The organism is Pseudacidovorax sp., assembly GCF_017991995.1.
Lineage (GTDB): Bacteria > Pseudomonadota > Gammaproteobacteria > Burkholderiales > Burkholderiaceae_C > Xenophilus.
In genome coordinates, this window is record NZ_JAGOPN010000021.1 from 1 (window position 1) to 112,393 (window position 112,393).

General features: G+C 70.9%; 108 protein-coding genes (1 of these 108 cut by a window edge). 67 read left to right on the forward strand and 41 right to left on the reverse strand.

What is annotated here, in order from left to right; genetic code table 11:
- From KBC94_RS23745 to KBC94_RS23765, 5 genes are all read left to right on the forward strand, one after another.
- Positions 1-548: helix-turn-helix domain-containing protein (locus KBC94_RS23745; protein ID WP_294376130.1), on the forward strand; the 548-nt coding region annotated here is incomplete at its 5' end.
- A gap of 140 nt (positions 549-688) precedes the next feature.
- Entirely contained in the window at positions 689-1,303 is a 615-nt protein-coding gene (locus KBC94_RS23750; protein WP_294376132.1) for a hypothetical protein, read from the forward strand.
- A 206-nt stretch (positions 1,304-1,509) separates the two neighbouring features.
- Positions 1,510-3,135, forward strand: a complete 1,626-nt coding sequence (locus KBC94_RS23755) for a hypothetical protein (RefSeq protein WP_294376135.1) — start codon at positions 1,510-1,512, stop codon at positions 3,133-3,135.
- Positions 3,027-4,211 carry a hypothetical protein gene (locus KBC94_RS23760; RefSeq protein WP_294376137.1) on the forward strand — a complete coding sequence of 395 codons (1,185 nt, stop codon included), beginning with the start codon at positions 3,027-3,029 and terminating at the stop codon, positions 4,209-4,211. The genes KBC94_RS23755 and KBC94_RS23760 overlap by 109 nt, the downstream gene beginning before the upstream one ends.
- A 145-nt stretch (positions 4,212-4,356) precedes the next feature.
- Positions 4,357-4,824, forward strand: a complete 468-nt coding sequence (locus KBC94_RS23765) for a GFA family protein (protein ID WP_294376139.1) — start codon at positions 4,357-4,359, stop codon at positions 4,822-4,824.
- Positions 4,825-4,854: 30 nt separating this feature from the next.
- Here the strand turns inward: KBC94_RS23765 and KBC94_RS23770 are convergent, their stop codons facing one another.
- The 3 genes from KBC94_RS23770 to KBC94_RS23780 are packed head-to-tail and all read right to left on the reverse strand — an operon-like array spanning position 4,855 to position 7,855.
- On the reverse strand, positions 4,855-5,727 hold the full coding sequence (locus KBC94_RS23770; RefSeq protein WP_294376142.1) for an alpha/beta hydrolase fold domain-containing protein: 873 nt from the start codon (positions 5,725-5,727) through the stop codon (positions 4,855-4,857).
- A gap of 25 nt (positions 5,728-5,752) precedes the next feature.
- Positions 5,753-6,769, reverse strand: coding sequence for a tripartite tricarboxylate transporter substrate binding protein (locus tag KBC94_RS23775; RefSeq protein WP_294376144.1), 1,017 nt, complete (start codon positions 6,767-6,769; stop codon positions 5,753-5,755).
- 39 nt (positions 6,770-6,808) lie between these two features.
- The gene (locus KBC94_RS23780; RefSeq protein WP_294376147.1) at positions 6,809-7,855 is read right to left on the reverse strand and encodes a porin; all 1,047 of its coding nucleotides are present in this window, start codon (positions 7,853-7,855) and stop codon (positions 6,809-6,811) included.
- 146 nt (positions 7,856-8,001) lie between these two features.
- Here KBC94_RS23780 and KBC94_RS23785 point away from each other — a divergent pair, with 146 nt between their 5' ends.
- Positions 8,002-8,793 (forward strand): FCD domain-containing protein, encoded by a 792-nt coding sequence (locus KBC94_RS23785; RefSeq protein ID WP_294376150.1) that lies wholly within the window; start codon positions 8,002-8,004, stop codon positions 8,791-8,793.
- Here the strand turns inward: KBC94_RS23785 and KBC94_RS23790 are convergent.
- The 12 genes from KBC94_RS23790 to KBC94_RS23845 form a co-directional block, all read right to left on the reverse strand.
- Positions 8,714-9,547, reverse strand: coding sequence for a ChbG/HpnK family deacetylase (locus tag KBC94_RS23790; RefSeq protein ID WP_294376153.1), 834 nt, complete (start codon positions 9,545-9,547; stop codon positions 8,714-8,716). The genes KBC94_RS23785 and KBC94_RS23790 overlap by 80 nt on opposite strands.
- On the reverse strand, positions 9,544-11,148 hold the full coding sequence (locus KBC94_RS23795; RefSeq protein ID WP_294376155.1) for a glycosyltransferase family 39 protein: 1,605 nt from the start codon (positions 11,146-11,148) through the stop codon (positions 9,544-9,546). The genes KBC94_RS23790 and KBC94_RS23795 overlap by 4 nt, the downstream gene beginning before the upstream one ends.
- On the reverse strand, positions 11,145-12,176 hold the full coding sequence (locus KBC94_RS23800; protein WP_234195794.1) for a glycosyltransferase family 2 protein: 1,032 nt from the start codon (positions 12,174-12,176) through the stop codon (positions 11,145-11,147). Before KBC94_RS23800 ends, KBC94_RS23795 begins: the two co-directional genes overlap by 4 nt.
- A complete protein-coding gene (locus KBC94_RS23805) occupies positions 12,173-12,763 on the reverse strand; it encodes a phosphatase PAP2 family protein (RefSeq protein ID WP_294376160.1) in 591 nt (196 codons plus the stop codon). Before KBC94_RS23805 ends, KBC94_RS23800 begins: the two co-directional genes overlap by 4 nt.
- 204 nt (positions 12,764-12,967) lie before the next feature.
- The gene (locus tag KBC94_RS23810) at positions 12,968-13,936 is read right to left on the reverse strand and encodes a tripartite tricarboxylate transporter substrate binding protein (RefSeq protein WP_294376161.1); all 969 of its coding nucleotides are present in this window, start codon (positions 13,934-13,936) and stop codon (positions 12,968-12,970) included.
- Between the two features lie 139 nt (positions 13,937-14,075).
- Entirely contained in the window at positions 14,076-14,795 is a 720-nt protein-coding gene (locus tag KBC94_RS23815) for a nitroreductase (protein ID WP_294376163.1), read from the reverse strand.
- A 36-nt stretch (positions 14,796-14,831) separates the two neighbouring features.
- Positions 14,832-15,287, reverse strand: coding sequence for an OB-fold domain-containing protein (locus tag KBC94_RS23820; RefSeq protein ID WP_294376164.1), 456 nt, complete (start codon positions 15,285-15,287; stop codon positions 14,832-14,834).
- Positions 15,284-16,507, reverse strand: coding sequence for an acetyl-CoA acetyltransferase (locus KBC94_RS23825; protein ID WP_294376166.1), 1,224 nt, complete (start codon positions 16,505-16,507; stop codon positions 15,284-15,286). The genes KBC94_RS23820 and KBC94_RS23825 overlap by 4 nt, the downstream gene beginning before the upstream one ends.
- 11 nt (positions 16,508-16,518) lie before the next feature.
- On the reverse strand, positions 16,519-17,496 hold the full coding sequence (locus KBC94_RS23830; protein ID WP_294376169.1) for a tripartite tricarboxylate transporter substrate binding protein: 978 nt from the start codon (positions 17,494-17,496) through the stop codon (positions 16,519-16,521).
- Positions 17,493-18,299 (reverse strand): FadR/GntR family transcriptional regulator, encoded by an 807-nt coding sequence (locus KBC94_RS23835; RefSeq protein ID WP_294376173.1) that lies wholly within the window; start codon positions 18,297-18,299, stop codon positions 17,493-17,495. The genes KBC94_RS23830 and KBC94_RS23835 overlap by 4 nt, the downstream gene beginning before the upstream one ends.
- A 9-nt stretch (positions 18,300-18,308) precedes the next feature.
- Positions 18,309-19,625, reverse strand: coding sequence for a Rieske 2Fe-2S domain-containing protein (locus KBC94_RS23840; RefSeq protein WP_294376177.1), 1,317 nt, complete (start codon positions 19,623-19,625; stop codon positions 18,309-18,311).
- A gap of 158 nt (positions 19,626-19,783) precedes the next feature.
- A complete protein-coding gene (locus KBC94_RS23845; RefSeq protein ID WP_294376180.1) occupies positions 19,784-21,481 on the reverse strand; it encodes an FAD-dependent oxidoreductase in 1,698 nt (565 codons plus the stop codon).
- A gap of 94 nt (positions 21,482-21,575) precedes the next feature.
- Here KBC94_RS23845 and KBC94_RS23850 point away from each other — a divergent pair, with 94 nt between their 5' ends.
- The 10 genes from KBC94_RS23850 to KBC94_RS23895 all read left to right on the forward strand — a co-directional run bounded on the left by KBC94_RS23850 (position 21,576) and on the right by KBC94_RS23895 (position 32,487).
- Positions 21,576-22,832, forward strand: coding sequence for a CoA transferase (locus tag KBC94_RS23850; protein ID WP_294376183.1), 1,257 nt, complete (start codon positions 21,576-21,578; stop codon positions 22,830-22,832).
- A 58-nt stretch (positions 22,833-22,890) separates the two neighbouring features.
- Positions 22,891-24,084: a thiolase family protein gene (locus tag KBC94_RS23855; protein WP_294376185.1), complete on the forward strand. Its 1,194-nt coding sequence runs from the start codon at positions 22,891-22,893 to the stop codon at positions 24,082-24,084.
- Entirely contained in the window at positions 24,081-24,512 is a 432-nt protein-coding gene (locus KBC94_RS23860; RefSeq protein ID WP_294376189.1) for a Zn-ribbon domain-containing OB-fold protein, read from the forward strand. The genes KBC94_RS23855 and KBC94_RS23860 overlap by 4 nt, the downstream gene beginning before the upstream one ends.
- A gap of 49 nt (positions 24,513-24,561) precedes the next feature.
- The gene (locus KBC94_RS23865) at positions 24,562-25,722 is read left to right on the forward strand and encodes an acyl-CoA dehydrogenase family protein (RefSeq protein WP_294376191.1); all 1,161 of its coding nucleotides are present in this window, start codon (positions 24,562-24,564) and stop codon (positions 25,720-25,722) included.
- A gap of 151 nt (positions 25,723-25,873) precedes the next feature.
- Positions 25,874-27,037 carry an acyl-CoA dehydrogenase family protein gene (locus KBC94_RS23870; protein WP_294376194.1) on the forward strand — a complete coding sequence of 388 codons (1,164 nt, stop codon included), beginning with the start codon at positions 25,874-25,876 and terminating at the stop codon, positions 27,035-27,037.
- 13 nt (positions 27,038-27,050) lie between these two features.
- A complete protein-coding gene (locus tag KBC94_RS23875) occupies positions 27,051-28,187 on the forward strand; it encodes an acyl-CoA dehydrogenase family protein (protein ID WP_294376196.1) in 1,137 nt (378 codons plus the stop codon).
- A gap of 60 nt (positions 28,188-28,247) precedes the next feature.
- Positions 28,248-29,777, forward strand: a complete 1,530-nt coding sequence (locus KBC94_RS23880) for an acyl-CoA synthetase (protein ID WP_294376199.1) — start codon at positions 28,248-28,250, stop codon at positions 29,775-29,777.
- A complete protein-coding gene (locus KBC94_RS23885; RefSeq protein ID WP_294376202.1) occupies positions 29,777-30,802 on the forward strand; it encodes a phosphotransferase family protein in 1,026 nt (341 codons plus the stop codon). The genes KBC94_RS23880 and KBC94_RS23885 overlap by 1 nt, the downstream gene beginning before the upstream one ends.
- On the forward strand, positions 30,799-31,230 hold the full coding sequence (locus tag KBC94_RS23890; protein ID WP_294376205.1) for a DUF6285 domain-containing protein: 432 nt from the start codon (positions 30,799-30,801) through the stop codon (positions 31,228-31,230). The genes KBC94_RS23885 and KBC94_RS23890 overlap by 4 nt, the downstream gene beginning before the upstream one ends.
- A 291-nt stretch (positions 31,231-31,521) precedes the next feature.
- A complete protein-coding gene (locus tag KBC94_RS23895) occupies positions 31,522-32,487 on the forward strand; it encodes a tripartite tricarboxylate transporter substrate binding protein (protein WP_294376206.1) in 966 nt (321 codons plus the stop codon).
- A gap of 69 nt (positions 32,488-32,556) precedes the next feature.
- Here KBC94_RS23895 and KBC94_RS23900 read toward each other — a convergent pair whose 3' ends face one another.
- From KBC94_RS23900 to KBC94_RS23940, 9 genes are all read right to left on the reverse strand, one after another.
- Positions 32,557-33,444 carry a crotonase/enoyl-CoA hydratase family protein gene (locus KBC94_RS23900; protein ID WP_294376208.1) on the reverse strand — a complete coding sequence of 296 codons (888 nt, stop codon included), beginning with the start codon at positions 33,442-33,444 and terminating at the stop codon, positions 32,557-32,559.
- Positions 33,444-35,234: an FAD-dependent oxidoreductase gene (locus tag KBC94_RS23905; protein ID WP_294376209.1), complete on the reverse strand. Its 1,791-nt coding sequence runs from the start codon at positions 35,232-35,234 to the stop codon at positions 33,444-33,446. Before KBC94_RS23905 ends, KBC94_RS23900 begins: the two co-directional genes overlap by 1 nt.
- Positions 35,231-36,205: a tripartite tricarboxylate transporter substrate binding protein gene (locus KBC94_RS23910; protein ID WP_294376211.1), complete on the reverse strand. Its 975-nt coding sequence runs from the start codon at positions 36,203-36,205 to the stop codon at positions 35,231-35,233. Before KBC94_RS23910 ends, KBC94_RS23905 begins: the two co-directional genes overlap by 4 nt.
- Before the next feature lie 141 nt (positions 36,206-36,346).
- On the reverse strand, positions 36,347-36,853 hold the full coding sequence (locus KBC94_RS23915; RefSeq protein WP_294376214.1) for a MaoC/PaaZ C-terminal domain-containing protein: 507 nt from the start codon (positions 36,851-36,853) through the stop codon (positions 36,347-36,349).
- A gap of 147 nt (positions 36,854-37,000) precedes the next feature.
- Complete coding sequence (locus KBC94_RS23920) at positions 37,001-37,822, reverse strand: FadR/GntR family transcriptional regulator (RefSeq protein ID WP_294376215.1); 822 nt, start codon at positions 37,820-37,822, stop codon at positions 37,001-37,003.
- Between the two features lie 20 nt (positions 37,823-37,842).
- Complete coding sequence (locus KBC94_RS23925) at positions 37,843-38,670, reverse strand: GntR family transcriptional regulator (protein ID WP_294376217.1); 828 nt, start codon at positions 38,668-38,670, stop codon at positions 37,843-37,845.
- A gap of 79 nt (positions 38,671-38,749) precedes the next feature.
- Positions 38,750-39,544 carry an enoyl-CoA hydratase/isomerase family protein gene (locus KBC94_RS23930; RefSeq protein WP_294376220.1) on the reverse strand — a complete coding sequence of 265 codons (795 nt, stop codon included), beginning with the start codon at positions 39,542-39,544 and terminating at the stop codon, positions 38,750-38,752.
- 13 nt (positions 39,545-39,557) lie between these two features.
- Positions 39,558-39,956, reverse strand: coding sequence for an OB-fold domain-containing protein (locus KBC94_RS23935; protein WP_294376222.1), 399 nt, complete (start codon positions 39,954-39,956; stop codon positions 39,558-39,560).
- 4 nt (positions 39,957-39,960) lie between these two features.
- Positions 39,961-41,136: a thiolase domain-containing protein gene (locus KBC94_RS23940; protein ID WP_294376225.1), complete on the reverse strand. Its 1,176-nt coding sequence runs from the start codon at positions 41,134-41,136 to the stop codon at positions 39,961-39,963.
- A gap of 174 nt (positions 41,137-41,310) precedes the next feature.
- On the opposite strand from KBC94_RS23940, the gene KBC94_RS23945 reads away from it, so the two are divergent.
- The 5 genes from KBC94_RS23945 to KBC94_RS23965 are packed head-to-tail and all read left to right on the forward strand — an operon-like array spanning position 41,311 to position 45,860.
- Positions 41,311-42,084, forward strand: a complete 774-nt coding sequence (locus tag KBC94_RS23945; RefSeq protein ID WP_294376227.1) for an SDR family NAD(P)-dependent oxidoreductase — start codon at positions 41,311-41,313, stop codon at positions 42,082-42,084.
- A 25-nt stretch (positions 42,085-42,109) separates the two neighbouring features.
- Positions 42,110-43,174, forward strand: a complete 1,065-nt coding sequence (locus KBC94_RS23950; RefSeq protein ID WP_294376229.1) for a hypothetical protein — start codon at positions 42,110-42,112, stop codon at positions 43,172-43,174.
- Positions 43,171-43,986, forward strand: a complete 816-nt coding sequence (locus KBC94_RS23955) for an enoyl-CoA hydratase/isomerase family protein (RefSeq protein WP_294376231.1) — start codon at positions 43,171-43,173, stop codon at positions 43,984-43,986. The genes KBC94_RS23950 and KBC94_RS23955 overlap by 4 nt, the downstream gene beginning before the upstream one ends.
- 15 nt (positions 43,987-44,001) lie before the next feature.
- Positions 44,002-44,874 carry a MaoC/PaaZ C-terminal domain-containing protein gene (locus KBC94_RS23960; RefSeq protein ID WP_294376234.1) on the forward strand — a complete coding sequence of 291 codons (873 nt, stop codon included), beginning with the start codon at positions 44,002-44,004 and terminating at the stop codon, positions 44,872-44,874.
- A 14-nt stretch (positions 44,875-44,888) separates the two neighbouring features.
- Positions 44,889-45,860: a nitronate monooxygenase family protein gene (locus KBC94_RS23965; RefSeq protein ID WP_294376237.1), complete on the forward strand. Its 972-nt coding sequence runs from the start codon at positions 44,889-44,891 to the stop codon at positions 45,858-45,860.
- A gap of 69 nt (positions 45,861-45,929) precedes the next feature.
- Here KBC94_RS23965 and KBC94_RS23970 read toward each other — a convergent pair whose 3' ends face one another.
- The gene (locus KBC94_RS23970) at positions 45,930-47,078 is read right to left on the reverse strand and encodes a CaiB/BaiF CoA-transferase family protein (protein WP_294376240.1); all 1,149 of its coding nucleotides are present in this window, start codon (positions 47,076-47,078) and stop codon (positions 45,930-45,932) included.
- Between the two features lie 251 nt (positions 47,079-47,329).
- Here KBC94_RS23970 and KBC94_RS23975 point away from each other — a divergent pair, with 251 nt between their 5' ends.
- From KBC94_RS23975 to KBC94_RS23990, 4 genes are all read left to right on the forward strand, one after another.
- Positions 47,330-47,782 carry a DUF4174 domain-containing protein gene (locus KBC94_RS23975; protein WP_294376242.1) on the forward strand — a complete coding sequence of 151 codons (453 nt, stop codon included), beginning with the start codon at positions 47,330-47,332 and terminating at the stop codon, positions 47,780-47,782.
- Between the two features lie 144 nt (positions 47,783-47,926).
- A complete protein-coding gene (locus KBC94_RS23980) occupies positions 47,927-48,127 on the forward strand; it encodes a DUF3606 domain-containing protein (RefSeq protein WP_234195719.1) in 201 nt (66 codons plus the stop codon).
- 92 nt (positions 48,128-48,219) lie between these two features.
- A complete protein-coding gene (locus tag KBC94_RS23985) occupies positions 48,220-50,025 on the forward strand; it encodes an ABC transporter ATP-binding protein/permease (protein ID WP_366934734.1) in 1,806 nt (601 codons plus the stop codon).
- Between the two features lie 83 nt (positions 50,026-50,108).
- Positions 50,109-50,633, forward strand: a complete 525-nt coding sequence (locus KBC94_RS23990) for a 2'-5' RNA ligase family protein (protein WP_294376247.1) — start codon at positions 50,109-50,111, stop codon at positions 50,631-50,633.
- Positions 50,634-50,750: 117 nt separating this feature from the next.
- Here KBC94_RS23990 and KBC94_RS23995 read toward each other — a convergent pair whose 3' ends face one another.
- From KBC94_RS23995 to KBC94_RS24005, 3 genes are read right to left on the reverse strand one after another with little or no spacing between them, the layout of a single operon-like run.
- Entirely contained in the window at positions 50,751-51,848 is a 1,098-nt protein-coding gene (locus tag KBC94_RS23995; RefSeq protein ID WP_294376250.1) for an ABC transporter substrate-binding protein, read from the reverse strand.
- Between the two features lie 58 nt (positions 51,849-51,906).
- Positions 51,907-52,689 carry an ABC transporter permease gene (locus tag KBC94_RS24000; RefSeq protein ID WP_294376253.1) on the reverse strand — a complete coding sequence of 261 codons (783 nt, stop codon included), beginning with the start codon at positions 52,687-52,689 and terminating at the stop codon, positions 51,907-51,909.
- Positions 52,690-52,691: 2 nt separating this feature from the next.
- Complete coding sequence (locus tag KBC94_RS24005) at positions 52,692-53,465, reverse strand: ABC transporter ATP-binding protein (protein ID WP_294376256.1); 774 nt, start codon at positions 53,463-53,465, stop codon at positions 52,692-52,694.
- Positions 53,466-53,678: 213 nt separating this feature from the next.
- On the opposite strand from KBC94_RS24005, the gene KBC94_RS24010 reads away from it, so the two are divergent.
- The 14 genes from KBC94_RS24010 (at position 53,679) to KBC94_RS24075 (ending at position 67,394) form a co-directional block, all read left to right on the forward strand.
- Positions 53,679-54,836 (forward strand): M24 family metallopeptidase, encoded by a 1,158-nt coding sequence (locus tag KBC94_RS24010; protein ID WP_294376258.1) that lies wholly within the window; start codon positions 53,679-53,681, stop codon positions 54,834-54,836.
- A gap of 8 nt (positions 54,837-54,844) precedes the next feature.
- The gene (locus tag KBC94_RS24015; protein WP_294376261.1) at positions 54,845-56,161 is read left to right on the forward strand and encodes an amidohydrolase family protein; all 1,317 of its coding nucleotides are present in this window, start codon (positions 54,845-54,847) and stop codon (positions 56,159-56,161) included.
- A 44-nt stretch (positions 56,162-56,205) separates the two neighbouring features.
- The gene (locus KBC94_RS24020; RefSeq protein WP_294376264.1) at positions 56,206-57,621 is read left to right on the forward strand and encodes an amidohydrolase family protein; all 1,416 of its coding nucleotides are present in this window, start codon (positions 56,206-56,208) and stop codon (positions 57,619-57,621) included.
- A 112-nt stretch (positions 57,622-57,733) separates the two neighbouring features.
- On the forward strand, positions 57,734-58,783 hold the full coding sequence (locus tag KBC94_RS24025; RefSeq protein ID WP_294376266.1) for a LacI family DNA-binding transcriptional regulator: 1,050 nt from the start codon (positions 57,734-57,736) through the stop codon (positions 58,781-58,783).
- A 34-nt stretch (positions 58,784-58,817) separates the two neighbouring features.
- Positions 58,818-59,729: an ABC transporter substrate-binding protein gene (locus KBC94_RS24030; RefSeq protein WP_294376269.1), complete on the forward strand. Its 912-nt coding sequence runs from the start codon at positions 58,818-58,820 to the stop codon at positions 59,727-59,729.
- Between the two features lie 135 nt (positions 59,730-59,864).
- Entirely contained in the window at positions 59,865-60,647 is a 783-nt protein-coding gene (locus KBC94_RS24035) for a DNA-binding transcriptional regulator (RefSeq protein WP_294376271.1), read from the forward strand.
- 89 nt (positions 60,648-60,736) lie between these two features.
- On the forward strand, positions 60,737-61,696 hold the full coding sequence (locus KBC94_RS24040) for a tripartite tricarboxylate transporter substrate binding protein (protein WP_294376275.1): 960 nt from the start codon (positions 60,737-60,739) through the stop codon (positions 61,694-61,696).
- A gap of 3 nt (positions 61,697-61,699) precedes the next feature.
- The gene (locus KBC94_RS24045) at positions 61,700-62,641 is read left to right on the forward strand and encodes an amidohydrolase (protein WP_294376277.1); all 942 of its coding nucleotides are present in this window, start codon (positions 61,700-61,702) and stop codon (positions 62,639-62,641) included.
- Positions 62,638-63,279 (forward strand): flavin reductase family protein, encoded by a 642-nt coding sequence (locus KBC94_RS24050; protein WP_294376278.1) that lies wholly within the window; start codon positions 62,638-62,640, stop codon positions 63,277-63,279. Before KBC94_RS24045 ends, KBC94_RS24050 begins: the two co-directional genes overlap by 4 nt.
- On the forward strand, positions 63,276-64,052 hold the full coding sequence (locus KBC94_RS24055; RefSeq protein ID WP_294376280.1) for an aldolase/citrate lyase family protein: 777 nt from the start codon (positions 63,276-63,278) through the stop codon (positions 64,050-64,052). Before KBC94_RS24050 ends, KBC94_RS24055 begins: the two co-directional genes overlap by 4 nt.
- Positions 64,049-64,894 carry a hypothetical protein gene (locus tag KBC94_RS24060; RefSeq protein ID WP_294376283.1) on the forward strand — a complete coding sequence of 282 codons (846 nt, stop codon included), beginning with the start codon at positions 64,049-64,051 and terminating at the stop codon, positions 64,892-64,894. Before KBC94_RS24055 ends, KBC94_RS24060 begins: the two co-directional genes overlap by 4 nt.
- Positions 64,894-65,913, forward strand: a complete 1,020-nt coding sequence (locus tag KBC94_RS24065; protein ID WP_294376286.1) for a 2-dehydropantoate 2-reductase — start codon at positions 64,894-64,896, stop codon at positions 65,911-65,913. Before KBC94_RS24060 ends, KBC94_RS24065 begins: the two co-directional genes overlap by 1 nt.
- Before the next feature lie 15 nt (positions 65,914-65,928).
- On the forward strand, positions 65,929-66,798 hold the full coding sequence (locus KBC94_RS24070; RefSeq protein WP_294376291.1) for a fumarate hydratase: 870 nt from the start codon (positions 65,929-65,931) through the stop codon (positions 66,796-66,798).
- Positions 66,735-67,394 (forward strand): fumarate hydratase C-terminal domain-containing protein, encoded by a 660-nt coding sequence (locus KBC94_RS24075; RefSeq protein ID WP_294376468.1) that lies wholly within the window; start codon positions 66,735-66,737, stop codon positions 67,392-67,394. The genes KBC94_RS24070 and KBC94_RS24075 overlap by 64 nt, the downstream gene beginning before the upstream one ends.
- A gap of 23 nt (positions 67,395-67,417) precedes the next feature.
- Here KBC94_RS24075 and aroQ read toward each other — a convergent pair whose 3' ends face one another.
- The 6 genes from aroQ to KBC94_RS24105 are packed head-to-tail and all read right to left on the reverse strand — an operon-like array spanning position 67,418 to position 71,838.
- A complete protein-coding gene (aroQ, locus tag KBC94_RS24080) occupies positions 67,418-67,867 on the reverse strand; it encodes a type II 3-dehydroquinate dehydratase (protein ID WP_294376294.1) in 450 nt (149 codons plus the stop codon).
- Between the two features lie 19 nt (positions 67,868-67,886).
- The gene (gene aroE / locus KBC94_RS24085; RefSeq protein ID WP_294376298.1) at positions 67,887-68,708 is read right to left on the reverse strand and encodes a shikimate dehydrogenase; all 822 of its coding nucleotides are present in this window, start codon (positions 68,706-68,708) and stop codon (positions 67,887-67,889) included.
- On the reverse strand, positions 68,708-69,961 hold the full coding sequence (locus KBC94_RS24090; RefSeq protein WP_294376299.1) for a CoA transferase: 1,254 nt from the start codon (positions 69,959-69,961) through the stop codon (positions 68,708-68,710). The genes aroE and KBC94_RS24090 overlap by 1 nt, the downstream gene beginning before the upstream one ends.
- On the reverse strand, positions 69,958-70,437 hold the full coding sequence (locus KBC94_RS24095) for a MaoC family dehydratase (RefSeq protein ID WP_294376304.1): 480 nt from the start codon (positions 70,435-70,437) through the stop codon (positions 69,958-69,960). Before KBC94_RS24095 ends, KBC94_RS24090 begins: the two co-directional genes overlap by 4 nt.
- Positions 70,438-70,464: 27 nt before the next feature.
- Positions 70,465-70,872, reverse strand: coding sequence for a VOC family protein (locus KBC94_RS24100; RefSeq protein WP_294376307.1), 408 nt, complete (start codon positions 70,870-70,872; stop codon positions 70,465-70,467).
- A 36-nt stretch (positions 70,873-70,908) separates the two neighbouring features.
- Positions 70,909-71,838, reverse strand: a complete 930-nt coding sequence (locus tag KBC94_RS24105) for a ketopantoate reductase family protein (RefSeq protein WP_294376309.1) — start codon at positions 71,836-71,838, stop codon at positions 70,909-70,911.
- A gap of 102 nt (positions 71,839-71,940) precedes the next feature.
- On the opposite strand from KBC94_RS24105, the gene KBC94_RS24110 reads away from it, so the two are divergent.
- The 10 genes from KBC94_RS24110 to KBC94_RS24155 all read left to right on the forward strand — a co-directional run bounded on the left by KBC94_RS24110 (position 71,941) and on the right by KBC94_RS24155 (position 83,506).
- Complete coding sequence (locus KBC94_RS24110) at positions 71,941-72,849, forward strand: LysR family transcriptional regulator (protein WP_294376316.1); 909 nt, start codon at positions 71,941-71,943, stop codon at positions 72,847-72,849.
- A gap of 97 nt (positions 72,850-72,946) precedes the next feature.
- A complete protein-coding gene (locus KBC94_RS24115; RefSeq protein WP_294376318.1) occupies positions 72,947-73,261 on the forward strand; it encodes a carboxymuconolactone decarboxylase family protein in 315 nt (104 codons plus the stop codon).
- Between the two features lie 91 nt (positions 73,262-73,352).
- Positions 73,353-73,883 (forward strand): sigma-70 family RNA polymerase sigma factor, encoded by a 531-nt coding sequence (locus KBC94_RS24120; RefSeq protein ID WP_294376320.1) that lies wholly within the window; start codon positions 73,353-73,355, stop codon positions 73,881-73,883.
- Positions 73,880-74,890, forward strand: coding sequence for a FecR family protein (locus KBC94_RS24125; protein WP_294376323.1), 1,011 nt, complete (start codon positions 73,880-73,882; stop codon positions 74,888-74,890). Before KBC94_RS24120 ends, KBC94_RS24125 begins: the two co-directional genes overlap by 4 nt.
- A 124-nt stretch (positions 74,891-75,014) precedes the next feature.
- Positions 75,015-77,489: a TonB-dependent siderophore receptor gene (locus tag KBC94_RS24130; RefSeq protein WP_294376326.1), complete on the forward strand. Its 2,475-nt coding sequence runs from the start codon at positions 75,015-75,017 to the stop codon at positions 77,487-77,489.
- 104 nt (positions 77,490-77,593) lie between these two features.
- Positions 77,594-78,244, forward strand: a complete 651-nt coding sequence (locus KBC94_RS24135) for a nickel uptake transporter family protein (RefSeq protein ID WP_114804836.1) — start codon at positions 77,594-77,596, stop codon at positions 78,242-78,244.
- Positions 78,245-78,277: 33 nt separating this feature from the next.
- Positions 78,278-78,913, forward strand: a complete 636-nt coding sequence (locus KBC94_RS24140; protein WP_294376332.1) for a hypothetical protein — start codon at positions 78,278-78,280, stop codon at positions 78,911-78,913.
- Positions 78,910-80,073 carry an efflux RND transporter periplasmic adaptor subunit gene (locus KBC94_RS24145; RefSeq protein ID WP_294376334.1) on the forward strand — a complete coding sequence of 388 codons (1,164 nt, stop codon included), beginning with the start codon at positions 78,910-78,912 and terminating at the stop codon, positions 80,071-80,073. Before KBC94_RS24140 ends, KBC94_RS24145 begins: the two co-directional genes overlap by 4 nt.
- Positions 80,067-82,076 (forward strand): ABC transporter permease, encoded by a 2,010-nt coding sequence (locus KBC94_RS24150; protein WP_294376471.1) that lies wholly within the window; start codon positions 80,067-80,069, stop codon positions 82,074-82,076. The genes KBC94_RS24145 and KBC94_RS24150 overlap by 7 nt, the downstream gene beginning before the upstream one ends.
- 2 nt (positions 82,077-82,078) lie before the next feature.
- Positions 82,079-83,506 (forward strand): efflux transporter outer membrane subunit, encoded by a 1,428-nt coding sequence (locus KBC94_RS24155; RefSeq protein WP_294376336.1) that lies wholly within the window; start codon positions 82,079-82,081, stop codon positions 83,504-83,506.
- Positions 83,507-83,517: 11 nt separating this feature from the next.
- On the opposite strand, the gene KBC94_RS24160 is transcribed toward KBC94_RS24155, so the two are convergent.
- The gene (locus tag KBC94_RS24160) at positions 83,518-85,167 is read right to left on the reverse strand and encodes an FAD-dependent oxidoreductase (protein ID WP_294376339.1); all 1,650 of its coding nucleotides are present in this window, start codon (positions 85,165-85,167) and stop codon (positions 83,518-83,520) included.
- Entirely contained in the window at positions 85,164-86,153 is a 990-nt protein-coding gene (locus KBC94_RS24165) for a tripartite tricarboxylate transporter substrate binding protein (protein ID WP_234195532.1), read from the reverse strand. Before KBC94_RS24165 ends, KBC94_RS24160 begins: the two co-directional genes overlap by 4 nt.
- 151 nt (positions 86,154-86,304) lie before the next feature.
- On the opposite strand from KBC94_RS24165, the gene KBC94_RS24170 reads away from it, so the two are divergent.
- Both KBC94_RS24170 and KBC94_RS24175 read left to right on the forward strand, forming a co-directional pair.
- Positions 86,305-87,201: a LysR family transcriptional regulator gene (locus KBC94_RS24170; RefSeq protein ID WP_294376342.1), complete on the forward strand. Its 897-nt coding sequence runs from the start codon at positions 86,305-86,307 to the stop codon at positions 87,199-87,201.
- Positions 87,202-87,286: 85 nt separating this feature from the next.
- Complete coding sequence (locus tag KBC94_RS24175; RefSeq protein ID WP_294376346.1) at positions 87,287-90,094, forward strand: ATP-binding protein; 2,808 nt, start codon at positions 87,287-87,289, stop codon at positions 90,092-90,094.
- A gap of 27 nt (positions 90,095-90,121) precedes the next feature.
- On the opposite strand, the gene KBC94_RS24180 is transcribed toward KBC94_RS24175, so the two are convergent.
- The gene (locus KBC94_RS24180) at positions 90,122-91,657 is read right to left on the reverse strand and encodes an iron-containing redox enzyme family protein (protein WP_294376348.1); all 1,536 of its coding nucleotides are present in this window, start codon (positions 91,655-91,657) and stop codon (positions 90,122-90,124) included.
- 306 nt (positions 91,658-91,963) lie between these two features.
- Between KBC94_RS24180 and KBC94_RS24185 the strand changes: the two genes are divergently transcribed.
- From KBC94_RS24185 to KBC94_RS24260, 16 genes are all read left to right on the forward strand, one after another.
- On the forward strand, positions 91,964-93,193 hold the full coding sequence (locus KBC94_RS24185) for an MFS transporter (RefSeq protein ID WP_294376351.1): 1,230 nt from the start codon (positions 91,964-91,966) through the stop codon (positions 93,191-93,193).
- 32 nt (positions 93,194-93,225) lie between these two features.
- Positions 93,226-95,475: an ATP-dependent DNA helicase gene (locus tag KBC94_RS24190; protein ID WP_294376353.1), complete on the forward strand. Its 2,250-nt coding sequence runs from the start codon at positions 93,226-93,228 to the stop codon at positions 95,473-95,475.
- Positions 95,476-95,551: 76 nt separating this feature from the next.
- Positions 95,552-95,974 (forward strand): PAS domain S-box protein, encoded by a 423-nt coding sequence (locus KBC94_RS24195; protein WP_294376358.1) that lies wholly within the window; start codon positions 95,552-95,554, stop codon positions 95,972-95,974.
- 42 nt (positions 95,975-96,016) lie between these two features.
- On the forward strand, positions 96,017-96,670 hold the full coding sequence (locus KBC94_RS24200) for a PAS domain-containing protein (protein ID WP_294376362.1): 654 nt from the start codon (positions 96,017-96,019) through the stop codon (positions 96,668-96,670).
- Complete coding sequence (locus KBC94_RS24205) at positions 96,612-97,499, forward strand: hybrid sensor histidine kinase/response regulator (RefSeq protein WP_294376365.1); 888 nt, start codon at positions 96,612-96,614, stop codon at positions 97,497-97,499. The genes KBC94_RS24200 and KBC94_RS24205 overlap by 59 nt, the downstream gene beginning before the upstream one ends.
- Before the next feature lie 248 nt (positions 97,500-97,747).
- Positions 97,748-98,299, forward strand: a complete 552-nt coding sequence (locus KBC94_RS24210) for an exopolysaccharide biosynthesis protein (protein WP_294376369.1) — start codon at positions 97,748-97,750, stop codon at positions 98,297-98,299.
- A gap of 125 nt (positions 98,300-98,424) precedes the next feature.
- Complete coding sequence (locus KBC94_RS24215; protein WP_294376372.1) at positions 98,425-99,222, forward strand: IclR family transcriptional regulator; 798 nt, start codon at positions 98,425-98,427, stop codon at positions 99,220-99,222.
- A gap of 237 nt (positions 99,223-99,459) precedes the next feature.
- The gene (locus KBC94_RS24220; RefSeq protein WP_294376374.1) at positions 99,460-100,365 is read left to right on the forward strand and encodes a dihydrodipicolinate synthase family protein; all 906 of its coding nucleotides are present in this window, start codon (positions 99,460-99,462) and stop codon (positions 100,363-100,365) included.
- A 57-nt stretch (positions 100,366-100,422) separates the two neighbouring features.
- Positions 100,423-101,421 (forward strand): dihydroxyacetone kinase subunit DhaK, encoded by a 999-nt coding sequence (locus KBC94_RS24225; RefSeq protein WP_294376376.1) that lies wholly within the window; start codon positions 100,423-100,425, stop codon positions 101,419-101,421.
- A gap of 2 nt (positions 101,422-101,423) precedes the next feature.
- Positions 101,424-102,017 (forward strand): DAK2 domain-containing protein, encoded by a 594-nt coding sequence (locus tag KBC94_RS24230; protein ID WP_294376378.1) that lies wholly within the window; start codon positions 101,424-101,426, stop codon positions 102,015-102,017.
- Between the two features lie 49 nt (positions 102,018-102,066).
- On the forward strand, positions 102,067-103,053 hold the full coding sequence (locus KBC94_RS24235; RefSeq protein ID WP_294376381.1) for a tripartite tricarboxylate transporter substrate binding protein: 987 nt from the start codon (positions 102,067-102,069) through the stop codon (positions 103,051-103,053).
- A gap of 126 nt (positions 103,054-103,179) precedes the next feature.
- Positions 103,180-104,052 carry a branched-chain amino acid ABC transporter permease gene (locus KBC94_RS24240; RefSeq protein ID WP_294376384.1) on the forward strand — a complete coding sequence of 291 codons (873 nt, stop codon included), beginning with the start codon at positions 103,180-103,182 and terminating at the stop codon, positions 104,050-104,052.
- 11 nt (positions 104,053-104,063) lie between these two features.
- On the forward strand, positions 104,064-105,926 hold the full coding sequence (locus KBC94_RS24245; RefSeq protein WP_294376386.1) for a branched-chain amino acid ABC transporter ATP-binding protein/permease: 1,863 nt from the start codon (positions 104,064-104,066) through the stop codon (positions 105,924-105,926).
- An 86-nt stretch (positions 105,927-106,012) separates the two neighbouring features.
- Positions 106,013-107,155 (forward strand): ABC transporter substrate-binding protein, encoded by a 1,143-nt coding sequence (locus KBC94_RS24250; protein ID WP_294376389.1) that lies wholly within the window; start codon positions 106,013-106,015, stop codon positions 107,153-107,155.
- Positions 107,155-107,928, forward strand: coding sequence for an ABC transporter ATP-binding protein (locus KBC94_RS24255; protein ID WP_294376393.1), 774 nt, complete (start codon positions 107,155-107,157; stop codon positions 107,926-107,928). Before KBC94_RS24250 ends, KBC94_RS24255 begins: the two co-directional genes overlap by 1 nt.
- A gap of 89 nt (positions 107,929-108,017) precedes the next feature.
- The gene (locus tag KBC94_RS24260) at positions 108,018-109,394 is read left to right on the forward strand and encodes an FAD-linked oxidase C-terminal domain-containing protein (protein WP_294376396.1); all 1,377 of its coding nucleotides are present in this window, start codon (positions 108,018-108,020) and stop codon (positions 109,392-109,394) included.
- Here KBC94_RS24260 and KBC94_RS24265 read toward each other — a convergent pair.
- The 4 genes from KBC94_RS24265 to KBC94_RS24280 all read right to left on the reverse strand — a co-directional run.
- The gene (locus KBC94_RS24265) at positions 109,391-110,140 is read right to left on the reverse strand and encodes an ankyrin repeat domain-containing protein (protein ID WP_294376398.1); all 750 of its coding nucleotides are present in this window, start codon (positions 110,138-110,140) and stop codon (positions 109,391-109,393) included. The genes KBC94_RS24260 and KBC94_RS24265 overlap by 4 nt on opposite strands.
- Positions 110,141-110,147: 7 nt before the next feature.
- Positions 110,148-110,690, reverse strand: a complete 543-nt coding sequence (locus tag KBC94_RS24270) for a heme-binding protein (protein WP_294376400.1) — start codon at positions 110,688-110,690, stop codon at positions 110,148-110,150.
- Positions 110,691-110,875: 185 nt separating this feature from the next.
- Complete coding sequence (locus tag KBC94_RS24275) at positions 110,876-111,505, reverse strand: response regulator (protein WP_294376403.1); 630 nt, start codon at positions 111,503-111,505, stop codon at positions 110,876-110,878.
- Positions 111,506-111,524: 19 nt separating this feature from the next.
- Positions 111,525-112,393 carry the 3' portion of an ATP-binding protein gene (locus tag KBC94_RS24280; RefSeq protein WP_294376407.1) on the reverse strand. 613 nt of this gene lie beyond the right edge of the window, so only the last 869 of its 1,482 coding nucleotides appear in the window; its start codon lies off the right edge, out of view — the gene reads right to left on this strand; it ends in the stop codon at positions 111,525-111,527.

The following is a 112,393-nucleotide window of genomic DNA, read 5'->3' on the forward strand; positions in this document are numbered from 1 at the left end:
CGCAGCATGCGCTGTCGCTGGGTGGGCTGATCGAGCTGCTGACGCAGACGCGGGCGAACTTCGGGCAGAAGCCGCTGGCCACCAGCAGCATGCGCATGATCCTGATGCGGCTGATGAAGAAGCTCGATCGTTCGGGCGCGCCGTGTCCGATCCTGTCGGTGCACGGCTGGGGCTACCGGCTGAGGGTGGGCGACGAGCCGGCGGGCGGGCGTGGGCAGATGGTGCAGGGGGGCCGGATGGCTGCTGCTGCCGGCGTTGCTGGCATGCCCATGGCGGCAGCCCTCACGCCGTCCCCGGGCTCCATTGCACTGACGCCGGCCTCGTCCTTTGGCGAGCCGATGACCCCGTCCACCCCATCTTCAATCCCGCCGTCCTTTGCGGACGCCTTTGCTGTCCCTGCCAGCGCCGCGGCGGCTGCAGGTGCTGCCGCTGCCTCGCGTACGCCGGTGCAGCCGATCTCCCCGAAGTCTGTTCTTGCGGCCCGACGCGGCGCCTCGCCTGTGCGTGCGGATGCGGCCGACCGGGCTTCCGGAGCGCTTGGCGGATGACGCGCCGATGCGTGCCTGTGCCTGTGCCTGTGCGCCGCGTGCTGCGGCCGCCCCTGACTTCGAGCGGCGCCCCTGCGAGGGCGCCGGCGTGTTCGACCCTGTCCTGTAGCAGCCCTGAAGACCTGAAAGAGGTGAAGACCATGAAACACCGCCTGATGAATCCCTTGATGAACGTGCGCCTGATCGCGCCGGCCTTGCTGAGCGTGGTGCTGGCCGTGCCGGCATTTGCGCAGCTTGCGCCGTCCGCGTCCGCCTCTGCCCCCGCGAAGGTCGAGCAGAAGGCCGAGCAGAAGCCCATCACGGTGGAGCTGACGCAGAAGAAGGTGGTCAAGGACGAGCGGGGCCGCGAGAAGCTGGAGGAGGTCGACGGGGTGCGCCCTGGGGACGTGCTCGAGTACCGGGCGGTCTACAGGAACGTCAGCAAGCAGGCCCTCAAGGGCGTGGCGGCGAACCTGCCGCTGCCCGAGGGCCTGGAGTACGTGGCGCGCACGGCGCAGCCGGGCAAGGGCGTGCAGTTCGCGCTCAAGGCCGATGGGACCTATGAGGCGGAGCCGCTGATGCGCAAGGGTGCGGACGGGCGCATGCAGCCGGTGCCCTTGAACGAATACCGGCAGATCCGCTGGCGCCTGGACGAGCTCGCGCCGGGGGCCGAGGCCGTGGTGAGTGCGCGCGCGAAGGTGGAGATGGCCGCGCCGTCGCAGGAGATCTCGCCCGTGTCTGCGGCGGCTGCCGCGGGCGCTGCGGCCAAGCGCTGAACGAGCGCGCGGCCGTGTTGCGCGCGAGGAGGGCGCGCGCGGCTGCGCACACCCCGTGTGGGTTGTCAGGGGGGCTTCGGCTGGATGCGGCCGAGGAGTTCTGAGGACCGGCACCGTCCTGCCCGGAGATGCGGCTGAGGGCCGTATCGCGAGGCAGTTTTTATCCCTTTTGTGAACGTCGGCATTCCTTTGAGAGGAGAAAACACGTGAAAACCCATCACCCACAGACCCGCGGCGGCGCCAAGCCGTATGCGGCGTGGGCTGGCGCAGCTGCATTGGCGGCAGTCTTCCTGAGTGGAAGTTCTGTTGCGCATGCGGCGACGCCGCCCGCGGGATTGAAGATCGGCAACCAGGCAACGGCCACGTACAAGGGCCCCAACGGCGACGACCAGTTCTCGCAATCAAACGAGGTATTGACGACCGTGCTGCAGGTCGGTGCGTTCACGCTGGACAGCAAGTCGGTGGCTGCGGGCGGGGTCGTCAACACCAAGACGGGCTCGACGGCTGCGACGATCTATGCGCCGCACGTGCTGGTCAACACCGGTAACGGGACGGATTCGTTCCTGATCACGGCGGCGCCGACGTCGGCGAACAAGTTCGAGAAGATCGAGGTCTTCCTGGACAACGACTTCGACGGAAAGGCGGACAACCCGACGCCGCTGTGCACCACTGCTCCGTCATCGCCGCCCACGTCCTGCAGCGTCCCTGCGCAGGCGGTCAGCGCGGGCGGCAAGCTGGGCTTCGTGGTGGCCTACACCATCCCGGCGTCGGCGGTCACGAGCGCGCCGGTGCTCTTTGACTCGGGTCTGGTGACGGCGGTGCCGCAAAGCAGCGGCCTGTACACGGCGTCGAACCAGACGGTGACGGTGCAGGATGATGTGACGCTGACCAATGTGGCGGCGTTCAACGTGCGCACGTCCATCGCGGCGCCGACGGTGGCTGCACCGGGTGGTGGCGCCTGGCCGCTGCCGACCGCCAAGACCGAAGGCCAGCGCTCCTCGGGTGCGTCCTGTGCCACCGCCTGGCCGGTCAGCAACAGCGCAACCTGCACGTACACCACCTACACCATCACGTACAGCAACACGGGTGGCCAGGTGGGCACCTTCAACCTGCAGGACGTCATCGGAACCGGCAGGACCGCTGGTTTCACCTACGTGACGGGTTCCGCGGTGTGGAGTAGCAGCAATTCTGGCGTGGCGCTGGATGAGACGGGCAATGGCGCCAACGGTGCCAATGTCGACTTCAAGTACGACGCCGCCAGCAAGACGCTGACTTTCCTGGACAAGGTTCTGCCGGTGAGCAACGAGCGCACCCTGAGCTTCGTCGTGCTGGTCAACAGCAGCGCGACGCTGGGTACGGGCACCACCGCCAACGTGGTGACGTACAGCAAGGACGATGCGCCCACGGCCGTGATCGGCGCGCCGGCGGGCCTGAATGCCACGTCCAACGAGAGCGCGTTCAATGTCCTGGGCACCTACGGGGTGGCCCTGGGCAGTGCGGGCGCGACTTCTGCCAACGCGAAGGACGTCACGGCGGGCGCGGGTGGCCCAGCACGCCCGCGAGCATCAGCTGCGTGGACGCCAACGGCGCCAGCACCGGCAACGGCACGGGCGCTCTGGGCACCGTCTCGGGTGTGCAGGTCACCCTCGGGACTGCGCAGATGGTGGCGGGTGCGGACATCACCTGTACCTTCACCAACACCCGCAACGGCATTTCCGGGGCGGTGTTCAACGACGGCGGCGCGCCCAGCGGCAGCACCAATACCGGCACGCCCAACGACGGGCTGCAGAACGGCTCCGAAGCCGGAGTGGGCGGCATTACGGTCAACCTGACCAACTGCAGCGGCACCATCTATGCGAGCACGACGACCGACGGCAACGGCGCCTTCGGCCTGAGCATCCCGACGGCGCAGATCGGCCAGACGGTGTGCGTGCAGCCGGTGCTGGCGGCCAACACCCTGGCCACCGGCGCCAACGCCGCAGGCACGGTGCTGCCCGACGGCAGCGCCACAAGCGTGGGCGGGGTGGGCTACACCTACACCCGGGCCAGCCAGCAGGCGAGCTTCACCGCCCCTGCCTCGGGCACGGTGACGCTGAACTTCGGGCAGGTGCCGGTCAGCACGCTCACTCCCACGGCGGGCCGCCAGCAGAGCCGGCCAGGGCTGCGTGCGCTGCATCCGCACACCTTCACGGCCGGCACGGGCGGCGCGCTGAAGGTGCAGCTGGGCACGGCCACGGCGACGCCCAGCACCGTCACGGGCTGGAGCGAGGCGGCCTACCTGGACGCGAACTGCACGGGCGCGCTGGACCTGTCGGCGCAGCAACTGGGCGCCTCGACGACGCTGACGGTGGTGCAGGGGCAGCAGCTGTGCTTCCTGGTGCACGAGCAGGTGCCGGCCACCGCACCCGAGGGCAGCAGCAACGCCGTTCCGGTGACCGCCACGCTGACGTTCACCAATGCGGCGCCGGGCCTGAGCGCGAGCTTTGCGGCCACGGACACCACGACGGTAAGCAACTCGGCGCTGCAGCTGACCAAGGAAGTGCGCAACGTGACGCAGGGCGTGACGACCTTCGGCCCGAACAACCAGGCCAAGTCGGGCGAGGTGCTGGAGTACCGGATCAAGTACGCCAACACCGCGCTGTCGCCGATCAACAGCCTGGTGATCAGCGACACGACGCCGGGGTACACGACCTTTGTGCAGGCGAAGACGGAGACCACGCCCACGAGCCTGACGGCGTGCACGAAGGTGACGCCGGTCAATGCAGGGACGTCCTCGACGCCGGCGGTGCCGGTGGGCTGCGACGTGGCGCAGACCGCAGGCGGCATTGGCCCGATCACCTGGACCTTCACCGGCACCCTCAGCAGCGGTGGCGAGGGCGCCGTGCTGTTCCAGGTGAAGGTGGATTGAGGTTGCAGGGGCATCGTCCAGGAGATGAAGCCCGAACGCGCGAAGGGTGGCCGACGCCTACGGCGGCATCGGCCATCCGCCCGACGTGGTACCTCTCGCGATGTCCTAGGCTTGAGAGTTCCTCACTTTCCCAGGAGTCCTGCCCATGCATCTCGACGGATCGTGCCATTGCGGGCGCGTGCGCTTCAGCGTGGAGTCGACGGAGCCGGTGCCCTTCATGCGTTGCTACTGCTCGATCTGCCGCAAGACTGCCGGAACGGGCGGCTACGCCATCAACCTGGGCGCGGATGCCCGCACCTTCCAACTGCACAGCGGCCAGGACGCGGTGCGGGTCTATCGCGCCCGCATCGACGGCAAGGAGAGCACAGGTCAGCGCCACTTCTGCGGCCATTGCGGCACGGCGCTGTGGCTGTACGACAAGACCTGGCCCGAGCTGATCCACCCGCATGCCGGCGCCATCGACACGCCGTTGCCGGTGCCGCCCGAGAACGTGCACATGCTGCTCGATTCGAAGGCCCCGTGGGTGCAGGTGGAAGGCCGCCCGGGCGACGCGCACTTCGAGCACTTTCCAAAGGAGTCGCTCGCCGAGTGGCACCGCCGCCACGGGCTGTGAGCGGCCGGCGGCCCGGCGCAGGCCCGCGCTTCAACCGGTCTGTGCCACGAGCCTGAGCAGCGCCCCGTACCACGGCGCCTGCGGATCCCGCAGCGCCAGATGGGTGCCGAAGTGGTCCAGCAGTGGCATCTCGTGTGTGCTCACCCCGCCCGGCTGCAGGGCCAGCAGGGCGGCTGTGCGGCGGTTGGACCGCTGGACCCGATCGCTATCCTGCGCGCCCCAGCCGAGGTGCATGGGAATTCGGTTGCCCGCCGTCCAGCACAGGGGGCTGAGCGGGGCGTCGTCGTCGGCATGCAGGAGCACATGGCTGTAGACACGCTCCTCCAGACTGCCGGCGGGCGGCAGCGGATGGTGCAGGTCGAGGATGGCGCTCAGCGGCAGGCAGGCGCGTATCGCCTGCGACGGCACGCCAGCGCGCTGCGCGTCGGCGGTGCGCAGTGCCGCCAGGGCCGCGAGGTGGCCGCCCGCCGAATGTCCGGCCAGATAGAGCCGCCGCGGATCGCCGCCGAATCCGGCTGCATGACGGGCGATGTGTGACAAGGCAGCCAGGCTGTCGTCCAGGGCGGCCGGCAAACGGTGCGCGGGTGCGAGGCGGTAGCCCGGCGTGACCAGCCGCATGCCCAGCGCGGCCACCACGGGCGCCATGAAGGCGCACCATTCCTTGTGGCCATGCGTCCAGCCGCCGCCATGCCAGAAGACCAGCACGGGTGCGTCGCGCATCCCCGGGGCGCCGTACACGTCGTAGCGCTGTGCCGGGTCGTCGCCGTAGGGCACGTTCCGGACCTGCACGAGGGCGGCGGGCACCTCACGGGCCCAGCCGAGCACGGTCTCGGCGTACTCCGCCGCTGCCTTGAACGGCAGGGGCGGCTGGGGGGAAAGGGCGTCGATGTCGAGGAAGGTCACAGGGTCCTTGCAGTGGGCACGCGCGCTATTCGGCGCGGATGCCGAATTCCTTGACCAGCCTGCCATAGCGCAGGTAGTCGTCTTCGGCGAGCTTCTTCATTCTGTCCGGCGGGCCGCCTTCGGGCTGGAGCGAGATCGATTTCATGCGCGCCACCACGTCCGGCATGCGGATGATCTCGTTGAAGTGCTGGTTCAGCAGCGCGACCAGCGCGGGCGGCAGGCCCTTGGGCCCGAGCAGCGCCTGCCAGGCGCCGATCTCGGCATGGGGTACGCCGGCCTCGGCCAGCGTGGGCACCTGCGGCAGGAAGGGCGAGCGCTGGGCATCGGCCACGGCCAGCAAGGTGAGCTTGCCGCTGTCGATGTAGGGCGCCACCGGTCCGAGCGACGTGTACATCATCGGCACCTGGCCGGCGACCATGTCCGCGATGGCCGGCATGCTGCCGCGGTAGGGCACCTGGGTGATCTTCACGCCGGCGGACTTGTCCACCAGTTCGGCCAGGATATGCATGGGCGAGCCGTAGCCGGGACTCGCATAGCTGCGGATACGGCCCGCCTTGACGCTGGCGAGCAGCTCCTTCATGGTCTTGACGCCCGTGTCCGACGCCACCACCACGAAGAGCGACTGGCTCGCGAGCTGGATGATCGGCGTGAGGTCGGTGGCCGGATCCACCTGGGCGGTCCGTGACGTCTGCAGCACATGCGGGGTGATGGCGAGCGTGTTGGGCGCCACCAGCAGCGTGTAGCCATCGGGCGGCGCCTTCGAGACGTAGTTGACGGCAATGGTGCCGGCGGCGCCCGTGCGGTTGTCGACCACCACGGGCTGACCCAGCCGCGCCGACAGCTTCTCGCCCAGGAAGCGGGCGAGCACGTCGGAGTCGCCGCCAGCGGGATAGCCGACGACCAGCGTGATGGGCCGGGCGGGATAGCCGGCCGTGCCCTGCGCGAAGGCGGGCAGCGGTGCGATGGCCGCGAGCGGGGCGGCAGCGCAGGCCAGCAGGTGCTGGCAGAGGAAGCGGCGGTTCATGGCGATGTGCGGGTTCATGGGCAGAGGGGATGAGGGCGGAGGCGGACGGGCAGACGCTCAGAAGGCATGGCGCACGCCCACGTTGAAGGCGCGGCTGCCCAGTCCCTGCTCGGTGGCGTTGCCCACGCGGTAGAAGCCGGTGGCGGAGCCGGCCGGGGCGTTGTTGTGGATGCGTGCGATGGACACGTACAGGGCTGTGCGCCGCGAAAGGTTGTGCACGTAGCCCACGGCCCACTGGTTGGCATCGTTGTTGGCGAGGGTGCGGTCGTCCTTGCGGATGTACGACGCAAGAAACCGGCCGGCTCCGTAGGGCACGGAGACGCCCAGCAGCACGTCGCGCGAATCGCGGTTGAGCACCCCGAACACCGACGAGCCCTTGTTGATCGCGTAGTTGAAATGCGCGGTGAGCAGGCCGAAGTCGTACTTGGCCGCCAGCAGGCTCATGCTGCCCGGCCTGCCGTTGGCGTCGTTGACGTTGTGATGGCCCAGCTTGACGTACACCGGCCCCGAGACGTAGCCGACGGCGGCGCCCCACTCGCGCGCGAGGCTGGCGTCGTTGGTCTTCTCGCCGAAGCCGTAGGCCAGGTCCACGGTGAAGCCCTGGCGTGTCTCCAGCGCGTAGCGCACGGTGTTGTCCATGCGGTTGCTGCCGCCGGCGCCGCCGGGGCTGATCAGGTTGGCCGAATCACCCGCCAGCCCGGTGCCGAAGGGGTCGGACTCGGCCTGGAGGAAGGCCACCGGCGTGTACTGCCGGCCCAGCAGCACGCGGCCCCAGTCGCCCTGCAGGCCGACCCACGACTCCCTGCCGAAGCCGCGGCCGCCCTGGCCCAGGGTGCCGGTGTCGGCATTCAGGCCCATCTCCAGCCGGTAGACGGCAGAGAGCCCGCCGCCGAGATCCTCGGCGCCCCGAAAGCCGAGCCGGGAACCGGCGGAGACCCCGCTGGTCAGCTTGCTGGCCTCGGCGCTGCCCGGCCCGCCGCTTTCGCGCACGAAGCCGAGGTCGACCAGCCCATAGACTGTGACGCTGCTCTGCGCCAGGGAGGAGGTCGCCGCGCTCGCAAGCGCCAGGGCAACAAGACAGGGGAGGGGACGTGCAGAGGTCATGAGACGGAAGGACAGGGATGCGAAGCGGCAAAAGGGACGGATGAACCGATGCGTTTTTCATGTGGCGCCTCGGATTTCATGAAATCTACAAGTTTCATGAAATATTGCCGTTCGTATAATGGCGTATTTACTTCATGGAGGCATCCGTGTTAAACGAACCTGTGCCCGACGCCTCCGGCTCGCGGACGGAGCGCGCCTACGAGCGGCTGCGCCAGGAGATCCTGCGTGGCGAGCTGGCGCCCAACGAGCGGCTTCGCGCCGCCGACCTGGACAAGCGCTTCCAGCTCGGCCTGACGCCGATCCGCGAGGCGCTGGCCCGCCTGGGCAGCGAGGGGCTGGTGGCGATCGAGGCGCATCGGGGTGCGCGTGTGGTGGAGTCGTCGCCGGCCGAACTCATCGACCTGACCCGCACGCGCCGCGAGATCGAGCGGCTGTGCCTGGCCGATGCCATCGCCCATGGCGATGCGCGGTGGGAGGCCGGCATCGTGGCGGCATTGCACGTGCTGCACCGGACGCCGCTGCCCGACTTCAGCCGCAGCGACGCCATGGCCTCGGAGTGGGAAGTGCACCACCGCGCCTTCCATGCCGCGCTGGTGGGTGCGTGCACCTCGCAGTGGCTGCTGCGCTTCTGGAATCAGCTGGCGGACCATTCCCAGCGCTATCGCAAGATTCGGCTGGAGAGTGCGCACCTTCAGGCGCGGGACGTGAATGCCGAGCACCAGGCCATCGTCGACGCGGTGCTCGCGCGCGACGCCGCGACCGCCATCGCGCTGATGGACCGCCACCTGCAGGAGACCGAGAACGCGGTCAGACAGGCGGGCTCGTCCGCGCCAGACGCCGCCGGGGCGGCACCGGCGCTCAGCGCCCCGCGCGCACGGGCTGCGGCGAAAGCCGCACGCCCCAGCCCTGTTCCACCAGCGCGGGGCTCAGCGCGCTGAGTGCCTCGAACTCGATCTGGCGTGCGGCGGCGATGCCGTCGTAAGGGGCCGAGCCGATGGCCGGGTGGCACATGAGCACATCGCCGTCCCGGCACTGGGCGATCCACGCGTCCAGCGACCGCGCATAGGCCTGCACGTCGCGGTCGAAGCCGTAGACGCCCAGCAGGCGATGGCTCAGGGGAATGCCCCGGCGCCGGGCGAGCCGCCGCGCCCCCGGGCCGCCAAGGCGGTGGATGAGCTGCTGCTTGAAGGCGACGGCGCCCGATGCCGGGCCGGGCCGCGTGCCGCGCAGCCAGGGCAGTGCACGGCCGTAGCGCTGGTTCAGCAGTTCGGCCAGCGTCTCGCGCACGCCCGGCAGCTGGTGCACATGCCGGTGGCCGTCCACATGGCTGGGTGGCCGGCCCATCGCGTCCTCGAAACGGTCCAGCTGCTGCCGCAGGATGGGACCCCAGTGTTCGACGCCGCGGGGCATCAGCATGCTGCGTGCCGCCAGGCCGCTCAGGCTGGCCTCGCGGGCGGTGCCGTCCACGTTGGTCAGGTCCAGGTGCAGGCCCACATCGACGCGGGCGGCCGTGCGGGTGCGCAGCAAGGGCGCGTCGGCGGCCCAGGCCTGGCGCAGCACCATGCAACTGGTCGCCGTGACCACGCCCTGGTCGATCAGCGCCAGGATCGCGCGGTCGATGCCCTGGCTCAGGCCGAAGTCATCGGCGCACACGCACAGGCGGCGCAGGAAGACCGGGTGCGGTGGGCTCATGAGGCGCCGGCCCAGGCAGGCAGTGCACCGGGCGTGCCGTGACCCGACAGGCAGTCCGGCCCCTCGCCCGCGCGGCCGTCGTGGCGCCAGACCGCGATCTCGGTGTTGAAGGTGACCAACTGCATGCCCAGCACCCAGGGCGCGACGAGCTGCGCGTTGGAGGGCCCGATCACCCAGGTGCGGCCTGGGGCGCAGATCCGCGCCGGTTGGGCGTCGACGCCCTGCAGCCACGTGGCCCGGGTCGCGGGCTCGAAGGCGCCGGCGTCGGCCAGTTCCTTGCGCCAGTTGTCGCTGGCCTGGGCCACGGCCGGCCGCCAGTCGGACGCCACGGTGACGGGGCCGGGAAGCTGCCAGTAGAAGGGCAATTCGTAGAAGTAGTGGTCGAGCATCACCACGCGATCCCCGGGCTGCACGGACTCGCCCGCGGGCAGCTGCAGCCGGGCGTCGGGAGGGGTGCCGTAATGCCCGGCCGCCGCCACGCCCCCCACGCACAGCAGGGCGGCGAGCGCGCCGGTGGCGCCCAGCACCTTGGCGCGCCGCGGCGAGCCTGCCAGGGCGCGCTCCAGGCCCAGCGCGACGAGGGCAGCCAGGGGCGGCAGGGCTGGCAGCACGTAGCCCACCAGCTTGGAGCGCGGCAGCGAGAAGAACACCACCACCACGCCCATCCACACCAGCATCAGCAGCGGCAGGCCCTGGGCGCCGCGCGAGGGCGCCGGCGCGGCCTTGCGCCACCACAGCAGCAGCCATGCCGTCCAGGGCAGGCACAGGCCCAGCACCACGGGTGCATAGAACCAGAACGGATGCTCGTTGTTGAAGCCGCTGGCCGCGAAGCGGCGGAAGTGCTGCGTGATGACGAAGTAGTCGAAGAACTCCGGGTAGCGCAGCTGCATGGCGACGAACCACGGTCCGGCGACGAGCGCCATCAGCAGCCAGCCCGGCCACCACACGGCCATGCGCAGCGCCACGCGGGTGCGGCGTGTGAGCAGGGCCCACAGCACGATCACGCCGCCCGGCAGCACCACGCCGATCAGCCCCTTGGCCAGCAGGCCCAGCCCCGCCGAGGCGAAGGCCAGCGCCAGGGCGGCGCGCCAGGGGCGCTCCTCGTCCAGGCACAGCAGTGCATCCGCGGCGCAGGCGATGGTGGCGGTGATGCAGCCGGCCACCAGCATGTCGAGGTTGGCGAACTGGGCGCCGACGAAGAAGAAGGGGCTGGTGCACAGCGCCAGCGTGGCCCCGCGCGCCAGGCGCAGGTCGGCATGCCGCCGCAGGAAGGTGTAGAGCGATGCGGCCGCCAGCCAGGCGCCCAGTACCGAAGGCAGGCGCGCGGCCCACTCGTGCACGCCGAAGAGCTGCATGGCCCCGGCGCCGAGCCAGTAGAACAGCGGCGGCTTGTGGAAGAAGGGCAGGCCGTTGAGCCGTGGCACCAGCCAGTCTCCGGACGCCAGCATGGCGCGCGCCACGCCGGCATAGCGGCCCTCGTCGGGGGCGGTCAGCGGTCGCAGGCCGGCTGTCCAGGCCAGCCACACGCCGACCATCAGCAGGAAGGCGGCATGCCCCTTCCACCACGACGACGTGCCGCGCGCTTGCGCGGCGGCGCTCACGGCGTGCGCTCCGCGAGGCCGTGGCCGTGTTCCTCGCGCACGAGGAACAGCGGCCGGGCCTTGACCTCCTCGAAGATGCGGCCCACGTACTCGCCCACGATGCCCACCGACACCAGCTGGATGCCCATGAAGAACATGAGGCTCACGACGATGGTGGACCAGCCTGGCACATCGCTGCCCGAGATGAAGTGGCTCAACACCAGGAAGACGCCATAGCCCAGCGCCGGCACGGCCAGCAGCAGCCCGATCACGCTGATCAGCCGCAGCGGCCAGGTGGTGAAGGAGGTGATGCCGTCCAGCGCCAGGTTCAGCAGCCGCAGCGCGCCGAAGCGGCTCTGCCCTTCGGCCCGCGGGGCCGGCGTGTAGGGCAACGCCACCGTCTTGAAGCCCACCCAGGCGTACAGGCCCTTCATGAAACGGTTGCGCTCGGGCAGTGCCAGCAGGGCGTCCACCACCTTGCGGTCCATCAGCCGGAAGTCGCCCGCGTCCTCGGGAAGCGGCGTGCGGCTGGAGATGTTCACCGCCCGGTAGAAGAGCCGCGTGCCCACGCGCTTGAGGGCGCCTTCGTCGGCCCGGTTCTCGCGCACCGCGTAGACCACTTCGGCGCCGCTGCGCCACTGCTCGACCATCTTGCCGATGAGCTGCGGCGAATGCTGCAGGTCGCCATCGAGCAGCACCACGGCATCGCCGCGCGCGGCCTTGAGTCCGGCGCTCAGCGCGGCCTCCTTGCCGAAGTTGCGCGACAGCCGCACCAGCCGGAAGCCCGCCAGCTGGCACCAGGTGCGTGCCACGTCGGAGGTGTCGTCGCTGCTGCCGTCGTCCACCACGATGACTTCCCAGCGCAGGCCGATGCCCTGCAGCAGCTGCTCCAGCAGCGGCAGCAGCAGGCGCAGGTTGGCCGCCTCGTTGAAGCAGGGGATGACGCACGACAGGGCCGCCGCGGCGAGTTGCACGGGGGGCTGGGCGACGACCTCGTCGGTCTCGACGACCTTCAGGCGTGCGGTGGGGGCGTGCACGGCGGCATTCATGGCAGCGGTTTCTCTCGATGCGAAGGGGCGATGACCGGTGGCGTGAGCGGCGGCGCGACCGGTTGGGCGGGGCGGGCGCCCAGGCGGATCCGAAGTTGCCACTGCAGAGCCAGGAAGCTGGTCAGCAGCGCGGCGGCAAGCCCCATTCCCGCCACAACGTCCAGCGGGAAGTGCACGCCGACATGGATGCGGGCCCAGCCCGTGGCAAGCGCCAGGACCATGGCCGCCAGGCCATACCGGCGCAGCGGCCGGCGCACCAGCAGGCCGAAGGCGACCAGGCCCATCACGGTGGCATGGGTGCTCGGCAGTCCGTCGCTGCCGCCATGGGCCAGGTGGCTGGGTGTCAGGCCCAGCATGAAGGGGCGGGGATAGCCCAGCGCGCTGGCCAGCGTATGGGCCACCAGGGAGCCGATCGCCGCCATGCACAGCAGCGCGAGCAGGTAGCCGCGTTCGTCGCGGTGGCGCAGGCCGGCGCCGAGCATGACGGCCGCGCTGAGCCAGGGACCGAAGCGCGCGAGTGCGCTGGCAATGGACAGCAGCCAGGGCGTGGGCGAGCTGCCGGCCGTCATCGCGAGGAAGAGGGCCATGTCGGGGCGGGTCATCGCGCCACCCCGCATCCGCATGCGCCGACGCGCCGCCCGTCACGGCGCATGCGCGTGAACGCGGGATGAACGGGCGCCGGGGAAGGGTCGGTCAGCATGGCGGCGGATGCTAGGAGTCCGCCGTGAATCCTTCCTGACCGTGCGTTTCAGACGCCGTTCAGGCTGGCCGGCGCGGGCCGGCCGCCGCGCTCACTCTTCCTTCATGCCGGTGGCCTTGACCACCGCACCCAGGCGGGCCCGCTCCTCGTCGACGAACTTGACGAAGCTGGTGCGCGTGCCGCCGATGGGCTCAATGCCCATGCCCTTGAGGCGTTGCACGGTGGCCGGGTCCTTCATGGCCTTGTCCACGGCCTCGGCCATCTTGTCGAGGATGGCCGGCGGCGTGCCGGCCGGCGCATGGACGCCGGCCCAGTGGGCGATGCGGATGTCCTTGAAGCCCAGCTCCACGGCGGTGGGCAGCTCGGGATAGGCCGAGATGCGCTGCGTCCAGGTGGTGGCCAGGGCCTTGAGCTTGCCGGCCTTGACGTAAGGCAGCACCACGATGCTGGCCTCCGACGTCGCGTCGACCTGGCCGCTGAGCACGGCGGTGATCGACTCGGAGCCGCTCTTGTAGGGAACCACGTCGAGTTTGGCGCCGTAGTTCTTTTCCAGCAGGCCTTCGACGAAGTGCGGCGTGCTGCCCGTGCCGGCGGTGGCGAAGTGCAGGCCCTGGCCCTGCTTGGACTTGTTCACGAAGTCGGTCAGGTCCTTGTAGGGCGAGTTGGCGGGCGCCACGATCACCGAGGGTGCCAGGCCGATCATGGCCACCGGCACCAGGTCGCTGTCCTTGTAGGGCACCTTGCGGATCATGCTGTTGGAGACCACGCCCGCAGCGCTGATGAGGAAGGTGTAGCCGTCGGGCGCGCTCTTGGCGACCACATCGGTGCCCAGCACGGCCCCGGCGCCGGGCTTGTTGTCCACCACCACCGGCTGGCCCAGCGCCTTGGAGACGCCGTCGGCCGCCGCGCGGCCCATCAGGTCGTTGGCGCCGCCAGCGGAGAAGGGCACGACGAAGTGGATCGGCTTGGTGGGCCATTGCTGCGCCGAGGCGCCGGCGGCCAGCAGGCCGGTGGAGAGGGCGACGAGCAGCGCACGGCGGCGCGAAGGGGCGAGAGTCATGGCGAGGGTCCTGTCTGTCTAGGTGTTGGAATGCTTCAGGAACCGGCCGGAGGCCGGGCCGGGATCATGCCACCCGGCCCACGCCCTGCCATGAGGGGAGACCGCAGCACAAGGCGCCCTGGCCTGTGCCCGCAGGCGCTCAGCTTTCTACCCAGGTCAGCACTTCGTCCAGGCCCGCGCGCGTGGTGCGGAAGCCGTTGGCCGGATGCGCTTCGTCCGCAAAGCCGAAGGAGATGCCGCAGACCACGCGCCGATCGGCCGCCAGGCCCAGCTGCGCGCGCAGCACGTCCGCGCGCGAGGCCAGCGCCGCCTGCGGTACGGTGGCCACGCCCAGGCTGGTGGCGGCCAGCATGAAATTGGAGACGAAGGCGCCGCAGTCCACCGCGCCGTACACGCCCAGCGCCTCGTCGCTGGTCACGATGGCCACATGCGGTGCGCCGAAGAAGCGGAAGTTCTCCAGCGCCTGCCGGGCCGAGGCCTCGCGGTCGCCCTTGGCGACACCGACGGCGTCGTACAGCGCCAGGCCGCACTCGCGGCGCCGTGCCTGGTAGACGCCGTGGTACTCGCGCGGCCAGGGAAAGTCGGGCTGGGGCGGTTGGGTCTGCGCCGCGAGCAGCGCCTCGCGCAGGCGCCCGGTGGCCGCACCGCGGGTGACGACCACCTGCCAGGGCTGGGCGTTGCACCACGAGGCGGTGCGCTGGGCCAGCTGCAGGATGCGTTCGATGGTGGCTTGGGGCACCTCCTGCGGCAGGAAGCCGCGGCAGCTGTAGCGTTGGTCGAGCAGGGCCTGGAGGGCCAGGGCGGGCTCGGCGGCGGCGGGCGCAGGCTCGCCACGAGTGGAGGCTGGGTCGATGGGCATGGAGAGATGTTGCAGTGAAGGGGCAGGGTTCGGTGGCTACCGCTCGCACAGCCGCCAGTGCAGCAGCGAGAACGCAGGTTGCGCGTCGCGATGGTGCGCGAAAACGCCCTGCACCGCAGCACCGATGGCGACATCCTGCATCGGGTCACCCAGCAGGTTGCCCACCATGCGCACGCCGCCAGCGTGCGGCAGCGCGACCAGCACCACGCGATAGGGGCCGTGCCCGCGCAGGGCCGCGTGCGCCGGATGCCACACCCGCGTCCAGCTGTGGATGACGCCTTGCGGCGGCACCTCGGTCCACGCCGGGTCGAAGGCATGGCAGTGGTGGCAGATCCATTCGGGGCCGAACTGCCACGTGCCGCAGTGCGTGCAGCGCTGCACGCGCAGCCGCTCTTCGCACAGACCCTGCCAGTACGGGGCCGAGAGGCCGTCCGGCTCCGACACGGGAATCGGTAGGCCGGCGGGCAGCGGCGGGATCGAGGTCTCGCTCACAGCGTGGCCTCCGATCCCAACAGAAGGTTGCTCACCGGCGAGACCATGGGCGCCCCGATCACCAGCGCGGCATCGCGCCGCGGTGCCTGGCTGGTGGAGGTGCCGCGCACCTGCCGCACGGCCTCCAGCACCAGTTCGAGGCCGTGCATGTAGCACTCGGCCAGGTTGCCGCCGCTGGTGTTCAGGGGCAGCCGGCCGTGGGGGCTCACGAGGTTGTCGAGCGTAAGGAAGTCGTTGGCCTCCTCGGGCCGGAAGAAGCCGTGCTCCGCCAGCGCCATGACCACGCCGCCGGTGAAGTTCTCATAGCTTTGCACCGAGCCCACGTCCGAGGGCCCAAGGCCGGCCATGCGCCACAGCTCTTCGGCGACGGCGGCGTAGCCGGCGCTGCCGTAATCGGGGGCGTTGTGGGCCGTGGCGGCGGCGCGCTGCGGTGCGCCGGCCGCAGCGCCGAGCAGGTAGACCGGCTCGGCCGCGAAGTCGCGTGCGCGCTCTGCCGCGACCAGCACCAGCGCCGCGGCGCCGTCGTTCTCCATGCAGCAGTCGAAGAGATGGAAGGGTTCGGTGATCCAGCGCGAGGCGTCGTACCGGGCGGCATCCAGCGGCCGCCCGTGCATCAGCGCGCGCGGATTGGCCTGCGCGTGGTGGTAGCAGGCCAGGGCGATGGCGCGCAGCGCCGCCTGCTGCACGCCGTGCTCGTGCATGAAGCGCTGCACCCGCATGGCGAAGCGCTGCGGCGGGGCCAGCACGCCGTAGGGCATCAGGTAGGCCTTCTCGCCCGAGATGGTCGACACGCCCGACACCTGGCCGAAGCGCCCGTGCTCGCCCTGGGCCAGGGCCCGGAAGACGACCACGCAGTCGGCCATGCCGGCCGTGATGGCGGCGGCGGCATTGGCCACCGCGGCGCAGCAGCCGCCACCGCCGCCGCCCCACTGCATCGTGGCCGAGCGCAGGCGGTGGATGCCCAGGGCCGTCGCAAGCCGCGAGGCGTCGTTGCGGTCGTCGCCATACGAGGCGAAGCCGTCGATGTCCCGCGGGTCCAGACCGGCGTCCTGGCAGGCGGCCAGGATGGCCTTGAGGGCCAGCTTGAATTCGGGGTCGGGCGACTGGCCATGGCGCCAGTAGCCGCCTTCGCCGATGCCGATGACCGCCACCTGCCCGCGCAGCGTGCGGGTGGCGCGCGCCGCAACGGTGGCGCCGGCCCGGCGCGTGTGCGCTTGCATGGGGGTGCCGCTCACATCTGGATGTTGGCCTTGCGCACCACCGGGCCCCACTGCGCCGCCTCCTTGCGGATCAGTTGCTCCAGCTGCTCGGGCGTGCTGCTGCGCGCCTCCACCTTGCGCTCGGCGAACAGGCGCCGCACCTCGGGTCGTTCCACCGCCGCCCGCACGGCCGCGTTCAGCCGCGCCGCCACGTCGTCGGGGATGTTCCGTGGGGCCAGTACCCCGAACCAGGCCACGCTCTCGAAGCCGGGAACGACCTCGGCGATGGGCGGCAGCTCGGGCACCGCCTCGCTGCGCTGCGTGGTGCCCACGGCCAGGTAGCGCACGCGGCCCGAGGCCAGCAGCGTCGCGCCATCCAGGCCCGTGACGAAGGCTGCCTGGATCTGCCCACCGACGAAGGCGGTGGTCATGGGCGCGCCGCCGTTGTAGGGAACGTGCTGCATCTGCGTGCCTGCCAGCTCGTTGAAGTAGGCGCCGGTGAGGTGCGACAGCGATCCGTTGCCCACCGAGCCGAAGTTGAGCGCCGGGCCCTCCTTGTGCGCGTAGGCGATGAAGTCCTTCAGCGTGCGTGCCGGGCTGTCGGTGGGCACGGCCAGGATCATGGGCGTGATCGCCACGGTGGAGATCGGCCGCAGGTCCTTGAGCTCGTCATAGGGCACCTTGCGCATGAGCGAGACGATGGCATTGGGTCCGCTGTTGCCGAACACCAGCGTGTAGCCGTCCGGCGCTGCCTTGGCGACGCTGTCCACGCCGATGGTGCCGCCGGCGCCGGGCTTGTTGTCGACGATCACCGGCTGGCCCAGGAACTCGCTCATCGGCTGCTGGATGGCCCGCGCCAGCTGGTCGGTGCTGCCCCCGGCGGCATAGGGCACGACGATGCGGATCGGCTTGCTGGGATAGGACTGCGCGAAGGCCGCCCCGACGACGAGCAGGCTGATGGCGGCCAGGGCTGCGCGGCGGCTGAATCGGCTGGAAGGGGCGAGGGTCATGGGGCGTCTCCGGAATGTTCTTGGGATGAAGGGGCCGGCGCGGCATCGGCCAGCCGGTCGGTCCAGTAGCGTCGGGCACGCTGCATGTGGCGCAGGATCAGGGCCTGGGCCTCGGGTGCGCTGCGCGCGCGCAGGTGGCTCAGCATCTGGCGGTGGTCCTGCTCCGAGGCCTGGCCCTGCGCCAGGTCATGGAACAGGGCCTCGCGCCGCAATGCGGTGAAACGGTAGAAGGCATTGAGCACGCGCACGAGCACCGAGTTGTGCGTGGCTTCCACCAGGGCGAGGTGGAACTCGCTGTCGGCCTCGGCGATGTTGCCGCCACCCGCCAGGATCCCGCGGGTGCGGGCCAGGATGCCTTCCATGCGCTGCAGGTCGTCCTCGGTGCGGCGCTCGCAGGCCAGGCCGGCGGCCAGCAGTTCGAGATGGGCGCGCACCTCCATCGTCTCGGCCACCTCGGTGGGCGTGGGCGTGGCGCCCATGTCGGCCAGCATCACCAGCGCCTCGAAGCTGCTGTCGCGGCCCATGTGGCGCAGGTAGACGCCCGAGTTGGGGCGGCAGTCCACCACCCGCAGCGTGCCGAGGATGGCCAGGGCCTCGCGCACCGCATTGCGCCCCACGGCCAGGTTCTCCGCCAGGTCGCGTTCCGAGGGCAGGCGGTCGCCCGGCTGCAGCCTGCGCTCGCGCAGATAGGCCAGCACGCCGGAGATTACCGTGCCGATCTGACCGCTGCTCTCGCGCGGGCGAGCTGGCGGCTGGACGAAACCCGCGCGCATGTCGACGGCGGCGGTGCTGAGATGCGGCACGAGGACGCCTCAGGGTGCGTAGCCGAAGTCCTTGCCCAGCTCGGCGCGCATGTGCTCGCCTCCCAGTTCCATCCAGTCGCCGCCGCTCGGGATGGTGATGGACACGGCCCGCTTCATGAAGAGCCCGGGTTCTGAAGCCGACACCGGCGGCGTGCCGGCCTTCAGCTGGCGCACGGCCTCCAGCAGCACGCGCCGCGTGCGCGCGATGCCGCTGTCGCTGGTGCCCAGGTGCTCCTGGGTGCGGTCGTAGATGGGCTGGACCCCGGACTGGCAGGCTGCGTCCTGGATCCACAGGCCGGGCATGCCCGAGTTGTACTTGCTGACCTGCTGCGCGTAGTCGAAGTGGTAGGCGTTGCCGCGGTTGAAGCGGCTCCAATAGGTGTGGTATGGCTCCGTCACCGCACGCTTCTCGTAGGCGCCGTCGGAGTGGTGGCCGGTCTCGCGGCCCGCATGGCCGTTCTTGAAGACCTGACGCGTCTTCTCGTAGAAGGGCTGGGCCGGGGTGTACGAGAACATCACGCACAGCGTGTGCTCGTCGTCGATCGGCACCCAGGCATGGCCGCTCAGGTCCGGGAACTGCGCCTGCGGCGGCACCAGCGTCCAGAAGGGCAGCATGAACTGGTTGACGCGCACGTAGTTCTGGCCGTCCGGCGTCTTGCGGCGGGAGGCGATGCTCACGCCGGCATCGTGCTGCACGCATTCGAAGGTGGGCGTGAGGTCGGCGCCCTGCTTCCACTGGTTGATGGTGCCGCCAACATCGACGCGGCCATGCAGGATGGCGGCATGGGCGGAGTCGATCTCGCCTTCGAGGGCCTGCAGCCAGTTGCACTCCTGCACACGCATGGAGATGGCCACCTGCGTTTCGGGCACCATGTTCCATTCCACGGCGGGCAGCTCCGGCGGGTTCTCCTGGTCGGGGCCCATGTAGGCCCACAGCATGCCGTTGCGCTCGCGCACCGCATAGGCGGTCACGCGCATGCGCTTGCACATCGGACTGCCGGCCGGCTCGACGGGAATGTCGAGGCAGCGGCCGTCCACGCCGAACTTCCAGCCGTGGTAGACGCAGCGCAGCCCGTCGGCCTCGTTGCGGCCGAAGACCAGCGGTGCGCCGCGGTGCGGGCAGGCCTGCGCCACGAGGCCTACACGGCCGCTGCTGTCGCGGAAGGCGACGAGGTCCTCGCCCAGCAGCCGCACCCGGTACGGCTGGCCGTCCGGCGCGACGTCCGAGGACTTGAGGAAAGGAATCCAGTACAGCCGCATGAACTGCCCCATGGGTGCCTGGGGGCCGACACGGACGAGGGTTTCGTTGTCTTCTCGGGAAAGCATGGGATTCGTGGGCCGGCAGTATGCGGCAAGTTGATTGGTTGGGCCAAAGTGGTAGAACCAATTCTATGAAGCTCGCACATCACGTCAAGCACCCCGGCATGGGTTGCGCGCGGAAAGACGAGTGCGATGCGCCGCCGTGGCCTGGCGCGGATCCCGGATCAGGGGATGTCGCCGCGGGCCATTGCGCTTGCATGCAGCGCGATGCGGTAGGCCTGCGCCATGCCGGGGCCGAGCGTCGTGCCGGGTCCGGGATAGTGGCCCCGCATCAATGAGGCCGCATCGTTGCCGCAGGCATAGAGCCCCTCAATGGGGCGGCCATGCGCGTCGAGCACGCGACCCTGGGCGTCGGTGGCCAGTCCGGCACTCGATGCTGCGTCCCCGGGCCAGACCGCTATGGCGGCGTAGGGGCCCGGGCCGACAGGCCCGACGCAGGGGTTCGGCGCATGGCCGGGGTCGCCGTTGAAACGGTCGAACACCGATTCGCCCTTGTGGAAATCCGGATCCCTGCCGAGGCGGGCCCAATGGTCGTAGCGCTGCACGGTGTCGGCCAGCGCGGCGGCCGGCAGTTCCAGCGATCGCGCGAGGTCGTCGAGTGTCGGAGCCACCACCAGCGTGCGGCGCTCCACCCAGGGCCGCAGGTCGCGCGTGCCCGGCGCGATGGCGCCCAACCCATGGCGCCGGATAAAGGCGGTACTGCACACCAGCCAGGCCGGCACGGCGCCAGCGCGCACCATGCCCTCGACGAAATGGTGGTACGAGGCCGCCTCGTCCACGAAGCGACGGCCCTGCCGGTCCACGGCGATCAGGCCGGGCTTGGCGCGATCCAGGAACAGGTGGGGAAAGAGCCCGGTCGATCCGTCCTTGCGATGCACCACCGATGACGGCTGCCAGAGGAAGGGCCGCTCCAGGCCCGCCAGCGCAGCGCCTGCCGCGCGGGCAGCGCCCAGGCCATCGCCACGCACCGCCTCGGCGGCCAGCGCGAGCATGGTCGGCCCGTGCGGGGCGAGGAAATGCCGCAGCGCCGCGTCGTGGCCCACGCCGCCCGTGGCCAGCACCACGCCCAGACGTGCGCGAAGCACCTGGGTCCGACCCAGCGCTTCCACGCTCGCACCCATCACGCGCCCATCTTCGACCTCGAGGCCGCGCAGCCGCGCGCCGAAGCGCAACTCGACGCCGGCCAGACGCAGGCTGTGGAGCAGGCGCCCCACGAGCGCGTTGCCCATCACCCATCGGGCTCCGCGCGGATGGCGGACGCGCTCGCGGGCGTGGCGCAGCACCAGCCGTGCGCTGTGGACGAATGCCTGCCACGAGCGATAGCGGCCGACCAGCGCCGCGATGTCGGCCTTGCCGACCATCATGCCGCCCAACACCATGAACTCGGCCAGGGGTGGGCGCACGCGGCCGAAGTCGGCGCCCAGCAGCCGCCCATCGAAGGGCAGGGGAGAGACTGCCCGGCCCCGCACCGCGGCGCCGGGCAGGTGTGGGAGGTAGTCCGGATGCATGCCGGCACTGGCGAACCTGACCGCCGTGCGCGCCTCGAGGTACGCCAGCATCGCAGGCCCGCTCGAGAGAAAGGCCTCGCGCCGGCCATCGTGGTCGGGCTCGCCGATCAGTGCGTCGAGGTAGGTGCGTGCGGCGTCGACCGTGTCGCCATGGCCCGCGGCGACGCCATGCTGATTGCCCGGGATCCACAGCGTGCCGGCCGAGGTGCCGGTGGTGCCGCCCACCTGCTGGGTGGCCTCGCACAGCACCACGCGCAAACCCTCCAGCGCGGCGACGAGCGCGGCCGTCATGCCTGCGGCGCCGGCGCCGATCACCAGCAGGTCCGCTTCCGTCTCAGGGATGTCCAGGGTCATTTGCCGCTTACCTCGCGTTGACGTTGTGCAAGAATGGTAGAACCATAGACATTTTCGAGGACGGACAGTGTTCGATCAAGCAAGAATCAACGCCTTGCCCGAGCAGCCGGTGCCCGCATCGCGCACGCCGCAGGCGCTCGAGGGCATCCGGGTGGTGGACTTCACGCACTTCGTGGCCGGGCCGCTGGCCACCATGACGCTGGCCGACTTCGGTGCCGACGTCATCAAGATCGAGGCGCCGGTCAAGGGCGAGGACTTCCGCTACTACCCGCCCATGGATCCGGAGTTGCCCGCCCAGGGCGCGCCCTACATCTGGACCAACCGCAACAAGCGCAGCATCGGCGTGGACCTCAAGTCGGAGGCCGGCCGCGAGGTCGTACGCGCGCTCATCGAGACCGCGGATGTGCTGGTGGAGAACTTCTCCACTGGCGTGATGGAGCGCTTCGGCTTCGACTATGAGCGCTGCGCGCAGATGAACCCGAAGCTCATCTACTGCTCGGTGTCGGCCTATGGCCGCTCCGGCCCCCATGCGGACCGGCTGGGCTTCGACCCCATCGCGCAGGCCGAGAGCGGCTTCATCTCGATGAACGGCTATGCCGACCGCCAGGGCGTGCGCAGTGGCGCCGCGGTGATGGACGTGGCCACCGCCATGTCCGCGACCAACGCGATCCTGCTGGCGCTGATGGCCCGCACCCGCGACGGCAAGGGCCAGTTCGTGGAGGTGGCCCTGTTCGACACGGCCGTGCTGATGACCGGCTTCGGCGCCATGCAGCACCTGACCACCGGCTATGAGCCGCAGCGCAACGGCAACACCAGTCCGGACACCTGCCCGTCGGGCGTCTTCCAGTGCCAGGACATGCCCTTCTACATCAACTGTGGCAACGACGGCATCTTCGTGCGGCTGTTCGAGCAGGTGCTGGAGCGGCCCGACATCGCCCACGACCCCGTACTGTCCAAGCGCGCCAATCGGCTGCAGCAGCGCGAGTACCTGTTCGACATCATTCAGGCCGAGTTCGGCAAGCATCCCTGGCGCCACTGGCAGCCGCGGCTGCGCGCGGCGGGCGTGCCCTCGGGCGAAGTGCGCACGCTGGCGCAGGCCCTGGCCTCGGAGGAGGCGCGCGACCGCCAGCTGGTCACGCGCATCCCGCATCCAGTCAAGGGATGGGTGCCCAACGTGGCAACGCCGCTGCGGCTGTCGCGCACGCCAGCCGTGGTGGAGCGGGCGGCACCAGCCGTGGGTGCGGACACCGAGGCTGTGCTGGCGGACGCGCTGGGCCTGGACGAGGAACGCATCGAGGCGCTGCGCGCGGCCGGCGCCTTCGGCGCACCCGAATTGGTGGCCCAGCCATGAACGCACCGGTCCAGGCACGAGTGCGAATCCCCGGGCGCCCCGCGCGGAGGGCCGCCCAGTGAGCCGCGCCGTCGCCATCGTCGGCGCGAGCGCCATTCCGGTCGGTCGTCACCAGACTGCCGACGACGCGGTGCTGCAGACGCTGGAGCACGAGATCATGACCCGGCTGGTGGTCGAGGCCGTGCGCGACGCTGGCGTCGACAAGCAGGACATCCAGAGCCTGGTCTTCACGCTGCCGCGGCCCTACACGCGGCAGAAGTACTTCCATACCTTCCTGATGGGCCAGCTGCGGCTGGCCTGCCGCGGGAACGTGATGGAGGTGATGGGCAACGGCATGACGGCCGCCCTGGCCTTCGACCAGGCGTGCAACGACATCCTGCTGGGCCGGGCCAATGTGGCGCTGGCCCTGGGCATCAACATGGAAAGCGCGGTGTCCGCCACCGAGCACATGATGAGCAGCATGCGCACCACCGGCGACGTGGACTTCCACACCTCCGCCGGCTTCACGCCCATTGCCTGGTACGCCATGGACGCCATGCGCTACATGCACGAGCATGGCGCGACGCGCGAGCAGATCGCGGCGGTGGCGGTCAAGAACCGGCACCATGCCTCGCTCAACCCGCTGGCCCAGTTCCGCAAGCCGATCACGCTGGACGAGGTGGTCGCGCAGCGGCCCATCGTCGAGCCGCTGGGGCTGTACGAGGTGCCGCCGCGCGGTGACGGGGCCGCCTGTCTGGTGCTGGCCAGCGAAGACGTGGCCAAGTCGCTGGGCCGGCCCTACGTGCTCGTGCGCGGCCGCGGCTTCTGCCACGACGGCTCGCACCAGATCAGCGACGTGCCCAATGACATGATCGGCTTCACGGCGGCGCGCCAGGCCGCGCGGGACGCGTATCGGCAGGCGGGCATCGGTCCGGAGCAGCTCGATCTGGCCGAACTCTATGCCCCCTGCACCATCGTGGAGGTGCTGGTGAGCGAGGCCATCGGCCTGCTGCCACGCGGCCAGGGTGCGCGGGCGGCGGCCGAAGGCCAGACGCGGCTCGGCGGGCGCATTCCCATCTCGACTTCAGGTGGCCTCACCTCCCGCGGGCATCCGGCCTATGTGACCTCGCTCTACAACTATGTCGAACTGGCCGAACAGCTGCGCGGCCGGGCCGGCGAGCGGCAGGTGAAGAACGCGCGCTTCGGCCTGGCCACGGGCGAACTGGGTAACTACAACGCCGCACTCATCCATGTCATGGAGGCCGTGCAATGACGCAGCCGCTGCCCCAACTCCCCGTCGCCGAGGACCGGGCCTATCCGCCGCGGGCATCGGCGTTCACGAGCACCTTCTGGCAGGCGCTGCGCGAAGGCCGCTGGACGAGCACACGCTGCAAGTCCTGCGCACGCCAGACCTTTCCGCCCAAGCCGGTGTGCCCGCACTGCTGGTCCACGGACGTCGAGTGGAGCCCGCTGGGGCGCACCGGCACGCTCTATTCGTGGACGCGCATCCATGCGGCGCCTGCGGTGTTCGCGCCCGAAGCGCCTTATGCCTGCGGCATCGTCGATCTCGACGACGGCCTGCGCCTGGCCTGCCGCCTGGTCGAGGACCCCCAGCGACCGCTGGCCATCGGCCAGACCGTGGAGATGGTGGTGCTGCAGTACTGGGACGGTCCGCTGTTCGCCGCGCGGCCGCTGGGCTGAGCACGGCCTTCACCTTCAACCCGATTCGATACACAGGAGAAAGAAAGCCATGAGCTTGTTCAACACCACCGGCCTCACCGACGACCAGCGCATGATGCGCGAGGGCGTGCTCGACCTGCTGGGCCGCCATCTGCCCTGGGAGAAGATCCGCAAGATGGACGAGGCGCGCGAGTTCCCGCTCGAGGCCTACGAGGCGCTGGCCGATGCCGGCTACATCGGCCTCTTCTATCCGGAAGAGCTGGGCGGCACCGGCGGCTCCTACCGCGACATCGCCATCTTCCTGGAGGCCATGGGCTACCACTACACCGGCATCGCCCAGGCCATCACCACCTCGGCCGTGTATGCGGGCATGCACATCGCCAAGTTCGGCAGTCCCGAGATGAAGAAGGACCTGGTGCCCCGCATCATCGCGGGCAAGGCCAAGCTGGCGCTGTGCATGTCGGAGCCCGGCACCGGCTCCGACGTGGCCGGCGTCAAGACCTTCGCGCAGCGCGAGGGCGACGACTACATCCTCAACGGCAACAAGGTGTGGATCACCTGCGGCCATGTGGCGGATTACTTCGTCGTCATCACCCGCACCGACCGCGATGGCGCCAACCGGCACCAGGGCATCAGTACCTTGCTGGTCGATGCCAAGACGCCCGGCGTGACGGTGCGGCCACTTCAGATGCTGGGCCGCCGCACTTCGCACGCCAACGAGGTGTTCTTCGAGAACGTGCGCGTGCCGGCGCAGAACCTGTTCGGCGGCGAAGGCCGGGCCTGGAAGAACATCATGAGCTGCCTGGGCCTGGAGCGGCTGGGCCTGGCCGCCATCTCGGCCGGTCATTGCTTCAAGATCACCGAATACGCCCGCGACTATGCCAAGGACCGCGTGCAGTTCGGCCAGCCCATCTCGCAATTCCAGGTGATCCAGCACAAGCTGGCCGACATGCTGATCCTGTCGGAGACGGCGCGCCAGATGGTGTACCGCGCGGCCGATGTGCTCGACTCCGGAACACCCGCGGTGACCGAAGCCTCCATCGCCAAGATCGTCGCCACCGACAACAACTTCAAGTGCGCCGACATCGGCATGCAGATCATGGGCGGCGCGGGCTACTCCATGGAATACGACATGCAGATGTTCTTCCGCGACTCGCGCGTGGGCCCCATCGGCGGCGGCACCAACGAAATCCAGCGCAACATCCTGGCCAAGCAGATGGATTTGGGCTGATCCGGCCTCAGTCATGCAGCAGGGGGCGCAAGCCCCTTTTTTCATGAATGGCCAGACCGTCGAAGTCTGGCCATCGTTGCTCATTGATATTGGTTCAACCATAATAATAGCGCCGCCCGGTTTTCGAGGCTGGAGACACCAAGAGGACGAGATGGACCTGGAATTCACACCGGCGCAGCGCGCCTTCCGTGCCGAGGTACGGGCCTTCATTGAAGAGCGTCTGCCGGCGGACATCCGCGCGCGTCTGCGCGCCGGGCATCCGCCGCGCAAGCAGGACACCGTGGCGTGGCAGCGCATCCTCAATGAGCGCGGCTGGGCGGCGCCGCATTGGCCGGCGCGCTATGGCGGCGCCGAGCTGGGGCAGATGGAGCGCCTGATCCTCATGGACGAGCTCTACCGCGCGCCAGCACCGCTACCGCAGGTGTTCAACCTCACCATGCTCGGCCCGGTGCTGATGAAGTTCGGCACGCCGGCGCAGTGCGACCACTTTCTGCCGCGGCTCGCCAACCTCGACCTGTGGTTCTGCCAGGGCTTCTCGGAGCCGGGCGCCGGCTCGGACCTGGCCTCGCTGCGCACCCGCGCCGAGCGCCGGGGCGAGCACTATGTGGTCAACGGGCAGAAGATCTGGACCACCACTGCCCACCTCGCGGACTGGGTGTTCGCGCTGGTACGCACCGACCCCGAGGCCCGCAAGCAGGCCGGCATCTCCTTCCTGCTGATCGACCTGAAGTCACCGGGCATCACCATCCGCCCCATCCAATCCATCGACGGCGGCCACCATCTCAACGAGGTGTTCTTCGACGACGTGCAGGTGCCCGTGGCCAACCTGGTGGGCGAGGAGAACAAGGGCTGGGACTGCGCCAAGTTCCTGCTCGGCAACGAACGCACCGGCATCGCCAACGTCGGGCTGTGCCGCGAGCGGCTGGACCTTGCACGCCACATGGCAGCCCAGGCGCTGCCGCAAGGTGGGCGGCTGATCGACGATGCCGGGCTGCGCGCCGAGATGGCGGCACTCGATGCGGAGATCCGTGCACTCGAGCTGACCAACTACCGCTTCCTGCTCACCCCCGCCGAGCAGCAGGCGCTGCCGGCCTTCGCGTCGGTGCTCAAGCTCAAGGGCGTGGCTTTGCAGCAGGCGGTGAATGCGCTGCTGGCGCGGCTCGCCGGCCCGGCCGGCCTGGAGCAGCGCGAGGGCGACGAGGAACTCGTGCACGGCCCGCTGGTGCCGCGCTACTTCTACTCGCGCGCCGCCAGCATCTACGGCGGCACCAGCGAAGTGCAGAAGGACATTCTGGCCAAGGCCATCCTGGGATGAGGCAGGGAACCCGATGAATTTCGAACTCGACGATGAACAACGCGCGCTGCAGGACAGCCTGACGCGCCTGATGGCCGAGCGCTACGGCTTCGAGCAGCGCCGTACCCATGCCGCCAGCGAGGACGGGCAGGACCCGCAAACCTGGCAGCATCTGGCCGAGCTGGGTGTCACTGCGTTGGCGGTGCCGTCGGCCCACGGCGGCTTCGACGGTGGCGCCCGCGCCCTGCTGCCGGTGATGCAGGCCCTGGGTGGGGCCCTGTGCCTGGAGCCGCTGCTGCCCCAGGTGCTGGCTGCGACGGCGCTGCGACTGGGCGCCGATGAGGCGCTGTGCGCGGAGCTGCTGCCCGCCCTTGCCGACGGCAGCGCCTGCATCGCGTGGGCCCATGACGAAATCGCCGGCCGCCACGCGCCCTGCTGGATCGAGACCCGCGCCACGCGCCGCGTTGGAGCGTGGGTGCTCGATGGCGCCAAGGCCCATGTGCTCGGCGCGGCCTCGGCCGGCCACGTCATCATCAGTGCCCGCACCGACGGCAGCGCGGACAGCCCGGCCGGGCGCGCCCTCTTCCTCGTCGATGCCGGTGCCCCCGGGCTGCAATGGCGCACCTACCGCATGGTGGACGACACGCCGGCCGCCGAACTGCGGCTGGCGGCCGTGCCGGCCCGTCCCCTGACCGATCCCTCCGATGGCGATGCGGGCGGCCGTGCCATCGACGGTGCGGTCGCCATGGGCATCGCGCTGGCCTGCGCCGACATGCTGGGCGCGGCGGAGACCGCCAACCGGCTCGCGGTCGACTACCTTCACACCCGCAAGCAGTTCGGCCGGGCCATCGGCGAGAACCAGGCGCTGCGTCATCGGGTGGCCGAGATGCGCGTGGATCTCGAGATGGCCCGCAGCATGGCCATGGCCGCCGCCGTCGCGGTCGACCTTCCCGAAGGCGACGAGGCGGCCCTCGACCTGCACCGTGCCAAGCTGTGCGTCGGCCGCCATGCGCGCGAGGTGGCGCATGGCGCCATCCAGCTGCACGGCGGCATCGGCATGACCGAGGAATACGCCGTCGGCCACTGCCTGCGTCGCATCCACGTGATGGACCAGCTGTTCGGCGACAGCGGTGCCCATGCGTCGCGCCTCGCGACCGCGCTGGCGGCGTGACGGGCGCCGATGACCGGTCCCGAAAGAAACATCAGAGACAACGAGCAGAGCAAGACGGCCATGAACGAAGCCATGATCTATCTGGATGACCAGGGCGTGCCCCGGTCGCAGGTGCAATTGCAGGCCCGGCGCGCAGCCACCGGCATGGCCGAGCTGGGCGTTGCCGAGGGCGACTGCGTGGCGCTGCTGCTGCGCAACGACTTCGCCTTCTTCGAGGTGCAGCAGGCGGCGGCCGCCATCGGTGCCTACGCGGTTCCGCTGAACTGGCACGGCAAGACTGAGGAGCTGCTCTACGTGCTGGAGGACGCCCGCCCCAAGGTGCTGGTGGCCCATGCGGACCTGCTGGCGCCGCTGCGCGGCCGGCTGCCGGCAGGGCTCGTCGTGCGCGTGGTGCCCACGCCGCCGCAGGTGCTGGCGCGCTACGGCATCGACGACGCGCAGGCCCAACCCGCGCCGGACGACGTGCTCTGGCCGCAATGGTGCGAGCGCTTCGCGCCCTGGGATGCGCCGCCGCGGCCGAGCCGGGCCACCATGATCTACACCTCGGGCACCACCGGGCATCCCAAGGGCGTGCGGCGCCATCCCTCCACGCCTGAGCAGGCGCAGGCCTACCGGGAGATCATCGAGCGCGTGTACGGCCTCGTGCCCGGCGTGCGGGCGCTGATCACCGGCCCGCTGTACCACGCCTCGCCCAATGCCTACGGCCGCCAGGCCTTCGGTGCGGCCGAGCTGCTGGTGGTGCAGTCCAAGTTCGACGCCGAGGAAACCCTGGCGCTGATCGCCCGGCACCGGATCACCCATGCGGTGATGGTGCCCACCATGTTCGTGCGCCTGCTCAAGCTGCCGGCCGAGGTGCGCGCGCGCTACGACGTGGGCTCGCTGCAGTGGGTCACGCACACCGGCGCGCCGTGCCCGCGTGAAGTCAAGCAGGCGCTGATGGACTGGTGGGGGCCGGTGGTCTACGAGACCTACGGCGGCACCGAGGTGGGCACGGCCACGCTGTCCACGCCGCAGGACTGGCTGGCGCACCCCGGCTCGGTCGGCACCCCCACGCCGGGTACCCGCGTCGCCTTCTATGGCGAGGACGGCCGGCCGGTGCCTGAGGGCGAGATCGGCGAGATCTACATGCGCGTGTCCGCCTATCCCGACTTCACCTACCTCAACAACGACGCCAAGCGCAGCAGCGTGGAGCGTGACGGCCTGATCAGCGTGGGCGACGTCGGCTATCTCAAGGACGGCCGGCTGTACCTGTGCGACCGCCGCTCGGACATGGTGATCTTCGGCGGCACCAACGTGTATCCCGCGGAGATCGAGATGGTGCTGGCCCAGTGCCCGGGGGTGCGCGACTGCGCCGTCTTCGGCATTCCGGACGAGGACTTCGGCGAGTCGCTGGCTGCGGCCGTGGAGCGCGAGCCCGGCGCGCAGCTCGCGGAGGCGGACATCCGCCACTACCTGGAGGCCCGCCTGGCCCGCTACAAGGTGCCGCGCCGCATCGACTTCCATGCCGCCCTGCCGCGCGAGGACAGCGGCAAGATCTTCAAGCGCCGGCTGCGCGATCCCTTCTGGCAGAACACCGGCCGGCAGATCTGATGGCCGCGTTGCCGAGCGACGAAGTCGCGGCCGCGCTGGGCCGCGTGCTGGCACGCCGCTCCGGTTCGACCGGCGAGGTGCGCGGCCTGCAGCGGCTGACGGCCGGCGGGACCAAGGCCACCTGGTCCTTCGACTGGGCCGTGCCGGGCGCGCCGCCGCAGCCGCAGCCGCTGATCCTGCAGCAGACGCCCCCACTCGGTGCCGCCGCCGGCCAGGTGCCCAAGCTGAGCGGCCCGCAGGAGGCGGCGCTGATGCAGGCCGCGCGTGCCGCTGGTACGCCCGCGCCCGTGGTGGAGGCGGTGCTCGCGCCGGAGGACGGCCTGGGCGAGGGCTACGTCACCCGCCGCGTGGCCGGCGAGACGCTGGGCCGCCGCATCCTGCGCGGCGAGGCCTTCGCCGCTGCCCGCACCCGCATGGCGGGCCAGTGCGGCGAGATCCTCGCCACGATCCATCGCACGCCCCTCGGCGGGCTGACCTTCCTGCAGGCCTTCACCCCGGCGCAGGAGCTGGCGGCCTACCGCGCCCTGCTCGATGGCTGCGGCGTGCGCCATGCCGCGCTCGACCATGCCATGGCCTGGATCGGCCGCCATCTGCCGCCGCCGGTGGCGCCGGCGCTGGTGCATGCCGACTTCCGCACCGGCAACCTCGTCGTCGGGCCGGACGGTGTGCGCTGTGTGCTGGACTGGGAGATCGCCCGCATCGGCGATCCCATGCAGGACCTGGGCGTGCTGTGCATGCGCACCTGGCGCTTTGGCGGCCTGGGCGAAGTGGGCGGCTTCGGCGCGCGCGAGGCGCTCTATGCCGCCTATGAGTCGGCTTCCGGGCAGCCCGTCGATCCGCAGCGGGTGCGCTTCTGGGAGGCGTTCGCCAACCTCAAGTGGGCCATCGCCTGTGCCCGTCGCGGCAGCCAGAAGCGGCCCGACGGCCGCCCCGCCAGCCTGGAACTGGCCGCCATCGGCCGCCGCATGGAGGAGCCGCTGTGGGACTTTCTGAACCTGGTCGCGCCGCTGGAGATGGCGCCGTGAGTGCTCCCTCCGCAGGCAAGGCCGAAGACCGCCCCGTGTCCACACGGGTGCCGCCCGCCGAAGTGCTGCTCGACGCGGCAGCCGACTACCTCGACCTGGAACTGCGGCCCTTGCTGGAGGGCTATCACGCCTTCCAGCTGCGGGTGTGCGTCAACGTGCTGCGGCTGGTGGCGCGCGAACTGCGCCTGGGTCCCGCGGCCGACGCGCGGGCGCGTGCCGGGCTGGCCGCGCTGCTCGGTGAGAGCGCGGCCGCAGAGGCGCGGGCGGACGCCCCGGCCCCGGACGACGCCCTGCGCGCCGAGATCGCCTCCGGCCGACTGCCGCTTGATTCGCCAGCGCTGCTGGCGCATCTGCGCGAAGGGCTGCGGGATGGGCTTGCCATCAACAACCCCCGCTGGGTGCAGCCGGGCGGCGACACCGGCGGCTAGGGATGCTCTTCACGAATCGAGCGGCAATTGGGCGCTGCGGATCGGGATGAGCGGCGAGGCGCAAAGCGCAGCAATAGCCCGGCTACTGCGAGCAGTTGCAACGACGCGGATCGCCCGACTCCGCAGATGCCCACGGCGCGCGCGTTCGTGAAGAGCATCCCTGGGGCCTGTCAACGCCCTGCATCCGGTGTCGGCGAAGGCGCACGGGCGCCACCTTCGCGTTATTCCCGAGCGCAACACCTCACCATCCTGATAACGTAGATGGTTCAACCAATCAAAGAGACGCACACCATGGAATTCTCCCGGCGACAGGTGCTGGCGGCCGGCCTGGCCACCCTGGGCGGCGCCGCCACCACGGCGGCCCAGGCGCAGGGCTATCCCAACAACGTCATCCGCTTCGTCATTCCGACGCCCCCGGGGGGCGGCCACGACATCATGATGCGGCTGGTGGGCCAGAAGCTCACCGAGCGGCTGGGGCAGCCGGTGATCGTGGAGTCCAAGCCCGGCGCCACCGGTGCCATCGCGGCACAGACCGTGGCCCGGGCCGCCCCCGACGGCTACACGCTGCTGCTGGCCTACAGCGCCTTTCTCAGCAACTTGTTGCTGATGTCCAAGCCGGGTTACCGGCAGGAGGACTTCAGCACCGTGGGCATGCTCGCGCTCACGCCCATCGCCCTGGGCATCAGCGAGAACCTCGCGGCCTCCACGCTGCGGCAGTATGTGGCGCTGGCCAAGACCCGGCCGGGGCAGCTCGCCTATGCCTCCTACGGGCAGGGCTCGGGCGGGCACTTCGTCGGCGAGCTGTTCAACGTGGCGGCCGGCATCGAGACCATCCATGTGCCCTACAAGGGCGAGGCGCCTGCGCTTCAGGACGTGATCGGCGGCCAGGTGCAGGCCGTGTGCGCCTCCATCGGCGGCACCAAGCGCTACCCGGGGCGCATCCGCACGCTGGCCGTGGCCTCGGCCGAGCGCTCGCCCAGCTATCCCGACGTGCCCACCTTTGCCGAACTCGGCTATCCCGGCGTGGACATGCCGGGCTGGGCGGCGCTGATGGCACCCGCCGGCACGCCCAAGGCCGTGGTGGACCTGCTCACGAAAGAGGTCAACGAGATCGTGCTGCTGCCCGACGTCAAGGCCAAGATTGCCGAGCTGGGCTTCGACTCGGTCGGCTGGGCGCCGGATCGCACGCACGCCTTCTTCAAGGCGCAGCTGGCGAGTTCGGAGAAGCTGGTGCGCTCGGGGCGCGTGAAGCTCTGAGACGAGGGGATGCGCAGGGCCCGAGGCCTTCGGGGCCTGGGGCCCTGGCGCCTGCGGGCACCGCAGACCTCACCAGCTGGGCCGCACCGTGCCGTCGCCGAAGGGTTCGTCCCGCCGGCGCGCGGCGGCCTTGAAGCCCATCGCCACAACGTCGGCATCGAAGTCTCGCTTGGCCCGGCTCAGGTGGGCGCGGCTGTCCATCTCCGCGGCCAGGCGGGCGATGGTGCCGGCGCCCGCGAGTTCCAGCGCGATGTTGACGATGCGCTTGTTGGTGGCGAGCAGCTCCGCATCGATGGTGGCGAGGCGGCGCGCAAGCGTCATCACCTCTTCTTCCAGCGCCTCGGCGGGCGCGCTGGCCACCGCCAGGCCGATGCGCGCCGCATCGGCGCCGCTGACCACATCGCCGCTCAGCAGCAGCCGCTTGGCCCATTGCGGTCCCACGTTGTAGAACCACATGTGGTTGGGCGGCGAGCCCATGGCGCGCGTGGCCGGGAAGCCGATGCGGGCGTCGTCCGCCGCGATCACCATGTCGCAGTACAGCGCCAGGTCGGTGCCACCGGCCACGCAATGGCCATGCACCTTGGCGATCACGGGCTTGTGCAGCGTGAAGGGCGTGCGCAGCAGTTCCTGGAAGCGCTCGAGCTTCCAGGCATCGTCGTCGAAGGAGCCGCTGCCGCTGCGGTAGAGGTCCGCGCCGGCCTCGCCGGCGGATTCGCTGGCATAGCGCGCGTAGGCCGACTGCATGTCGTAGCCGGCGCAGAAGTCGGGCCCCGCGCCTTCGAGCACGATGACGCGGACGGCCCGGAGGTCGTCGGCCTCCAGCAGCGCGGCACGCAGCTCGACCAGCATGTCCCACGACAGGGCGTTGCGGCGTGCCGGATGGTCGAGGGTGAGGCGCGCGACCCCGGCGTCGACCGCCATGCCGACGAAGCGTGCCTCGGTTCGCCACTTGCCCATCAGGCCACCTGCGCCGGTCGGACCACCGGAATGTCCGGCACCGGCTGCCCGCCTTGAATCGTCGCCGCGGCCTGCGTGGGCTTCAGGGCTTGGTCCGCAATGTGGTTGGCCGTGAGAAAGGCGAAGGCCATGTTGGGCCCGTGCGTGATGCCGGCCGCCGGGTAGTTGCCGCCCATCACGCTGGCGCGGTCGTTGCCGGCGGCATAGAGGCCGGGAATCGCACTGCCGTCGGGCCGCAGCACTTCGCCGGTGACGGCGGTGCTCAGGCCGTCGAAGGTGCCGAGGTCGCCCATCAGCAGCTTGATGGCATAGAAGGGCCCCTGGACGAGCGGCGCCACGCAGGGATTGGGCCCATGGTCGGGGTCGGCCAGGTAGCGGTTGAAGCTGGTGCCGCCACGATGGAAAGCCGGGTCCTCGCCGCGGGCGGCGTGCTGGTTGTAGTCGGCCACGGTGCGGACCAGACCCTCGACATCGATGCCGGCATGCCGGGCCAGTTGCTCCAGGGTACGGCCACGCAGCAGATAGCCATTGCGCAGCAGCGCGCCATGCGGGATCGGCGCCGGTTTGACATAGCCCAGGCCGTACTTGGTCAGCGCGATCTGGTCGCAGACCAGCCACATCGCCGTCTCGGGCATGCCCTCGCACGCTCGGTGCAGCGCGGCGCCGACGTCGTGGTACGAGTTGGATTCGTTGGTGAAGCGCCGGCCATTGGCCAGCACGCCGATCACGCCGGGCTTGTAGCGGTCCAGCAGGTGCGGAAACACGCCGGTCTGGCCGCCACCGAAGTCCACATGGGTGACCGGCATCCAGGCAGCGGGCTCCTTGAAGCGGATCTGCACCACCCCGCCGGCGTCTTCGGCCATCGCGCAGCCGTCGCCCGTGTTGCTTGCCGGCGTGGGCGAGAGGTGCTGGTGCCCGCGCCGCAGGTGCGGATAGGCCTGTGCGATGCGGCGGGCGTCGTGCGGAAAGCCGCCGCAGGCGAGGATCACGCCATGCCGTGCGCGCAGCGTGCGCTCGTCCCCTTCCGGTCCGGCCACCACGCCGGTGACGCGGCCGCCTTCCACCAGCAGCCGTCGCGCCGGCGTGTCGGTCAGGATGGGAATGCCCAGGTCCAGCGCCGACTGGGCCAGCCGTGCCGCCAGCGCATTGCCGCTGGTGACCTGCACGGCGCGGCGGTAGAGCAGCAGCTCCTTGAGGTGGTTGGCCAGCCGCCGCGCCACGTAGAAGAAGGAAGTGAGCGACCTGGTGGCACGGAAGAAGTGCTTCAGGTCGGCGTTGGACGAGTTGAACATCATCCCCATGAAGGTGATGCTGCGCAGCGGCGGCTTGAGCCGCGGCATGTCCTTGCCCAGGCCGCGAATGTCGTAGGGCGTGGCCAGGATCGAGCGGCCCACGTCGGCACCACCGGGCGCGGTGGGGTGGTAGTCGGGATAGAGGGTGGGCACGAACTGCATGGCCGTCTCGCGCTCCAGGAAGTCCACCATGCGCGGGCCGTTCTCGATGAAGGCGTCCACGGCGGCTGCGTTGTAGAACTGCCCGGTCTCGGCCTGCATGAAGGTACGCACCTGCTCGGCGGTGTCGGACGGGTTCTGCCGGAGGCCGTGGTGGGTCAGGGGAATCCACAGCACGCCGCCCGACAGTGCCGTGGTGCCGCCGAAGACGGGCTCCTTCTCGAGCACCACCACATCCAGCCCGCGCTTGCGGGCGGTGATGGCGGCGGTGAGGCCGGCCGCGCCGGAGCCGACGACCACCAGGTCGTGCTCGGCGGCCTCTGTGGCAAGGGTGTTCATTCCGCCTTGATGTTGAACTGGGTGACGATGTCGCGCAGCTGATCGGACTCGGTCTTCATCATCTGGGCGAAGTCGGCCGGACTGGTGGTGCGGGCCACGGCGCCGGTCGCCAGCAGCCGGGTCTTGAGCCCGTCGTCGGCCATGACCTTGCGGAAGGCGGCATTGAGCCGTTCGACCACCGCGTCGGGCGTTCCTGCCGGCGCCATGACGCCGAACCAGGCCTGGGCCTCGTAGCCGGGCACGGCGCGGTTCAGGGGTGGCGTGCCCGGTACCACGCTGGAGGGTTCCCGGGTGCCGACGCCCAGCAGCTTCAGGTTGCCCTGCTGCACCTGGCCCAGCATGGCGGAGGAGGGCGTGGTCACCAGCATCTGCACCTCGCCCGTGCGCGCCGCCATGGTGGAGGCCGCCTCGCCCTTGTAGGGAATGTGTTCGGCCTTGATGCCCGACAGCTGGATGAGGCGGGCCGTGGACAGGTGGCCGTAGGAGGCCGTGCCGGCCGAGGCGTACATGACACCCTTGGGCTGCTTGCGCGCCCAGTCGAAGAAGGACTTGGCATCGTCCGCCGGCACCGCCTTGTTGACCACCAGCACCATGGGCACCACCGAGGTCAGCGTCACGGGCCGCAAGTCCTTGAAGGCGTCGTAGCCGGCCTTGTCGTTCAGCAGCGGCGTGGTCAGCACGCCGTTGTTGGGGTAGAGCAGGGTGTAGCCGTCGGGCCGGGCGCGCGCCACCAGCTGGGCGGCGATGGCGCCCGAGGCGCCGGGGCGGTTGTCCACCACGATGGGCTGGCCCAGTTCCTTGCCCAGCGCGTCCTGGAACATGCGCACCTGGCCATCGCTGGTGCCGCCGGCCGCATAGGGCACGACGATGGTGATGGGCCGGCTCGGATAGGCCTCCTGGGCGGCGGCAAGGGCCGGCGCCGTGGCGGCGAGGGCGAGGCAGAGGATTCGGGCGGCGGTGGGGCGGTGCATGGAAGGTCTTCCTTGTGTCGGCGCTTCGGCGAGATTCAATGGTTGGGCCAATGGGATTGTGGCCCGTCGCCGCCGGAAGTCCAAGTTAGGGGTTGACCGGAGGACGCTCCTGACCGCAGCCCGTGCCCGGACGCGCGTTGGTCAGGCGGCCGCAGGCCGGCAGCGGTACATGTTGCCGATCACCATGGAGTGCACCGTCTCGCCGCGCTGGTTCTTGACGATGCGTTCGCAGGTCACGATGCCCTTCGTGCCGCTGCTGGTGAGCTTCTTCTCCACCGGCGTGATCAGCGCATGGATGGTGTCGCCAGCCTTCACCGGCAGGTGCATGCGCCACTGGTCCAGGCCCGTCATGGCGATGATGGTGCCGTCGTTGATGCCGGTGAGGCACTGCAGGCCGCCCACGATGGCCAGCACCAGCGGCCCGTGCGCGATGGGCTCGCCATAGGACTGGGTCTTGCAGAACTCGTGGTCGATGTGCGGCGCGTTGTGGTCGCCGGACAGGCAGGCGAAGTTGACGATGTCGGTCAGCGTGACCGTGCGCCGCGAGGTCACGATGGTCTGGCCGATCTCGAAATCCTCGAAATACATCCCGCGCGGGGTGCGCTCGTAGGTGTAGGACATGGTGGTGGCCGCACGGCTGCAGGCCATGCATTTTTCAATGGTAGAGCCATTCTATGTCCCGAGGACGCACGCACGCAACGCGGCCGCGCCGGGCAGGCGGCCGCGAGCGTCCGCCTTCGCCAACGGCGAGGCAGGAAAGACAGGAGAAAGGAAGCGGGCGCGACCCCGCGCCGCTCAGCGCTTCTTCGCCGGCGCGCGGCTGCGGGGCGCAGGCGCGGCGTCATCGGTCGCCAGGTGCGAGAGGTAGCCCTTCTGCAGGCGCTTGAGGCTGGCCTCCATCTCGGCCACGGCGGCGTCGACGTCGCGCGCCTCCATGTGCTTGAGGAAGCGCTTGCGCGAGGGCAGCACAAAGGCGTTCTCGTACTCGCCCAGGGTCTGGATGAAGCGGCTGAGCACGGCCATCAGGCTGTCCATCATCAGCACCATGAGCGGGTTGCCCGTCATGCGCGCCAGGATGCGGTGGAAGTCCAGGTGCATCTCGGCGCGGCGCTGGAAGTCGCCGTCCTTCGTGGCCTGGGCGGCGGCCTCGACGTTGTTGCGCAGCGCCTCCAGGTCCGCGGGCGTGGCGCGGCTGCAGGCCTCGCGCACGATCACCGATTCGAGCCAGATGCGCGCCTCGGTCAGGTGGGCGGGCGTGATGGTGCCGATGTGGTACAGGTCCATCAGGCTGGTGGTGATGGCCAGGCCCGAGCCTCCGCTGATGAAGGCACCGCCGCTGGCGCCCTTCTGCAGCCGCACCAGGCCGCCGTGTTCCAGCGAGCGCAGTGCCTCGCGCAGCGTGTTGCGCGACACGCCGAACTGCACCGCCAGGGCCCGTTCGGCCGGCAGCCGGCTGCCCACCTTCAGCCGGCCCTCGGCCAATTCGGTGCGGATCTGGTCGGCGATCTCCTCGAAGGCGCGGGCCGAGCGCACGGCCTGGAAGCGCACGGCAGGCGCCGCGGGGTCGGGCTGCGGCGCGGCGGAGAGGGCGGAGGGAGACGATGTCTTGGTTGCCATGGGTCTGGAGAGCTGGGGCGTCAAGCGGCCCGCCGGGCCGCGACGCGTTTGGTCGCTGCCTTCTTGCTTTCGCTTTCGAGGTAGTCGCTGATGAGCTTGAGGTGGGCCGTCATGGCCGCCGCCGCGGCCGAGGCATCGCGGGCGCGCAGGTGCGTGAGCACCTTGCGGCGCACCTGCATGAAGTCCTTGCGCGGACGCGGGTCCACCTGGGCCAGCAGGCCGCGGATGATTTCCGACAGCGCATCGACCATCGCCGTGAACACCTCGTTGTGAGTGGCCTCGGCGATGAGTTGGTAGAAGCGGATCACCGAATGGGTGTTGCGCGAGCCGTGGCCTTGCCGGAACAGGTCGGTGTGGTAGTCGATGTCGGCCTCGATGGCGTCGATCTCCTCTTCGGTCGCCCGTTCGCAGGCCAGGCGGATGGCCACGGCCATCAGCTCGATGCGGGCCTCGGTGACGTGAGCGATCGACGCCTGCTGCAGCGAGACCATGTCGCGCACGGACTGGGTGAGGCTGGTGGGTTTGCCGTTGCGGATGAAGAAGCCGCCGTTCAGGCCGGTGAGGGCCTCCACCACACCCGCCGACTCCAGGCTGCGCAACGCCTCGCGCACGGCGCTTCGGCTGACGTCGAACTGCTCGGCCAGGTCCTTTTCGGCGGGCAGCCGGTCGCCGGGGCGCAACTCGCCCCGGGCCAGCTGTTCGCGGATCTGACTGGCGACCGCCTCGAAGGTGCGACGCGTGCGCACCGGCTGGAACAGGGGCGTGACCGCCGGTTCTGCGAGGGCGGCTGTGGCGCCGGGGCCGGCCTTGGCGCGCGGGATGGACGGGGAGATGCGCTTCGTCGGCATTGGATGAACCTCTTTGGGCAATCGTAATACAGCGACGAGGCGTCTCCGGGCCCCAGGCCCGACGCTCGGGCGATCGCGCTCAGGCGGCTGGCGGAAAGCCGCGGTACGGCGGTGGCCGCCGGGCCAGCATGGCCTCGATGGCCTCGCGCGGCTCCGGCGCGGCGAAGGCGGCGGCCTGGCTGCCCGCCTCCATGCTGAACAGGGTCTGCTGGTCCGCATCGAGCGAGGCATTGAGCGCGGCCTTGGTCAGGGCCAGGGCCGTGGGCGCGGCCTGGGTGAGGCTGCGGGCGATGGCGGCGGCACGGGCCTCCAGCGCCTCGCTGGCATGCACCTCCATCGCGATGCCCAGTCGCTGCGCCTCGTGCGCATCGATGTCCCGGGTGGAGAAGATCAGCTCCTTGGCCCGCTGCACGCCCACCGCGCGCGGCAGCAGGTACATCGCCCCCAGGTCGGGCACCAGCCCCAGCCGCAGGTAGGCCATGCAGAAGCGCGCGCGCTCGGAGGCCAGCACGATGTCGGCGGTGAGCGCCAGCGCGAAGCCCGCGCCCATGGCCGGGCCGTCCACGGCCGCGATGACCGGTCGCCCCAGATGGAGCATGTCCTGGATGAAGCGCAGCCCCCCGCGGATGCGTTGCTGCCAGTAAGCCGGCCCGGAATCCAGGTGCTCCTTCAGCACATGCAGGTTGCCGCCGGCACAGAAGGTGCCGGGCGTGGCGGTGAGCACCAGCACGCGGATGCCGGGGTCGTCGCGCACCTGTTCCAGCACGGCCATCAGGTCGGCGCGCAGCTGGGCGTCGAAGGGGTTGTGGATGGCAGGGCGGGACAGGCGGACCCAGCCGACCTGCTCGCGCACCTCGAACTGCAGGGTGTCCATGGGCGGTCGTCCTTCAGGCCGGTGTGAACATGGGCACCAGCGTGCCGTCCTCGGCAGGCTTGAAGCACACCTGAACGCGCTGGCCGATGTGCAGCGCGTCGAGGTCGCAGTCCACGATGTTGGTGAGCATGGTGATGCCCTCGTCCAGCGCCACGTAGGCGATGGCATAGGGAATGGGGCCTGCGCGGCGCGTGACGCTGACGCTGTAGATCGTGCCCCGGCCCGACAGGCTGCGCCACTCCGTGTCGCCCTGGCAGAAGGGGCAGACCGGCCGCGGATACCAGTGCGGCTTGTGGCAGCTCGTGCACTGGCGCGTCAGCAGCAGGTGGTCGGCGGTGGCGGCCCAGAAGCGCTCGGTGGCGGCATCGTGCGGCAGCGTGGTGAGGGGGCGTTCGGTGTAGGGCGTCGCCATGATGTCATTCCCTTTCCATGATGAGCGTTGCGCTGCCGTGGCGCGAGCCGAGCAGGCCGCCCGTGCCCTGCGCCAGCGCCAGCCGGCAGTCGGGCACCTGCACCTTGGGATGGGCCTCGCCGCGCAGCTGGCGCACCGCCTCGATCACCTTGGTGATGCCGCCCCGGTTGGCCGGGTGGTTGTTGCACAGGCCGCCACCGTCGGTGTTGAAGGGCAGCCTGCCCACGCCGGAGATCAGATTGCCGTCGGCCACGAAGCGGCCGCCCTGGCCCTTGGGGCAGAAGCCGAGGTCTTCCAGCTGCATCAGCACCGTGATGGTGAAGCTGTCGTAGATCGAGGCGTACTGGATGTCGGCCGGCTTCACGCCGGCCTCCGCAAAGGCGGCCGGGCCGGACACGGCGGCGCCCGACCAAGTCAGGTCCACCGCGCCGCCGAGCTGGCCCTTGATGGTTTCGCCGGCACCCAGCACCCGCACCACGGGCCGCTTGAGCCGGCGTGCGATCTCGGGCCGCACCACCACCAGGGCGCCGCCGCCGTCGCTCACCACGCAGCAGTCGAGCTTGTGCAGCGGGTCGGAGATCAACGGCGAGGCCAGCACCTCCTCGACCGTCACGGTCTCCCGCAGCATCGCATGCGGGTTGTGCTGGGCATGCTGCGAGGCGGCCACCTTGATCCAGGCGAGCTGTTCGGAGGTGGTGCCGTACTCGTGCATGTGGCGCGCGGCGGCCAGGGCGTACATGTTGACCGTGACCGGCGAATACGGCATCTCCCACGCCGCGTCGGGCGTGGCGGCCGTCACCAGGCGGGCGCCGACGCCGACACCGCTGCCGCCTTCGGTACGCGGCCGCCCGGCCAGGGTGATCAGCGCCACGTCGCACTTGCCCGCGGCGATGGCCTGGGCGGCATGCGACACGTGGATGAGGTAGGCCGAGCCGCCGGTGTCCGTGGTGTCGACTTGGCGCAGGCGGGTCAGGCCCAGGTAGTCGGCCATGCTGTTGGCGCCGAGGCCGGGCGCGTCGCCGGCACAGAAGTAGCCGTCCACGTCCTGCAGCGTGAGGCCGGCATCGGCCAGGGCGCCGCGCGCGCATTCGGCATGCAGCTGGGCCACGGTCTTGTCCGGCGCCTTGCGCGTCGGATGCTCGAAGGCCCCTGCGATGCAGGCCTTGCCCTTGATGGTCATCGGCGTTTCTCCTGTGAACCTTGAAAGATGGTCGCCACCATAATAATGGTTCAACCATAAGTGATCGAGACACGGACGCGACAGATGCGCGGGCAGGCCACCGGGTCGACCGTTGACGTCCGAATCGGCCAGCATCTAATATTGGTTCAACCAAACAAAATGGAGCAACGACCCATGAATCCTCTTGTCACTCTGCAGGACCGCACGGTCGTCGTCACCGGCGCCGGCCAGGGCATCGGCAAGGCGCTGACCGAGCTGATCGTTCAGCTCGATGGCCGCGTGGTGGCGGTGGACATGAACGGCGACGGCCTGCGCTCCGCCCTGGCCGAGCTGCCCGCCGACCGGGTGATGACGGTGGTCGGCAGCGTGACCGACGCCGCGCTGGCCACCCGCGCCGTGGACGAGGCGGTGGAGCGCTTCGGTGCGCTGCACGGCCTGGTCAACAACGCCGGCATCACCCGCCCGGCCATGATCGAGAAGATGACCGACCAGCAATGGAAGGACGTGATCGACGTGCACCTCACCGGCAGCTTCTACTGGCTGCAGGCCGTGGGCCGGCACATGGTGGCGCGGTCGCGGGGCGGCGACAGCCGCGGCGGCTCGATCATCAACATCTCTTCGGACGCGGGGCGCAAGGGCTCCATCGGCCAGATCAACTACGCGGCCGCCAAGGCCGGCCTGCTGGGCATGACGATGACCGCCGCCCGCGAATGGGGCCGCTACAACATCCGCACCAACTCCATCTGCTTCGGCGTGGTGGAAACGCCCATGACCGAAGTGGTGCGCGGCGAGAAGTTCAAGGACGGCATGCTGGCGCAGATTCCCCTGGGCCGCTGGTCCACCGCCGAGGAGGCGGTGCGCATGCTGGCCTTCCTGCTGTCGGATGCAGGCAGCTACATGACCGGCCAGCACATCGGCGTCAACGGCGGCTTCCACATCAGCCTCTGAGCGCCGCGACCCGCCAGGAGCCCCCATGTACATGCCTCCCGACACGCGCCTGCGTCTCGATCCGCGTGACGAGTACACCCACACGCCCGAAGCCGCAGGCAACTACAACGAGAGCATGTACTTCAATGCCTTCGAGACGGCCACGGGCGTGGGCGCCTGGTTCCGTCTGGGCAACCGGCCCAACGAAGGCCATGCCGAGATGACCTGCTGCATCTACCTGCCCGACGGGCGGGTGGCCTTCATGTTCGGGCGGCCGGCCATCGGCAACAACGACGCCATGGATGCCGGCGGCATGCGCTTCGAGGTGATCGAGCCCTTCCGCCGCCTGCGCTGCAGCTACGTGGGCGAGCTGCTCGTCATGGACGACCCCCTGGCCATGGCCGATCCGAGCCGTGCCTTCAAGATCTTTCCGAAGAAGCCGGGCACTTTCGTGCTGGACTTCGAGGGCATCTCGCCCATGCATGGCGGCGAGATCGTCACCATGGACGGGCGGCCCATCGACGTCGATCCGGCGCTGTCGGTCTATCGCGGCCATACCGAGCAGAACATGGCCGTCACCGGCCACATCATGGTGGACGGGCAGCGCTTCGACTTCGTGCGGGGCACGGGCTACCGCGACAAGTCCTGGGGCCCACGGCATTGGCACAGCTTCTTTTGGTACAAGTGGATTCCGGTCACCTTCGACCGCGAGTTCGGCGTGCTGCTGTCGATCAAGGGCCGGCCCGAAGGCGGCCCGGACCGCATCAGCGGCAACGTGCTGCGCGGCGGCGTCTACGAGCCGGTGATCGACGGCCGCATCGAGACCGATTACGACGAGGCGTGGTATCCGCGTGCGGTGACCGCCACGGTCACCACCGCCCAGGGTGTCTACCTACTCCAGGGCAGGGTGCTGCGCACCGTGCCGCTGCGCCACAGGCGCCGCGGCGGCGGCAGCGACACCCGGATCACCGAAAGCCTGACCGAATGGCGCTGTGGCGACCGCACGGTGCTCGGCATGATCGAGTTCTGCGACCTGATGGAGGACGGCGTGCCCGCGTCCGAGGCCCGCCGCGGCACGGCGCCAGCGGCAACGCCGGAGGCCGCCCGATGAGCGGCCCGGACGGTCTGCAGGTGGCCCGCGAGGCCGCCGTTGCCGTGCTCACCCTCGACCGTCGCGGCAGCCGCAATGCGCTCAGCCCGGCCCTGGCCGAGGCGCTCACCGTCGCGCTGCGGGACGCGCAGCAGGACGACGCGGTGCGCGCCGTGGTGCTGGCCGGGGCGGGCGGCGACTTCTGCGCCGGTGGCGACCTCAAGGTCATGGCCGATGCCAGCCCGCGCACGGCCGAGCAGCGGCTGGCCGGCATGCAGCGCTACCGGACGCTGACCGAAACCCTGCTCGGCCTGGACAAGCCGCTCGTCGCCGCGGTCGATGGCGTGGCCTTCGGCGCGGGGCTGAGCCTGGCCCTCACGGCCGACATCGTGGTGCTCAGCCGCCGTGCGCGGCTGGCCATGGCCTTCCACCGCGTGGGCCTGGTGCCGGACCTGGGCGCCTGGTACACGCTGCCGCGCGTGGTCGGCCTGCAAAGGGCCAAGGAGCTGATCTTCTCCGCCCGCGAGTTCGGCGCCGACGAGGCGCGGCAGATGGGCCTGGCGCTGGAGGTGCTCGCGCCTGCGGCGCTGCTGCCGCGCGCTCTGGCCATCGCGCAGAGCTTCGGCGGCGCCTCGCCGGTGGCCTTGCGGCTGAGCAAGCGGGCCTTGCAGGCCTCGCTGCAGAGCGGGCTCGGCGCCATGCTCGACCTCGAGGTGCTGTCCAACCCCGTCGTCGCCGCGAGCGACTACGTGGCCGAGGCCGTGCGCCGCTTTGCCCACAAGGAGCCGGCCCAGTTCCAGTGGCCGGCTTCCCCTTCCGCCAACGACGCCTGAACCGGCGCTTTTCCCATGATCGATTCCGACAAGACCCGTGCCTGGAATTCCGGCGACGTGCGCCAGCACTACACCGCCAAGGACTGCATCCTCTACGCCCTCGGCCTGGGCGCGGGTGCCGATCCGCTCGATCCGCAGCAGCTGCGATTCATCTACGAGAAGGAACTGGCGGCGCTGCCCACCATGGCGGCCGTGCTGGCTTCGCCCGGTTCATGGATGCGCGAGCGTGTCGAACTGGGCATCGACTTCCTGAAGCTGGTGCACGGCGAGCAGGCCGTCACGCTGCATGCGCCGCTCCCGCCGGCGGCGGCGCTCATCGGCCGCAGCCGCGTCACCCGCCTCGTCGACAAGGTGGAGGGCAAAGGCGCCGTGATGCATGTCGAGAAGGTGCTGACCGACGAGGCCACCGGCCAGCGGCTGGCCACCTGCGAGCAAGTGCTGTTCCTGCGCGGCAACGGAGGCTTTGCGCCCGGCGCGGCCAGCGACGCGCCGACCCCGGCCCCGGCCGCCGTGCCCGACACGGCGCCCGACCTCAGCGTGACGGTGGCGACGCGGGCCGATGCGGCAGCGCTCTACCGCCTTTCCGGCGACCTGAATCCGCTGCACATCGACCCGGCCGTGGCCACGCGCTCGGGCTTTCCGCGGCCCATCCTGCACGGCCTGGCCACCTGGGGCATGGCCGGCCTCGCCGCCGTGCAGCACTTCTGCGGCGGCGATCCGTCGCGCCTCACGGGCCTGCGGGCGCGGCTGTCCTCGCCCGTGTTCCCGGGCGAGACGCTGGCCTTCGACTTCTGGGCGCTGGGCGCCAGCGAACTGGCCCTGCGCGCCCGCGTGCCGGCGCGCGAGGTGGTGGTGTTGAGCCACGGGCGCGTCACGCTCCGCTCATGAGCGGTTGCGTTTCCATGAAGACACGCATCACAGCAGCCCTGGGCATCCGGCTGCCGATCATCCAGGGCGGCATGCAGTGGGTCGGCACGGCCGAGATGGCCTCGGCCGTCAGCAACGCCGGCGGCCTGGGCACGCTCAGCGCCCTGACCCAGCCCACGCCCGAAGCCCTGGGCCGCGAGATCGAGCGCTGCCGCGGCATGACGGACCGGCCCTTCGGCGTCAACGTGACCATGCTGCGCACCATGAATCCGCCGCCCTACGAGCGCATCTTCGACGTGATCGTGGCGCGGGGCGTGCGCGTGGTGGAGACGGCGGGCAATGTGCCGGCCGAGGTCTTCGACCGGCTCAAGGGCGCGGGCATCACGGTCATCCACAAGTGCACCTCGGTGCGCCACGCGCTGGCGGCCGAGAAGCGCGGCGTGGACCTGGTGAGCATCGACGGCTTCGAATGCGCGGGCCATCCGGGCGAGGACGACCTGCCCGGCCTGGTGCTCATCCCGGCCGCGGTGCGGGCCCTGCGCGTTCCCGTGATCGCCTCCGGCGGCATCGCCACCGGCGCCGGCATGGCGGCGGCCCTGGCGCTGGGCGCCGAGGGCGTCAACATGGGCACCCGCTTCGTCGCCACGCAGGAAGCGCCGGTGCACGCGAACATCAAGCAGGCCCTGCTCGCCGCGCGGGAGACGGACACCCGGCTCATGTTCCGCACGCTGCGCAACACCGCCCGGGTGCTGCGCAATGCCGTCAGCGAAGAGGTGGTGGCGCTCGAAAACCGCCCCGGCGGCTGCAGCTTCGACGATCTGCGTCCGCTGGTGGCCGGCGCCCGCGGGCGGGCCACGCTGCATTCCGGCGCCGTCGACGACGGCGTGGTGTGGGCCGGCCAGGTGGTCGGCCTGGTCGACGACATCCCCTCGTGCGCCGACCTGCTGGCGCGCATGGCCCGCGAGTGCCGCGAGCGCCTGTCGGCGGCTGCAGCATTGGTGGCCTGAGGGGGCGCGAGCAAGGCCGTCATGCCCGTCCTTGCTGTTTGATCCAGCCGAGGCAAGCGGCGCGCCCGTTCAGCCCACGCCCGCGCCGCGCAGGGCGATGATGTCTGCGTCGCCGTAGCCGAGTTCGCGCAGGATCGCCTCGGTGTCCGTGCCAGCAGCCACCGGAGCGCGGGGCCGTTCGGGCGCGGAACGGCTGAAGCGTGGCGCCGGCGCCGGTTGCGTCAGGCCGTCCTGCGTGTAGAAGGCGTTGCGCGCCTTCTGGTGCGGATGGTCGGGCACCTCGTCCAGAGCCAGCACCGGCGCGAAGCACACGTCCGTGCCTTCGAGCAGGGCACACCATTCGTCGCGTGTCTTCTGGGCGAAGCGGTGGGCCAGCTCGGCCTTCAGCGCCGGCCAGCGGCTGGCATCGTGCTGCGGCCAGGCCGCAGGGTCTTCGATGCCCAGCTTGTCCAGCAGCAGGGCGTAGAACTGCGGCTCGATGCTGCCCAGCGAGATCCAGCCGCCATCGGCGCAGCGGTAGCTGCCGTAGTAGTGGCTGCCGCCGTCCAGCACGCCGGTTCCGCGTGGCTTCGTGCGGCCGGCGGCCTGCACGCTGTGGAACAGCGTCATCAGCAGCGACACGCCGTCCACCATGGCCGCATCGACCACCTGGCCCTTGCCGCTTCCCCGTGCCTCGAACAGCGCGCAGGCGATACCGAAGGCCAGCAGCATGGTGCCGCCGCCGTAGTCGCCCACCAGGTTGAGCGGCGCCACCGGCGCCTCGGGCGTTCCGATCATGCCCAGAGCGCCGGCCAGGGCGATGTAGTTGATGTCGTGCCCTGCGGCCGTGGCCAGGGGGCCTTCCTGGCCCCAGCCGGTCATGCGGCCATAGACCAGGCGCGGGTTACGCGCCAGGCAGGCGTCGGGCCCCAGCCCCAGCCGTTCCATGACGCCCGGGCGAAAGCCTTCCACCATCACGTCGGCGCCCTCGATCAGGCGCAGCAGCACCTCTCGGGCGGCGTCCTGCTTGACGTCGAGGGCGATGGAGCGCCGGCCGCGGCGCGAGATGTCCTTGTGCGGCGGCACCATGCCGCCGCCGCCGCCGCCGCCGGCGGCTGGGCCGGGGCGGTCGACGCGGATCACCTCGGCGCCCATGTCGGCCAGCAGCATGGCGGCTAGCGGGCCGGGGCCGATCGAGGCGATCTCGATCACGCGTACGCCGTGGAGCGGGCCGGCCATCAGCGTGGCGCTCCGAGGGCGCGGATGGGTGTGTGGACAAGCATGGCGTTCTTCCAGGGCAGCGAATATGATTGTGAATGGCTGTACCAATAGAATCTAGCACGCCGGGCGTCGACTTGTCGACGCGGCGCGTGCCACAGCCGCAGTGGCTGCCATTGCCGTGCCGGATCCGGCTACCGCGGTCGCGGCCGACCCCGACGCAGCATGGTGACGGGCACGGCCGGACTGGCCGTGTACCGACGATTGGACGCATGAACCCGATTCAGCGAACTGCCAGCACCGCCACTTTCGCCCTTTCCGGCCTCGCCGCCCTTGGCGCCGCCGTGGCGGCCGACGTCAATCCGCTCGATGCCGAGCGCTGGAAGACCCGGCCGCTGGTGGTCGTCGCACCGCGCGCCGACGACCCGCTGCTGCGCGAGGTCGAGGCCACCCTTGCCCGGACGGCCGCGCGCGAGGCCTTCATCGAACGCGAGATGGTGCTCTACCGGGTGGTGGCCGGCGTCGGCAGCCGCGACGGCCGGGCCCTGACGCCCGGACAGACCCGGGCGCTGCTTGCCGCGCTCGAACTCCGCGCCGATGCCCCCGCGCAGCTGGTGCTGGTGGGCAAGGACGGCGGCGCCAAGCTGCGCCAGAACGGCGGCGCCGACCTGGCCGAGATCTTCCGCACCATCGACCGCATGCCGATGCGCCAGTCGGGCCGCTGAGCCGCCCCGCGCGGCATGGCCGCCTGCGCAGCGCGTAGGCGGCGGACTTCAGCGGCATCAGCCGCCGTCCGCGAGGCCGCGAGGGCCCGCCTCCCGGATCATCTGCCGCACTCGATCACCACCACGAACGTGCGGGAGCCGGTCATGCATTCGATGGAAAAGTACCTTGCCGAAGAGCCCTTCGCCCTGCGCCGCAGCGAGCGCTCCGACATCAACGTCAACGACCGCACCGAGATCCGCCACTATGCCCAGGAACTGGGCGTCGACGAGCAGCACCTGATCGGCGCAGTCGACCGAGCAGGCCTGAACGGCCGTGCGGTGCAGGCGCACCTGGGCTGCTGCTGAGCGCACCCGTCCCTGGCCGAGTCTGAAGCCTCCCATGCCCGCGCCGCCTTCGTGTGAGCGCCGCAATTCCTCTCCCTGACTTCAGACGCCTGATGTCCGCCATCGCGCCGCCCGAACCCGTCGACCTTTCGCCCAAGCCCCGCGACCGCAGCAACAAGCAGCGCCGACACCGCGCCCCCACGCTCTCGATGGCGGCGTGGCGCCAGTTCATGGAAGTGGCCCGCCCGTACTGGGTGGGCGACCAGCGGGTCAAGGCCTGGAGCCTGCTGGGTGTGCTGCTGGTGGTGATGCTGTGCGAGACGCAGCTGGCCGTCATGCTGATCTCGCGCACCGGGGAGATGACCTCGGCTTTGGCCGCCCGGGATGCCGATCGCTTCTGGAGCGCCGTGCGCTGGAGCCTGGTGGTACTGGCCTTCGCGGCCCCCATGTATGCCGGCTACTACTACCTGCGGGACTACCTCGGCAACCACTGGCGCCGCTGGCTCACGCACCGCTTCCTCGACGGCTACCTGCAGCAGCGGCGCTACTACGAGCTGGGCAGCCGGCAGGACCTGGACAACCCCGACCAGCGCATCAGCGAGGACATCAACACCTTCACCGGCCGCTCCATCAACTACGCGCTGATCTTCCTCGGCTCGCTGATGCAGCTGGTGGCCTTCAGCGCCGTGCTGTGGTCCATCTCGAAGATGCTGGTGCTCTTCCTGGCCATCTATGCCACGGTGGGCACGGTGGTGGCGCTGTATGTCTTCGGGGCACCGCTGATCCGGCTCAACTTCTGGCAGCTGCGGCGCGAGGCGGACTTCCGCTTCGGCCTGATGCGCTTCCGCGAGAACGCCGAGTCCATCGCCTTCTACCGCGGTGAGGCGCAGGAGCGCATGGAACTGGACAACCGTTTCCAGGCGGCTTTTGCCAACTACGGCCGGCTCATCAAGAAGCAGCGCTCGCTCAACCTCTTCCAGCGCGCCTTCAGCCAGCTGACGCTGGTGGTGCCCAGCATCATCCTGGCGGGCGAGGTGCTCGCCGGGAACCTTGAAGTGGGCCGCGCCGTTCAGGCGGGCGGCGCCTTCGCCGCGGTGCTGGGTGCCGTGGGCCTGATCGTGGACAACTTCGAAGGCCTGAGCCGCTTCGTGGCCGGCATCGACCGGCTTCATACGCTGGCGGGCGTGGTCATGCCCGGCAGCACGCGCGCGCCCTCGGCCGTGGCCGTCGCAACGCCACCCGATACGCAGATCCAGAGCGAGTGCGGCGACGACGAACTCTGCGTGGAGAACGTCACGCTCTACACGCCGCAGTTCAACCGGCTGCTGATCCGCGACCTGTCGCTGCGCCTGGGGCCGGGCGAGGGGCTGATGATCGCGGGCCCGAGCGGCTGCGGAAAGAGCTCGCTGCTGCGGGCCCTGGCCGGGCTGTGGCGCAATGGCAGCGGCACGGTACGCACCCTGCCGCCCGAGCAGGTGTTCTTCCTGCCGCAGCGGCCCTACATGCAACTGGGCACGCTGCGCAGCCAGATCCTCTACCCGGCCGATGCGTCGAAGCACAGCGATGCGCAGTTGCTCGACATCCTGGATGCCGTGCACCTGGGCGGCCTGGCCGAGCGCGTGGGCGGCCTGGATGCGGTGCACGACTGGGAGAAGCTGCTCTCCATGGGCGAGCAGCAGCGCATGGCCTTCGCGCGCGTGCTGGCCCGCCGGCCGCGCGTGGTCATCCTGGACGAGGCCACCAGTGCGCTGGACGCGGCCACGGAGGCGGCGCTGTACCAGCGCCTGCGCGACACCGGCTCGACCATGGTCAGCATTGCGCACCGGCATGCCGTGCTGCGCTACCACACGCATGTGCTGGAACTGTTGGGCGGTGGCGAATGGCGCATACAGCCGGCCCAGGACTTCTCGGCAGAGTAGCTTCTGCCTGGCTGCGTCACCTGGGTCCTTTGGTCGGGAGCAATGGCTTTGTCACGCGCCAACCCATGGTCCACTCCTGACCCATGCAGCCGACCGCTCTGATCGTCACGTTGCGCATGGACGATGCGTCCGCCGCGGCGCTGACTGCGCTTCGCAGCGCTCACTTTCCGCCATCGCGCAACTGGCTCGATGCGCACGTCACCCTGTTCCATGCCTTGCCCATCGCGGAATTGTCGAGGGTGCGGGAGGACATGGCGGACATCGCCAATCGCACCACGCCCTTCAAGCTGGATGTGGACCGCGTGCAGTTCCTTGGGGCGGGCGTCGCTTATGCCATGAGCGCGCCGGAAGCGCTGCGGTTGCGCGCGACGCTCGCAACGGCCTGGTCGGGCTTGCTCGGCGCGCAGGACCGGCAGTGGCGCGGCCCGCTGCACGTGACGGTGCAGAACAAGGTGCGTCCCGATCAGGCCCGGATGCTGCATGCCGAACTTGCTCGCGACTTCGTGCCCTGGAAGGTCGGAGCGACCGCCCTGGAGCTCTGGTATTACATGGGCGGGCCTTGGGAGCCGGTGGCGGCGTTTGCGTTCACCGGGCCCGCGTCAGGCTGAAGGCGGTGCCCGCATCGTTCGCGTCCTGGCGTTGCTGCGGGCGCTGATTCGCCACCCTGCCCCTCCTGCGCGTTGGACTGCAGCAGTCAACGGGCCATCCCGGAACTGGGAGCGCGCTCAGACCCGGAAACTGCGTGCTTGCGCGGCGATCTTGTCGGCGTCGAAGGCGTTGATCTCGTCGATCAGGTCGTTGGTGAAGTAGTCCTGGGGCCGCTGCACCTTCGTCCAGCCGAAGATGTCGATCAACGCAGCCAGCGACTGAGGCCGGAAGTAGCCCCACTTGTGCATGCCATCGTTGTCCTGGAAGGACAGCGACTCGATCTGTGCCTTCATCACGCGCATCGCGTCCTGCAGCGCCTTGTCGGGGTTGCCGCCCTGGGGCATCTGCTCGGGGAAGGCCTTCCAGTGCAGGCGGATGGCGGCCTCGGGGTTGTTGATGAGGAAGATCGTGCTCTTGGCGATGGCGCGGCCCACGCCCACCACCGTGCGCCGGTTGCGGGCGATGTAATCACGCCGCACGAAGTTGCTGGCGCCGAAGAGATCCTTGAAGCGCGGCGGCGAAGGCAGTGCGCGCAGGGTGATGCCAAGGCTTTCGAGCTGCCGCGTCTGCGAGCGGGGTGCGACATAGGCGGCCACCTGTCCCGAGCGCAGCGCCTGGCCCGCCTGTGCGCCAGCTCCCACCGCGATCACGCGCAGGTCCGTGCCGGGCACCAGGCCCGCCTCGCGCGCCGCGAATTCCACCATCGCCACGCCTTCGTTGGCGAGCGTGGGCACGCCGATGAGCTTGCCGCGCAGGTCGGCGAGGGTGCGGGCCGGGTGGTCGGTGGGGACCGCCACCTCCACAGGGTAGCTGCGGATCTGCTGGTAGAAGAAGGTGAGGCCCAGGTCCTGGCCCGCGGCGGCGCGCGACATCACCGGAATGAAGGAGCCCGAGCCCATGTCCTGGTTGCCCGAGGCCACCAGCTGTACTGCACCCGTGATGCCGGCGGCACCCGCGAGCACCGGCTCCACGCGCACGCTTTCCTCGTCGTAGTAGCCGAGCGCGGTGGGGATGGAGGTCTGGTTGGAGATCACCACCGACAGCGTGGGGATCGCCAGCACGTAGCGCACGCGCGAGGGCGCGGCCGCCAGTGCGCGCAAGGGCCCGGCCGACACTGTGGCGGCGGCTGCGGCACGCAAGAGTGTGCGGCGCTGGATCGGGAATGCAGGGGTCATGGACGACGGCTCCGGTTCAAGAGTGGGATCGGGTGCATGCAGCGCGGGCAAGGCGGGGTCAGACGCTGGGCGGCGTCCGGCGTGCCTTCTCGGAGGGGTCCCAGAACAGCACGCGCCGGCGCAGCATCTTGATCAGGCGGTTGAGCACCAGGCCGATCACCGACAGCAGCAGCAGCACCGAGAACTGGCCCGCCACGTCCATGTTGAAGCTCATGGTCTGGATCAGCGTGCCCAGCCCCGCTTCGGCGCCCACGAACTCCGCCACGATCACGCCGATGAGCGACAGCACCACGGCCAGCTCCAGTCCGGCGATGACGAAGGGCAGGGCGCCGGGCAAGCGCAGGTGCCGGAAGACCTGCCAGGGCGAGGCGCCCAGCGACAGCATGAGGCTGACCCGGTCCTCGTCGGCCGAGCGCAGGCCGGCGATGGTGTTCACCATGAGCGGGAAGAAGCAGATGATGGCGGCGCTGAACACCTTGGACTGCATGCCCAGGCCCAGCCAGAGCGCGAAGATGGGCGCGAGCGCCACCTTGGGCATGGACTGGAACATGATGATGTAGGGATACATCAGCATGTCCACGGAGCGGTAGGTGGCGATCAGCGTGCCCAGCAGCAGGCCCAGGCCGGTGCCGATGACGAAGCCCAGCAGCGTCTCCAGCAGCGTGACGGCGCCATGGCGCAGGTACATGCCCGATGCCAGGCCGCGCACCAGCGCGGCGAACACCTCGCTGGGCGAGGGCAGCACGTAGTTGGGCACCGCGCCCAGGCGGCACACCGCCTCCCACAGCAGGAGCGTGCACAGGAACAGCGCGATCACCATGGCCAGTTGTCGTCGGGTCATCATCAGTCCACGCCTCCGCGCAGGTTGAACAGCGCACGGATGTGCGCCACATGGGCCCCGAATTCCGGCGAGGCCATCACCTCCAGGCCCCGCGGCCGGGGCAGGTCGATGCGGATGTCGTCGATGAGCCGGCCCGGGCGCGGCGACATCACCAGCACGCGGTCGGCCAGGTACACCGCCTCGGCGATCGAGTGGGTGATGAGCAGCACCGTCTTGCGCCGCTCCAGCCAGATGCGCTGCAGCTCGACATTCATGTGCTCGCGCGTCATGGCGTCCAGGGCGCCGAAGGGCTCGTCCATGAGCAGCAGGGTGGGGTCGTTGACCAGCGCACGGGCCAGGGCCGCGCGCTGTTGCATGCCGCCCGACAGCTCCCACGGATAGCGGGACTCGAAATCGGCCAGGCCGACCAGCGCCAGCAACTCGCGCGCCACGGCGGCATGCCGGGCGGGATCGAGTCGCAGGATCTGTGCCGGCAGCAGCACGTTCTGCAGCACCGTGCGCCAGGGAAAGAGCACCGGCGACTGGAAGACGATGCCGATGTCCTTGCGCGGCCCGCGCACGGGCTCGCCGCGGATGGCCACGCTGCCCTCGGAGTAGGGCTGCAGGCCGCCCACGGTCTTGAGCAGGGTGGACTTGCCGCAGCCCGAGGGCCCCACCACCGCGACGAAGGCGCCTTCCTCGACCCTCACGTCGAAGGATTGCAGGGCGACCAGCGCCTCGCCCCCGTTGGTGTAGCGCTTGGTGAGCGCCCGGATCTCGATGGCGGGGCGGTTCATGGCAGGCCCGCCCTGCGGCTGATGCGCGTCGAAAGGATCACGTTCATTCCTTGGTGGCTGCAACCGGTTGCATTTGCAGGGAATCGTGCCGCACCTCGTCTACCCTGTCAAACGATTTGTGTCCGATGCGCATTCGCTTGCGCCTTGCCGCGAGCTTTGCATATGATCATGCAACCGGTTGCATTTACGCCGGGCATTTCTCTGGAGGTTTCCATGAGCATCGAAGGACTGCCGCGCTTCAGCGACGGCGAAATGGCGCGGCGCCTGGCGGCCGTGCGTGGGCTGGCGCAAGAGCGTGGCGTGCGCGCCCTGCTGCTGTTCGGCCACAGCGGTTCACGCCGCCACTACCAGGCGGACATCCACTACGTGACCGAAGTGGCGCCCTTTCACGAGGCCTACTGCCTGGTGCCGGTGGAGGGCGAGCCGGTGCTCTGGGTCACGCACCACAACCACTTCGCCACCGCGCGGGACCTGTCGCGCATCGCCGACGTGCGCCGAGGCACCCGCGACGCGCCGGCCGTGATCGCAGCGGAGCTGCGCAGCCGTGGCCTGGCGGATGCCGCCCTCGGGCTGGTCGGACCCATGTTCCATCAGGAGCACACGCGCCTGCTGGGGCTGGTACCCGATGCGCAATGGACCGACCTGAGCATGCCTTTCAAGCGCCTGCGCATCCGCAAGAGCGAGGAGGAGCTGGCCTGGCAACGTGTGGCCGCGGCCGGCTGCGACCGGGTGATGGCGGCCCTGCATGCCGCCATCCGCCCCGGTGTGGAGGAGCGCGAACTGCTGGTGCTGAGTGAACAGGTGGCCTGGCAGTTCGGCTGCCAGCCCAACTTCCTCTACCTCAACAGCACGCCCATGGCGGCCTCGGAAAGCTGCGTGCCCAACCAGATCCTGTCGCGGCGCAAGCTGCAGATGGGCGACGTGATCAACACCGAGCTCACGGTGAGCTACGGCATGTATTCGGCCCAGCTGCTGCGGCCCTTCTTCCTGGGCGAGCCCACCTCGCAGTACGCGCACCTGTACGGCGTGCTCAAGACCGCGCACGACGCGTTGGCCGAGGCCATGAAGCCGGGCGTCACCCTGGACGAGCTGCGCGAGGTGTCGCTGAGCATCCGCGACGCGGGCTACACCACCGTGGACGGGCTGCTGCACGGTTTCGGCGTCGACATACTGCCGCCGGCGCTCGGCCCCAACTTTGCGCCGCCGCATGTGCCCTACACCCTGGAGCCGGGCGTAACCATCGTGCTGCAGCCCAACCCGACCACTGCCGACGAGAAGGTGGGCATGCAGCTGGGGCAGATGGGCCTGATCACACCCGAGGGCTATGTCTCCATGCATGCGTCGCCGTCCGAAGTGACCGTGTGCGGCTGAGGCAACGCATGGCGACCCTCATCCATGGCGGCCATGTCGTCACGATGAATGCGGCGCGGGAGGTGTTTCCCGGCGGCTTCGTGCTCATCGGCGACGACGGCCGCATCGCATCGACCGGGCCGCAGGCCGGCATCCCGCAGGGCTTCCACGGCGTGCAACTTGACGCCACCGGCATGATCGTGCTGCCCGGCCTCGTGGACGCCGGTCACCGGCCGTGGGAGCATCTGCTGATGGGCTGGTCCGGGGCCGCCGATCCGGCCCGCTGTGCTGCAGCCGCTTCGGCGCTGCAGGACGAGGAGGTACGCGTCGCCGCCCACCTGGCCGCGGCCGAGCTGGCCGCCGGCGGCGTGACCACCGTGCTGCACCATGTTCCCGGCGCCGCGACGGCAGCGCGGCTGGCCGCGGCCATCGAGGCCTTCGACACGCACGGCTTGCGGCAGGTGGCTTGCGTCGATGTCGCTGCCACTGGCGTCGATCGGGTCGAGGGCGCCTGTGCGCAGGCATCCGGCCCCTTGCTTCGCATCGCCCTGTCGGTACTGAGCGATCCTGTGTCCATCTGCACCGGCGCGGCGGACGAGGCCCGACTGGTCCGCGCCGCCACCCTGGCCGCCCGCCACGGCCTGCGGCTGTTCACGCAGCCCGGAGGCAGTGCCGACGATGCGCAATGGCAGGCGGCCCACCGCCGTCTGGGCCGAAGCGCCATCACGCACCTGATGGAGCTGGGCCTGCTGGATTCGCGCTGGTTGATCGGGGACGTGGACCGCCTCGGCCCGGCCGACCTGATGCTGATGCTGGAGTCCGGCTGCATGGGCGTGGCGCAGCCGCTGTCGGACGCCGTGCGGGGCCGCGCCCACACGCGCTGGACGACGCTGCTGCGCCTCGGGGGGCACTTCGCCATCGGCACCGGCGGCCCTGCTGCAAGCTGCACGGTGGACATGGTCGAGGAGATGAAGGCGCTGGTCATGCTCCAGAACACACTGAACCTCGATCCGACCTCGATGTCCGCCGAGGCGGCCCTGGAGGCGGCCACACTGGATGGTGCGCGCGCTCTCGGCCTGGCGGACGAGATCGGCTCGCTGGAGCCCGGCAAGCAGGGCGATGTGGTCGTCTTCGACATGCGTGCGCCGCATTTCCAGGTCTCGCACAAGCCGATCTCCACCTTCGTCTGCTGCGGCCGTGCGCGCGACGCCCACGCCGTGTTCGTGGCAGGCCGCTGCATCCACGCCGACGGCGCGCCGTCGCGGCACGACGATCGGGCGCTGGCCGAGGCCGGCCTGGCGTGCCGCACGGCCCTGCATGCCCGGCTTCGCGCGGTGGCGGCATGACGCCCTCCGCGAGCCCGAACCCCGCACCGATCCAAGGAGCCGCGATGCGCACCCTTTTCGCCAATGCCTGCGTGATCACCGGCGCCGAGGCCGGTGACATCCACCCGCAGGGTTTCGTCCTGGTGGAGGGCAGCCGCATCGCGGCCGTCGGTCCCATGGCAGCGCTGCCCGCCATGCCGGGAGGCACGCGCATCGTGGACGCCTGCGGCAGATTCCTGACGCCAGGGCTGATCAACATGCATCAGCACCTGCACATGAACCTGCTCAAGGGTCTGGCGGACGGGATGCTGCTCGAACCCTGGGCCCGCGACTTCAGTGCCCACAGCCGACGCGCCATGCGCCGCCCGGCGGTGCGCAACTCGGCACGGCTGGCCGCGCTGGAGATGCTGCGCACCGGCACCACCTGCGTGCTCAACCACCAGTCGCCCTTTCCATGGCCCGAGCTCACGCATGACGCGGCCGAGGCCATGACCCAGGCCGGACTGCGTCAGGTGCTGGCCATCCCTTTCCAGTGCCGCACGCCCAAGCTGCCCGAGCATCCCTGGGACGAAGCGGAGGCCACCCGGCAGATCGGCCGCCTCGTGGAGTTGCTCGACGGCGGCGCGCACGGCATGACCCGCACGGCCCTGACCGTCGAATGCAATGCCCACCATACCGAGATGGGCCGCAGCTCCGACAGCCTGGTGCGCGCGGGCCATGCGCTGGCCCAGGCGCTCGACCTGCGCGTGGCGGTTCACATGTCCGGCGGCACGCTGTCGATGCGCATGGGCTTCACCAAGTACCGGCGTCAGACCGGCCGCAGCGACGTCGAATACCTGGAGCAGTTGGGGGTGCTCGACCATCGCTGGATCCTCAAGCACGGCATCCACTTCAGCGACGAGGACCTGCACAAGGTGGCCCGGCGCGGCGCCTCGGTCGTGTACACGCCGACCTCCGAGTCCATCCGCGGCGGTGGCCTGGGGCCGTGGCGCGCCATGCACGAGGCCGGCATCTGCTGCGCGCTCGGCACCGACGGCCCGGCCGTCGACTACAGCGTCGACATGGTCGAGCAGATCAAGGCCTGCTGCTTCCTGCAGGCCGTGCGCTACGGCGACCGCGATGCCGTCACGCCGCGCCAGGCGCTCGCCATGGCGACGCTGGGTGCGGCACGGGCGCTGGGGTTGGCGCACAAGATCGGCTCGCTGGAGCCCGGCAAGCGCGCGGACCTCGTGCTCTTCGATCGCAGCCGCGCCCACCTGCAGATGATCGAGGACCCGCTCACCGCCTTCGTGCGCGGCTGCCGGGGCGCCGACGCCACGCTGGTGATGGTCGACGGCCGCATCGCGATGCAGGACGGTCACTTTCCGCAGGTGCCCGATGCCGACGCCGTGATGGCCGCGGCACGGGCCGATGCCGCGCAACTGCTGGACGAGGCGGGCTTCGAACGCCTCGCGCAGCCCCGCTGGCCCGTGCGCGGCTGATCGGTGCCGCACCAGGAGAAATGCATGTCCAGGACGCACTCGCCTTCGCTGTCGCCAACCCCCTTCCAGAGGGGCCGGACCCCGCCATGCCCCTTGTATGATCCGCCGCTCCATGACAGTGCCGCCCCCCGCGCCCGCCACATTGCGGCAAGTCGCCAAGCATGCGGGCGTCCATCTCTCCACGGTGTCGCGGGCCCTCGATCCCGAGCGGCGCCACCTCATCAGCCGCGACATCGTGGCCAAGGTGGAGGCTGCGGCCAAGGAGCTGGGTTGGCGCCCCAACCGCGCAGCCGCCTCGCTGCGCAAGGGCCGGTCGATGGTCATCGGCGTGCTCGTGCCCGACATGACCAACCTCGTCACCGCCCAGATCATGCAGGGCGTGGAAGCCGCCATCGTCCCGCGCGGCTTCTTCCCCCTGGTGGTCAGCATGAATGCCGTGCCTTCGGGCAAGGCGATGGTCGAGCGGCTGCTGTGGCAGCGGGTGGACGGCGTGGTGGTGGCGACGCTGGACGACGAGTTGCTCGCTGCCCTGGCCAAGGCTGGCCTGCCCGCCGTGCTTACCTCGCGGGCCGATCCCGATGGACGCTTCAGCGCCGTGCATGGCGACCGCGAACGGGCCGCCAGCCTGGCCATCGACCATCTGCATGCGCTGGGGCATCGGCGCATCGCGCTGCTGGCCACGCCGCAGAACACGCCGCTGGGCGTCGAACGGCTGCGCTTTGCGACGGCGGCCCTGGCTCGTCATGGGCTCGAACCCCAAGCCGTGGCCGTGGCCGATGGCACGGGCCGCGATGCCGGCCTGAAGGCGATGCAGCAGCGGCTGGCCGGGCACGGCCCGCAGGCGCGCCCGCCCTTCACGGCTGTGTGCGCGGCCAACGACCTGCTGGCGCTGGGTGCCTACGAGGCCGCGCGCCAGGCGGGCCTGCTGGTGCCGCAGCACCTGTCGGTGGTGGGCCAGAACGACATGCTGATGGCCGACCTGGTGAGTCCGCCGCTGACCACCGTGCGCATGCAGCATCTGGAGATGGGGCGGCAGGCCGGCACCCTGATGATCGAGGAGATCGAGGCGCGCGCCGCAGCCGAGGCACCGCGGCCCCCGCGCGTGATCGTGTTCCAGCCGGAGCTGGTGGTGCGCCAGTCCACCGGCGCTGCCGACGCCTGAGGCGCGCTGCCGCGCTTTGTGCAACGAGGTGCGCATGACCGCGTACCCACTGCGCCTCCTGGCCTTCGACGGCGCCTTCAACCTGCCGATCTGGATCGGCCAGTCGCGTGGACTTTTCGCCGGCCGCGGGCTCGTCGTCTCGCTGGCCTACACGCCGAACTCCCGCTTCCTGGTGCAGGCGCTGATGAACGGTGAGGCCGACATCGGCCTGTGCGGCTTCGACAACATCGCCGCCTACCAGCTCGGCCAGGGCGAGGCCGAGCTGCCCGAGCGGCCGGACCTGCGGGCCTTCATGGGCGGCGATGGCGGCTTCCTGTCGCTGGTGGCGCGGCCCGGAATCACGTCGCTGCAGGCCCTGGCCGGCTGCACGCTGTCGGTGGACGCGCTCACCACGGGCTTCGCCTTCGTGCTGCGCGACATGCTGGCGCAGGCGGGCCTGTCCGAGCAAGGGGTGCGCATCGTGAGCGCCGGCGGCACGGCCACGCGCTACCAGCAGCTGCTGGCCGGGTCGCACGACGCCACGCTGCTGCGCGCGCCCTACGAGCGGCTGGCGGCCGCGCAGGGCTTGCGCATCCTGGCCCATGCGGGGCCGCTCATCGGCCCGTACATGGGCACCGTGGGGGCCGCCCGCCAGCGCTGGCTGGACGCCCATGCCGCACAGGCCCGGGCCTTCATGCAGGCCTACCGCGAGGCCGTGGACTGGCTGCATGTGCCCGCGCATCGGCCCAAGGCCTGCGGCGAGCTCATGGCGCGCCACGAAGGGCTGGACGCGGCGACCGCGGCCTGCGTGCTCGACGATCTTCTTGCCAGCGACGGCGGGCTCCAGCGTGATCTGGCACTGGAACCGCATCGTCTGCGGGGCGTTCTCGCCATCCGGGCCCGGCATACCGGCCTGGCGGACATCCCGGAGCCGACGAACTTCGTGGCATCGGTCATGCCGCGATAGGGTGGCCTCGCCCGGGCGCGGGCGGCAAGCAGGCGGTGCGGCGACTGTCCGGGACAGCGTGGCGCCGCAAGGGTCAGCGCCTGCGAGCGATCGCTTCTTGGAGGACCTTCCTAGAATCGCCCGCCGTCCCGCCCCATGCCCTCTGCCCCGCCCATCAACGTCGTCGTCCGTGCCCTGGCGTTGCTGCAGGCGCTCAACCGCCAGCCTGTCTCCACGCTGGACGTGCTGCACCGGCAGACCGGCATTCCCAAGCCCAGCATCGTGCGGCTGCTGCAGACCCTGCAGGCCGCGGGCTTCGTGCGCCATGCGCCGCAATACGGCGCCTACTACCTCACCGCCGAGGTGGCCTCGCTCGCGAGCGGCTATCACAGTGAGCCGCGCATCGTCGAGGCGTCCTCGGCCATCGCCGACGGGCTGACGGCCGAGCTGAAATGGCCGGTCTCGGTGGCGGTGCATGACGGCGATGCAATGGTGGTGCGCTACAGCACCATTCCGCAGTCGCCGCTGTCCTTCTTCCATTCCACGATCAACATGCGCCTGAGCCTGCTCACGCAGGCGCTGGGCCGGGCCTACCTGGCCTTCGCCGATGCGCAGGAGCAGCAGGCCCTGATCGAGCTGCTCGCTCGCACGCCGCATCCCGAAGAACGCGAGGGGGGCGACGCCGAGGCCATCCGCGCCATGCTCGACGAGACCCGCGCACGCGGCTACGCGCTGCGCGATCCGCGGGTGCGGCCGGAGTCCTCCACCGTGGCGGTGCCGATCTTCGAGGGCCCGCGCGTTGTGGCCACCATCGGGCTGACGTGGTTCTCCTCCGCGCTCACGTCCGCGCAGGCCGTGGAGCGCTTCGTGCCGCCACTGCAGCAGGCCGCGACGGCCATCGCCCAGGCGCTGGAAGCGCTGGCACCCTCGCGGCGCTGACTTTCCGCGTCACGGAAAGTCCGCAATGGCCGCTTGGTCGGCGGGGCAGGGCTGCGCATGATCGCGGCATTCCAACGGAGACACGCATGATGAAACGACGCCTTGCCATGGCGCTGCTGGCCTGCGCCACCGCGCTGCCGGCCCTGGCTGCGGACTGGCCTGCCAAGCCGATCACCCTGATCGTTCCCTTCCCGGCCGGCGGCAGCACCGACGCGCTGGCCCGGCTCATCGGCCAGCGCCTGTCGGAGAAGCTGGGCCAGCCGGTGGTGGTCGACAACCGCGCCGGTGCCGGCGGCAACCTGGGCACCGACATGGTGGCCAAGGCCGCGCCCGATGGCTACACGCTCGCGCTCTCGACCTCGGGCCCGTTGGCCAACAACAAGTACCTCTACAAGAACCTGCGCTTCGACCCGCAGAAGGACCTGACGCCGGTGATCGCCATTGGCGAGATCCCGATGGGCATTGCGGCGAGCCCCGCACTCAAGGTCGATTCGCTGGCCGCGCTGCTGGAGCGGGCCCGCAACCAGCCCGGCAAGGTGAGCATCGCCAACCCGGGCAACGGCACCATCGGCCACCTCACGGCGGAGCTGCTCAAGAGCCAGGCGAAGGTCGAGGCGCTGGGCGTGCCCTACAAGGGCGACACGCCGGCCATCACCGACACCGTGGGCGGCAACGTCGATGCGGTGTCCATGCCCATCACCTCGCTGGTGCCGCAGATCCAGGCCGGCAAGCTCAAGGGCCTGGCTGTCACCTCGCGCCAGCGCTTCGCGGGCCTGCCGCAGGTGCCCACGGCCATCGAGCAGGGCATTCCCGTCGAGGCGACCGTCTGGATGGCCATCGTGGGACCCAAGGGGCTGCCCGAGGCCGTGGTGGCGCGCCTGAACGCCGAGATCAATGCCGTGATCGCCACGCCCGAGGCGCGCGCCCGGCTGGAGCAGTACGGCGCCGCGCCCATCGGCGGCAGCCCGCAGCAGCTGGTGCAGCTGATGGCCAGCGACAGCGCCAAGTGGAAGAAGGTCATCGAAGCCACCAACATCACCCTGGACTGACCCATGAGCGACACCCGCCCCCTGCTGTTCGATGCGCATGCCCACCTGGTGGCCGACGACCAGCAGCGCTATCCGCGCAACCCCATGCAACGCGCCGCCGATGCGCCCTACCGACCGCCGGGCGTGATCGGCCGCCCCGGCGGCCACCACGGCCCGAACCCCATCAACGAGGTGCCCGACGTCTCGCGCATGCGTGTGTGGATGAAGGAGGAGAACGTGGACGGCGCCGTCGCGGTGCAGAAGCGCATGGTCTACCGCTACGACAACAGCTACATCCTGGACTCGTCGGACGCGCATCCCGAGATCTTCTCCGCCGTGGTGATCCTCGATGCCGAGGACCCGGGCACGCCGGACCTGGTGCGCCGCTATGTTCGCGAGCACGACCTGGTGGGCCTGCGCCTCTTCGGTGGCCGCAAGCCGGACGGCAGCATGCCCTGGCTCGATTCACCCAACGCGCTCAAGAGCTGGGAGGCCGTGGACGAGGCCGGCATCGTCATGGACCTGGAAGTGCTGGCCCAGGGCGGCGGCGGCCCGGCCGTGCCCGCGCTGCTGGCGCTGGCCGAGCGCTACCGCAACGTACGCATCGTGCTGGACCACCTGCTGGAGCCCGAGCTGCACGACGGCCCGCATTTCGGCATGGACGCGCGCTGGGAGCAGCTGGCCGCCTGCGAGCGCATCTCCTTCAAGTTCACCTCCATCAACCTCGATCACTGCCGCGAGGAAGGCTTTCCCGCCAACCGGGTGCTGCGGCGCGCGGTGGACCTGTTCGGCGCCGAGCGGGTGATGTGGGGCTCGGACATCGGCACCTCGTCGGGCACCTACCAGGACATGGTCCAGCGCATGATCGACGCGTCGGACCTGCTCACGCCGGCCGAGCAGCGGGCCGTGTGGCACGACACCGGCCGCCGCGTGTTCGCCAAGGGCGGCGTCAGGGCGCACGCGTGAACGACCACGAGGAAGTCGCTGCCGGCGGCCTGGACACGGCCACCGCCTACCGCCTGATCTGCGGCATCGTGGTGCCGCGGCCGGTGGCCTGGATCACCACGGTGGACCGCGACGGGCGCGTCAATGCCGCGCCCTTCAGCTCCTACAACTACGTGGCCCACAGCCCGCCGATGGTCGCCGTCAACATCGGCACGCGCCAAGGCACGCTGAAGGACACGGCCCGCAACATCCGCGACAGCGGCTTCTTCTGCGTCAACGTGGCCACCGAGGAGGTGATGGAGACACTGCACCAGTGCGGCGCCGACTATCCGCCCGAGGTCGGCGAGCCCGAGGCCCTGGGCATCGCGCTGCTGCCCGGCGTGCACACGCCGGTGCCGCGCATCGCCGCCTCGCCCATCCACATGGAATGCCGGCTGGACCAGTTCGTCACGTTGGGCCGCGGGCTCAACACGCTCTACATCGGCGAGGTGCTGAGTTTCCACCTGTCGCGCACGGTCTACGACGGGCGCAATGTCGACAGCCAGCGCCTGCGCCCCATCGCGCGGCTCGGCGGCCCGTACTACGCGGCGCTGGGCCAGACCTTCCACCGCCCGGCGCTGCAGCGGCCGCCGGGCGAACCTGCCGGAGACACCCCATGACGCGCCCACTGCTTCCCACCGGTGATGACTGGCATGTCGGCACCTTCGTCAAGACCACCTCGCCGCAGTGCGTGGAGATTCTGGGCGGCACCGGCCTGGACTTCGCGGTGCTCGATGCCGAGCATGCGCCCTTCGACCGCGCGGCGCTGGACCTCGCGCTCATGGCGGGCCGAAGCTGCGGGCTGCCGCTGTTCGTGCGCGTGCTGGAGCGCACGGCCGCCGGCCTGCTCTCGGTGCTGGACATGGGCGCGGCCGGCGTGCTGGTGCCGCATGTGGACACGGCCGCCGACGCGCGCGAGGTGGTCGCCCATTGCCGCTACGTGGGCGGCGACCGCGGCTATTCCAGCTCGCCGCGCGCTGCCGGCTATGGCGCCCTGGGCATGAAGGAGGCCATCTGGCAGGGCGACCGCAGCGTGGTGCTGGCCCAGATCGAGAGCGTGGAGGCGGTGCGCAATGCCGCGGCCATCGCCGCCGTCGACGGCGTGGCCGGGCTCTTCATCGGGCGCGCCGACCTGGCGCTGTCGATGGGCCTGGACAGCGCCCAGGCGCCGGAGGTGGCCGAGGCCACCGAGCAGGTCATCCGCGACGGTCTGGCCGCCGGCAAGCTGGTCGGCATGTTCGTCGGCAGCCAGGCCGAGCGCGAGCGCTACCGCGCCCTCGGCGTGCGCTGGTTCATCCATGGCTCCGACCAGGGGCTGCTGCGCCAGGCGGCGCAGGCCATCGCCCGGCCCGCCGCGCCGGCTTCTTCCTCCTCTTCGAAGGTGACTGCATGAGCACTTCCACGATCCGACCCGCCTCCGTCGCCCGCCACCATGACGAGCCGCCCGCGCACGAGGCCGACGGCGCCCGCACCTGGGTGGGCCGCGGCGCCAACTTCATCGTGGCCGTGAGTGAGGTCCAGGCCGGTGCGACGCTGGCGCGCCGCGATCAGCCCGACGAATACTTCGTCTTCCTGCCCGATGCCGGCGCCACCATCCACGCGGGCGACGCCAGCATCGAGGCCGGCGCCGAGTCCGTGACCATCGTGCCGCCCGGCGACAGCCGGGTGGTGATGAAGGCCACCGGGCAGGTGGTCCGTGTCTTCTCCCACCGGGCGGCCGACCTGCTGGCGCTGGCCGGCAACGCGGCCGACTATGCCCAGCCCACGCCCGAGGTGGCGCCGCTCGTGCCCTGGCCCACGCCGGCGGACGGCTTCCGGCTGCGGCACTATCCGCTGGCGCAGCACACGCAGGCCGACAGCAACATGCGCATCTTCCGCAGCACCAACCTGATGGTGAACGTGATGACGCCGCGCATGGTGGCCCGCGACGTGCGCAAGCTGAGCCCCCATTCGCATGCGGACTTCGAGCAGGGCTCGCTGGCGATCCGTGGCGACTGGGTGCACCACATGCGCTATCCCTGGACGGCCGACATGAACGACTGGCGCGAGGACGAGGCCATCCGCGTCGGCAGCCCCTCGCTCACGGTGATCCCGCCCAAGGTGATTCACACCAGCCGCAACACCAACGACGGCGGCGCCTGGCTGCTGGACATCTTCGCCCCGCCGCGCATGGACTTCGCCGGCAAGCCGGGCAAGGTGGCCAACGAGCACGACTATCCGCTGCCCACGGCGTGATGAGCAGGCCTGTGGCGGACGAAGCGCAGGAGCCGGCGGCCCCGCGCATCTGCGTGGTCGGCGCCGGTGCCATCGGCGGCTGGCTGGCCGCGCGGCTGGCGCTGGCTGGCGAAAAGGTCAGTGTGCTGGCGCGCGGCGCCACGCTGCAGGTCCTGCAGCGACAGGGCCTGGAACTGCGCAGTCAGGGCGAGCGCCATGTCGTGCCGGTGCGCGCGGCCGAGGCGCCCGAGGCCCTGGGCCCGCAGGACATCGTGCTGCTGACCGTCAAGGCGCCCGCGCTGCCGGCCCTCGCACCGCGGCTCGCGCCCTTGCTGCATCCCGGCACGCTGGTGTTGAGCGCTGCCAACGGACTGCCCTGGTGGTACTTCCTGGCCGGCGGCCGCAGCTGTGCGGGCCTGCGGCTGCGCAGCGTCGACCCTGACGCGCGCATCGAAGCCGCGCTGCCGCTGCCCCAGTTGCTGGGCCTGAGCGTCTTCGCGGCCTGCCATTGCCCCGCGCCCGGCGTGGTGCAGCACGACAGCGGCGGCCGGCTGCTGCTGGGCGAGCCAGCCGGCGGCGACAGCACGCGTGTGCAGCTGTTGGCGCAGCGGCTCAAGGGCGCTGGCCTCGACGCCCAGGTGAGCGGAGACATCCGCCGCGACATCTGGCTCAAGCTGCTGGGCAATGCCTGCTTCAACCCGGTGAGCCTGCTCGCCGGTGCGCATACCGACGACATGATCGACACGCCCGAACTGCACGCCCTGTTCGTGCGGATGATGGACGAGTTGCTGGGCATCGGCGGGCGCATCGGCCTGGCGCTGGACATCGAGCCGGCGCGGCGCATCGCGCAGGCGCGGGCGCTGGGCCACATCAAGACCTCGATGCTGCAGGACTTCGAGGCCGGCCGGCCGGTGGAGATCGGCGCCATCCTCGGCGCGGTGCTGGAATGCGCCGCCGCGGTGGCGATGCCGCTGCCGGCCCTGGCCACTATCCACGGGCTGGCCAAGCTGCGCGCGCAGAGCAGCGGCGTCGCCGCCTGAAAGAAGGAGGCGGACATGCCCATCACCAGCGAGCAGGTGGCCCAGGTCGTGGCCGACCTCTACGAATGGTCCCTCAAGAAGGTGCCCAACGACACCCAGGCGGCCCTGCGCGAGGCCGTGCCGCGCGAGGGCAACGACACCGGCCGCAAGACGCTCACCATCATGCTCAAGTCCGCCGAGGCGGCGGAGCGCACCGGTGGCCTGGTGTGCTCGGATGTGGGCATTCCCACCTACAGCATCAAGATCGGCACCCGCGTGCGCTTCGAGGGGCCGGTGCGGCAAGCCATCGTGGAAGGCTTTGCGCGCATGGCCGCGCGCAGCGATCCGCCCATCCTCAAGATGGTGACCAACCCGCTCACGCACGAGCGCAGCCATGCGGGCAAGGACATGCCCATCGTCACCTTCGACCTGCTGGACGAGGCCGACTACGTGGACATCACCTGCGCGCCCAAGGCCATGGGCACCGGCCGGTGGGAGGCGCTGGACACCTTCGTCTACCCCTCGCTGGAGACCATCGAGAACTACGTGCTCGACACGGTGGTGCGCGCCGGCTCGCAGCCCTGCCCGCCCATCGTCGTGGGCGTGGGCATCGGCGGCACCTTCGACCATGCGGCCCGCATCGCCAAGGAGGCGGTGCTGCGCCCCTTCGGCCAGACCAATCCGGAGCCCACGCTGGCCGCCATGGAAGGCCGCCTGCTCGCCGCCATCAACCGCCTGGGCTTCGGCCCCATGGGCACGGGCGGCGACACCACGGCCATGGCGGTGCACATCAACTACGCGGCCTCGCACGGCTTCGTGCCGGTGGCCGTGAGCCTGAACTGCTGGATCAACCGCCGCACGCGTGCGCGCCTGCATGCGGACGGCCGCGTGGAGCGCATCGAATGAAGGCGCTGCGACTGCCCCTCGAGCGCGCCGAGGCCGAGGCCCTGGCGGTGGGCGACCTGGTCACCGTCAGCGGCCAGGTCACCATGTCCATCGGCCTGCCCACGCACCAGCGCATGGTGGACCACCTGGCGCGCGGCGAGCCGCTGCCGGTGGACCTGCGCGGCGGCGCCTTCTTCCACCTGAGCTGCTTCAACCGCGAGCGGGCGGACGGGCAGGGCCACGAGGCGCTGTACCTCAACCCGACCACCAGCACCCGCTACAGCCCCTACATGCCGGCCCTCATCGAAGGTGCCGGCCTGCGGCTGGTGGGCGGCAAGGGCGGGCTGGATGCGGCCAGCGTGCAGGCGCTGCAGCGCCAGGGCTGCGTCTACCTGTCCTTCCTGGGCGGCGGCTGCACGCTGCTGTCGCAGGCCATCCGTCGGGTCGTCGCCGTGCACTGGACCGACTACATCGCCCAGTTCCGCCTGCTGACGCTGGAGGTCGAGGACCTGGGCCCGGCCACCGTGGCCATCGATGCCCACGGCCGCAGCGTGTATGCCGACCTGCGCCAGCAGGCCGAGCAGCGGCTGCAAGACCTACGCGCCGCGCGCGCCTGAGTGCCGGCCGGCGCGGCTGCCCGTCAGGCGGCGGCCCGCGCCCGCGCGTGCGTGACGGCCGTGCGCAGCGCCAGCCGGTAGCTGTCCACCCCGAAGCCCGCGATCTGCCCCTGCACGATGTCCGCGAAGACGGAATGGTGCCGGAAGGCCTCGCGCGCATGGATGTTGGACATGTGCAGCTCCACGATGGGGCAGGTCAGGATGGCCAGCGCGTCGCGGATGCCGTAGCTGTAGTGCGTCCAGGCACCGGCGTTGAGCATCACGCCGTCCGCGCCGTCGAAGTAGGCCTGGTGGATGCGCTCGACCATCGCGCCTTCGTAGTTGGTCTGGAAGGACTCGACCGCCACCCCCAGTTCGCCCGCCAGCATCTGCAGTTCGCCGTCGATCTGCGCCAGCGTCGTCGTGCCGTACTGCTTGGGATCGCGCTTGCCGAACATGTTGTGGTTGATGCCATGCAGCATGAGGAATTTCATCGCCGTGTCTCCTGCGCGCTCACGTCAGCGGCACGGTCAGCTTGGCGATGACGGCCGCCGTGTCGGGCCGCACGCCGCGCCACCAGTCGAAGGCCTCGGCGGCCTGCTCGACCAGCATGCCCACGCCATCGGCCAGCCGCTTGACGCCCGTCTGCTGCGCCATGCGCAGGAAGGGCGTCAGGCCCTTGCCGTAGGCGAGTTCGTAGGCCAGGCCGTCGGCGGTGAACACCGTGGCCGGCACGGGCGGCAACTCGCCGCGCAGGCTGGCCGAGGTGGCGTTGAAAACGAGGTCGAAGCGGTGGCCGTCCAGGTCCTGGTAGCCGCAACCGCGCACCGGGCCGTGGCTGCGCAATTCGGCGGCGAGGGCGGTGGCCTTCTCGACCGTGCGGTTCGCGATCACCAGCTCGGCCGGGTCCTGCTCCAGGAAGGGCAGCAGCGCGCCGCGCGTGGCGCCGCCCGCGCCCAGGATGAGCACGCGCTTCCCGCGCATGGCGCAGCCCAGGTTCTCCACGACGTCGCGCGTCAGCCCCACGCCGTCGAAGTTCTCGGCCAGCACGCGCTCGCCCTCGAACTTCAGCGCGTTGACCGCGCCCGCCAGGCTGGCGCGCGGCGAACGCTCGGTGGCGAAGGCGAACGCGTCGAGCTTGAGGGGCGCCGTGACGTTCATGCCGTGGCCACCGGCGGCGCGGAAGGCCTGGGCATCCTCGGCGAACTGGCCGAGGCGGCCTTCGATGGCCGTGTAGACCAGGTCCTGGCCCGTGGCCGCGGCGAACATGCCGTGGATCAGCGGCGACTTGGTATGGCCGATGGGGTTGCCGATGACGGCGTATTGATCACTCATCACTTCATCTCCTTGGTGTAGAGCACGCCGTCGGCCTGCATCTGGGCGATCTCGTCGGTGCTGTAGCCGAGTGCCGCGGCGATCTCCGCGTTGTGCTGACCCAGGTCGGGCGCGACCTGGCGAATGGTGGTGTCGCAGTCCGAGAACTTGAAGGGCAGGTTGGGCAGACGGATCTTGCCGAGCACCGGATGCTCCTGCTCCACCACCATGCCGCGGGCCTGGATCTGCGGATCGGCCAGCACCTCGTCGATGCGCTGCACCTTGGCACAGGGCACGTCGATGCCGTCCAGCAGCGCCAGCACGTCGGCCACCCGGCGCGAGGCCACCCAGGGCTTGACCACGGCCAGGATCTCCAGCCGGTTCGCGTTGCGGCCGGTCGAGGTATGGAAGCGGGCATCGGCACCGAAGCCGGTCGGGCCGCCGTGGGCCTCCACCAGCGCCGCGAAACGCTTCCAGGCATCGTCCACCTGCGCGGCGATCACCAGGTCGCCATCGGCCGCGCGGAACACGCCGTAGAGCGTGGAGGTGGGCATGTCGTGCCCGGTCTGCTCCGGCAGCACCTTGCCGCCCGACAGGGTGTAGCACTGCACCGCGTATTCATGCATGGAGACCAGCGTGTCGTACAGCGCCATGTCGATGTGCTGGCCACGGCCCGTGTGGGTGCGGCCCAGCAGCGCGGCGTTGATGGCCGCCACCGCGTGGATGCCGGTGTACATGTCGCCCAGCGAGATGCGCAGCAGCGGCGGCGGCTCGCCCGGCGTGCCCACCATCTGCATGATGCCGCTCTTGGCCTCGGCGATCAGGCCGAAGCCGGCGCGGTGCGCGTCGGGGCCGGTGTGGCCGTAGGCCGAGATGGAGCAATACACCAGGCCCGGGTTGCGCGCGCTCAGCTCGGCATAGCCCAGGCCCAGCTTGTCGAGCGCGCCGGGGCGGTAGTTCTCGATGAACACGTCGGCGCTGTCCACCAGCTTGTGCATCAGCGCCTTGCCGCGCGGGTCCTTGGTATTGACGGACAGGCCCTGCTTGCCCATGTTGAGCTGCAGGAAGTAGCCGGAGTAGGCATCGTCCTCACCCACGAACCAGGCATGGTGGCGGCCGGCGTCGCCGCTGCCGGGACGCTCCACCTTGATGACCTCGGCGCCCAGGCCCGCCAGGCAGCGGCCCACGTAGGGGCCGGCCAGGAAGTGCGAGTAGTCGATGACGCGAATGCCGGCCAGCGGCAGCGGCTGCGTGTTCTCGGGAGCCACGCTCATGCCGGCCTCCGCGGAATCATCAGGCGGTGCTCGCCCTTCTGCACGACCTCGCCGTGCTGGTTGACGAGCTCAGAGGGCTGGATGACGATGCCCCAGCCGGGCCGGCTCTTCGATGCGCGCAGGCCGGTGACGGTGAAGCGCACGTGCAGCCGGTCGTTGATCTTGATGGGCAGCAGGAAGTCCCAGGTCCAGCCCAGCGACATGCCGGGCAGGAAGCGGTATTCGCTGCGCGTCTTCAGGCCGTCGGCGACGGAAAGACCGAACAGCCCGTGCGCCACGCGGGTGCCGAAGGGCGTGGTCTTGGCATAGTCCTCGTCGATGTGCACCGGCGTGTAGTCGCCGGTCAGCTCGGCATAGGCGTTGATGCGCGCCTCGGTCACCTCGTACTCGGGGCTGGTGCAGGTGTCGCCTTCGCGGGCGTCGTCCCAGTATTTCTCGGGCGTCGAGAAGTGCTGCGGGGGTGGGGTCAGTTTCATGGGGATTCGTCTCCGGAATCGAAAAGATCAGCCGCGCGGCTTCACGGCCAGGGCCTGGGCAACGCTGCCGGGCGCCGCCTGGATCAGCTCGACCGCCAGGCCGTCGGGCAGCTGCAGCCAGTTGCGGCCCTGCGGCAGCGGCTTCACGTTCCAGGGTTCGGCGGCGGCCAGCGCGGCTTCCAGGTCGTCGACCATCACGCCCAGATGGGCCAGCCAGCCGGCGTCGTTGCTGGGCGGGGCTTCGAAGCCGGGCGTGGCCATCAGCTGCATCCCGCCGAGCGTCCAGTACTGGCGCGGGTCGTCGGTGGGGCCGTCGATCTCGCGCACGTCCATGCCCAGCACCTCGTAGAAGAAGCGGATGTGCCAGTGGATGTCGCGCACGCGGATGGCGACGTGCTCGACATAGGCGGTGGTGGACGGGGTGAAGGGGGGCATGTCGTGTCTCCGTGGAATGAGGGCGGCCGGGCAGGGTCAGCGGCAGTGGCGGGCATGCTCGATGCCCTTGATGCAGGCCACCAGCGTGGCATTGACCGGCGTGGGCACACCGCAGCGCTGGCCCCAGCGGACCACGGCACCGTTGATGAAGTCGATCTCGGTGATGGAGCCCTTCTCCAGGCTCTGCAGCATCGAGGTCTTGAAGTCCGGGGGCAGGCCGGCGGCGGCCTTGGTCCAGGCGGCCCTGGGGTCGGTGTACGACAGCGCCACCGCGCTGGCGCGGGCCACGTCCATGGCCTCCTGCACCGCAGCCAGGGCGGTCGCCTCGATCTCGGGGATGGCGTAGAGCGGGCCGTAGCCCAGGCCGGTGATGCCGCTCACGGCGCCGGTGGCGACGTTGATGAGCAGCTTGTCCCAGATCGTCCCCATGATCGTGGTGCTGACCGTGGTGCGCAGGCCGGCGGCATCGAAGGTGTCGGCGATGCGGCGCACGCGCGGGCTGTCGCTGCCGTCCAGTTCGCCGATCAGCGTTTCCTTGCCCGCCACGCCGGCCTGCACATGGCCGGGCGCCAGCATGACGCCGCCCACGTAGGTCTTGCCGGCGATCACGCGCTCGCGGCCCACGGCCTCGGCCAGGATGTCCTCGTGGCCCAGGCCGTTCTGCAGCGACAGCACCAGCGTCTGCGGCCCGACGAGCGGCGTCGCGGCGGCGATGGCGGCCTGCGTGTGGAAGGACTTGACCAGCACGATCACCAGGTCGACCGGGCCGAGTGCGCGGCAGTCCGTCTCGGCCTGCACGGCGACGCGGCGTTCGCCCTCCGGCCCGCGCAGCCGCAAGCCGTGGGTGCGAATGGCATCGACATGGGCCGCGTTGCGGTTGATGAGCACCACGTCGTTGCCGGCCGTGGCCAGCGTGCCGCCGATGGCGCAGCCGAGTGCGCCGGCGCCGAGAACTGCGATCTTCAAAAGGAAGTCTCCTGTAGCTGGCCGGCATTCTTCGGCGCGACTTCCATTCAGTAAATCGCATGGGCCAAATACACTCCATGTCGTTTTCACATGGAGGTGCCGATGAGCGAGCTTCAACTGCTGGACGGCCGGCAGCTGCAGTTGATCGACCTGCTCTACGCCACCGGCAGCGTCACCCGGGCGGCCGACCAGCTGGGGCAGAGCCAGCCCACCGTGAGCCTGTGGCTGGCGCGCCTGCGCGAGCAGCTGGGGGATCCGCTCTTCGTGCGCACGGCCCAGGGCATGCTGCCCACGCCCCGCACCGAGGCGCTGATCGGCCCCGTGCGCAGCGTGCTGGCCGGCCTGCGCAGCATTGCCGAGGTGCCCGCGGCCTTCGACCCGGCCACCATGCAGCGGCGCTTTCGCATCTTCATGACCGACGCCAGCCACATCACGCTGCTGCCGCGGCTGTTCTCGCATGTGCGGGCGCTGGCGCCGGGCATCGCGCTGGAGGCCGCGGCCATCCACGGGGGCATGGCGGCCGAGCTGGAGTCGGGCGCCGCGGACCTGGCGCTGGGCTTCATCCCGGCGCTGGATGCGGGCTTCTACCAGCAGACGCTCTACGACCAGGACTGGGTCTGCCTGGTCCATCCCGACCACCCCCGGATCCGCCCGGCCGCTTTCGGGCTCGAGGACTACCGCCGCGAGGCGCACGCCGGCATCGTGCAGGGCACCGGCGCCGCGCTGCTCGACGCCACGGTGCGGCGACTGCAGATCGAGCGGCGCGTGGTGCTGAGCATCCCGGGCTTCCTGGGGCTGCCGGCCATCCTTTCGACCACCGACCTGATCGCCACCCTGCCGCGGCACATCGGCGAGACGCTCGCGGTCCTGGGTGGCCTGCGTGTCCTGCCCTGCCCGGTGCCCATCCCTGCCTTCCCGGTGCGGCAGCACTGGCATGCGCGCTTCCACCAGGACGCGGGCAACCGCTGGCTGCGGGGCGTGTGCGCGGAACTGTTCCTGAAGGCGGGGTAGGGCGCGTCTGCGTCTGCGCGGCATCAGGCGCGCGCCGGCATCGGCGCCGGACAATCGCACCGCCTCGCTCCGGGGCGACACCGGCAAGGAGCCGACCATGAGTGTTTCGACAGCCTTCGCCCTGTTCATGAAGGAAGCGCCGGCCCATGCCGCGGCCTGGTCGGAAGCCGCCCAGGCGCTGGGTGCCGCCAGCAGCCTCGACGCCAAGACACAGGCACTGAGCTACCTCGCGGTGCTGGCCGCCACCGGCAACACGGCGGGCGTGCCCTTCCATGCGCAGGCCGCCCGCGACCTGGGTGCCACGCGGCAGGAAGTGGCCAGCGCCGTGCTGGTCGGGCTGCCGGCCGCGGGCGCCACCGTCATTGCATCGCTGCCGGCGGCCCTGGCGGCGTACGACGCGCCGTCCCCCTGATCCCCGCGGCGGAGCGTGCCCTTCCTCGTCCCTCCAAATAAAAACAATTATCATTTGAGAGGTGTAGAACGACGAGGGTGCGAGGGACACGATGTCCACGGCTTCCATGGCGGCGGTGTCCGCCCAACCGGCGCAGGACATCGGCCTGCTCTACCGCGACCATCACCTCTGGCTGCGCAGCTGGCTGCTGCGCCGGCTGGGCTGTTCGGAGCACGCGGCCGACGTGGCGCACGACACCTTCATGCGCCTGCTGGGCGCGCGCGCCGCGCTGCCGCTGCTGCGTGAACCCCGCGCCTACCTGCGCACGACGGCCCAGCGGCTGCTGGTGGACCGGGCGCGGCACGACGCCATCGAACGTGCCTGGCTGGCCGAGATGCAGGCACTCGCCGACCAGGACCAGGCCTATCCCTCGCCGGAGGAGGCGCTCGACGCCCTGCGCACCCTGCAGACGCTGGCCCGGGTGCTCGACGCGGTGGCGCCGCGGGCACGCGCGGCCTTTCTGCTGCACCACCTGGACGGCCTGACGCACGAGGCGGTGGCCGCGCAGTTGGGCGTGTCCGACCGCATGGTGCGCAAGTACCTGGCCCAGGTGCTCGTGCAGGTGGCCGTCGAAGCCGCATGAGGGCCCGGCCCGCCGACGGCAGCGCGCAGGAGCAGGCCGCCGACTGGCTGGTGGCGCTGACGGCCACCGACCCGCACGAGCGCGAGCGGGCCCGCATTGCCTTCGAGGCCTGGAAGGCCGCCGATCCCCGGCACGCTGCGGCGGCCGCGCCCATGGAGCGCCTGCTGGGCGGCATGCAGTCGCTGCGTCACGGCCATGCGGCCGGCGCGCGGGCGGCGCTGCGTGCCGGCGAGGCGGCGGCCGGCCGCGGCCCACGCCGGCGCCGCGCGCTGGCCGCCGGCGTCATGGGCGTGCTCCTGGCCGCGCTGGTGGCAGCGCCGCTGTGGCGCAGCGAGTGGCCCCAAAGCCTTGCGGCCGACCTGCGCACGGCGCCCGGCGAATGGCGCACGCAGCGCCTGCCCGACGGCAGCCAGCTCACCCTGGCCGGCGGCAGTGCCGTCGACCTGCACTTCGACCGCGGCCGTCGCGAGGTGCGGCTGCTGCGGGGCGATGTGCTGGTCGACGTGGCCCCCGACGCCTCACGGCCCTTCGAGGTCCGCACCCGCGACGGCGAGATCCGCGCCCTGGGCACCCGTTTCGTGGTGCGCCGCGAGGCGGAGGCGACCCGGCTGGCCATGATCGAGTCGGTCACCGCCGTGCGGCCCGGCCAGGCGTTTGCCCGGCCGCTGGAAGAGGCGGTCCGTGTCCATGCGGGCGAACAGGTGCGCATCCGGCCTGACGCCGTCGAGCGGCTGCCCGGCATCGAGCCGGCCGCGCTGGCGCGCGCGTGGTCGCGACACGAATGGGCCGTGGTGGACATGCCGCTGACGCAGGTCCTGGAGGAACTCGGCCGCCACCGGGTCGGGCGGCTGGGCTACGACGCGCCGGCGCTGTCGGCGCTGCGCGTCAGTGCGGTACTGCCGCTGGACGACACCGACCGCGCGCTCGCGCTGCTGCAGGCGAGCTTCCCGCAACTGAAGGTGCGCCGCGTGACGGCGTGGTGGGTGCAGGTGGGCACGGCCGACTGAGGTCCCGGCTCCGGCCCCGCCCGGGTACCGGGGCATTTTTTTGGCGAAGGCGGTTCCGGATGTGCGGGCCGGGCCGTCAAGGGAAGTGAACACCGCTTCTTTACGCCCAGACCTCCCGCCCATCATGACCGTCGCGCATCCCGCCGCCCTTCGCCCCACCGCCGTGGCCGCCGCCCTGGCCCTGGCCTGCCTCGTGGGGCTGCCCGCCGCTGCCTGGGCGCAGCCCGCCCCGTCCACCGCGGTGGCGCCGTTCGACATCCCGGCCGGCCCGCTCGACCAGGCACTGGTGCGATTCGCGCAGCAGGCCGGCGTCGGCCTGTCGGTGGATGCGTCCCGCGTGGCGGGCCTGCGCAGCGATGGGCTGCGCGGCCGCCACGGCGTGGAGCAAGGCTTTGCCCTGCTGCTGCGCGGCACCGGCCTGCGAGCCCTGCCCGCCGCGGGCGGCTATGTGCTGGCGCCTGCCGCACCGCCTGCCGGCCAGGCCGGCCCAGCCGCGACCGGCGCGGGGCCCACGCTGGCCACGATCACGGTCAGCGCCGAGGCGGACGGCAGCGCCACCACTGAAGGCACCGGCGCGTACACCGCGCGCAGCACCAGCCTGGCCACCCGCCTGCCGCTCGCGCCGCGCGAGACCCCGCAGTCCATCAGCGTCATCACCCGCCAGCGTCTGGACGACCAGGGCCTCACACAGCTCACCGATGTGGTCCAGCAGACGCCGGGCCTCACGCTCGCGCAGGCCGGCAATGCCGGCAGTGACAGCTCGCCCATCTATGCGCGCGGCTTCCAGGTCGACAACTACCTGGTGGACGGCGTGCGGCTGGTGGACTCCAACTACACCGACATCTTCCAGACCTTCGACACCGCCCTGGTCGACCGCGTGGAGGTGCTGCGCGGCGCCAGCGGACTGCTCAACGGCATCGGCTCGCCGGGCGCGGCCATCAACCTGGTGCGCAAGCGGCCCACCGCCACTTTCCAGGCCAGCGTGCGCGGCGAGCTGGGGTCGTGGTCCCACCGCCGCGGCGAGCTCGACGTCTCGGGCCCGCTCAATGCGGCCGGCACGCTGCGCGGGCGCCTGGTCGCCGCCAAGCAGGACAACGCGTCGTACATCGACCGGCTGCACGAGAAGAAGGACGTGTTCTATGGCGTGCTCGAGGCCGATGTCGGGCCCGACACCGTGCTCCACGCCGGTCTGTCGTGGCAGCGCTTCGATGCGACCGGGCACGCCCGCGGCGGCCTGCCGGCCTACTTCAGCGACGGCAGCCGCGCCGTGTGGGACGTGTCGGCCTCGGCCGCCCCCGAATGGGCGTCGTCGCACCGCGAATACAGCAGCCTCTTCGGCGGGGTGGAGCACCACTTCTCGGCGGACTGGTCGCTCAAGGCCACCGTGTCGCGCAGCTTCAACGCCTACGACGAGGTGATCGGCTACGCGTCCAACGGCTATCCGGACCGGCTGACCGGCGCGGGCGTGGGCCTGTGGGCCGGGCGCTGGGCCGCCACGCCGCGGCAGGACGCCGCCGACGTGCAGGTCAACGGTCGCTTCAACCTGCTGGGGCGCCAGCACGATCTGGTGTTCGGCGCGACGGCCGTGCGGACCGCCTACTTCGCGCCGGCCTACACCAACTGGCGGCATGCCGGCTGGGACCCGTCGATCCCCAACATCTACCTGTGGAACGGTCTCTCGCCACTGGAACCCTACAACCCGCAGGTGGGCACCGACGACTCGGACGAGCGTCTCAACAGCGCCTACGGCACGGTGCGTTTCAAGCCACTGGATGGCGTGGCCGTGTTGCTCGGCGCCCGCGTGACCGACTGGCGGCGCCAGCAACGCAGCCAGAGCTGGACCAGCGCCAGCCTCACCACCGCCGACCGTCGCGAGCGCGGCGTGGTCACGCCCTATGCCGCCATCACCTGGGACTTCGCCCGTGACTGGACGGCCTACGCCAGCTACACCGACATCTTCAAGCCGCAGGATTACAAGACGCCGACGGGCGACCAGATCGATCCGCAGACCGGCGTCAGCCGTGAGTTCGGCATCAAGGGCAGCGTGCTCGACGACCGCCTGAACCTGAGCGCGGCCGTCTACGAGAGCAAGCAGGACAACCTGGCCGTCTCCATCCCGGACACCTTCGCGCCCGACGGCTCGCAGGCCTACCGGGCCGTGTCGGGCACGCGCACGCGCGGCTTCGAGCTGGAAGCCAGCGGCGAGCTGCGCCCGGGCTGGCAGCTGTCGGCCGGCTTCTCGCGCAACATGACGCGCGACCGCGATGGCCAGCGCCTGCTGACCAACGTGGCGCAGAACAACTTCAAGCTCGCCACCAGCTGGCGCATGGCCGGCGTGGGCAACGGTCTGACCGTGGGCGGCGCGGTGCGCTGGCAGAGCGGGATCTACGCCGACAACCTCGGGCCCGCGCGCAACCAGCGCTTCGAACAGCCCGCCTATGCGGTGGTGGACCTGATGCTGAAGTACCCCTTCACGCCGCAGCTCAGCGCCACGCTCAACGTGTTCAACGCATTCGACAAGCGCTACTACAACACCACGGGCAACAGCTACTGGGGCGCGCCGCGGCAGCTGCGGCTGGGCGTGGAAGCCCGCTTCTGATCGGCCGCGGTCCGCCGCGCGCCCGTGTCTTCCAACGTATCTCGTGCTGCCGTCAACGACGCGCAGCGTCCTCCCTTCCTTTCCATTTCCACGGAGAACCATCGATGGCCCACCGCGCCTTCTTCGCCCTTGCCCTGGCTGCCACCGCGATCGGCAGCGCCCAGGCCCACCAGCTCTGGATCGAGCGCGCCGCGCCCGGCACGGCCCGTGTCTACGTCGGCGATGTCGATGGCGAGCGCGACCGCGGCGACGAGGTCGCCAAGCTGGGCGCCAGCACTCGACTCTTCGCGGCCGATGCCGCCGCACCGTTGCCGCTCGCGGTCCGCGAGGACCATTTGCTGGCGGCCTCCGTGCCCGCGGATGCGGACCTGCGCCTGATCAACGACCAGGTCTGGAAGCCCTGGCGCGGCAAGGACGGCGTGCTCAAGGCGGCTGTCTTCAATGCCCGTGAGGGCCGGCGCGACACGCGCGCCGTGCTCGACTACGAGTTCGTCCCCGAACAGGCCGGGGCCAGCCGTTTCCGCCTGGTCTTCAAGGGCCAGCCGGCGGGCAGCCGCGCGGTGACCGTGGTCGATCCCGCGGGCTGGAGCCGGCGCTTGCAGACCGACGCCGATGGCTGGCTCACCGTGCCGGACCGCGGCGTCGGCCGTTATGTGCTGATCGCCGCCCACACCGACCGCCATCCCCAGGACGTGGCCGGCACCCGCGTGGAAGCCGTCGACTACACCGCCACCCTGAGCTATGTGGCGCGCTGAGGCCGGAATGCCAGTCCGGCCGGGGTTCGTGCAGTGAGCGCCGTCTCGCCGTTGATGCACGCGGCGCTGCTGGCCGCAGGCGCCGGGTTGCTCTCGGTGGCGGCCACCCCGGCGTTGGCCGAGTCGCTCTGGCTGCAGCCCACCGCCCAGGGCGCGCGCCTTCGCGCCGGTCCGCCCGACCAGCCCGCCCTTGCCCTGCCACCGCTGCAGGCGCTGGCCGCGCCCGGTGCGGATGCGACGCACGTGCCCGGGCCCGACGGCCTCATCGCACGCGGCAACGCGGCGGCCGGCGACCTGCGCCTGACCGCGGTCGAGACCGAAGGGCAGCGCGTGCTGGTCCACCATCAGGCCCGCCTGGGCCGGAGGGAGACGTTGCCCGTCAATGACCTGGAGCTGGTGCCGACCGAGCCCGAGGGCCGGCGCTTCCGCCTGATGTGGAAGGGCCGCCCCGTGGCGGCCACCCAGGTCGAGGTGCAGACGGATGCCGGCTGGCAGCGCTTGCTGCGCCCCGAAGCGGACGGCTTGGTGACGCTGAGCACGCCCTTTCCCGGGCTCTATGTGCTGTCCGTGACAGCGAGCGTGGATGGCGGCAAGGTCCGCTTCGAGGGGCGCGACTATTCCGAGGTGCGCCACAGCGCCACGCTGAGTTTCGAGGTGACGTCTCCATGAAGCGGCGCTGGATCATGGCCGCCGTGGTGCTGGCCGCAGGCGCGGGCCTGGCGGCATGGATGGCGCAGCCCGCCGTGCAGCACCAGACCGAGACCGTGCGCCGCCATGACGTGGAGGCCAGCGTGACCGCCATCGGCACCCTGCAGCCGCGCCGCTTCGTGGACGTGGGGGCGCAGGTCTCGGGGCAGATCCGCCGCCTGCACGTGGCGGCCGGCGACACCGTGCGCCAGGGCCAGTTGCTGGTGGAGATCGACCCCAGCGTGCAGCAGGCCGTGGTCGATGCCGGCCGTGCCCAATTGCAGGCCCTGCGTGCGCAGCTGGCCGAGGAAGAAGCGCAATGGCAGCGGGCCCGCGACCAGGCCGCGCGGCAGCTGCGGCTGGATGCCGACGGCGCCACGCGCGGCGAGGACGTGCAGGCGGCCCGGGCCGAGCTGGCCGTGCGCAGCGCCCGCCTGGACCAGTGGCGCGCCCAGATCGCCCAGACCCGCGCCACCCAGCGCGCCGACGAAGCCCGCCTGGGCTACACCCGCATCTATGCGCCCATGGACGGCACGGTGATCGGCGTCGAGGCGCGCGAGGGGCAGACCCTCAACGCCACCTACCAGACGCCGCGTGTGCTGCGCCTCGCCGACCTGGCCACCATGACCGTGTGGACCGAGGTCTCCGAGGCCGACATCGGCCGCGTGCGCGCCGGCATGCCGGCCAGCTTCACCACGCTGGGTGGCGAGGACCAGGCGCAACCCCGGCGCTGGCACAGCCGCGTGCGGCAGGTGCTGCCCGCTCCGCCGCTGGCCGAGAAGGGCGCCGATGCCGCCGCGGCGCCCGCCGCCACCAAGGCCGTGACCTATACCGTGCTCTTCGACGTGGACAACGCCGACGGCGCGCTGCTGCCGCAGATGACCGCCCAGGTGGGCCTGCGCGTGGCGCAGGCGCCGCAGGCCGTGGCCGTGCCGCTGTCGGCGCTGCAGCCGGTGCCCGGCCAGCCCGGGCGCACCCAGGTGCGGGTGCTGGATGCACGCACCGGCGCCCAGGTCCGTGAGGTGCAGCTGGGCGTGCGCAGCCGCCACCTGGCCGAGGTGACGCGGGGCCTGGCCGAAGGCGAGCAGTTGATCGTCGGCGAGACGCAGGTGCCCCGGTGGCCCGCGTGGCTGCAATGGTGAGCGCGGGGCCGGCCCCTGCGCCGCCGCTGATCGCGCTGGCCGGCGTGCGCAAGCGCTACGGCGGCGGCAGCAGCAGCGGCCAGCCCGAGACGGAGGTGCTGCATGGCATCGACCTGGAGATCCGCGCGGGGGAATTCGTGGCCATCGTGGGCCAGTCCGGCTCGGGCAAGTCCACGCTGATGAACCTGCTGGGCGGCCTGGACCGGCCCAGCGCCGGCCACTACCGCTTCGAGGGGCGCGACGTCGCCTCGCTGGACCCGGACGCGCTGGCCCGGCTGCGCCGCGAGGCCTTCGGCTTCGTCTTCCAGGGCTATCACCTGATCGCCAGCGAGACGGCGCGCGAGAACGTGGAGCTGCCGGCCCTGTACGCCGGCCTGGCGCCGCCAGCGCGCGCCGACCGGGCGCGGGCCCTGCTCGCGCGCCTGGGCCTGGCGGACAAGACCGAGCACCGGCCGCACCAGCTCTCGGGCGGCCAGCAGCAGCGCGTGGCCATCGCCCGGGCGCTGATGAACGGCGGTCGCGTGCTGCTGGCCGACGAGCCCACGGGTGCGCTCGACAGCGCCAGCGGCGCCGAGGTGATGGCACTCCTGCACCAGCTCGCGGACGAGGGCCACACCATCGTGCTGATCACCCACGACCGCGGCGTGGCCGAGCAGGCGCACCGCGTGGTGGAGATCCGGGACGGCCGCATCGTGGCCGATGGCCCGGGGCCGGGCGCGGCATCGTCGACGTCGGCCGCATCGGCCGCGGCAGGTGGCACGCAGGCCGCTACCGCACCGATGCCGCCCGGCTCGCCCGGGCCGGCCCGGGCCTGGCATGCCGACCTGGGCGAGGCCGCGCGCGCCGCCTGGCGCGGCATGGGCCGCAACCGCCTGCGCACCGGCCTCACCCTGCTCGGCATCGTGATCGGCGTGGCCTCGGTCATCGTCATGCTGGCCGTGGGGGAGGGGGCACGCCAGCGCGTGGTGCAGCAGATGGGCACCCTGGGCACCACCATCATGTACCTGGGCGGCAGCGCGCCGGCCGAAGGGGGGCCGCCGGGCCGCATCACCGACGAGGACCTCTCGGCCATCGCCGGCCTGCCGGACGTGGCCCATGTCATGCCCGTCATCGGCGACCCGATCCCGGTGCGCCGCGGCCGGCTGGAGCGGCAGGTCTACGTGTTCGCGGCCGAATGGTTCATGCCCCGGGTGCACCAGTGGCCGCTGGCGCAGGGCCGCTTCTATACCGAGGCCGAAGACCGTGCGCTCACGCCCCTGGTGGTGCTGGGCCATCGGGCGAAGGCGCATTTCTTCCCCGGCGATCCGGACCCGCGGGGCCGGCAACTGCTGATCGGCGATTCGCCCTTCGAGGTCATCGGCACGCTGGCCGAGCGGGGCGCGGAGTCCGGCGCGCAAAGCTACGACGACATGGTCTTCATTCCCTACCGCGCGGGCCGGGCGCGCGTCTACCGCGTGCAGACGCAGCCCGACTACACGGTCGTCGCCGCCGCCTCGCCGCGGCAGGTGGCGCCGGCCGAAGCGGCCATCCGCCGCCTGCTGCTGGCGCGCCACGGCCGCGCCGATTTCGAGATCAGCAACGCCGCGGCGCGCCTGCAGGCCGAGGCCCAGACGCGCCGCAGCATGACGATGATGCTGGGCCTCATCGCCGCCGTCTCGCTGGTGGTGGGCGGCATCGGCGTGATGAACGTGATGCTGATGACGGTGCGCGAGCGGCTGCGTGAGATCGGCATCCGCATGGCCGTCGGCGCCCGCCAGCGCGACGTGCAGCGGCAGTTCCTGACCGAGGCGGTGCTGCTGACGCTGACGGGCGGTGTGGCCGGCGTGCTGGCCGGCGGCATCACCGGCGCCGTGCTGGTCGCCAGCGGCGTGCCGGTGGTGTTCTCGGTCCGCGCGATGGCCGGCGCGTTCGCCTGTGCGCTGGCGACCGGGCTGGTCTTCGGCTGGGCGCCGGCGCGTTCGGCGTCGCGCCTGGACCCGGTCGTGGCCCTGGCGGGAGATTGAGCATGCGGCACGACATCCCGACGACCCGCGGCGCCGCCGTGCGCGGATTCGCGATGGCGGTGCTGGTGGGGCTGCTGGCCGGCTGCGCCATGCCGCGGCTGCCGGCCGCGCCGGCCTCGGCACCGCCCCTGCCGGCGCAGTGGTCCGTTCCCCTGCCGCCATCCGCGGTGGCCGATGCCGCCGAGCCGGCCGGGGACGGCTGGTGGCGGCGCTTCGGCAGCGCCGAACTCGATGCGCTGGTGCTGCGCGTGCAGTCCGGCTCCCTCGACCTGGCCGCCGCGGCAGCGCGGCTGCGTCAGGTGCAGGCCCGGGCACGGCAGGCCGAGGCGGGGCGCTGGCCGGTCCTGGAGGCCCAGGCCCAGGTCCGTCGCCAGGGCGCGTTCGGGGGCCAGGCCGCCGCTGCCGATCCGCGCCATGCGCTGAGTCTGGATGCCGCCTGGGAATGGGACCTGTGGGGCCGCCTCGGCGCCGAGCGGGATGGGGCGCAGGCCGCCGTCCAGGCCAGCGCGCTCGATGCGCAGGCGCTGCGCCTGACCCTGACGGCCGCCGCGGCCGAGGCATGGCTCGAAGCGGTCGGCCTGGCCGAGCGCATCCGCATCGGCGAAGCGAGTCTGGCCGCGGCCGAGCGCATCGCGGCGCTGACCGAGGTGCGCAGGCGGGCGGGCACGGCCACGGCCTTGGAGGCCAGCCGCCAGCGCGGCCTGGTGCAGGCGCAGCGCGCGCAGGTGCAGGCGCTGCGCCAGCGGGTGGGAGAGGTCCGTGCCACGCTGACGATCCTCACGGCCCAGCCTGATCCAAGCTGGACGCCCCGAAGCCGCCTGGCGCAGCTGGCGCCGCCCGTCGTGGCAACCGGCCTGCCGGCAGGGCTGCTGGCGCGCCGGCCCGACATCGCACGCGCGGCCGCCCTGCTGGCTGCCGCCGACGCGCAGCGTCTGGCCGCGGAGGCCGCCCGCTGGCCCCGGCTGACGCTGACCGCCAGCCTGGGCGCCGAAAGCGCCTCGTCGCGCACGCTGCTGCGCGATCCCGCCTATGCGCTGGCGGTGGGGCTGGTGGCGCCCCTGCTCGGCGGCGGCCGCCTGGCGGCCGAACGGGACGAGGCGGTGGCCGTGCGGGAGGAGCGGTTGGTCGCCTACCGGCAGTCGGTCGTGCAGGCCTTTGCCGAGGTCGAAGCGGCCCTGCAGTCGCAGGCCGCGCTGCACGCGCGGCGCGAGGCCCAGGCCGCTGCGCTGGCCGAGGCCCGCCAGGCACAGCGCCTGGCCGAGGCGCGATGGCGCGCGGGGGCCGACGACGCGCTGGCCTTGCTGGACGCGCAGCGCACTCTCTTCTCGGCCGAGGACGAGGCCGCGGTCCTGCACCAGGCCATGCTGCAGATGCAGGTGCGGCTCTACCGCGTCCTGGGCGGCGGTTGGAGCGTTGATGCCCTGTGGTGAACTTGCGTCCTTCAGCGCGCCGTCTGGTAGCCGGTGCGCAGCGTCGGCGTGAGTGCGCCGAAGCGCGGCCAGGCCAGCATCACGCCCTGGCGCTGCAACAGGCGCTGGAAGTCCGCCAGCAGGCTCGGCGTGCTGCGCACGGCCCGTGGCAGGGTGCCGCGCTGCAGCGCGAAGGCGGCGAGCAGGCCGGCGGCCTCGCCGATGCTCCATTCGGTCTGGTGCTCGCGGTAGGCGCCGTTGGTCACGCGCGTGGTGCCGATGTTCTTGCAGGCCGGCAGCAGGTTGTCCACCCGCACCGGCAGCAGTGCGCCCAGCGGAATCTGGAAGGGGTAGGCGTCGATGTCCACCGTGTTGCGCCCGCGTGTGCTCGGGTGCAGGTCGATGCGGTAGCCGCCCAGGCCCACGCTGTCCGCGAAGGGCTCGGCACCGTCGTGGCCGGGCCGCGCCTGCACGCCGATGTGCTGCTCCAGCACGGTGAACTCCGCCGCGATGCGGCGGCCTTCGCGGTAGTAGGCCTGCTTGGCCAGGCCGTCGGCCGTGCCCAGCACGTCGCCGCGCAGGCGCAGCTCCGGGTAGCCTTCGCCGCCGTCGTGGCGCGGCGCCTCGGTCTGCATCCAGTAGAAGAAGGCCAGGCTCAGTTCGCGCGCGGCCTGCAGGGCCTGCTGCTGCGCCGTGCGGTCCACGCCCACCAACGGCTGCTCCCAGTAGTCCATCTGCGGCCAGTTGGCCAGCGTGATGTCGCTGGCATAGGCGCCCGGCGCGAAGTGCCCGCGCCAGGCGATGCGGCGCGCATGCCACAGGTCGTACAGGCCCTCTTCGTCGGTCGGGCCGACGAAGAGGGGACGCACGCGCGGCTGGTGGGTCACGAAGTCGCTGAGGGTCCAGCTCAGCTGCGGGCCGGGCCAGCAGGGCAGCTGCAGCGTGCGCAGGCGGTCGTAGTCGCGCGGGCGCTCGATGGTGTGGTCCTCGCCGGGCCGAAGCTCGGCCGCCAGGCACCAGGTGATGGCCTGCTGGTCGTACGGATCGGCCTCGTCCAGCGCATGCGGCTCGCCGGTCTGCGCGCGGGCCTCGGCGCCGAACACATGCTCGACGCCGGCCAGCGGCAGCAGGTCGCCGATTTCGGTGGCGTCGATGAACATGCCGGCCTGCAGCACGCGGCGGCGGCCTTCGCGCAGGTCGAAGACCTCCAGGGCCTGCACCGTGTCGCCTTGCACCTGGGCGGCATCGATGCGGTGCTCACGTAGCACGACGAGGCGGCCGGCCGCCTCGTGCGGCGCCAGTAGCGCGTCGATCACCCGCACGGCCACCCAGGGCTCGTGGCAGAGCGTGCTGACGTTGCCCTGGCCCGGGTTGAGCCGCGGATGCAGCCGTGCCTCGGGCGTGAGCGGCAGGTGGTCGCGGTAATAGGCCCGGATGCCCTGGCGCAGCTGGGCGTAGCTCAGCGATGCGCTGACATGCTCGATCCATGGATGCTCGTCGAAGGGCACGCCCTGCGCGGTGAGCTGGCCGCCGAGCCAGTCGAGCTCTTCGACCAGCACCACGCGCAGCCCCTGGCGCAGCGCGGCCAGGGTGGCGGCGATGCCGCCCAGCCCGCCGCCCGCGACCACCAGGTCGGCCTGCAGCTCATGGCCGAGGCCGCGTGCGTGCACCGCGCTCGTCATTCGGCGCGCAGCCCCAGGCGGCGGATGGCGTCGCCGTAGCGCACCGTCTCGGTGGCGATCAACTGGCCGAAGGCCGCGCTGGTGCCGCCGCCCGGCTCCACGCCCAGCGCCTGCAGGCGCTGCTGCACCGCCGGCTGGGCGAGGGCGGCATTCACCTCGCGGTTCAGGCGGTCCACGATGGCCGGCGGTGTGGCGGCCGGGGCCAGGATGCCGAACCAGCCGGTCACCTCGAAGCCGGGCAGCGCCAGCTCGGCCACCGTGGGCACCTCGGGCAGCACGGCCGAACGTTTCGCCGTCGTCACGGCCAGCGCGCGCAGCTTGCCGGTCTGGATGTGGGGCAGGGCGCTGGACGGGATGTCGAAGCCCAGGTCCACCTCGCCCGCCAGCAGCGCCGTGAGGGCCGGGCCGGAGCCCTTGTACGGAATCATCTGCATGTCGACCTTCGCGTCGCTCTTGAGGAACTCCGCGGCCAGGCTGGTGGTGGTGGCCCCGCCGCCGCCCGCGGCGTAGTTGAGCTTGCCGGGCGACTTGCGTGCCGCGTCGAGCACGGCGCGGAAGTCCTTGAAGGGCGAGGCGGCCGGCACCACCACCACGACCGGTGAGGCGCCGACCTTGGCCACCGGCGCGAAGGTCTTGACGGTGTCGTAGTTGAGCCTGGGGTAGAGCGAGGTGCTGCCCGGGAAGCCGCTGGTCACGAACAGCAGCGTGTGGCCGTCCGCCGGAGCGGTGGCCACGTAGCTGGTGGCGATGGTGGCGCCCGCGCCGGGGCGGTTGTCCACCACCACGGTCTGGCCGAGCGCCTTGCCCAGCGCGTCGCCCATGAGCCGGGCCAGGATGTCGCCCGACCCGCCGGGCGCGAAGCCGACCACCAGGGTGATCGGCTTGGAGGGATAGCTCTGGGCCCAGGCCGTGGGCGTCAGGGCGGCGGTGCCGAGGGCGGTGGCGGCGGCCACCGCCAGCCAGCGGCGGCGAAGCATTCGTTGCATGGTTGTCTCCGTGGAAGGTGTGGCACCGATGCTAGGAACCGCTGGCCCCGGCGCCCAATACCAAGGCTTTGGCGGGGCATGCCTGGCTGTTATGGTTGGCGGTGTCGATGAATCTCTGCTGTTCTGGCCTTCGTGGCCTCGGCCCCTCGCCATGAACCTGCGCCAGATCGAAGTCTTCCGGGCCGTGATGAGCGCCGGCTCGATCACGGGCGCCGCCCGGCTGCTGCATGTGTCGCAGCCGGGCGTGAGCCGGCTGGTCCGCCACCTGGAAGTGCAGCTGGGTGTGGCCCTGTTCGAGCGGCGCAACGGCCGGCTCTTCGCCACGCCGGAGGCGCGGGCGCTGCAGGTGGAGGTCGACAAGGTCTACCGGGGTGTGCGTCATGTGCAGGACGTGGCGCAGCACCTGCGCTTCGGTGCCCACGCGACGCTGCGCGTGCTCTCCAGTGCCAACACGGCACTGGAACTGGTGCCGCGCGCCACGGCGCGGCTGCTCGCGCGCTTTCCGGATGCGCAGGTCGGCTTCGAGGCGCTGCCCACGCGCGAGATCGTCAAGCTGCTGGTGGCGGAGGACGCGGACCTCGCCGTCTCCTCCGCGCCGCTGGAGCATCCCGTGCTCGACCTGCGCGAGATCGGCCAGTGGCGCCTGATGTGCGCCCTCGCGCCGGGGCACTGCCTGCTGGCGGCACCGGTCTTCGACTTCGATGCGGCGCTGCGCGAGCGGCTCGTGCTCTACAGCCCCGAGGCACCCCAGAGCCAGGTCATCGACCGCTGGCTGGCCGAACGCGACATCGTGCCGCGGCGTGCGGTGGAGGTGCGCTCTGGCCATGCTGCCTGTGCCATGGCGGCCAGCGGCGCCGGCGTGGCCTTCGTCGACGACCTGTCGGCGCGCAGCTTCGCGCCGGGCCGCCTGGTGCTGGTGCCCGTGCCCCAGGCGCCCGCCTTTCCGTTGCTGGCCGCCAGCAACACGCACCGGCCGCTCTCCACGCTCGGCCAGGTCTTCATGCAACTGCTGGACGAGGAGTTCGCCGCACTGGCTGCGCCGGGATGACCCCGGCACACGGCGGCCCGGGGGCTGCTGCACAATCGCGCGGCCACGCCCGCCGGCGGCCGGCCCCACCCCCCCGAGGAGACGCATGCGCATCATCACGATGCAGGGCCGGCTGATGCTGATCGCATCGATGGCCATCCTTCCGCTGGCCATCGTCTGCGGCCTGGCGCTGTACGCGCTGGCCGAAAGCCAGCAGGACCAGCACCGGGCCAGCACCCTGGGCGTGGCCCGCGCCGTCGCCACCGCGGTGGACAGCGAACTGCGCCTGACCATCGCCGCCCTCGACGCCCTCGCGCTGACCGAGCCGCTGGGCACCCAGGCCGGCGCCGGCCTGACCCAGGCGACGCGGCTGGCCACCGCCGTGCGGCGCTCGCATCCCGAGTGGCTGGCGCTGGTGCTCGCGGCGCCGGACGGGCGCCTGCTTTTCAACACCGATGGCGGCGTCTCGGGCGCGCTGCGGCGCGTGGTCGACGACGACAGCCTGCAGCGGGTGCTGCGCACCGGGCAGCCCGCCGTCGGCGCCATGGTGCCGGGGCCGGCAGGCCGACTCGCCTTCGCGGTGCGCGTGCCCGTGATCCGCGACGGCCAGACCCTCCAGGTGCTGACCGCGGTCGTGCGGCCGGAGGCCATCACCGCCGTGCTGGGCCGCCAGCGCGTGCCCGAGGGCTGGTCGGTGTCGGTCTTCGACTCGCGCGAGCGCCGCGTGGCGCGCAACATCGACGACGCCCGCTTGCGCGGCAGCGGTCCGAGCGACACGCTGCGCCGCCTGCTGGCGGAGATGGGCGATGCGCCCGACGGCGTCGGCCGCTCGACCAACGTGGACGGCGTGCGCTCGCAGACCGCCGTGGCCCGGCTGGAGTCGGCGCCGTGGTTCGTCGTGCTGGGCGCATCGGCCGACCTGGCCGAGTCGCCGCTGCGCCGCACCTATGTCGCCTACCTCGGCGGCCTGCTCTTCTCCCTGGCCTACGGGGCGCTGGCCGCGTGGTGGATCTCGCGCGGCGTCACCGGCCCCATGGCCCGGCTGCGCCAGCAGGCCGACGCGCTGGGCCGGGGCGAGCCGGTTGCGATGGCGCCTTCCGGTGTGCCCGAGGTGGAGGCCGTGGCGGACGCGCTGGCGGCGGCCTCGCTGCAGCGACGGCGCAGCGAGGCCGAGCGCCAGCAGCTGCTGGAGGCCGAGCGCGCGGCCAGCACGGCCGCGCAGGCGGCCCAGCAGCGGCTGGCCCGGCTGGTCAGCGCCGGCGCGGTGCTGTCGCAGTCGCTGGAGGAGGAGGCCACGCTGCGCGCCATCGCCGCGCTGATCGTGCCCTCGGTGGGCGACCTCTGCCGCATCGACCTGCTGGACGAACACGGCATGCTGCAGCGCAAGCTGACGCACCACTTCGACCCCGCGCGCACGGCCGCCATCGCCGCCCTGGTGGAGACGCGCGCCGCGCCGGCGGATGCGCCCGGCGCCTTTCCCTGGGCCGTGGCCACCGGCCGCAGCTTCCTGCGCAACATCGAGGACGAGGGCATGCCCGAGGCGCTCGATCCGCAGTTGCGGGAGTTCGTGCAGGCCTTCGGCGTCACGGCCGGCTGCATCGTGCCGCTGGTCGCGCGCGGCCGCACCATCGGCGCGATGGCGGTGCTGCAGGCCGAGTCGGGCCGCCGCTTCACGCCCGAGGACGGCGCGTTGATCAACGACCTGGCCCAGCGCGCCGCGCTGGCGCTGGACAACGTGCGGCTGTTCGCCCGGGCCCGCGCGGCGCAGAAGCAGGCCGAGGACGCCAACCAGGCCAAGGACGAGTTCCTGGCCATGTTGGGCCACGAGCTGCGCAACCCGCTCGCGCCCATCGCGCTGGCGCTGCAGCTGGTGCAGCGCCGCGACCCGCAGGCCTTCCCGCGCGAGCGGCAGATCATCGAGCGGCAGGTGCGCCACCTGTCCCGCATGGTGGACGACCTACTGGACGTCTCGCGCATCGTCTCGGGCAAGATCGTCCTGCGCCCCGAGACGCTGGACCTGCGCGACGTGGTGGCGCGGGCCCTGGAGCTCACGCTGCCCGTGCTGCAGCAGCGCCCAGAGATGCCCGTGGTGAGGCTGCCCGCCGAGCCCGTGCCGGTCCATGGCGACCCGCTGCGCCTGGCGCAGGTGGTCGGCAACCTGCTGAACAACGCCGCCAAGTTCACCGAGGCGGGCAAGGCCATCCGCGTGGTGCTGGCGGTGGACACGGCGGCTGCGCATCCGCAGGCGGTGCTGCAGGTCATCGACGAGGGCATCGGCATCGCGCCCGAGCTGTTGCCGCGCGTCTTCGAACGCTTCGTGCAGGGCGAGCAGCCGCTGCAGCGGGCCGCGGGCGGCCTGGGGCTGGGCCTGGCGATTGCGCAGAGCCTGGCCGGGCTGCACGGCGGTGCCATCACCGTGCACAGCGCGGGCGTGGGGCGGGGCAGCACCTTCGAGCTGCGCCTGCCCCTTCACGCACTGCCCGCAGCCGCGGCAGAGGCGACCGCGCCCCCTGCGCTGCCGCGCCAGGTCCTGTCGCTGCTCGTCGTGGATGACAACCAGGACGCGGCCGATTCGCTGGCCAGCTGGCTGGAGCTGGAAGGGCACCGCGTGCGCGTGGTGTATTCGGCAGAGGCGGCCCTGGACGCCCTGGCCGAGCAGCCGGCGGAGGGGGCCATCGTGGACATCGGGCTGCCGGGACTGAGCGGGCACGAGCTGGCCACGCGTCTGCGCGCCCAGCCCGCCACCGCCCGCATGGCGCTGATCGCGCTCACCGGCTATGGCCGCGAGGCCGACCGGCACAAGGCACTGGCCGCCGGCTTCGACGACCACTTCGCCAAGCCGGCCCAGGTGGAGATCCTGCTCGCGCGCCTGCTGGCGCTGGACACCGGGCGTCGCGCCGCGCACGGCGCCTGAAGCCCCCGGCGGGCGGCGCAGGCGCGTTCAGGCGGCCCGCATCATCTGGGCGACGTGACGGGTGGCTTCCAGCCCTGCCGGCCCCCAGTGCATGGCCGGCCCCAGCAGCCGGCGCAGCGCCGCGCCGCGACCGGCCGCATCGTCGCCGTCCAGCACCTGCCGCAACTCGGCGAGGTCCGGATCGAGCGTGCTGCCGTCCTCGGCCAGCGTGGCCAGCGACAGCGGCGTCTGACCCTGCGCGGCCCGGCGCACATGCCGGAAGGCGCGCGGGGGCGCCGGCGCCCGGGCCGCCGGGCCGGCGCGGACGAACGCCGCCCCATCGGCCGCGGCATCGCCGCGGATCCAGTCGTAGATGACCTGAAGCTCGTAGTCGCCGAAGACGCCGAACATGCTCGCGTGCTCGCCTTGCAGCAGGGCCCAGAAGCGGCTCTGCGCGGGGTCGCTGCCCCGCACCAGCCACCCCTTGCGTTCTAAGGCGGCCACGAAACCGCCGATGGCGGCCGGATCGGCCAGCCACTGGTTGACCGTGCGGCCTTCGATGCGGCAGTAGTCGGAATGAGCCAGGCTGCCTTCACCGGCCCGGCCCCCCAGCACCTGCAGCAGGGCCTCGTGGGGGTCGAAGGCGGCGATGGCGTCCGTGGTGCCCGGGCCGGCGTTGCTCAGCATGTAGCCGTCGGCCACCCGGGCCCAGAAGGTCTCGCGGTCGGCCAGGGCGGGCAGGTTCTCGGCCGCGGCCCGCAGGGCGCGCTGCGCATGGCCGCCCGCGGCGTTGTCCACCGTCACATGCAGCGTGAAGTAGGTCGGGTCGATGCCCAGCTCGTCCAGCTCGTAGGCCGTGATCAGCAGGTGCAGGGGCAACTGCTCGTAGCCCAGGTTGAAGCCGATCACCTCAGGCAGCAGCTCGGTGGTGCAGGCGGCCAGCGACAGCTGCAGCGCGCCCTGCACATAGGCCTCGTCAGGCTGTTCGGCCCAGTCCACGATGCCCATGGCATCGAGCAGGCGGCGGTAGAGCAGCACGTGGTTCTTGTCGGGGTCGCCGTCGCCCAGTTCCTCCACGTAGGTAAGGATCAGGTCGTTGAGGTGCGGATTGGCGGCATCGGGCAGCAGGCCATACAGCCAGGCGCCATCGACCAGCTTGGTGGGCGCGACCGCGCGCAGGAAGTTGAGCGCATGCGAGCGGCTGCCGAAGTAGCGCCGTGGCCCGCCCGCCTTGCGCACGGCCAGATAGGCCTGGTAGGCCGCGCCGGTCGAGGCCAGGTTGGCCTGTTGCCAGGCGGCCAGGCCGTCGGGCGAAGCGGGCAGGTCGCAGGGCTGCGTCCGCATCTCGGCCCGCCAGCGCTCGATGAAGGCGCGGGCCTGGGCGCGCAGCGCGTCGTCCGGTTGGTCGTTGGCCTGCAGCAGCGCGTCGTACAGCGCGCGGGCGCCGTGGGCCAGCGCACGGCCGTCCTCGTTCGCGGCAGGGGCGCCAGCCCGGGGCTGCAGCGGCGCCGCGGGCGAGGCGGTGGTGAGGTGGTGCATCTGGGCTTCTTCGGCGGCCCTTCGGGCAAGGGGTGTGTTCTGCATGGATCCACCATCGGGGTGTTGGCCGGTCACGTCGGCAAGGGCGCAGCGCGGGTGGCTGTCGGCCGGGACCGACCCCCCGCCCCCGGACTACACCCGCCGCTGCGCGATGTGCGGCGCCCTGGCGGTGCCGTCCTACGAGCCACCCCCTGCGGGCTGCGCCGCCTTCATGGGTTTCGGCCTGCGCGACAGCCCGCATGGGCCCGCTGTGGCAGCATCCGCGCTCCCACGGCGGGCCTGCCGCCGTTCCAGCGGCGCCCGTCGTCGGCCACGACCTTCGCGCACCTGCGGGTGCTGCCTTTCTCTTGCATGCCTGCCTTCCCCACTGCTTCCACGTCCTCCCGCCCGCGATCCGGCCCCGTTGCGCAGAACCTGGGGCTGCTCGCCCTGTCGATCGTGCTCATCGCCTTCAATCTGCGGCCGGTGTTCTCCAGCCTGTCGGTGGTGCTGCCCGACATCGTGGCGGCCACCGGCATGTCGGCGGCCGCGGCCAGTGCACTGACCACGCTGCCCGTGATCTGCCTCGGCGCCTTCGCGATGGTGGCACCCTGGCTCGGCCGGCGCCTGGGCATCGAGCGCACGCTGCTGGCCTGCATGGTGCTCATCACCGCCGGCACGCTGCTGCGCGGCTCGGCGCAACTGCCACTGCTGTTCGCGGCCTCGGCGCTGGCGGGCGTGGGCATCGCGGTGGCCAACGTGCTGCTGTCGGCCCTGGTCAAGCGCGACTTCGACAGCCGCACGGCGCTGATGATGGGCCTGTACACCATGGCCGTGTGCGCCGGCGCCGCCAGCGGGGCGGGCTTCACCGTGCCCTTGCAGCAGGCGCTGGGCCTGGGGTGGCAGGGCGCGCTGGCGATGTGGACCGTGCCGGCCGCGGTCGCCCTGGCGCTGTGGGCGCCGCGTGCCTGGCCGGCGCGGCGGGATGCCGGCGAATCCGCCTTCCGGGTGCGCGGCCTGTGGGGCGACGGGCTGGCCTGGCAGGTCACGCTGTTCATGGGCCTGCAGTCGGCGCTCGCCTATTCGGTGATGGGCTGGCTGGCGCCGGTGCTGCGCGAACGGGGCCTGGCCGCGGCCACGGCGGGCTTCGTGGTCTCGCTGTCGGTGCTGGTGCAGGTGCCCACCTGCCTGGTGCTGCCCACGCTGGCGCAGCGCCAGCGCAACCAGGTGGCGCTGGCCGTGGGACTGGCCGTGCTCACGGTGGCGACGCTGTGGGCCTGCATGTTCGCGCCGCTGGGCGGCATCTGGGGCTGGGCGGTGCTGCTGGGCATTGCGCAGGGCGGCACCTTCTCGCTGGCGCTCACGATGATCGTGATGCGCTCGCCCGACGCGCGCGTCGCCGCCCAGCTCTCGGGCATGGCGCAGGGCGTGGGCTACCTGGTGGCCGCGACGGGGCCGATGCTGGTGGGGTTGCTGCGGGCCTGGACGGGCAGCTTCCGCGCCTCGGCCCTGCTCTTCGGCGTCATCGGCGTGGCGCTGGCCCTGGCCGGCGCGGGTGCGGGGCGCGCGCGGGTTGTGCGCGCGGCGGCGCTTCTGCGCTGACGGCGACCGGCCCGCCCGGCTGCGCTCCCGCCATGTCCCGCGTCTCCGTCAAGTCGCTGTGTGCCTTCGCGGCCAAGGCGGGCGACCTGGACATCCGCTTCGTGCCGGCGCCCACCGCGCACGAAGGGCAGGCCGGCCATTCGCTGGTGCAGTCGCGGCGCGGACCGGGCTACGAGCGCGAGGTGGCGCTGGAGACGGTCGTCGACGGCTTGCAGGTGCGTGGCCGCGCCGACGGCTACGACGCCGGCCAGCGGCGGGTGGAGGAGATCAAGACCTTCCGCGGCGACTTCGCGCGCATCAAGGGCAACCACCGCGCGCTGCACTGGGCGCAGGCCAAGACCTATGCGGCCCTGCTGTGCGAGCGCGATGCGCTCACGTCGATCACCGTCGCCCTGGTCTACCTGGACCTCGCCAGCGGTGAGGAGACGGTGCTGCAGGAGCATTGCGAGGCGACTGCCCTGAAGGCCGCGCTGCAGGCCATGTGCGAGGCCTATGCCCGCTGGGCGCAGCAGGAGGAAGCGCACCGCGCGCAGCGCGATGCGCAGATGGCGCAGCTGGCCTTTCCGCACGGCGACTTCCGCGCCGGCCAGCACAAGCTCTCGCGCGACGTCTACCGCGCCGCCGCGTGCCGGCGCTGCCTGATCGCCCAGGCGCCCACGGGCATCGGCAAGACGCTGGCCACCACCTATCCGCTGCTGCGCGGCATGGCCGCGCACGGCACGGACAAGGTGTTCTTCCTCACCGCCAAGACGCCCGGACGGCAGGTGGCGCTCGACGCCCTGCGCCAGCTGGGCGATGACCGGGCGCTGCGGGTGCTGGAGCTGAGCGCACGCGAGTCCGCCTGCGAGCGCCCCGGTGCCGCCTGCCATGGCGACAGCTGCCCGCTGGCCAAGGGCTTCTACAACCGCCTGCCGGCGGCCCGCGCCGAAGCCGCCGAGGCCCGCTGGCTGGACCGGGAGGCGTTGCGCCGCATCGCGGCCGGCCATGGCGTGTGTCCCTACTTCCTGGGCCAGGAGATGGTGCGCTGGAGCGACGTGGTGGTGGGCGACTACAACTACTACTTCGACGGCACCGCCATGCTGCATGCGCTCGCCCGCGAGGAGGAATGGCAGGTGGCCGTGCTGGTCGACGAGGCCCACAACCTGGTGGACCGGGCACGCGCCATGTACTCGACCACGCTGGCCTTCACGCTGCTCGACGGCGGCGAGGCGGCGGCGCCGGCCTTCGTGCAGGCGGCCTTGCGACGGGTGCGGCGCGAATGGCGGCAGGTGTCGCGCGCCCAGACCGTGCCCTATGCCGCGGCCACCGACCTGCCCGAGCCGCTGGTGCGCAGCCTGGCCGATGCGGTCGCGGCCCTGTCGGAGCATGCGGCGCAGTCGTCGCCGGAGCTGCCCGGGCCGCTGCAGGCGCTGTTCTTCGGCCTGCTGGCGCTGGTGCGGCTGGCCGACGTCTTCGGGCCGCATTCGGTCTTCGAGGTGACGAACACGCCGCAGGGCGAGCCGCTGACCCTGGCCATCAGAAACCTGGTGCCGGCCGGCTTTCTGCGGCCGCGCTTCGCGGGGGCGTCCACGGCCGTGCTCTTCTCGGGCACCATCGCGCCCTTCGGCTACTACCGCGACCTGCTGGGCCTGCCCGAGGACACGGTGGAGCTGGAGGTGGACTCGCCCTTCCGCGCCGAGCAGCTGCGCGTGGAGGTGGCGCGCGACGTCTCCACGCGCCTGCGCGACCGTCCGCGCTCCCTGCCGCGGATCACGGCGGTGATGGCCCGGCAGTTCGCGCAGCGGCCCGGCAACTACATCGCCTTCTTCAGCAGCTTCGCGTACCTGGACATGGCCTTCGAGGCCTTCGCGCGGCAGCATCCCGGGGTGCCGGTCTGGCGGCAGTCGTCCGGCATGCCCGAACGCGAGCGCACCGCCTTCGTCGCCCGTTTCGCGCCGGGCGGGCAGGGCATCGCCTTCGCGGTGCTGGGCGGTGCCTTTGCGGAAGGCGTGGACCTGCCCGGCGACCGGCTGGTGGGTGCCTTCGTCGCCAGCCTGGGCCTGCCGCAGCACGACGAGGCCAACGAGGTGCTGCGCGAGCGCATGGAGGCCATGTTCGGCCAGGGCTATGCCTACACCTACCTCTACCCCGGCCTGCGCAAGGTGGTGCAGGCGGCGGGGCGTGTGGTGCGCACCGAGCAGGACACGGGCGTGGTGCACCTGCTGGACGACCGCTTTGCCCAGCCCGAGGTGCTGGCGCTGCTGCCGCGCTGGTGGACGGTGACGAGCGGCACGGCACCCTAGCTTTGGCCGGTTGCCGGTTTGACCTCGCGGCGTCGCTGCGTGCAGAGTTCGGGCGCCGTCTCAACGCCCGACCGGCATGGACAAGCCGCCCTCCCTGGGCAGCGTCAGCACGCTGCCCCGCCGCTCCGCGACCCCCGCTTCGGATTACCGGCGCATGGTGGAGGCCGTGGAGGACTACGCCATCTTCATGCTCGACGCCAACGGCGTGATCCTGAGCTGGAACCGTGGCGCGCAGCGCCTCAAGGCCTACGAGGCCGACGAGATCATCGGCCGGCATTTCTCCATCTTCTATCCGCCCGAGCTGCTGGCGCGGCGCTGGCCGGAGCACGAACTGGCCGTGGCGGTCCAGGTCGGCAAGTACGAGGAGGAAGGCTGGCGCCTGCGCAAGGACGGAACGCGCTTCTGGGCCAGCGTCATCATCACGCGCATCGATGGCGACCAGGGCCAGGTGCTGGGCTTCGTCAAGGTCACGCGCGACCTCACCGAGCGACAGCGTTAGCAGGAGGAGATCCGCGCCAGCGAGCAGCGCTTCCGGCTCCTGGTGGACAGCGTCAAGGATTACGCCATCTTCATGCTCGACCCGAGCGGCCACGTCGTGAGCTGGAACGCCGGCGCGCGTGCGAACACGGGCTACGAAGCTGCAGAGATCGTCGGCCAGCACTTCTCGGTGTTCTATCCCGACGAGGTGCGCGCTTCCGGCTTTCCCGATCGCGAGCTGGAGGAGGCCCGCACCGTGGGCCGCTTCGAGGACGAGGGCTGGCGCCTGCGCAAGGACGGCACGCGCTTCTGGGCCAATGTGGTGATCTCGGCCACCTTCGACGCGGGTGGGGTGCTCAAGGGCTTTGCCAAGGTCACGCGCGACCTCACCAAGAAGCGCCGCGTGGCGGCACTGGAGACCGAAGGCCGGCGCATCCAGGAGTTCCTGGCGCTGCTGGGCCATGAGCTGCGCAACCCCCTTGCGCCCATCGCCACCGCCGCAGAGATCCTCGGCCGCGGTCAGGCCGACCCGACCGTGGCGCGCATGGCCGGCATCATCGGGCGGCAGACGCGCCAGCTGACCCGGCTGGTGGACGACTTGCTCGATGCCGCCCGCATCGCCAACGGCAAGATCCAGCTGGAGCGCAAGCCCGTGGAGATTGCTCCTGCCTTGGAGGAGGCGCCGGAAGCCTTCCAGCCGCGCATTTGCGGCCCGTGAGCAGACCCTGTCGGTCGAGCTTGCCCCAGGGCTCTGGACGGCAGGCGATCGCGCGCGGCCGATCCAGGTCGTCTCCAATCTGGTGGTCAATGCCGTCAAATACACCCAGCCCCGCGGCCACATCCATGTCGAGGCGTCGCGGGACACGGCGCGCGATCAGGTCCGGATTCGCGTGCGCGACAACGGACCCGGCATCCCGCCCGAGGAGCTGCCCCGCGTCTTCGAGATGTTCGAGCAGTGTCGGCACGGCAGCGAGCGTGCGCCCGGCGGCCTGGGCCTGGGACTGGCGCTGGTGCGGCAGCTGGTGCAGATGCACGGCGGCGAGGTCGAGGCGCGAAGCACAGGGGTGGCTGGCGAAGGCTCCGAGTTCGTGGTCCTGCTGCCTGCGCTGGCGCCTGTGGAGGAAGGCGGCGTCAGAGGGGTGGGCGCCGCTGTCGCGCCATTGGTGCTCGTCGTCGACGATGTGCCGGATTCGGCGGAGACGCTGGGGCTTTTGATCGAGACGCTGGGCTACGCCGTGGCCCGGGCCCTCGACGGACCGGAGGCCCTCGAGAAGATCCGCCGGCTGCGACCCCGGGTGGTCCTGCTGGACCTGGGCTTGCCGGGCATGAGTGGCTGGGCAGTCGCCGACCAGGCGCATCTGACGCTGCGCGAGCCTCCGCGGTTCGTCGCCATCAGCGGCTATGCGCTGCCGGCCCATCGCGCCGCCACACTCGAGCGCGGCTTTTCTGCGCACCTTGCCAAGCTGGTGGAGGTGGACATGCTGGAGCGAACCTTGCGTCGACTGGCGCCTCTGGCTTCCGCGGCGCCGCGCACCGACGCTGCCTGAGCGGTGGCGGGGCCTCCCGGGCGCATCCCCCCTACAGCCGAGCGCCGAGGCGGCCGACATTCCCGAAAGGGCAGGGTCGCGATGCTGTGTGGCGAATGCTGCCCGCCGAGAAGCCCATGCCGTCGATGCCCGATCCCTCTGCACCCCGCGCGCAGCGCGCGCCTGCCGCAAGCGCGCTGCAGTCCACGGCGGCGGTCGCTGGGGCTGCGACATCGCCCGCGCCAGCGACCGACGGCGCGGCTGCACTGGTGGACAAGCTGCGCGCGCTCGCGCGCCGGGAGCAACGCGTGACGGCCGGCTGCGTGGCCGATGCGATGGGCACGCGAGGCTACGGGCCGTTCCTGCTCGTTCCCGCACTGCTGGAGCTTTCACCCCTGGGCGGCGTGCCCGGCGTGCCGACGCTGCTGGCCGGCGTGGTGGCCCTCTTTGCCGCACAGATGCTCTTCGGTCGCCAGCAGGTCTGGATGCCGCAATGGCTGCGTCGCCGCGCGGTGGCGGGTGGGCGCCTTCCGACCGCTTTGGACAGGCTGCAGCCGGTCACCCGCTTCCTGGACCGTCATTGCCACCGGCGCCTGTCGATGCTCACGCGCGGCCCGTTCGTCCGCATTGCAGCTGCCGCAGTCATTGCCTTGGCCTGCCTTGTACCGCCGCTGGAGCTGGTGCCTTTTGCCAGTTCGGTGCCCATGCTGGCCATCGCGCTGTTCGGACTGGCCCTTCTGGTGAGGGACGGCGTGCTGATGCTGGCGGCGGCGCTGGGCTCGGGGGCGGCCGTGGTTGCCGTCATCCGCATCGTCGGGTGAAGCCGGCGACCCGGGCGGCTGCCGCGCTGCGCTTGGACGACCCGCAGGTGATCCTGCTGGGTCTATGGATTTGATTCCGGAATCCGGAAGGTCTACAGTCGCCTGATCCACGACTCTGCGCCACCATGAGCGACATCAAGAATTCCGCCGCCAGCGACAAGAACCGCATCCAGTCCTTCGGGAAGATGATGGACATCCTGGGCTGTTTCACCACCGTCGACCGCTCGCTCAGCCTGGCGCGCATCGCGCAATCGGCCGACCTGCCGCGGGCGACCACCCATCGCATGCTGACCGCCCTGCGCGAGATCGGCTTCATTCAGCAGGACGGCCGCAGCGGCCAGTACAGCCTCGGACTGCGGCTGTTCGAGCTGGGCAGTCTGGCGCTGGCGAATCTGGACCTGATGCGCGAGGCCAAGCCCTTCATGGATCGCCTTTCACGGCTCGCCAGCGAGTCGGCCCACCTTGGCGTCTTCGACGGCTACAACGTGGTCGTGGTGGAGCGGGAGGACCCGCAGGAACGCGTGCCGGGGCGTCACCTGAGCGGGACCGAATCTGCACCGGCCTACTGCACGAGCGTCGGAAAGGCGGTGCTCGCATTCCAGGGTCCGGAGGTGGTGGACAGGATCATCGCCGCCGGCCTGCGGCCATTCACTGCACAGACCCTGACCAGCGGCGAGGCATTGCGCGCCGAGCTGTCGACGATACGGGAGCGGGGCTATGCGATCGACAACTCCGAGCATCAGATCTGGGTGCGCTGCGTGGCGGCCCCGATCCGTAATGCAGGAGGCCAGGTGTTTGCCGCTGTCAGCGTGACCGGACCGGCGGACCGCATGACCGACGAGCGCATCCATCAGCTCTCCAGTCTGGTCATCCAGGCCGCTGACTCCATTTCCATGCATCTGGGCTACATGCCGCCGCGCTGATGGCAGGGTCGACGGCGCTGCTCTCGCTTTGAAGGCGGCCCAGGCTGCAGCGAGCCACACACGGGGTTAGCCCCGATGTGGCTCCTTTTTTTGGCCCGCAAAATTACGGAACGTTGTACCGGATTCCGGAATTAGTGGCGATAGATGGCCGTCTTGCCGACGATCACTTCCCTAGCGGAACCTGGCCAGACGCTGCCTGAATGGCTTTCGCCCTTTCCAACCTCCAAAGGATCTCTCGTGACCGCACCGTCTTCTTCCTCGCTGCGCCAGAAACTGACCGGCGTCCTGCCGCCCATCACCATGCCCTTCGACGCCAAGGGTGAGCTGGTCAAGGGCGGCCTGAAGGAGCAGATCGACTTCATCATCGGAGCCGGCGCCAATGCCGTCGTCGCCGGCGGCAGCACCGGTGAAGGCCACACACTCACGGATGCCGAGTACGAGGCTGTGATGCGCGAGGCGTACGAGGCCACCAACAACCGCGTTCCCTTCGTCGCTGGCCTGATCGTGCAGAGCACGCGCGACGCCATCGTCCGTACCAACCGGCTGAAGGGCCTGAACATCGAGGCGCTGCAGGTCACGCCCGTGCATTACCTCTTCAAGCCCGATGCGGAAGCCACCATCGAGCACTTCCGGGCCATCTACGACGCGACGGGCATCCCGATCCTGATCTACAACGTGATCCCCTGGAACTACCTCAGCGTCGACCTCATGCTGCGGATCATGGACGAGGTGCCGGGCGTGGTCGGCATGAAGCAGAGCGGCGGCGACCTGAAGTCGGTCTCCGACCTGCTGCTGCGATGCAAGCCGGAGAACCTGGTGCTCTCGGGCGTGGATGCGCTGCTGTACCCCGGCTTCTGCCTGGGCATGCACGGTGCCATCACGGCGCTGACCAGTGCCGTGCCGGGCGTGATCGTCAAGCTGCAGAAGGCCGTGGCGGCCAACGACCACGAGACCGCGCGCGACATCCACTTCAAGCTCAATGCGCTCTGGAACAGCCTCAATCACGACAACCTGCCAGCCTGCGTGAAGTACATCCAGCACTTGCAGGGCGTGTCGATGTTCGAACCCCGCGCGCCCATGATGCGCGTGAGCGATGCGCAGAAGGCGGCGATCAAGAAGAACCTGCAGCCGCTGCTCGCCTGAGCTTCGTCCCGACGCACAGGGCGTCTGCCCTGGCGCACCAGATCCCGGAGACACCCCTTGAAGAAGATCCTCAACGCGCCGTCCGACTACGTGGACGAGATGCTGGAAGGCCTGTGCGCTGCCCACCCCGACACCTACCGGCTGCTCGGGGAGGATCGCCGCGTCATCGTCCGCGCCGATGGGCCCGTGGCGGGCAAGGTCGCCATCGTGACGGGCGGCGGCTCGGGCCACCTGCCTGTCTTCCTTGGCTACGTGGGCGAGGGGCTGCTGGACGGCTGCGCCGTCGGCAACGTCTTCGCCGGGCCCCGGGTCGCCGACTGCCAGCTGGCCATGGCGCAGTGCGATGGCGGCGCGGGTGTGCTGGCCCTCTACGGCAATTACGGCGGCGACCGCATGAACTTCGACATGGCGCAGGAGTTCCTGGAACTGGAGGGCAGGGCGATCACATCGCTGCGCGTGGCGGACGACGTGGCGAGCGCCCCTGCCGAGCAGCGCGACAAACGTCGCGGTGTGGCAGGGCTCGTGCTGGTCTACAAGGTCGCCGGGGCGCGGGCCGCCCTGGGTGGCAGCCTGGCCGAGGTGACGGCCGCGGCAAGAAAGGCCGCCGACGCCGTTCGCAGCATCGGCGTGGCGCTGACACCGTGCATCGTTCCTGAATCAGGCAAGGCGACTTTCGAACTCGCCCCGGACGAGGTCGAGTTCGGTATGGGCATCCATGGCGAGCCGGGGATCTGGCGCGGGCCGCTGAAGACGGCCGACGCGCTTGCCGACGAAATGCTGGACCGGCTGCTGCCGGAGCTTTCCACCGGGCAGGGCGCAAGAGTGGCTGTGCTCGTCAACAGCCTCGGCGCCACGCCGCTGGAGGAGCTGTACATCCTCTACCGGCGGGTGGCCGCGCGGCTCGGGGCGTTGGGCGTGACGCCGGTGATGCCGCTGGTCGGGCGTTATGCCACGTCCATGGAGATGGCCGGTGCCTCCCTGTCGCTGATGCCCCTGGACGACGAGCTCGAGGCCCTGCTCAAAGCACCGGCTGACTGTCCCTTCTGGAAGGTCTGACCATGGACGCACAGCTGTTGAAGGCAGCGCTCGCGCGCTGGGCGGACGCGATGAAGAAGGCCGCGGCGGAACTGAACGAGCTCGATAGACGGCTGGGCGATGGCGACCTGGGCGCGACGCTCGAGCGTTGCGCCACCAACATCGAGCAGGCACTGCCCGCCATGCCGGACAGTCTGGAAGCCGTGTTCCGCGGCGCCGCGCAGGCCTGTGCCAAGGCCTCGGGCTCCAGCTTCGGGACGCTGCTGGCCGCGGCCTTCCTCGGCAGTGCGAAATGGGTGCCACCGCGTGAGACGCTGAGCCCCCACCAGATCGCCGAACTGCTCTCGCTGTGCGTCACCCAGCTGGCGGCGCGCGGTGGTGCATCGCTGGGCGACAAGACCATGCTCGACTCGCTGGACGCCATTGCGCGGGCGCTGGAGCAGGCACCCCTGACGGCCGATGCAAGAGCCGTTGCCGTCCATTCCGCGCGACAGGCGCTGGACGATTACCGCGGGCGGCCCAACAAGGTCGGGCGCGCCCGGATGTTCGCCGACCGCAGTGTCGGCCTCGACGACCCCGGCATGGTGGCCGTGCTGCGGATGGCCGAGGCCATCTAGCCCCGGCCGCTTGCCGGTTGCCCCATCAACATTCGAAGGAGACAAGACCATGAACACCTATCGCCGCCACTTCCATCGCATCGGCTGCATGAGCGCGCTGCTCGCGCTGCAGGGCCTGCCCGGCCTTGCGATGGCGCAGGGCGCCACCGACTATCCGAACCATCCGATCGAGATGATCGTGCCCTTCGGCGCGGGCGGCGGCACCGACGCTCTCGCGCGGGTGTTTGCGGACGCGATCAAGAAGCACCTTCCGCAGCCGGTGACCGTCATCAACAAGCCGGGCGCCAGCGGCGCGATCGGCTTCGGCGAGGTGGCCACGAGCCGGCCCGACGGCTACAAGATCGGCATGATCTCGGTCGAACTGGCCATCCTGCCCCACATGGGCGTGGCCAAGTTCACCACCGACGACTTCACGCCTATCGTGCGGCTGAACTCGGACCCGCTGGTCCTGAGCGTCAGTGCGGACTCGCCGTGGAAGACGGTGGACGAATTCGTGGAGGCGGTCAAGAAGCGCCCGCAGCCCGTCACCTTCGGCAATGCCGGCACGGGCGGCGTGTCGCATCTGGCGGCGCTGGCCTTGCAACAGAAGCTGGGCACCAGCTTCACGCACGCGCCGTTCCAGGGCAACGCGCCGGCCATCGTCGCGCTGCTGGGCGGCCACATCGATGCGGTGATGTCCTCGCCGTCGGAGGTCGCGACCTATGTCAGTGGCAAAAAGGTCCGTCCCCTGGCCGTGCTGTCGGACCAGCGCATGCAGGGGGCCTTTGCGGATGTGCCCACGCTCAAGGAGCGCAAGGTGGACCTGAGCATGGGCACCTGGCGCGGCGTTGCGGTGCCCAAGGGAACGCCTGCGGATGTCGTGGGTGTGCTGACGGCGGCTTCGACCAAGGCCGCGAACGACCCCGCAGTCAAGGAGTCGATGGAGCGTCAGAGCCTCGGCTACGCGGTGGCCGACGGCGCGACCTTCCAGCGGCAGATCTCCGGTGACACGGCGCTCTTCAAGCAGCTGATCGATCAGCTCGGCGCGAAGAAGTAAGCGCCACTCGCCATCCTTTTGCCGCCAGTCCGACGGCCACCCTCGAGGGTCGGCCGGCTCGGCTGCGGGCCCCTTTCGCCAGGAGAAAGCCATGTATTCGTCCACGCCTTGCTGGAGTCAATCCGCATGACCGGCCAGATCATCATCAGCGGACTGTCCATGGGGGCCATCTATGCCCTGCTGGCGCTGGGCTATGCCTTCGTCTGGAGGACGATGGCCATCGTCAACTTCGCCGCTGGCGAGTTCGTCACCTTCTCCTCCTACATCTTCGTGGCGACCTTCGTCACGGCGCTGGGTTTTCCCTTCGTGATCGCCGCGGTGTCGGCCGCGGTGGTGATGGCGCTGCTGGGGGCGGTCTTCTCCCGCGTGGTGTTCTCGCGGCTGCAGTCGCAGCGGCCTCTGGTCTCTATCGTCGCGACGGTGGGCTTCGGCATCTTCCTCAAGGAGATGGCGCACATCATCTACGGGCCCGAGCCGCTGCTGTATCCCAGCCCGCTGGGCGATGGCGGCATCGCGCTGATGGGCCTCAACGTCGGCTGGCAGCACCTCATGATCATCGGCGTCGTGCTGGCGCTCACTGCGGTCCAGCAGGTGGTGCTGCGTCGCACGATGGTCGGCAAGATGATGCGCGCCGTGGCGGCCGATCGCGACACGGCTGCGCTGATGGGCATTCCGGTGCAGAAGGTCCTTGCGGGCACCTTCGCCTACTCCAGCGTGCTTGCGGCGCTGGCCGGCATCCTGCTGGCGCCCCTGTTCTTCGTGACGACGGAGATGGGCGGCATGGTGGGCCTCAAGGGCTTCGTCGCGATGATCATCGGCGGCTTCGGCAGCATTCCCGGCGCAATCCTCGGTGGCGTGCTCCTCGGTGTGAGCGAGAACCTGGGCGCGTACTGGATTTCATCGACCTACAAGGAGGCCATCGCTTTTGTGCTGCTGCTGGCCTTTCTCGCCTTGCGTCCGCAAGGGCTGCTGCCCGAACGCAGCGCCGACCGGGCATGAGGAGCGCACGCATGACGATGACTGCGCGCAAGTTCCTGCTCCTGGCCATCCTGCTGGCGCTGGCCGCGTTCCCGTGGGTGGCGGCCGTGAACACCTATTGGCTGCACATCCTCAACCTCACCTGGATCGCGGCCATCGCTGCGCTGGGCCTGAACATCGCCACGGGCATGACGGGCCAGATCGTGCTCGGCCAGGCTGCGCTCATGGGCGTCGGCGCCTATGTCACCGGCCTGGCGGTCGCCCGGCTGTCCGTGCCCTGGTGGGCCGCGCTGCCCGCTGCACTCGGCATCGCGGTGGTCGTGGGCGTGGCGCTGGGCCTGTTGTCGATGCGCATCAAGGGCCACTACCTGGCCATCGTCACCCTGGCCCTCAACGAGATCTTCCGGCAGGTGGTCTTGAACGAAGAGGCCGTGACCGGCGGGCCGATGGGCCTGCGAGACGTGCCCGCGCCAGCCCTGTTCGCATCGTGGGGGCCCGACACGGACACCCTGCTGTACCTGCCCTTGCTGCTGATCCTGGTCGCGGTCTATGCGATCGCGATCCGGATCTACGGCCGCCAACTCGGCCGCCGCATGCGCGCGGTGCGCGACGATGAACTCGCCGCCGAATCGATGGGGGTCGACTCGCGCACCACCAAGATCCAGGCCTTCGTGCTGTGCAGCGTGTTCGGCGCGCTGGCTGGCGGGCTGTACGTGCTCACCAACGGCTTCATCTCGCCCAACAACTTTCTCATCGTCGAAAGCGTCAAGCTGCTGCTCATGACGGTGATCGGCGGGCTGGGCTCCATCGGCGGCACCGTGTTGGGCGCCGCGGTGGTCACCATCCTGCCCGAGGCGCTGCGCGACCTGCAGGCCTACTACATGGCCGCCTTCGGGCTGGGCGTGATGCTGGTGCTGCTGCTTGCCCCGCATGGCCTGGGGGTGGTGGGCGACTGGCTGCTGGCGCCGTGGCTGCCAAAGACGGAGCACGGCCCGCAGTCGGGCACGGTGCTGGCGATTCCGAAAGACGTCGACGCGAACTCCACGCCCGTCTCGCGCCCCACACCGCCCGGCCCCGATGCGCGCGTCGTGATGCGCGTGCGCGATGTCTCCAAGCACTTCGGCGGCGTCTATGCGCTGCAGCAGGTGGGCTTCGACGTGCGCGAGGGCGAAATCCTGGGCGTGATCGGCCCCAACGGTTCGGGCAAGAGCACCTTGATCAACGCCTGCTCCGGCATCGTCCGGCCCGACGCGGGGCACATCGAGCTCGACGGCGAGGACATCTCCGCCCAGCCTGCCTGGGACATCCATGCGCGTGGCGTGGCCCGCATCTTCCAGAACGTCCGGTTGTGGGAGTCCATGACCGTGCTGGAGAACGTAATGCTCGCGTGGCACGGCGCTGCGGCCGGATCGACGCCGGCACAGCGCGAATCGGCGGCGCGCAGTGCGGCGCAAGAGGCGTTGAGGGCGATGGGCATCGACTTCCTGGCGACGCGCCGGGCTGGCGATCTGTCCTTCGGTCAGAGCCGGATGGTCGAGCTCGCTCGCGCCATGGTGGCCCGGCCCCGACTGCTGCTGCTGGACGAGCCCGCCGCCGGACTGCGGGGCGGCCTGATCCTGGAGCTGGCGGACATCCTGCAGAAGCTGCGCGCCCAGGGCACCACGGTGCTGGTGGTGGAGCATCGCATCAAGCTCGTGATGGCCATGTGCGACCGGGTCGTCGTGCTGAACCTCGGCAAGAAGATCGCCGAAGGCACACCGGCCGAGATCCAGGCCGACCCTGAGGTGATCGAGGCCTACCTTGGCGAGCGTGCCGGCTACGACGCCGCGGCTGTTGCGCTCGGCACCTCGCATCCGCAGCACGAAGCCGCGGCTGTGCTCGCCCACCACGCCTGAACACCTGCACCCGCACGCGCACCGTCACTCGCCTCGCGGCGCTTCAGCCGAGACCCTGCCCTGCCAACGACAACCCGGAGACCACCATGAACCCTGCACACCGTCCCCTGAAGGCCAGCATGGCCGCCGCGCTCGCCTTGACCGGCGGCCTTCTGTTCAGCGCCCCGGCGATGGCGCAGGACGCCGTCACCATCGGTGCAGCGGCGCCCCTGACCGGCCCGCGTGCCAACCTGGGCCGCTATTTCCGGCAGGGCGTGGAGCTGGCCGTGGACGAGATCAACAAGGGTGGCGGCGTGCTCGGCAAGCCGCTCAAGGTGGTGTTCGAGGACGACCAGGCCGACAACCCGAACGTGGCGATCAACGCGGTCAACAAGCTGCTCAAGGTGCACAAGGTCACGGCCTTCGTGGGCCCACACTTCTCGGTGGCGCAGCTGGCGACGCAGAAGATGTACTGCGACAGCGCCGTCTCGGTGACGGGCGCGAGTGGCGTGCCCGTGACGGCGGCCGGCTGCATGACCGTGATCCGCAATCGCGCCAACGACAACCTCAACGCCAAGGCCATCGTCGAGTACGCACGCACCCACCTCAAGCTCGACAAGATCGGCGTGCTCTCGATCAACGACGACTTCGGCAAGGCCGGTGCCGTCCGCGTGATCGAGCAGATCGAGGCGGCGGGCCTCAAGCCCGTGCGGGTCGAGTCGCACAACCCCGAGGACAAGGACTTCTCTGCCCAGCTGGGACGCCTGCGCGATGCCGGCGCGCAGATGGTGATCATGTGGACGCATGACAACGAGGCGGCCCTGATCGTGCGCCAGGCCAAGCAGCTGGGCCTGAAGATGAAGTTCGCCGGCAGCACCTCGCTCAGCCAGCCGGTGTTTGTGAAGCTGGCCGGCGAGGCGGCGGAAGGGGCGCTGAGCTCCAGCGACTTCGTGCCCGGCAATCCCGACCCGGCGGTGCAGGAGTTCGTCAAGAAATACGAGGCGCGGACCAAGACGGAGACCGAGCTCTACGCGGCGACCTACTACGACGCCACCTGGCTGCTGGCAAAGGCCATCGGCGATGCCGGTTCGACCGAGCCGGCAAAGGTGCGCGAAGCTTTCGCCAGGATCTCGTACAAGGGCGTGCTGGCCGACTACAAGTGCCTGCCCAATGGCGACTGCAACAACCAGATCAACATCGTCGAGATTCAGAAGGGGCAGCCCGTGGTGAAGACCACGGTCCGGTTCTGATGAACGCCGTGACGGACCTTCCCGCGGGCTTGCGGAGCGGGCCTGCGCCGGACGCGGGTCCGCTGGTGCTGGACATCCGCCATGCCGACGCCTTCTACGGCAAAGCGCAGATCCTGTTCGACATCAGCGTGCGCGTGCCCCGCGGACAGGTGGTGTCGCTGATCGGGGCCAATGGTGCGGGCAAGTCGACCATGCTCAATCTGGTGATGGGGCGCCTGCGTGCCAGCGCAGGGGCCGTCGAGCTCGATGGCCGGTCGATCCTGGGCCTGGACACCGAGCAGATCATCGCCGCGGGCGTGGCCTGCGTACCCCAGCGCCGGCGCATCTTCGGGACCCTGACGGTGCTGGAGAACCTGGAGGTCGGGGCCTATGTGCGGCGCCGGGACCGGGCCGGCGTGGCCCGCACGCTGGACGAGGTCCATGCGCTTTTTCCGGTGCTCGCCAGGAAGGCGAACATGCTGGGCGGCGTCCTGTCGGGCGGCGAGCAGCAGATGCTCGCCATCGGCCGTGGCCTGATGTCCAACCCCTCGCTGCTGCTGCTCGACGAACCGTCGATGGGCATCTCGCCCAAGCTCACGACCGAAATGTTCGCGGACATCCGGCGCATTGCGCGCACGGGGCGCACGGTGCTGATCGTTGAGCAGAACGCTTATGCGGCGCTGGGCATCTCGGACTACGGCTATGTGCTCGAGAACGGCGCCGTCGCGCTCGAAGGGCCGGCCTCGGACTTGATGCACGACGACTACGTGCGGCAGACCTACCTCGGGGCATGAAATGACTGGACGAGCGGCCGGACTGTACGGATACCCGGTGGGGCCTTTCAACCGTGAATGATTCAGCGCGCGACCTCGTCGCACAGCGCGTGCAGGCGCTGCTGCCGGCGCTGCGCGCGCGTTTTGGTGACCGTGTGTCAACGGCCGCCGCCGTCCTCGACCACCACGGCGGGGGCGGGGAGGGCGTGCCCATCCGCAGCCTGCCGGATGCCGTCGTGTTTCCGCTGGATAACGAGGAGGTGGCCTTCGTCGCGCGGCTGTGCAACCAGACCGTCGTCCCCATCGTGCCTTTTGGCACCGGCACCTCGCTCGAGGCGCACGTGGCGGCGGTCCGTGGCGGGATCAGTCTCGATCTGTCGCGCATGGACCGGTTGCTCGATGTCAGCGCCGATTCCCTGGACTGCCGGGTGCAGGCGGGCGTGACCCGCCTTCAGCTCAACGCGGAGTTGCGGGAGCTTGGGCTCTTCTTTCCCATCGACCCTGGCGCCAATGCGAGCCTCGGCGGCATGACCTGCACCCGGGCCTCGGGGACGGCTGCGGTGCGCTACGGGACGATGCGCGATGCCGTGCTGGGCCTGACCGTGGTGATGCCGGATGGACGGATCGTGCGCACCGGCACGCGCGCGCGCAAGACGGCGGCCGGGCTCGACCTGACCCGGCTGTTCGTCGGCAGCGAAGGCGTGCTCGGCATCGTCACCGAGATCCAGCTGCGCCTGTGGGGCCTGCCCGAGACGGTGCAGGCCGCCGTGTGCCAGTTCGACGATCTCCGGTCCGCCATACAGACCGTCATTGCCGTGCTGCAGATCGGCGTACCGGTCGCGCGGATCGAACTGCTGGACGACGTTCAGACGGCGGCCTGCATCGCCTTCTCGGCATTGACCGAGCTCCAGCCGCGGCCCACCCTGTTCATCGAGTTTCATGGCTCGCCCGCAGCCGTGCGCGAGCAGATCGAGACCATCGAGCAGATCGCCGCGGACAACGGCGGCAGCGGATTCGCCTGGGCCGAGCGGCCGGAGGACCGCAGCCGCCTCTGGAAGGCGCGCCATGACGTCACCTACGCCAACCTGGCGCTGCGACCGGGCTGCCGGATGATCGGCACCGATGCCTGTGTGCCCATCGCTGCGCTGGCGGCGTGCATCGAGGAGACCCGCAGCGACATCGAGGCCAGCGGTCTGCTTGCACCGCTCGTCGGCCATGTCGGCGATGGCAACTTCCATCTGGGCATCCTGTTCGACCCGGGCAGCGAGGACGAGCGTGCGCGGGCCGAGGCGTTGGCCGAGCGCGTGGCGATGCGCGCGATCCGAATGGGCGGCACCTGCACCGGCGAGCACGGGATCGGGCTGCATCGCATCCACCAGCTGGTGGCCGAGCATCCGGAGGGCGTGGACCTGATGCGGGCGATCAAGCGCGCCCTCGATCCGGCCAACATCATGAATCCGGGGAAGATGTTCGAGATGGCGTCCTAGGAGGTCGGGGCGGTGGCGCTGGGCGCTGGCGCGCCGGGTACCGTGCGACGGTGTGGCGCAGCCTCGATCAACCGCACCATGCCCGTATAGCCGCGTGCTCGGGCCAGGTCCAGCGGCGTGCGGCCCTGCCGGTCGGCCAGGCGCAGGTCGGCGCCGGCGTCGATCAGCGCGGCCAGCGTGCGCTGGTGGCGCGGCCCGCCGTCGCCCAGCACCACGGCCTCGATGGCCGCAGTCCAGTGCAGGTTGTTGACATGGTCCAGCGGCGCACCGGCGCGGATCAGCCGCTGCACCACCGTGTCGTGGCCCAGGTGTGCGGCGGCAATCAGGGCGGTGCCGTCGTAGCGGCTGGTGACCAGGCGCGCGGAGGCGCCCAGGTCCAGCAGCAGCGACAGCGTCGGCAGGTCGTCGGCCACGGCGGCGATGGTCACGGCGTCGTAGCGGTCGGCGTCCATGGCACCCAGGTCGGCACCGGCCGCCGCCAGGGCGCGGATGGCCTCGGCCTGGCGGGCGAAAGTGGCCACATGCAGCGGCGTGCGGCCGTGGGCATCGCGACCATTGACCGGTGCGCCATGGGCGAGCGCCTGACGCAGCCCCGGCAGGTCACCGCGCTGCGCGGCGCGGAAGAGGCCGGTGTAGGCCTCGGCCTCTGCGGCGGTGGGCGCGACCTGCGCCGATGCGGTTGCCGTACCCAGCGACAGTGCTGCGGCCACAGCCAGAAGGGAAGCGGCGAGGCGGCCGCAGCGCATCGGCATCTCAAGCGCCCAGTTGTGCTTTGACGGATTCCAGGCCCGCATTGGCGCACTGGTCGTCCAGGTGGCCGCCGGGCGCGCCGCCGACGCCCACGGCACCGATCACCTCGTTGCCGGCCTTGATCGGCACGCCGCCGCCCAGCAGCAGGAAGCCGGGGATGTTCACCAGGTTGGCGGCGCCGGGGTTCTTCTGGGCGTTCTCCATCATCGCGAGCGTGGGCGCCTTGCCCGAGGCCGAGGTGAAGGCCTTGCGCTCGGCCGCGGCCACGGTGTGCGGGCCGGCGTTGTCGGCGCGCTGCACGGCGCGCACGGTGCCGGCGCGGTCGACCACGGTGGCCGTGACGGCGTAGCCATTGGCGGCGCAGGCGGCCACCGTGGCGGCGGCGATCTGGTTGGCCAGCGGCAGGCTCAGGGCGCGTTCGGTGCGGAGCATGGGTGCGGCAGCGGCGGCCGGTGCCGTGGCCTGCTGGGCCAGGGCAAGGCTGGCGAGCGTGGCCAGGGCGGCGCCGGTGCAGGCGCGGGTCAGGGAGGCGGGCGAAATGGGCATGGAAATCTCCAGTGTTGTGACGCGGTGAAGTCCGCTCGTCGGCGGTGATGCCACTGTAGAAATCCGTCCGCACCGCGCCCATTCGTGCGGCTACGCGCGCCACTGCGTAGAACTACGGAGCGGCGATGGCGCATGGACGGCGCCTCCTGCGGCAGCGGCGCCGCGATGGCGCCACGCTGGCGTCGCTAGGCTGCCGGCGCCTCGGCCAGCACGGCATAGCGCCGGATCAGTTGCGCCAGCGACTCGCAGTCCAGCTTGGCGAAGAGGTTGGCGCGGTGCGTCTCGACCGTGCGCGGCGACAGGTCCAGCCGGCGCGCGATCTCCTTGTTGGTCAGGCCTTCGATGATGAAGGCCAGCACCTCGCGCTCGCGCGGCGACAGCTGGGCGAAGCGCTCGCGCGCCGCATGGTCGCCCAGCAGCCGCTCGCGCGAGCGCACATGCTGGCGCACGGCAGCCTGCAGCGCGTCGATGAGTTGCTGGTCGTCCACCGGTTTCTCCAGGAACTCCGCCGCCCCCGACTTGAAGGCGCGCCGGCACAGCTCGACCGTGCCGTGGCCGGTGAGCATCAGCACCGGCTGGTCCACGCCCTCGGCGATCAGCCGGTCCAGCACCGCGAGGCCGCTGATGCCCGGCATGCGGACGTCGAGCACGATGGCGCCGATCTCGCGCCGGTCGAACTGCGCCAGGAAGGCGAGCGGGTCGGCCCACGCCTGCACCCGCAGCCCCACCGTGCCGATGAGCAGGGCGAGCCCGTCTCGCACGGCGTCGTCGTCGTCGATCAGGTGGATGAGCGGGGATTGGGGCGAAGCGTTCATGGCATGCGGACGCGGGTGATCAGGCCTCGGCCAGTGGCAGGGCGAGCGTGAAGCGCGCGCCGCCTTCGGGCGGGTTGTCGGCGGCCAGGCTGCCGCCCTGGCCGGTGGCCAGCGTCTCGCTGAGGCTCAGGCCCAGCCCGAGTCCGCCCGGGCGCGTGCTGACGAAGGGCTGGAAGATGCGCGGCAGCAGCTCGGGCGCGATGCCCGGCCCGCTGTCGTGGATCTGCAGCAGGCCCTGGCCCTGCTGGCGCAGCACGGCGATGCGGATGCGCCGCGGCGCGTCGGCCGGCCGGCTCTCCAGCGCCTGCAGCGCGTTGAGCAGCAGGTTGTGGACGATCTGCTCCACCGCCACGGGGTCGGCCTGCACGCGCACCGGCTCCGGGGTGGCGGCCGTCTCCACCGCCACTTGGCGGCGCGTGCATTCGGGCTCCAGCAGATGCAGGGCATCGCGCACCACATCCTGCAGCGCGACGACGGTGCGCCGCTCGCCGGCCTGTGCCTCGGGCCGCTCGATGGCGCGGCGCAGGCGCGCGACCACGGCCGCGGCGCGGCGGGCCTGCTCGGCCGCCTGGGCCATGGCGCCTCGGGCGGTGGCCAGCTCGGGCGGGTCGTCGTCGAGCAGGCGGCGTGCGGCCTGCGTGTTGGCCAGCATGGCGGTGAGGGGCTGGTTGAGCTCGTGCGCCATGCCGGCGGCCAACTCGCCGAGTGTGTTGAGCCGGCCGACCTGCCCCAGACGCAGCAACTCCTCGGCCCGGCGGCGCCCGGTGCGCTGGCGCTGCCAGGCCTGCAGCACGCCCAGCGCGAGGGCGACGGCCGCCGCCCACAGCGCCATCGCAGCCCAGGGCAGTTCGGCCCAGCCCACGCGCCGCATCGACACCACCTCGAAGG

Bases quoted from the DNA above. Each gene is read 5' to 3' on its own strand.
- KBC94_RS24125 (WP_294376323.1), top strand. From the start codon at position 73,880: ATGAGGGCCCGGCCCGCCGACGGCAGCGCGCAGGAGCAGGCCGCCGAC.
- KBC94_RS23955 (WP_294376231.1), top strand. From the start codon at position 43,171: ATGAGCGGCCCGGACGGTCTGCAGGTGGCCCGCGAGGCCGCCGTTGCC.
- KBC94_RS23905 (WP_294376209.1), bottom strand. From the start codon at position 35,234: ATGAACACCCTTGCCACAGAGGCCGCCGAGCACGACCTGGTGGTCGTC.
- KBC94_RS24025 (WP_294376266.1), top strand. From the start codon at position 57,734: ATGACAGTGCCGCCCCCCGCGCCCGCCACATTGCGGCAAGTCGCCAAG.
- KBC94_RS23790 (WP_294376153.1), bottom strand. From the start codon at position 9,547: ATGAGCCCACCGCACCCGGTCTTCCTGCGCCGCCTGTGCGTGTGCGCC.
- KBC94_RS24005 (WP_294376256.1), bottom strand. From the start codon at position 53,465: ATGAACCGCCCCGCCATCGAGATCCGGGCGCTCACCAAGCGCTACACC.
- KBC94_RS24100 (WP_294376307.1), bottom strand. From the start codon at position 70,872: ATGCCCCCCTTCACCCCGTCCACCACCGCCTATGTCGAGCACGTCGCC.
- KBC94_RS23825 (WP_294376166.1), bottom strand. From the start codon at position 16,507: ATGCAAGCGCACACGCGCCGGGCCGGCGCCACCGTTGCGGCGCGCGCC.
- KBC94_RS23990 (WP_294376247.1), top strand. From the start codon at position 50,109: ATGCAGCCGACCGCTCTGATCGTCACGTTGCGCATGGACGATGCGTCC.
- KBC94_RS23910 (WP_294376211.1), bottom strand. From the start codon at position 36,205: ATGCACCGCCCCACCGCCGCCCGAATCCTCTGCCTCGCCCTCGCCGCC.
- KBC94_RS24000 (WP_294376253.1), bottom strand. From the start codon at position 52,689: ATGACCCGACGACAACTGGCCATGGTGATCGCGCTGTTCCTGTGCACG.
- KBC94_RS23895 (WP_294376206.1), top strand. From the start codon at position 31,522: ATGGAATTCTCCCGGCGACAGGTGCTGGCGGCCGGCCTGGCCACCCTG.
- KBC94_RS23965 (WP_294376237.1), top strand. From the start codon at position 44,889: ATGAAGACACGCATCACAGCAGCCCTGGGCATCCGGCTGCCGATCATC.
- KBC94_RS24255 (WP_294376393.1), top strand. From the start codon at position 107,155: ATGAACGCCGTGACGGACCTTCCCGCGGGCTTGCGGAGCGGGCCTGCG.
- KBC94_RS23975 (WP_294376242.1), top strand. From the start codon at position 47,330: ATGAACCCGATTCAGCGAACTGCCAGCACCGCCACTTTCGCCCTTTCC.
- aroQ (WP_294376294.1), bottom strand. From the start codon at position 67,867: ATGAAATTCCTCATGCTGCATGGCATCAACCACAACATGTTCGGCAAG.
- KBC94_RS24155 (WP_294376336.1), top strand. From the start codon at position 82,079: ATGCGGCACGACATCCCGACGACCCGCGGCGCCGCCGTGCGCGGATTC.
- KBC94_RS23805 (WP_294376160.1), bottom strand. From the start codon at position 12,763: ATGGCCCTCTTCCTCGCGATGACGGCCGGCAGCTCGCCCACGCCCTGG.
- KBC94_RS24160 (WP_294376339.1), bottom strand. From the start codon at position 85,167: ATGACGAGCGCGGTGCACGCACGCGGCCTCGGCCATGAGCTGCAGGCC.
- KBC94_RS23900 (WP_294376208.1), bottom strand. From the start codon at position 33,444: ATGGGCAAGTGGCGAACCGAGGCACGCTTCGTCGGCATGGCGGTCGAC.
- KBC94_RS24190 (WP_294376353.1), top strand. From the start codon at position 93,226: ATGTCCCGCGTCTCCGTCAAGTCGCTGTGTGCCTTCGCGGCCAAGGCG.
- KBC94_RS23950 (WP_294376229.1), top strand. From the start codon at position 42,110: ATGTACATGCCTCCCGACACGCGCCTGCGTCTCGATCCGCGTGACGAG.
- KBC94_RS23810 (WP_294376161.1), bottom strand. From the start codon at position 13,936: ATGACTCTCGCCCCTTCGCGCCGCCGTGCGCTGCTCGTCGCCCTCTCC.
- KBC94_RS24265 (WP_294376398.1), bottom strand. From the start codon at position 110,140: ATGCGCTGCGGCCGCCTCGCCGCTTCCCTTCTGGCTGTGGCCGCAGCA.
- KBC94_RS23970 (WP_294376240.1), bottom strand. From the start codon at position 47,078: ATGGCCGGCCCGCTCCACGGCGTACGCGTGATCGAGATCGCCTCGATC.
- KBC94_RS23985 (WP_366934734.1), top strand. From the start codon at position 48,220: ATGTCCGCCATCGCGCCGCCCGAACCCGTCGACCTTTCGCCCAAGCCC.
- KBC94_RS24270 (WP_294376400.1), bottom strand. From the start codon at position 110,690: ATGCCCATTTCGCCCGCCTCCCTGACCCGCGCCTGCACCGGCGCCGCC.
- KBC94_RS23875 (WP_294376196.1), top strand. From the start codon at position 27,051: ATGAATTTCGAACTCGACGATGAACAACGCGCGCTGCAGGACAGCCTG.
- KBC94_RS23980 (WP_234195719.1), top strand. From the start codon at position 47,927: ATGCATTCGATGGAAAAGTACCTTGCCGAAGAGCCCTTCGCCCTGCGC.
- KBC94_RS24230 (WP_294376378.1), top strand. From the start codon at position 101,424: ATGGACGCACAGCTGTTGAAGGCAGCGCTCGCGCGCTGGGCGGACGCG.
- KBC94_RS24240 (WP_294376384.1), top strand. From the start codon at position 103,180: ATGACCGGCCAGATCATCATCAGCGGACTGTCCATGGGGGCCATCTAT.
- KBC94_RS24150 (WP_294376471.1), top strand. From the start codon at position 80,067: ATGGTGAGCGCGGGGCCGGCCCCTGCGCCGCCGCTGATCGCGCTGGCC.
- KBC94_RS24020 (WP_294376264.1), top strand. From the start codon at position 56,206: ATGCGCACCCTTTTCGCCAATGCCTGCGTGATCACCGGCGCCGAGGCC.
- KBC94_RS24090 (WP_294376299.1), bottom strand. From the start codon at position 69,961: ATGAGCGTGGCTCCCGAGAACACGCAGCCGCTGCCGCTGGCCGGCATT.
- KBC94_RS24095 (WP_294376304.1), bottom strand. From the start codon at position 70,437: ATGAAACTGACCCCACCCCCGCAGCACTTCTCGACGCCCGAGAAATAC.
- KBC94_RS24015 (WP_294376261.1), top strand. From the start codon at position 54,845: ATGGCGACCCTCATCCATGGCGGCCATGTCGTCACGATGAATGCGGCG.
- KBC94_RS23845 (WP_294376180.1), bottom strand. From the start codon at position 21,481: ATGACCCTGGACATCCCTGAGACGGAAGCGGACCTGCTGGTGATCGGC.
- KBC94_RS24010 (WP_294376258.1), top strand. From the start codon at position 53,679: ATGAGCATCGAAGGACTGCCGCGCTTCAGCGACGGCGAAATGGCGCGG.
- KBC94_RS24130 (WP_294376326.1), top strand. From the start codon at position 75,015: ATGACCGTCGCGCATCCCGCCGCCCTTCGCCCCACCGCCGTGGCCGCC.
- KBC94_RS23930 (WP_294376220.1), bottom strand. From the start codon at position 39,544: ATGGACACCCTGCAGTTCGAGGTGCGCGAGCAGGTCGGCTGGGTCCGC.
- KBC94_RS24275 (WP_294376403.1), bottom strand. From the start codon at position 111,505: ATGAACGCTTCGCCCCAATCCCCGCTCATCCACCTGATCGACGACGAC.
- KBC94_RS24120 (WP_294376320.1), top strand. From the start codon at position 73,353: ATGTCCACGGCTTCCATGGCGGCGGTGTCCGCCCAACCGGCGCAGGAC.
- KBC94_RS23775 (WP_294376144.1), bottom strand. From the start codon at position 6,769: ATGAACCCGCACATCGCCATGAACCGCCGCTTCCTCTGCCAGCACCTG.
- KBC94_RS23865 (WP_294376191.1), top strand. From the start codon at position 24,562: ATGAGCTTGTTCAACACCACCGGCCTCACCGACGACCAGCGCATGATG.
- KBC94_RS23915 (WP_294376214.1), bottom strand. From the start codon at position 36,853: ATGGCCTGCAGCCGTGCGGCCACCACCATGTCCTACACCTACGAGCGC.
- KBC94_RS23995 (WP_294376250.1), bottom strand. From the start codon at position 51,848: ATGACCCCTGCATTCCCGATCCAGCGCCGCACACTCTTGCGTGCCGCA.
- aroE (WP_294376298.1), bottom strand. From the start codon at position 68,708: ATGAGTGATCAATACGCCGTCATCGGCAACCCCATCGGCCATACCAAG.
- KBC94_RS23885 (WP_294376202.1), top strand. From the start codon at position 29,777: ATGGCCGCGTTGCCGAGCGACGAAGTCGCGGCCGCGCTGGGCCGCGTG.
- KBC94_RS24110 (WP_294376316.1), top strand. From the start codon at position 71,941: ATGAGCGAGCTTCAACTGCTGGACGGCCGGCAGCTGCAGTTGATCGAC.
- KBC94_RS24045 (WP_294376277.1), top strand. From the start codon at position 61,700: ATGAGCGACACCCGCCCCCTGCTGTTCGATGCGCATGCCCACCTGGTG.
- KBC94_RS23780 (WP_294376147.1), bottom strand. From the start codon at position 7,855: ATGACCTCTGCACGTCCCCTCCCCTGTCTTGTTGCCCTGGCGCTTGCG.
- KBC94_RS23840 (WP_294376177.1), bottom strand. From the start codon at position 19,625: ATGCTTTCCCGAGAAGACAACGAAACCCTCGTCCGTGTCGGCCCCCAG.
- KBC94_RS24215 (WP_294376372.1), top strand. From the start codon at position 98,425: ATGAGCGACATCAAGAATTCCGCCGCCAGCGACAAGAACCGCATCCAG.
- KBC94_RS24115 (WP_294376318.1), top strand. From the start codon at position 72,947: ATGAGTGTTTCGACAGCCTTCGCCCTGTTCATGAAGGAAGCGCCGGCC.
- KBC94_RS23765 (WP_294376139.1), top strand. From the start codon at position 4,357: ATGCATCTCGACGGATCGTGCCATTGCGGGCGCGTGCGCTTCAGCGTG.
- KBC94_RS24195 (WP_294376358.1), top strand. From the start codon at position 95,552: ATGGACAAGCCGCCCTCCCTGGGCAGCGTCAGCACGCTGCCCCGCCGC.
- KBC94_RS24170 (WP_294376342.1), top strand. From the start codon at position 86,305: ATGAACCTGCGCCAGATCGAAGTCTTCCGGGCCGTGATGAGCGCCGGC.
- KBC94_RS23880 (WP_294376199.1), top strand. From the start codon at position 28,248: ATGAACGAAGCCATGATCTATCTGGATGACCAGGGCGTGCCCCGGTCG.
- KBC94_RS24250 (WP_294376389.1), top strand. From the start codon at position 106,013: ATGAACCCTGCACACCGTCCCCTGAAGGCCAGCATGGCCGCCGCGCTC.
- KBC94_RS24035 (WP_294376271.1), top strand. From the start codon at position 59,865: ATGCCCTCTGCCCCGCCCATCAACGTCGTCGTCCGTGCCCTGGCGTTG.
- KBC94_RS24030 (WP_294376269.1), top strand. From the start codon at position 58,818: ATGACCGCGTACCCACTGCGCCTCCTGGCCTTCGACGGCGCCTTCAAC.
- KBC94_RS23925 (WP_294376217.1), bottom strand. From the start codon at position 38,670: ATGCCGACGAAGCGCATCTCCCCGTCCATCCCGCGCGCCAAGGCCGGC.
- KBC94_RS24065 (WP_294376286.1), top strand. From the start codon at position 64,894: ATGAGCAGGCCTGTGGCGGACGAAGCGCAGGAGCCGGCGGCCCCGCGC.
- KBC94_RS23945 (WP_294376227.1), top strand. From the start codon at position 41,311: ATGAATCCTCTTGTCACTCTGCAGGACCGCACGGTCGTCGTCACCGGC.
- KBC94_RS24070 (WP_294376291.1), top strand. From the start codon at position 65,929: ATGCCCATCACCAGCGAGCAGGTGGCCCAGGTCGTGGCCGACCTCTAC.
- KBC94_RS24165 (WP_234195532.1), bottom strand. From the start codon at position 86,153: ATGCAACGAATGCTTCGCCGCCGCTGGCTGGCGGTGGCCGCCGCCACC.
- KBC94_RS24145 (WP_294376334.1), top strand. From the start codon at position 78,910: ATGAAGCGGCGCTGGATCATGGCCGCCGTGGTGCTGGCCGCAGGCGCG.
- KBC94_RS24040 (WP_294376275.1), top strand. From the start codon at position 60,737: ATGAAACGACGCCTTGCCATGGCGCTGCTGGCCTGCGCCACCGCGCTG.
- KBC94_RS24175 (WP_294376346.1), top strand. From the start codon at position 87,287: ATGCGCATCATCACGATGCAGGGCCGGCTGATGCTGATCGCATCGATG.
- KBC94_RS24060 (WP_294376283.1), top strand. From the start codon at position 64,049: ATGAGCACTTCCACGATCCGACCCGCCTCCGTCGCCCGCCACCATGAC.
- KBC94_RS24185 (WP_294376351.1), top strand. From the start codon at position 91,964: ATGCCTGCCTTCCCCACTGCTTCCACGTCCTCCCGCCCGCGATCCGGC.
- KBC94_RS23815 (WP_294376163.1), bottom strand. From the start codon at position 14,795: ATGCCCATCGACCCAGCCTCCACTCGTGGCGAGCCTGCGCCCGCCGCC.
- KBC94_RS23860 (WP_294376189.1), top strand. From the start codon at position 24,081: ATGACGCAGCCGCTGCCCCAACTCCCCGTCGCCGAGGACCGGGCCTAT.
- KBC94_RS24245 (WP_294376386.1), top strand. From the start codon at position 104,064: ATGACGATGACTGCGCGCAAGTTCCTGCTCCTGGCCATCCTGCTGGCG.
- KBC94_RS23960 (WP_294376234.1), top strand. From the start codon at position 44,002: ATGATCGATTCCGACAAGACCCGTGCCTGGAATTCCGGCGACGTGCGC.
- KBC94_RS23830 (WP_294376169.1), bottom strand. From the start codon at position 17,496: ATGACCCTCGCCCCTTCCAGCCGATTCAGCCGCCGCGCAGCCCTGGCC.
- KBC94_RS24055 (WP_294376280.1), top strand. From the start codon at position 63,276: ATGACGCGCCCACTGCTTCCCACCGGTGATGACTGGCATGTCGGCACC.
- KBC94_RS23940 (WP_294376225.1), bottom strand. From the start codon at position 41,136: ATGACCATCAAGGGCAAGGCCTGCATCGCAGGGGCCTTCGAGCATCCG.
- KBC94_RS23920 (WP_294376215.1), bottom strand. From the start codon at position 37,822: ATGGCAACCAAGACATCGTCTCCCTCCGCCCTCTCCGCCGCGCCGCAG.
- KBC94_RS23750 (WP_294376132.1), top strand. From the start codon at position 689: ATGAAACACCGCCTGATGAATCCCTTGATGAACGTGCGCCTGATCGCG.
- KBC94_RS24235 (WP_294376381.1), top strand. From the start codon at position 102,067: ATGAACACCTATCGCCGCCACTTCCATCGCATCGGCTGCATGAGCGCG.
- KBC94_RS24180 (WP_294376348.1), bottom strand. From the start codon at position 91,657: ATGCAGAACACACCCCTTGCCCGAAGGGCCGCCGAAGAAGCCCAGATG.
- KBC94_RS24135 (WP_114804836.1), top strand. From the start codon at position 77,594: ATGGCCCACCGCGCCTTCTTCGCCCTTGCCCTGGCTGCCACCGCGATC.
- KBC94_RS23935 (WP_294376222.1), bottom strand. From the start codon at position 39,956: ATGGCGACGCCCTACACCGAACGCCCCCTCACCACGCTGCCGCACGAT.
- KBC94_RS23870 (WP_294376194.1), top strand. From the start codon at position 25,874: ATGGACCTGGAATTCACACCGGCGCAGCGCGCCTTCCGTGCCGAGGTA.
- KBC94_RS23800 (WP_234195794.1), bottom strand. From the start codon at position 12,176: ATGAATGCCGCCGTGCACGCCCCCACCGCACGCCTGAAGGTCGTCGAG.